Source organism: Polyangiaceae bacterium (assembly GCA_016715885.1).
Classification (GTDB): domain Bacteria; phylum Myxococcota_A; class Polyangia; order Polyangiales; family Polyangiaceae; genus Polyangium.
Window position 1 is genome coordinate 173,015 of sequence record JADJXL010000020.1, and the last position, 115,343, is coordinate 288,357.

Consider the following 115,343-nt stretch of genomic DNA (forward strand, 5'->3'; position numbering starts at 1 on the left):
GGGAAGCGACAACGGCAATGAGGTTTGTGGACTGCGAAGCGACAGTCGCTTGGGAGTCGACGAGTATCCCTCAAGAGATTGGTGTCTCAAAGCACGCACAGGCAAACGCATTCCCCCTCCCAAACTCCTTGCCTTTTCCCCACCTCTTGCGCCACAGTGCGCCCGTCACCCCATGTCCACCCACGCTCAACTCCTCGACGCTACCCTCCGCTCCATCGCACGCCTCGAAGCCGCAGGCGTCCGCGACCGACGCCTCACCGAACCCGACCTCGCGCGCTGGAACCGCTTTCGCCGCAAGCTCGGCTTCCGCGCCTTCGTCGAGCTCCTCCACGAAGACCTCGCCGGCGCCTTTCCAGTCCCCTTCGACCTCACCCGCTGGGGAACCTCCCCACTCGCATCCCTCGGCGAAGACAACGCTGAACAACTCATCCGCGCCGCCGCACGCATCGCCGACATCCCCAGCGACCCACCCACCTTCCTGCACGACTGCGCCCGCCTGCTCGGTCTTCCAACCGGTGGAGCCTTCTCCGAGCTCCCCAAAATCCAGCCCCACCACCGCGTCCTCGAATTGCCCGGCTCCGGCGGACGCATCGCCGCTGCCCTCTGCGCACCCGGCTCCGGCCTCGCCCTCCACGACGTCGTCACCTTCGTCTCCATGTCGCCCGCCGAACACGTCGGCATCGGCCTCGCCACCGTCGAAACCCGCGCCAACGAGCCACGCATTCTGTCGCCCAAAGCCGCCCTCGACGCCGTACGCAAAGATGAAACCTTCGACTTTCTCCTCGGCTTCCGTGAAAGCCAAGTCGCCCGCGACTTCGCCGCCGAGCTCGCGCTCGCCCATGACAAGGTGCCCCCCGCGAGGCTCATTTGACCGCGTTTCTCTCGAGCTGGGTGCGTACCCTCGACCAGGAAGACGACGCCCTCTCCCTCCTGCTCGACACACGCCCCGGGCAATCGCTCACCCAGTGGGAACACCACGCCCACGAAAACCTCCTCCAAAGCAGCCGCGCCTGTCGCACCAGCACCCTTCGCATCGTCCGCGAATGCCTCCTCGACCTGCGCGATGGCCTCATCCAGCCGTCCACATGGCTCCGCCTCTTCCACGAAGGCAACCCACTGCGCCGCCGAAACCTCCTCTACGGCCGCCTTCATGCACACCAGCCGTGGATCCTCCGCGCCGTCGACCAGCTCGTCTTGCCCCGCCTTCGCTCCGTCGACGAACCCCTCGCGCCCCACGATGCCGACCTCGTCACCCCCGATGCCTGGGACGCCTTCCTCGCCACAAACCTCCTGCCCAAAACCGGCATCCCCTCGACGAAAAAAACCCGCTCGATCGTTCGCCAAAACCTCGCTAACCTCGGCATCCTCACCATCTCGAACGACATGTCACGGCAAACCCGCGTCCGTCATTCCGAGCCCGATCCCATGGCCTTCGGCTGGCTCCTCGCCTTCGAATTGACATCCTCCGCCCGCTCGGAAGCCCCCGAGTCATGGGCCATCGCCGAATCCATCCCCGCTCGCATCTTCGCCACTCGCCCCGCCTACGCCACCTACTGCGTCGAAGCTGCCGTCGGCGCAGGCTTGCTCACCCGCGGATTCTTGGCCGGCTCGTCACGCCTGCATCCTGTCCCGGAGGCCCTCTGATGCCCGCTAAACTCGTCCAAATTGGCAAACCCAAACACCGCGACGAAGCCCGCGGCATCCAGCTCGTCGCCAGTACCCTCCCAAACGACTACGTCGTCTACGCCAACGTCGACCTCGCCTCCGGACGCCGCGCAGGACACACCTTCGAACACGACGCCCTCGTCCTCGCCCCCCACGCCGTCTTCGCCGTCGAGCTCAAATCGTGGGGCGGTCGCATTTCCGGCAACCGCGATCGCTGGACCCTCGAAGACGGCACCCCCGTTCCTTCCCCCATTCCCCTCATCGCCGAAAAGGCCCGCGTCCTCAAAGGCGTTCTCACCGCGCGCAGCCGCGCCCTCAACGACGTCTGGGTCCAAGGCCTCGTCCTGGTCACCGGTGTCGATGCCCAACCCTTCATTTCACCCGACTACGAACACTTCGTCGCCACCCCCAAAACCATCGCCAAGTGCCTCACCGACCCCACCGTCTGGGGACTCTCCGCCCGCAAGCTCGACGAAGCCCAGAAAAGCACCATCCTTCGCGTCTTCGCCGATGGCCGCCCCGTCGAAGCCCCCACCCACATCGGACAGCATTACCTCCTGGAACGAATCGCATCGGAAGGCAGCGGGTTCGAAGTTTGGCGAGCCCGCGCGCCCCTCGGTGAAACGCGCATCTTGCACGTCTATCCCATCCGCGGCGACAGCGAAAAAGCTCGCAAACGCGCCCTCGAACACGCCCTCCGCGAAGCCACCCTCCAAAGCCGCATCAAAGGCAGCCCCAATCTCATCGATTATTGCGAATACGAAGTCGTCGACCATCCCCATTCCATCGTCCTCCGATTCGAAGACACCACCTCCTTCATCTCCGCTCGCACCTGGATCGACGAGCACAACCCCGGCCTCCTCGACCGCCTGCGCGTCGCCAAACAAATGGCCAGCGCGCTCGCTTGGATCCACGACCGCGACGTCGTCCATCGACGCCTCTCCATTCGCGCTTTCCTCGTCACCCCCGAATTGATACCCGCCTCCGTCAAGCTCACCGACCTCGAGCTCGCGCGCGACATGCAAGGACGCGCCCCCACCGTCTCCTCCAGCGCCCTCGAAGACCCAACCTACCGATGCATGGCCCCCGAATTGGTCTGCTTCGGCGAATCCACCCCCCAAAGCGACCTCTTCTCCCTCGGCGCTACCTTCTACGAATTGCTCACCGGCCGCGCCCTCTTCCAACGCCCCGAAGACGTCCTCCGCCCCGTAGAGCTCTCCTCACTCCACGTCGGCGACAACCCCGTCCCCGTCGAAATCGTCTCCCTCGTCGCCCAGCTCGTCGAGCGAGACCGCACCCATCGTCCCGACAATGCCCGCGACGTCGTCCGCTTGCTCGACGAATCCATCGCGCGGCTATCCATGACGACGCCCCCACGCCGCGACACCCCCGAACCCGGCGACGTCATTCAAAACGTCTACCAACTCGTCCGCCACCTCGGCGAAGGCGCCACCGGCTCCTCCTGGGAAGTCCAGCACGCCCTCGATGGAAGGCGATTCGTCGCGAAAATAGCCGACGCCGACAAAGTCGACCTCCTCCGCAACGAAGCCAATGTCCTCCAACTCGTCACCCACCCAAACCTCGCCCGATACCACGAAATCGCTCCTTATCGAACCGGCAGCGTCCTCCTCGTTCACCACGTCCAGGGCTTCGACGGCCGAACCTGGATCGAGGCAGGGGATCCCCTCTCCCCCGAACAATCCCTCGCCCTCGGCGAAGGCCTCTTCGGGGCCGTCGGAGCCCTCCACCAGGCCGGGTACCTCCACCGCGACATCAAACCCGAAAACGTCATCCTCGCCGACCGCACCGCACGTCCCACCCTCATCGACCTCGGCCTCGCACGCCTCGCCGACGAAGACGGCGAAATCACCGTCGGCAGCATCCCCTACAAAGACCCCATTCTCTACGAAAAGGGCAAATGGCTCGTCGCCCATGACCTCTTCGCCGTCTGGCTCGTCCTCTACGAGCTTCTGACCGGCGTTCATCCCTTCGATCACCGCCCCGAAAACGCCAAACGTCCGCGCATCGAAACCTCTCTCTTCCCCGACTCTTTCGCCCCGAACCTCGCCGATCGCCTCGGAACCCTCTTCGCCCAAGCCCTTTCCCCCAACCTCGACCAACGTCCCCCCACCGCAACCGACGCCATTGCACAATGGAAAGCCGCCTTCGTCGAAAAGGCGCCCGCCGATCCGCCCACCACCACACGCAAACGCCAAAAATTCGCCTCCTCCGTCACCGCATCTCCCTGGGGCTTGCCCGATGACCTCTCCCTCGATGCCTCCGTCGACGCCTTGCTCCTCTCCGTCCGAGCATCCTCCGCCCTCGAAAGGCTCGGCGTCTCCACCGTCCGCCAAGTCCTCGGCCTCGACAAGCGCCACCTCGACATCCTCCCCAACGTCGGTCGCAAGACGCGCGCGGAAATCGTCGACCTCAAGCGCACCCTCGCCGAACGTTTCCCCGAAGCCGCCCCAGCTCCTCCGGCTCCAACCCCCATCCAAAGCGTCTTTTACGATCGCCTCCTCGGCGACGCCAGATCCCTCACCGAGCTCGGCACCGTCCTCACCGATCGCGTTCGTTCGGCGCTCGAAAAGCAAAGCGTCGCCACGATTGGCGATTTGTGCGCCCTGCAAGAACAATCCCTCAAGAAAGTCCCCGGCATCGGCGTCCAGAAAATCAGCGCCCTCCGCGGCGCATTGCGCGTCATTGCCGGCGAAGAAAATCGCCCCGATACATTGACCGAATTGGGCAAAGCCCTCGAAAACGAGCTCGGCTCCGCGTTCCAAGTCCTCCGCCTCCGCTGCGGCCTCGACGATGGCCACGTCGTCTCCACCGCCGATTGCGCCGACCGTCTCGGCATTTCCCGCCAACGCGTCAGCCAAGCTTGTGACGTCGAATCGCTCCGCGTCGGCGCCAGCGTCGCCGCGTGGCTCGTCTCCGCCGTCGACGACATCTTGCCCCGCGCCGGCTTTGCCCCCTTGGATGCCGTCGCCACCTGGCTCGAACCTCGATATCCCCCCGGCACCAGCGCTTCCGCCAAAGGATACGCACGCCTCGCAGCCGTTTTGCTCGAACCCGGTCGCCGCCTCATCGGCACCGAGGACATCGAATGGGTCTGTCGCGCGCCGTTCACCCCCGAGCTCGTCATCGCATTGCGCGAAAAGCTCGTGCAAGTCGCCAACTGGCCCCCCGTACCGCGTCGAGAAGCCGAGGCCGTCCTTTGGGACCATTTGCCCCCCGAAATCCAAGGCGCCCTTCGCCGCTTCGGCGCCGATGCCAGCGCGCTGCTCGACGCCACCCGCTCCGTATGCCCCGATGTGCAACATGCATCGGACGAGGCGCTCTTCACGCCGCCCGTTTCTTTTGCGCAAGCGATCGAGCGCCTCAAGCCGCGTCTGCATACGGGCATTGGTCTTCACGCATTGCAGAAGATCCTCGAGGAAGAATTCAAGGCCGTTGGCGAGCCGCACAATGTGCACGCCGAGCTTCGGGCCGTCGGGCTCGAGCTTCGTCAAGGGGTCGTCGTCGACGCCGAGGACATTTCCCAAAAGCCGCCTGCCGTTCTTCCCATCGACCCCAACATTCCTCGGCAAATCGTCCGCCCGACAGGTCCCATCGACGTGCGCGATCTTGCCGCGGCCAGGGCGCTCGGTGGTTTCCGCGTCGTGGGGCTCCCGCCGGGCAAGCATCATGTCTTGTGCGAAAAGCTCTCTGCCGAATTGGCCGCCGTGCTCGGGGACGAACACGTCCGGTTCGTCGATATCGACAGGGTCGTCATTGAAACGTTGAAGGAAGAGGACGATCGCTGGGCCGATGCGCTTTTCGAGGATGGTCGCAAGGAGCCGCGCTGGGGTTTCGTGCAGGAGACGCTTCAGGCGGCCTTGCAAGTGGCCATCGTTGGGCAGACCAGCCAGGGTCCCGAAGCGCGGCCGGGCATCGTCACGGTGCTCGGCCGCCCGTCGCTGCTCGGGCCCTTGGGGCTCATGCCGTGGCTCGGCGGGTTCTACGAACGGGCGCGAGGTGGCAAGTTTGGGTTGGTGGTCTTGGCGCTTCCGGGCGTCGTGCGAGAAGGTCGCGTGCGTCTGAACGACGAATACAGTTTGCCGTATACGCCGGACATGGCGGCGGTGTGTTTGGTGGAGGAGGCGGGGGCATAAGCGCTAACTTACGCGCATGTCACGCCGCCCCAGGTTAAAGAGGCTGTCTCATAACTCGAAACCCCGTCCTCAATGCACGCACGCGCGGGGTTGAAACCCCGCGCTACACGACAAGAAGTCCTCGCGCTGCCGCGCTCGGACTAACGTCATGGCTGCATGGCGAGGCCTGCAATCTAGTCGAAATCGTCGAGGATTCTCGATGACGATCCGACATTCCACAAGGTCAGTCCCGAACGGTAGTGAGGGACTTTTGAATGTGTAGCGCGGGGTTTTAACCCCGCGCGGGGCTGGGGCGAGGATACGCGTTCCGAGTTTTGAGACAGCCTCTAAAACCTGGGGCTACACATTGAAAAGTCCTCGCGCTACCGCGCTCGGACTGACGTCATGCGTACACGAGAGAAATGCATTCTGCTGCGGAATCGGAAGCAGATCACGTTCATGTAGCTCAAAGGAATGCGGTCAGTCCCCGAACGGCAGTGAGGGGACTTTTGAATGTGTAGCGCGGGGTTTCAACCCCGCGCGGGGGTGCACGAGCTTAAGTTAGCGCCTATGGGAGGGGGGCTTGCCCATGAACCGAGTGCAAGCCATTTCGAGGGGCGACTGGCTTTGCCGGATCGTCAGATCGGCGCGGTCCCACCCTTTTTGAGCAAATTCGCGGCCACACGAAATAGATCGGGCATGTCGATCCGGTCGTCTTTGCGCCGAAACATCACGCCGATCCTTTCCATGGCAATGTAAAGGCCACGTTCGTCGGGTGTTCTGCCTGCCGCCACGTGAAACGGAGGCAGATACTCTTTTGCGCGGGCATCGTCCATGATGGCCGCGAGCGTACCGGCGCGTTGCCAAACAGCAACCACTTGCGCCTCATCCGCGGGCAAGAGCAGTCCCGACAGCGCCCGAAGGGCTCCTTTGATCCACGGAAACTCCTGGTGAAGCTGGTCGACGCGAGTCTTGGATGCCACACGCAGACCATGCTGCATTCCCTTCGGAGTAAGGACCTTGTTCGCTGGCAAAGGTCCATGTTGCGCGGCGCCGATCATGAGCCCCAAGAAGCTGCGCGGTGTGACCTCGTTGAATGCGTCGGCCAGGTGTTTGAGGGGCCAATCGTAGGTCTTGCCTTTCTTGTATCCAAAAGCGCCATCGGCCATGTAGGGGCCTGAAAGCGCGGTCATGAGCTCTTGCTGGTGACGGGAGTCGTGCGTCAGCGTCCACTGCCTCTTCAGGACTTGTTCGCGCGTGGGGTGCTCGAAGCGAAGCGACGACAACAAGTGCTGAAAGGGTTCTGGGGCGCCGCCGAGGGCGAGACGTGCGAAAAGCAGCCCATACAGATCGGTCCCGGTCCAAGCCAGCCTCACTGCACCCGTCCGCAACTTGGGCAGCTCGACGAAATGCAGTGCATCGTCTTCGATTTGATCGGGTCGCAAGAACAGCTTGACCCGCACGCGTCGGTACGCGCGCATTGCCCACACCACCTCCAAGAGCGCCTGGGTCAACAGCCGCCGGCGAGGCCAGGACATGGCCATCGTATCGAGCGCGTCGTAGACGACGAGCAACGTCTTGTCGTTTTTTTTCAGGGCCTCGTCCATTCCGGCGATCGTCGCCTCGCGCTGATCCACGTCCCGCGCACGAGGCAAGAGCAATGGCAGACTCGGCGGCTTCCGCTCGTTCGCCAGATCGATTGCTCGCAGAATCGTGGCCCAGAAAAAAGCTCGGGCATCGTCGCCCGTTGCGTTTTCACCGATGCACTGGTCGAGCTTGTCGCGTCCGATACCCGCGGGGCCTTCGATGCCGGTATAGCCGAATTGCACATCCAGCTTGGAGAGCCCGTGTTTCGGATACGCTGCGGCTGCCGTCGCGCGCAGCGTATCGTCGCCGAGCACCCCTGCCCAGAAGCTTTTGCCCGTGCCACGCGCACCCATGACGATGGGCGCGGTCGGGTCCAGCGCCGCGGCGTGCGTCTCCGGCGCATACAGCTCATCGAGCGTCGGCGCCTGCGCCCCGATGGCATCCGTCGATACGTCGGTAGGAAATGACGCAATGGCATCGCGGATGGCTTTGTAATCAGATGCGGCTACGGTCATGGCTCCTCGGCGGAGGGCGAAGCTGCGGCGTGGTCCAAACCCGGGACGATGCGATCGAGCAACTCCCCAAACGTCGTGCGATACACGCTCTCCGAGAGCAGGTCGCGTCGATTCAACGGATCGAAACGCTGAAACGCGGCGTCGTAGAGCACCGCGACAGGGTCCGGCAGCATCCATTCAACGGGCAGGACGATTTCATCGGGCAATTCGTCGTCCCATTGCACGTCATCCGAGAAACCCAATGGCTCGAGGTCGACGTGTGGCAAAGCGGGGCTTGGCCCGAGCCCCACATCCGCGAACAGCTCGCGGCAACGTCGCGCGAAGTCGAGCCGAGCATCGGCATCGACCGGTGCCTTGCCTTGGACCATCGAGACTCGTGTCGCCCATTCGGGCAGCTCTCCTGCGGAAGGCGATACGCGCGCAAGGTGCGATAACATGGCAGCATATCCCTGGAACGTCTGCGGCTCGTCCAAACCGAAGAGCAAGACTTCGGCTCCGAGGCCGAGCACGGCGGACGCCGTCGTTTCGTGCAGACCTGCACGTGCATCCACCAAGATCGCATCGTAACGTTCCGGGTCGGCCAGATGGTCGACGATCGCGCGGACCTGATCCAAAAACGTCGATACCGTCCCGTCCGGGCGAATGTCTTCCCCATACGCTCGCGCAATCTTACCGAGAACATCGGCCGGGTTTTTCACGCTTCGCCGGCCGAATGCGGGAACGACGTCGATTCGCCCCCCTCGCGTCGCAAGCTCGGAGGGCCCCACGAGATCCGCATAAAACTCGGCGTCGAGCCCCGATAAACCGTTCTCGACGAGCGCATCGATCATGCCGAATTCGGGCAACGTATCTCCCGGCAGGAGCATGGCACCGAGCCCCGGCGCCTCCAAGTCGAGATCAATCGCCAAGACGCGCCGACCGAGCGATGCAAGGTGTGCCGCGACCACGGAAAGGGCCGTCGTTCGACCCACGCCACCCTTGAGGCTCGCGAATACGAAGCGCAATGGCGGTGGCGCCGTCGCCGCAGGAGCTCGCAGCCAATCAGCACCAACGAGGCGCCTATCGACGACGCGAACCATTTGACCATCGACCGAAACGCGAAATGCAGAGGCGTCCGAAAGAACGGCCATTGCGCCATAGTCGCTCGATCCAGCGACGACGCGATCGGGCCGCGCGTACGCGCCGAGCGAGCTGCGGAGCGCTTCGGACAATGCGTCGACCGCGGCTTGATCGAGCGGATGGCCAGCAAAAAAAGACAAACAACCCACCGCATCGCGCAGGACGGTCCCATCGAGCAGCGCGACGTGTCCCAGTTGCGCCCGGACCACGTCGACGAGAATGGGCAAGCTATCGTCGAAGCGCACTGGCTTGACTTTCATGTCCCCATCGCTCCGACGGCATCTTTCGCCTGCTTCTGCCATACGCCAATCCAGGTGTCGCGGATTTGCGCTGCATCCGCATATCGCATGCTGACATGCCAGTTGTTCATGAACGCGTCATCGAAAACGAAGACAGTGAGCGGCTTTGCACGACGTCCCCCGAGCGCGTCTCGAAGCAGGGTGCGAAGCTTGGGAAAGTGTTCGTATTGAATCTCGTGTTTGACATCCGGCAGGAGCTTGAGGGGGACGACCATGGCCTTGATGGCGCACTCGGCAGCGATACCGTACAGGTAGCCCGCCACATCTTTACGCTGCGCCGGGTCGGCCATGAGCAGCTCGGCCGCCTCGAGATGACGATAGGCCGCCTTGGTGAGATTGGGTATGAACGACACGACGCCCACGCCTACCGCATCCTCGAACCAAGTTCAAGAAAAACCGTGGTGCTGCCGATCGCTCGGCGCTGAACCCCCCAATCCCCTCTACCCCTCGTTCTTTTTCTTCACCGGCCGATCCGGAATCACCGTGTGAATCTCCGCCTCGCTGAACCCCGATACCTTGTACAGCCGCTTCAAATTCGATAGCTCCGTATGCACCACCCTCGCCAGCGCCGTGCGCACGCGACTCAATACCTTCACCTTCGCCGCAGGCTTTCGCACCGCGTCCACGGCGTTGCGCAATGCATTCGCTTCGCTCGCCACTTCCGCCGCGCACGCATCCGCCGTCGGCTTCGACAATTTCGGATGCAATCCCGCCTGCAGCAGTTGCACCAAGATATCCATCCGATCCGGCTGCTCGTCCGTGTCACCTTGCGCATAATACGCAATCCCGTCCGGGAACAGCACCGACAACGCCGCGTCATAACCCGGCCGGCCAATCTCATTCCAAATCACGTCGTACGTCTTCCCCAGCACCTTGTCCGAGCGAATGTTCGACGTGTCCACGTCCGCCACGAGCGGCGCGAGCACCTGCTGCGCGTCTTTCAATTGCGCCGCGACGTTCCCTGCCAACCCCATGACCGTCCCCAAGCGGTCTTCGGCCAGCTCTTTCCACTTGCCCCCGCGCGCCGACGCCTTCGTCAACGTCGTCTCGCCATCCTCGATGATGGCATCGGCCGCCGCATCCCGGCGAATGATCGTCCCCATGCTCCACTCCTCGTCTTGTCCTGTTCGACCGGACGGTAGCGGACTCTACAGGCCACCCCGACCCAGGGCCAAGCTTTTTGCACATCTCCAAGATTCACCGCAAATTGCCGCACAAACCGCGGCCGATCGATGTGGATGGCCTGCCCATGTAGCGCCGTGAATAGGGCGAGGTGAAAGATTGTGTTACGACCCCGGAGGTGCTCTATTGGCTGGCGAGGTGCACGTGATGAAGGCGCACAATGTCCTGCTCATGCTCGCGAGTCTCATGGCGAGCGCTGTTCTTGGCTGCGTCCCCGATGACGACAACTCCCTCGAAGGTCGGTGTAACCGACGTACCGCTGCATGCGTGAACAGTTGCTACAAGGCCAGTCAGGGCACTGCGTGTCGCGAGTGTTGCACTAGCGCCGGTTTTGCCTGTAAGAGGGAAGAAAGCTTCAGCTTCTATTCGTGCCCGGACGAGGACGACCCACGATGAAATACGGAACGCTCTTCGCGTTTGGTCTCCTCTTCGCGCTGCGTCCAGGATGCGGACCATTCAAGCCGGAAAAGTCGGAGAAGCGACCTGCAACAGAATTGCCCAAACACTGCGCGAGTGCGTCCAGTTCGTGTTACGACGGCTGTTATAAGCGGCAGGAGGGTGAAATTTGTACTTCGTGCTGCTTCGAAAACCTCATTCTCTGCGGCGAGGGCCATCCCTCCGACTTCAAGAAGTGCGACACCATCGAGCGGGAAACGCGTTGAACGAAGGCGCCAGCCTCCTCTTGCCTCGCACCACATCGACACCAATTCGCCCCAGCCTGCCCAAATCCAGGTCCACATCCATGTGGGACCCCGTTTTGCCTGCTCGATCCGCAAAACCACAGCCATGTGGATCCGCCTTCGAGGTGCCCGACGGGCGATCCACATCGATGTGGATCGGCCTCGGGCGACGTCACGGCGCGCTCGTCGTACGTGTCAGCGCACGTTGGGGCAGGCCGAGCTGCATTCCATAGCGATGTGGTTTGCAAAAGGAGTTGGCATCTTGGCGCTGCACATGGCGGGGAAACGTCATCCGAGCATGCGGGAAGCGTTTTGGGATGGATGTGGGGTGGGGTTATTGGGGAAAGAAGCCGGGAGCGCCGTGTCGACACGGATCGATCAAACTCGGTCTGCGTCGTCATCCGGCGCCTCACCCCCTCACCACATAAGCGCTACCTTAACTCGTTTTGCACCCCCGCGCGGGATTGAAATCCCGCGCTACACATTCAAAAGTCCCTCACTACCGTTCGGGACTGGCGTTGTGGAATTTCGGATCGTCATCGAGAATCCTCGACGATTTCGCATAGATTCCAGGCCTCGCCATGCAGCCATGACGTTAGTCCGAGCGCGGTAGCACGAGGACTTCTTGTCGTGTAGCGCGGGGTTTCAACCCCGCGCGGGGCTGGGGCGAGAATACGCGCGCAAACCCGTAACCTACGTTCCGCCCACAATTTTCTTGCCCCCTTCCGTCCGTCTCGATACCCTCGCGCCCCCGGCCGCCGACGCCTGCGCCGGCCGAGACATCCATGAAGCCCGATACCTACGCCGCCCTCGAAAAGGCCCTCCAAAAGCTCGAAAAGGCCATCGTCAAGGCGCACGTCGCCACCGTGCGCGGCGACAAGGACCTGCGCGGACGCATCGAGGCCCTGCACGCCGAAAGCGAAACGGGCGGGTCGTTCGACGACTACCTGGAGGTGCTTGCGGGACGGAGCGCCGTGCAGCTCCTCTTGCGCACGGTGTACGTCCGCGTGCTCGAAGACCTGGGGCTTTTGGAATTGCCGCGCATTCGCGGATTGTGGGGGTATCAAGCGTTTCGGGACATCGCCCCGCAGCTCGGCATTCGCGCGTATTTCAAGTGGGTGTTTCGTGACTTGGCGGAAGATTTTCCCGCGCTGTTCGTCCCGGCCCACGACGAATTGCCGCTGCCGTCGGAGGACATTTGCAAAGACATTTGGGACTTGTGGCACCTCGACGACGGCAAGGGGAACTTGACGTACGACTGGTCGGATCGGGACTTCGACAGCCGATTCTTGGGGGATTTGTACCAGGACTTGGATGCCGACGTGCGGGATCGGTATGCGCTTTTGCAGACGCCGGATTTCGTGGAGGAGTTCATTTTGGATCAGACGCTGACGCCGGCGCTGGGTGAATTCGATCCGGCGGGGCTATCGGCGAAGGGCGAGACGTTTCGGGTGCTGGATCCGACGTGCGGGAGTGGTCACTTTTTGATTGGGGCGCTGCATCGGATGGGGGGTTATTGGGAGGGGCAGGGTCTTGGGAGGTGGGAGGCGTACGAGCGTGCGGTGGAGAGCGTGTGGGGGTGTGACATCAATCCGTATGCGGTGGACGTGGCGCGTTTTCGGCTGTTGCTGGAGGTGATGCAACGGACGGGGGAGCGGAATTTGGAGCGGCTGCGCGACTTGAGGTTGCATTTGCGGACGCTGGATTCGTTGATTCCGTGGGAGGGTCATGCGGGGCAGGGTGCGCAAGGGGAATTGTTTTCGGGGAGCGATCGGTTGTCGAAGTATGCGACGGAGCGTGAGCGGCAGGAGAATGGGGACTTTTTGGGGCGAGCGTTTCACGTGGTGGTGGGGAATCCGCCGTACGTGACGCCGAAGGATCCGCAGAAGCGGGACGATTATCGGGTGTTTTGGCCGGAGTCGGCGACGGGCAAATATGGGTTGTCGGCGCCGTTCGTGGAGCGATTGTTCGCATTGGGGACGCACGGCGCGTTCATGGGACAAATCACGGGCAACGCCTTTGCGAAGCGCGAATTTGGCGCATCCCTCATCGAGCAAGGTCCTGCCGCGATTGGGATTTGACCGACATCATCGACACCAGCGGGGCATATATCCCTGGACACGGAACGCCAACCGTTATTTTGATTGGGCGTTCGCGAACGGCTGGGACAAGCGAAACCATTCGCGCGTGGGTGGAAAACGAGGCGAACCGAAACAACCCGCAGTTGCCAGCAGGAAGGCAAGGTGTGGCAAGCGATTGCAACAGCTCCTCGTCAAGCTAACGACGACAGCGCCTTTTTGACCGTCAGCAAATACCCGAGACAAGATTTTCAAACGCACCCATGGAATCTCAATGGAGGCGGCGCACCCCAGCTTCAAAAGCGAATTGTTGAGTCGAGTCGGTACACTCTTGGCAGTGTCACCGGATTGATGATTGGTTATCAGACAATCACCGGAGAGGACTCGATATATGCAGACGCGCTATCTACATGGAAGCTCGACCGACCCGTTGCAACGCATTTTCTCCGTTCATTCGTCGAAGGCGACCAGATACGAGATTACTCGATAGGTCCTGGCGCTACCGTTCTCGTTCCCTTTCGTGATGTTTCTGTAGGAGGCGTCGTTGCACCTGAGGAGCTTCTCGGCACCTTTAGGCGCCTCTGGCGCGCCAAAGGAATTCTTCGTCGTAGAATCGTTTCCGGGTCGACGACAATGGAGGCTGCAAAGCGACGCTGGTACGATCTTCGACGAGTGGCCACCGACAAGTTCGCCGCAAAATTTACAATTGGTGTCGCCTTCGTGGCGACCCATAATCACTTTGCGCTCGACACGGCTGTTCGCGTGTTCAAACAATCGGCGCCCGTCATCAAACTCCCCGCCTCCGCCACCCTCGCCGATCACCTCGACCTGCTCGGCCTGCTCAACAGCAGCACCCTGGGGTTTTGGATGAAGCAGGTGTTTTTCAATAAGGGTGAGGGCGGCGGTACACGCGTGGAGGCAGGACATTCGGCGCTTGGCAACGAATTGTGGAAAAACCACTACGAATACGACTCCACGAAACTCCAAAAAGCGCCCATCACGCAAAACGATCGCGCGGCCCGCATCGCCTTGGCCACGGCGCTCGACGAAACCGCGCAACGACGCGCGGGATGCCTGCCCGCCGCGGTGCTCGCATCGAGCGATTGGACCGCAAACGACCTGGCGGAAAAGCTGCGAGCCGCGCGCGAGACGTACCGGGCCCTGACCCATCGGATGGTCGCCCTGCAAGAAGAATTGGATTGGCTGACGTACGGATCGTACGGATTGCTGACGGGGCACGAAACGGTGGGGCCCGAAGACATCGAGCCGCTCGCGCCAGGGCATCGGCCGTTCGAATTGCTGCTGGCCCGGCACAATGCATCGTGCGACGCGGACGAGCGGAGCGAATGGTTCCGGCGGCACGGACACGAGGAAACGACGAGCATCCCGGGGCATTACAGCGCGGAGACGAACGGGCGGATCACCGAACGGTTGCGGATCATCGCGGCGAACGGGGACGTGCGGCTGATCGAGCAGCCGCAATTCAAACGGCGGTGGCAAACGCCGGACCTGGACGAAGAAACGAAGGCGGCTGCGGAGCATTGGCTGCTGGACCGGCTGGAGGACCTGTTCCAAGGGGCGCTGGCGACGCCGAGGCCGTACCGATTGGAAGACATCGTGACGGCGTGGACGTCGGGGGAAATGGGGGCGCGGGTGCTGGCGGTGGCGAAGGTGTACGCAGGGTCGGGGGACATGGACGTGGCGGCGCTGGCGGAGAGGCTGCTGAAGGACCATGCGGTGCCGGACCATCCGTACCGGATCTACACGGAGGAAGGGATTCGGAAGCTGCGGAAATGGCAAGAGACGTGGGCGCTGCAAGACCGTGAAGACCAAGGGGAAAAGAACCTGAAGATCCCCGAACCGCCCGAATTCGGGAAAGACGATTTTAGAAGTGCCCGGTATTTTCAGATTCGAGGGAAACTGAACGTGCCGCGGGAACGTTTCGTGCTGTTCGCGGATGTGTCGCCAGTGGGGTATGGGTGGAATGGTTGGCGAGACAGGGACCGGGCGATGGCGCAGGTGGAAGGGTTCACGCTGGCGGAGAGTCATCCGACGGATCCGCTGCCTCGGCCGACGACGGAGGATGCGCGGCGGTGCGGGGCGACGATGGGCCTATGGGAGAGCTTGCCGGACTTGCGTCGATGGGGGCCGGCGGAGACGCGGGAAGGTGAATACGGGGAGCTCTTGGCATTTGCGCGGGAAGCGTGCGGGCAGCAGAAATGCCCGTGCGACGTGGTGGAGGTGTGGTCGGCGCAGTTGAACGACGGGAAGAAGCGGCTGCCGAAAGCGGGGAAAGGGGCGAAGAAGGCGCCGCAAAAGACGAAAGAGGCGGCGGGGGAGGCGCTCGAGAAAAAGACGAAGCCGGCGAAAATGGACGAGGCGGAGCGATACGCGGTGACGCAGAGCTTGGTGCTGTATGCGGACGGGGCGACGTTCGAGGAGCTATTGCCGCGCATTGGATCGGCGGACAAGTTGAAGGCGATCCTGGATGACTTGGTTTCGACGGGGGACATCGATACGAAGGGTCGGGGGAAGAAGAAGCTGTACATATTGACGAAGCGGGGTTGAGGGGCGGTCGCGGATTGGAGGAGGCGCTCTAAGCGGGCGGGTCGCCGAGCAGCCGGCGAATCTCCTGGGCGGCGGGATCCTCGGGCGAGTTGACCAAGCGCATGAACGATCCTGCTCCAGTGTGGGTTCGTGCAGGCGCAGTTCAGTCGCGGATGGAAGCTTTGATTTCGTCGTTGAGGTGTTTCAGCCGCGCAAGTTCATCGTGGAGTTGCTGCCATCCCGTATCTGCGTGCGTCATTCCCTCGAGCTGCCGTTCGATGTCCACAATGAGCGGTTCCAAGACAGCGAGGCCTGCGCCTGGTTCCTCGTTGAGCAAGCAGCAATCCGCGTACAACCATGACTCTGTGCACCGTGTTCGGAAATTCGTGAAACCCAGGCGAAGCAGATCATTCCAAGCAGTTCGGCAAGTATCGAAGGGCTGTCGATGCGAATGGGCTGCTAGCAGAATCGCTTCAGCCACGCGTCTTCTGGTTTCCAGGACGTAAAAGTCATTACCGTCGTGGCGTTTCACGAAATCCTCTTCGACGCGTCGGTAGTCGCACAAGACGTCCTCAAAGCTGCGCTCGAATGAGCTTACCAAGATGGTCTGGATTGCTTGCCCAAGTTCCCACCCGAGTTGCTTTGTATGAATTTCTTCGTGTGCCATATTCGTCCCGTACTTGCCGTTGGCTATTGATATTGGCACGTGGCATACACGTCGTCATCAATCTTGATGCCCGAGGGCCAGCCGTTCTTGTCGCACCTTTTGAAACACATGACACATCGTGATGTACCATGGACGTCGCCCCATTGCGAGCCAAGAGGAGACAACAGACATTCATTGAGCTTTTTCTGGCACTCATTCTCCCACGGCCTTCGCCGCCGCAACGCCTCAATCGCATCCTTCGCAGCCCTATCCACCACTTCGACAGTTACCGCAAATAGAAACGTATACGCCCCCGCTTCGAGCACCAATTCGCTGACGACAATCGTCACGCCCGCAACGACTACCGCGGGTGAACCCATGAGCGACCGCTCTGCTGCGCTTGGCTGCTCGCGTCTGTTTTTCAGTATGTGCACGCCCTCGCGCAGGGGCTGCTCGGCAATGGGCATGGCGCGCAGAGCATTCCGCATACACGCGCCAAGGTCGTAGGCCGTGTTGGGGATATCGTCAATCGTCACGTCCTCCTTGTCGCCGTCCTCATCCACCAGCACCTTCGAATCGAATTTATGATATCCGGGCTCCAACTGAGTTCCATATTCGGCTACGCAGTCGGCGGCTCGTGCGACCGTTACATCCGGAAGCTCAGGGCGGCCGAGCCATGGTGTCGTCTGCTTGGCGTGTACCGGCCCAAGACGACTCGTGCAACCAAGTTGCGTAAGCCCAATCGTGGTAGCCCCCAGGAGACCCATCGCTGCAACCGTGCGCAAATGTCGATACATCGTCACCACTTGATCGTCATCGTACGCGCACGGACAAGTCAAGTTTTCCGCCGTTTTCGCTCGCCCATCTCCATCGGTCGAGAACCTTGTCTGCACGCGCGCGCGGGGTTGAAGAGGCTGTGTCGAGAGCACGCACGCGCGGGGTTGAAACCCCGCGCTACACGTTCAAAAGTCCTCCCACTGCCGTGGGAGGACTGGCCTCATTTGGGGTTTGTAAGACGTTGATGATTCCTCCGCGGTTGGCACTGATTTCGAGGTGTACGGATGGACCTACGTTCGCGGCTTCATTGTGGAACCGTCATTGGTGGGCAGTTCCCACGCTGGGGCAATGGTATGTACACCATGATGCTCTTTTTGCTGTAGAACATAATTGCGCACCGTAGGCAAATCGGTTTTGCGCAATGTGAATGCCCCGTAGCCTTCTTGCCACCGGAACCCCGTATTGGGTAAGAGTCCGTGCGAGATGATATAGGCCGAAGCGCCCTTGATTTCCTTGACGAACGTCGCCACCGCCATGGTTGGCGTCAATGCCGCGAGCATGTGCACATGATCACTCGTGCCACCCAAAGCCATCGGTACGCATCCAATTTCACGACATTTCTCGCTCATGGCCGCATACAGAGGCTTTTCAACAGATTCTGCAATCCATGGTGTCCGACGAAAGGTGCCCCATACGACGTGGACAAACAATTCGGTAAACGTCTTGCTCATCGTCTGCCTGCGGTACCACCAAACTTCGCCTTGGCAAAGAAAAACGGTCATCCCATGTAAAATGGACGCCGAGGATTGTGTTTTGCCAACGAAACCCGTTGACGTCAGTCCCCGAGCGGCAGCGAGGGGACTTTTGAATGTGTAGCGCGGGGTTTTAACCCCGCGCGTGGTTGCGGGTGATTGTCGCGGGCGACCCCGTTGCGGGACAACATCAATTATCACCCGTTCACCGGGTGTTACTTGTTTCAATGCCCTTTACGCGGGCGACCCCGTTGCGGGGAGTCCGGTCTGATTTGTACCCCGCCCGGTGTCACGTGCTGTTTCAATGCCCTTTACGCGGGCGGCCCCGTTGCGGGGGTCTCTCGGCGAACTGCTCTCTCCAGGTTTTCCTCGTTTCAATGCCCTTTACGCGGGCGGCCCCGTTGCGGGGGTCTTTGGAAAGACCTGCGCGACGGGAGTCACGTGCAGTTTCAATGCCCTTTACGCGGGCGACCCCGTTGCGGGTGCTCCTCAAAATGGAGCCAGAGGCACTAGGAGTTCCCGCTGTTTCAATGCCCTTTACGCGGGCGACCCCGTTGCGGGACATTTCAAAAAAATAGAACTCTTTCGCTCAAAAGGTGCATCGTTTCAATGCCCTTTACGCGGGCGACCCCGTTGCGGGAGCACCCCCCGCAACCGGCTTGTTTTGTAGGCTCTGCAGCACCGGAATCGCTAACCTCGCCCCCACAGCGAGCTCAACAACTCCGATCACCACCCCGCAACGACGTCCACTTCGTGCCTTTCCCCTGCAACTTCGCAAGGTTGACACGAAGCGCCAACCCCCCTGGGTTTTGTGCCCTGTTCGACGTCAGCGTTTCCAGCTTTTCACAGACCAACTCGAACGGCTCCCCACCGCCCACGCCCACTCTCGCCCAGAACTTCCTCCCTGTAAAGAAAATTCATCACTCCACCCACACGCCACCCAGCACCCCCAAACGCCTCCGCCCTGCGCCGCTACGTTGGAGAGAGGCCTGCGGAGTGAGGTGCCGAGAAATCTCTTGCCCCCGTCCCCTCGTCTCGATACCCTCGCGCGCCCGGTCATGTGTGCCGGGGCTGTACGAGAACGAAGCGAGCTTGAGATGCGCATCCACGACGCGTTCGACATTCCCACCATCACGGCGCTCGACGAATTCATTGCTCGGCTGGACGATACCGAAGAACGGGTAAAGAAAAACCTTTCGGAGTTCGTGCTGCCGGACGACGTGTTCAAAAAAGTCGATGCGATGCTGATCGACATCGGGCAACGGATGGCCCAGGGGCGGGACACGGGCCGATTCATTTACGGGACGTTCGGGAGCGGCAAATCGCACCTGCTCACGGTGCTCGGGAAAATGTTCGAGCAAGACGAGACGGTGTACGCGGTGGGTGATCCGGCGCTGGGGAAACTGCGCGGTGCGCATGCGTTTTTGGACAAGGGCAAAGCGCTGGTCGTGCGGATCAACATGATGGACAAGGAATCGCTGGTGCAGGCGCTGTACGAGGGATACAACGCGGCGCTTCCTGGGGGCATCGAGCCGATTGGGTTCACGGATGAAAAACAGATTTTTGAATTGATCGAGGAGGACGCGCAGCGGCATTATGGGAGCCTGGACGCGTTGATCGAGCAGTGCGTGGAGGAGGAAGCGTTTCGGGATGCGTCGTTTTACCACCGAAAAAGGCACGGGACGCTGAAGGAGCAAATGGACTTGGCGGCGCGGCTCTTGACGTGGCGCAACCATGGGAAAAAGATCGTTCGCGAGAAGGATTTGTGGGTATCGGCGGCGGATGGGTTCGCGCGGATCGCGGACCATGCGAAGGCGCATGGGTACTCGAAGATCGTGTGGCTCGTGGACGAGCTGGTGATATGGATTCGGGGCAAGTCGCGGCAAGAATACATCCAGCAGATCAACGACCTGTCGGCGCTGGTGGATCACGATTCGAAGCGGAGCCGTTCGGTGCCGTTTTTGGTGCTGGTGGCGGTGCAGCAGGACATCGCCGAGACGTGTCCGGATGATTTGTCGGAGAAGGGGTTTCGCGAGCAATTGGGGTTCGTGAGTGACCGGTTCAAGCCGCATTTGACGCTGGAAGACCAGGACTTGTACGAGGTGACGGCGCGGCGCGTATTGAAAAAGCGTCCGGAAAAAGCGGCAGAGTTCAATGCGGCCGTGGAGGAGATGTTCAAGAAGCACGGACCCGCGATCAAAGAATTGTCGGGGGATTTGGATCCGGCGCTGGTGCGGCGATTGTATCCGTTCCATCCGGCGCTCTTGCGGGCGCTGGTGGACGTGACGCAGGCGCTGTCGCGCAATCGTACCGCCATGGCGGCGCTGTATGGGCTGCTTGGGAAGTATCCGGCGCTCGAGGTGGGGAAGTTTTTGCCGCTGGGGGCTCTGTTCGACATTCTCTTCACGTCGGACAACGTGGAGACGGTGCGCAAACGGGGGCAGAGCCAGATTGCATTGCGGTTCGTGGCGGCATTCGACACGTACGAGCGGCTGGTGGGCAAGATCGACGACGCGGTGAAATCCGTGGCGGGGGCGAAGCCGGAGGAACTGCACCAATTGGTGCGGACGGTGCTCTTGTGCCAATTGAGCGACAAGCCGTATTTTCACAATGGGCAATCGCTGCACGAGCGGGTGACGGCGAGCACGCTGTTGCGGTTGAACCAAAGCGACGTCGCTGCAATGACGGAGCGGACGGGGGTGAGCAAGGTGGTGAACCTGTTCCGGGCGCTGGCGGCGAACGACGCGCAGGTGCAGGTAACGGGGGAGCAGACGGATCCGCTGGTGACGATCAAGACGGAGCGGGTGGACATTGAAAAGGTATTGGCCAGGGCGCGCGGGGACTTGGTGCACGCGGATCGGTTCCGATATTGTTTGAAGCTGCTGGACGCGGAATTGGGGCTCGGATTGGATTCGGGGACGAGCGCTACGCTTTCGGTAACGTGGCGGGGGACGCGGCGCAAGGGGCAGGTGCGTCTGGCGAACGTGCGGACGTTGAGTTACGCGGGGCAGGAGAATGATTTCGATCCGGGGACGCACGAATTTTTGATATTGGTGGACTATCCGTTCGACGAGCAATCGGGCAGCGGGCGACAGGACGACGTGACGGCGGTGCAGCGGGCGCGGCAGCGGAAGCGGAGCTGGACGGTGGCGTGGTTGCCGGAGCATTTCACGGAGACGGAGCGCAAGGCGCTGGACAATGCGGCGGCGATCGAGCGGATACGGGCATCGCGGCGGCATTACGTGGACAATGATTATGCGCCGCGGGAGGCGCACGCGATTGCATCGGCGCTGGAGGCGTTTTACCAGGGGCAACACGAGACGCTGAAGGCGGCGATTGGGCGACTCTACTTCGAGCAAGGCATCGTGGAGGGTTGTTCGGACTTGCTGGACAACTTGACGGTGGTCGGGCGGGACCGGGGCAAGGCGCTGGAGGGGCTTGCGCTTTCGATGCTGGACAATCGATATCCGCAGCATCCGCACTTCAAGCGTCGAGTGCAGGTGAAGGAGCTGGAGAAGCTGAGCGATTGGGTGGCGAAGGCTTCGCAAACGGGGCAGCCGGTGGACTTGAAGACGAGCGAAATGGATATCGTGACGGCGTTCGGCGTGCCGCTCGAAATGGTGTATGCGGGGGAGGCGTCGATCAGCCGGCGCATCGATGGTCGTTTTTTGACGGCGGTTCGCGATTGGATCGCGCGCGAGCCTGTGCGGTTTCGGGCGTCGGCATTGCGTGAAAAGCTGATGGCGGGCGGCAAGGATGGGTTTGGCTTTTCCGACGAGGTGGTGCGGTTCTTCTTGTATTACTTGCTGCAAGTGGAGGGGTACGAGGCGCGGGGCAAGGACAACCAGCCGCTGACGTTCGAGGGGTTATCGGGGTTGCCTTTGGAGTTCGAGCTGGTGAAGGCGGACGTGGTGGATGCGCCGACGTGGGACAGGGCGCGAAGCGTGGCGCGCAGGCTGCTCGATGTGGAGAAAACCGGGGAATTGCCGTCGCCGCCGGAGCAGGTGAAGTTGTCGCAGGAGGTGCAGAAGGCGACGAAGCGATTGCGCGGGTCGGTGGAGACGTTGCAGGACCATTTGCGGCGGACGATGGGGTGGGCGAAGGTGGAGACGTCGTCGTCGGATCGGGCGATGACGATTGGAAAGCTGATCGAGGTGTTGAAGCAGATCCTGGACACGGTGGATCCGGCGCAGCGAGCGCGGATATTGGCGGCGGTGGACAAGGATCCTGCGATGCCGGCGTGGAAAGAGCTGGCGGATATCGTCGACGAGGAGCTCCGAGCGATTCAGAAGATCGAAGCGCACAAGCGGGCATTCGAGCACATCCAGAAGCAGGGGAGCGAGGCGCAAAAACACGACGTGGTGTTGGCGTTGCAAAACCTGTTGCGCGAGCCGGTGAGCCGAAGGTTGTCGCTGAATGCGCATTTGTGGACGGAGAAGGCCGACCGGATTTTTGGGGAATTGCTCAATCAACCGCAACAAGGTTTGCCTTTGGGGAATACGGAGCCGCGGCCGACGCCCGTGCCGCCGGACGGGGGAAAAAAGAAGCCGAGTGGGAAGTACCCAGTCGCGGGCGGATCGGGACGAGGGGAGCCCATCAAGAAGAGCCAGCAGGACGTGACGCGTGAGAGGTTGCGCGAGGCATTGCTGGCGATGGTGGACGACGTGGTACAGCGCGCCGAGGGAGAGCGGTTCGACGTGGAAGTGGTGGTGACGGCGCGAGGGGGCAAGTCGTGACGCTGGGGGATCGGGTGCTGGATTGGCTGCTGCGGCGATTGCGGCAGCAAAAGCCGATCGACACGGACTTGGCGCTGGTCTTCTTTCACGAATCGATTGCGGACACGCCGTCGACGTTCGAGCACGGTGGAGAGGCGTTTCAATTCGTGCGGGTGAAGGGGGAGCTTGGGCTTCGCAATGCGCTGCTCGGGGGGCATCGGCTGGTGGCGGCGATTCCGAATGACATGAAGGTGCCGCTGGATTTGCTGGAGCGCACGTACATGGGTCGGGCGATCGAGGTGCAAGCGCACGACGTGGTGGCGGGGTTGGCGGGGAACTTTTGCGTGCGGATTCAGAATGGGACATTGGCTGAATCGGTGATGAAGAGGTCGCGCGCGCTTGCGCGATACGGGACTGCGTTCACGTCGACGGGGAGGGCGGTGACGGAGACGGAGGTGAAGCAGGTGCTCGTGGCGATGGAACTCGGCATCGACCGGAAGCTGGAGAGGCGATCGCCGGAGGAATTGCTGGCGCAATGGATGGTGGCGCCGCCGAAGGTGCCGTCACTGCCGCAGTTGGCGACGGATGTGTTGGTGGAGGCGCATGGGCGCGTGGGGGAATGGCTGGCGTGGGCGCTATGTGAGCAGAAGCTGGACGCATTGTGTGGGCTGGGGCGCTTGCGGGGACGGACGAGGGCGCGCGCGGGCGCCGAAGGTTCCGCGCGTGGAGACGGAGCGAGATTGGGAGACGTTGCAGCGATTGGTGGAGGCTGCGGCGCGTGAGGCGTGGAAGGCGTCGCCGAGCGGGGTGGGTGAGCGGCTTGCGATGGCGGAGGGAGAGGCGCATCGGTTGCGGCTGGATACGCGACAAGCGGGGAAACATGGGCTGCTTCGGAGCGTGATGGAGCGGGCGCTGTTCGAGGTGGGGGCAGCGGCGGCTGCGGGGAATCCGCCGCGCAAGGCGGACATCGATCCGCTTGGGAAAAACCTGCACAAGCAAGCGTTTGGCGAGGTGATGGCGTTGGTGGAGGAGCTGAGTCGGTTGGCGCGGTTTTGCAACGAGGCAGAGGCGCTGGCGCCGACGGCTGGGGGCACGGTGGAGGAATGGGCCGCATTTGCGCGCGACCATGGGGCATGGGCCGACATGGCGGCGCGTTCGGCGCGACGGTTGGGCGAGCAGGTGACGGAGTTGCGGGATGCGCGGCGTCGCGTATTGGAACGGTATTTGGGTGTGCGCGATGGATTGAACGCGCGATTTGCAGAGACGCTCGCGAAAAACGAGGAGGATGCGTACCGGAACACCGTGCAGCTTCCCGATGCGTTGCCACTGCATTTGCTGACGCGAGCGTTGATTCGGCCGCTGGTGGAAGATGGGCGGCGGGTGCTGCTGGTGGTGCTGGATGGTTGCGATTTGTCGACGTTTTACGAAGTGCTTTTGCGGCGCGCCGACGATGGAATGGCGATTGGTTTGCTCGCGCCGAACGTGCACGACGGGAAGCTCAAACAAAAGCTTGCCGATTCCGATGGGTTGCTCTTGGGGTTATCGCCGATTCCGACGGTGACGAGTCACGCGCGGCGTGCGATTTTTCTTGGTGACATGCCGAAGAACCCGATCCTTGGCGAAACGGAATCGGCGCACGCGAATGCGAGCGACGACATTGCGGCGTGGAGAAAGAATGCGGCGCTCGCCGACGCCGCATCGGCTTTTTTTGAAGGGGGATCTGGGGCCGGATGCAATGAACGTCGTGGACGCGCTTGCATCGAGTGACGACAAGGTGATTGCGGTGGTGCTCAATGGTGTCGACGATGCGCTGAGCAGTCACGAAACGACGGCGATGGGACCGTGGGGGCTGGGTCAGATTGGTGGCGGCTGCAAAAACATCCTAACGATGGGATTGAGATATGGTTTTACCGTGGTCGTGACGGCGGATCACGGGCACACACCGTATTGGGCGGCGGATCGCAAGGTGGCAACGAAGGGTAATCAGCGGTATTTTCCGGAGGCAGTGCCGAGCACGGTGGCTTTCGATGCGCGCACGTTGCATGCGGAAACGGTGTATGCCATGACGAGCGTGGGTGGGTTTGGCGGGGTAGCTCGACGTGGGTTTCACGGGGGAGCGTCGCTGGAGGAGGTCGTGGTGCCGATCGCGATGATCGATACGGTGGCGATGGATGAAGGTCTTCCGCGCGAGCCTGCGTGGTGGACGGGGGAGGCTGCCCAAGACGAGCGGCGACGAGCGAAACGAAGCGAGCCGCGGCTCGAGCAAACCGAGGTATCGCCTTCGGAGCCGGTCGTTTCGGCGATGGTTCCGCCGAACGTCATGGATGCGCTTCGGGATCAACCGCGACAATTGCGGGCGCTCGAGTGGTTGGCGATGAAGAAGATTTTGTCGAGCCAGCAGCTTGGTAAACTGATTGATAAAGCTCCGCAGTTGACGCAGGGGATGATGCGGGGGATTCAGAGCGCGCTGCAACGTGCGCGGGTGCCGGTGCCCTTCGACGTGGATGACAGGCAGGAGCACGAACACGTGTACCATTGGAAAGGCGAGCGGCGATGAGCGCGAAGGAGACGGTGGATCCGCGGACGGCGGACATCATCATCGAATCGCTGCGCGCGGGGGAGGTTCCTCGCGAGGGGCTGGAGCATTTTGCGACGGGAATCGATGCGCACGTCGCGGCGCTGGAAGAAGAGTTCGCACGCATCACGGACGGGCGGGGGCGATATCGGTTTCTGCGGGGGGAATACGGCGCGGGAAAGACGTTTTTTCTGCGCAACATCGCCGCACGCGCGCGTGCCGAGGGGTTCGTTGCGACGTACGTGCGGGTGAGTTATCCGGAGGTGCCGTTGCATCAGCCCGTGGCGATGTATCGGGCCATCACGAGTGGTCTCGGCGTGCACCACAAGATGGACAATGCACTGCGGGATCTGGTGGATCAATGGCTGTACAAGATATCCGAGCGGGTGGCGGATCCGGATTTGGGGCGAGGTCTTGCCGATGATCATCCGCAATTTGCGGAAGCAATGGCGGAGGAATCGCGGCGCATGTTGGGCATCGTGGCGGACGCTGCGCCGGCGTTCGCGCAGGCGCTCGACGCGTATGCGCGTGCGTCGTTGCGTGGCGATACGGAAATAGCTCGGTCGATGCTGCAATGGCTGAGTGGTGACGACAAGGTGGCGGCATCGGCGCGGAAGCAGGCGCTCATTACGGGAAAACTGGGGCACCAGGACGTGCTGGGCATGCTGCGTGCGCTGTCGACGATGGTGACGCAAGCAGGGTATCGGGGGCTGGTGGTGCTCATCGACGAGGTGGAGCGGCTGGTGAAGCTACCGCGGTCGGACTCGCGGAAAACGGGGCTGGAGCTGATACAGAATTGGATGGGGGCGCTCGATGCGGGGCAATGGCCGCATGCGTTGATGGTGGTTGCGGGTACGACGTCGTTCTTCGATTCGCCACGAGGTGTCCCGATGCTGGAACCCTTGCAGCAGCGTATTGGGCCGCTGAATGCGGGGCCGTTTCCGGACATGGACGCGGTGCAATTGCGGCTGCCGCCGTTCGACGTGGCGCGGCTGCTCGCGGTGGGAAAACGCGTGCGCGAGCTGTACGAGGTGTGTCATGCGGGGACCGCGCATCGAGTGAGCGATGCGTTCCTCGAGCGACTGGCGCGCGAGGTATCGGGTGCATTCGGGGGTAAGGTGGAGGTGACGCCGCGCCGGTATTTGCGTGAAGTGGTGAGCGTGTTGTCACGGGTGCGAAGGTACGAAGCGTTCGTGCCGGAGGAGCATTACGCATTCCAGTTGGATGAGGCGGGCGCGCCGGCATTGTCGGATCAGGAACGGGCGGCGCGTGAAGGTCGTTCGATGGTCGAGGCCGAGCAAGAATCGTTACCCGAGTCATTCGACCTGTGAGCGACGCGCCTTTTCTCAGCTTGCACCCGTCGGTTCGCTACCTCGTTGCGGAGGTGTTACGGTTTTCGTCGTTGCGGGCGGTGCAATCGATGACCATCGACCCTGTCTTGTCCGGGCGGGACATGGTGGTCTTGGCGCCGACGGCAGGAGGAAAAACCGAAGCTGCATTTTTCCCGCTGATCAGCCGAATTCTGACGGAACGGTGGGAAGGGACGAGCGTTCTTTACGTGTCGCCATTGCGCGCGCTGTTGAACAACCAAGAGCCGCGACTCGCGCATGGCCGATGCCGTCGGGCTTTCGGTGGGCAAATGGCATGGTGACGTCGCAGCTCGAGAAAAGCGGGCCATGGTGGCCGAACCGCCGTCGATATTGCTGATTACGCCGGAATCGCTCGAGGTGCTGCTGCTTTCGGGCGGAGAAAAATCGGACAAATTGCTGCATTGCGTACGCGCGGTGGTGGTGGACGAGGTGCATGCGCTCGCAGGCGACGCGCGCGGGGCGCATTTGATATCGGTCGTGGAGCGGCTGCAACGACGAGCGGGGAAGCACATTCAGCGCATTGGATTGTCTGCGACGGTGGGTAATCCCGAGGCCCTTTCGTATTGGCTTTCCGGAAGCGGTGTGGAAGGTCGACCTGTCGTCATCACGCCGCCGCGTGACGCCAAGGCGCCACTATTTCAATTCCGATCGGCGCGAACGAAGGAGCGAGCTGCCGAGGTGATTCGCGCGCTCGGTGCGGGGAAAAAGCGGCTCGTTTTCGTGCAGGGGCGGCGCGATGCCGAAGGTTTGGCAGGGGCGCTCGAACGGCTGGGTGTGCGTGCGTGGGTGCATCATTCATCGGTGGGTCGCGAGCAGCGTGATGCGGCGGAGCAGGCATTCAGAATGGACGGCCGATCCGGTGCTGATTGCGACGAGCAGCATGGAGCTGGGGATTGACGTAGGCGATTTGGATGAAGTGTATCAACTCGATTCGCCGGGGACGGTGTCGTCGCTCGCGCAGCGATTGGGACGCAGTGGGCGTCGAGCGGGAACGCGTCCGGAGATGACGTTCTTGCTGGATGGACCAGAGACGTTGCTCGTTGCCCTGGCCGTCACGGAGAGGTTTTCCCAGGGGTGGATCGAAGACGTTCGTTTGTCGACGCGCCTCTGGTCGGTGCTCGTGCATCAGATCTTCGCAAACCTGCTCGAAGCGGGCGGATTGACGCGAGGGAGCCTCGTGGAGCGACTACGTTTCGTGCCATCGTTTACGGGGTTTTCCGACGAGGAGTTGTTCGGCCTCGTGGATCACCTCGTTGCCGAAGGATGGCTCGATGCCGCCGACGGAGTGCTCGTGCTGGGGCGACGTGCGGAGCAGCGGTTCGGGGCAAAAAACTTTCATAAACTTTATTCTGTCTTCGAGACTGGGGAGACGCTGGTCGTTCGTCATGGCAATACGCTCGTCGGCACGTTGGATCGGTGGTTCGTGCTGATGCTGAGCTCGTCTCGTCCAATGTTTCGCCTGGCGGGGCGAAGTTGGAAGATTGTGGACATGGACCTGTCGCGAGGCGTTTTGCGGGTGGTTCCGGCGCCTTCGGGGGGAAACGCCGCAATGGTCGGGGCGAACGGAGGTTTATGGGCGACGGGTATGCGAGCAGATGCTGAGCTTGTTAAAATCGGATCACGTGCCGGAGGGGCTCGACGAGACGTGCGAGATGTGGCTCGCGCATGCGCGGAAGCTCCTAGCTGACGTTCCGGTGACGCCAAAGGTTCGTCCTGTGGTGCGTGACGAGCGCGAATGGGTATGGCACACGTTTGCGGGGACGAGCATCAATGCGGTACTTGCGCGACTGCTCACGCATGCCAGCGGACTTGGGACATCGGTGAGCAATTTGTCCGTGAAAATTAGGTCGGTCGGTGCTGGGGCAAAAGATGCAGTGGTGCGGGTACACGAGATGCTCGTCGAGGGGGACTTGCCGTCGGTCGAAGAGTGGGGCGAATTCGATGCGACCAAGCGGTCGGCGCTCTTGTCGGCATTTCAAGAATGCCTACCGAGCGAGAAAGAGCAGGCGTTCTTGCGCGATTCGCTCTTGGATGCGCAAGGCGCAATGGAGTGGGCGAGGAAGTAGAGGTTTGAGGTTCGCTTTGCGCGATGCGAGCTGGGTGACCTCAAGCCGATGCGCACAAGAGCTCCGCCAGCACCGACACCGGCTGCTCCCATAACTTCTCGTAGTTCACGCTGAGCATCTCGCGCGAACGGCAACCTCGCAGGTACGCCGCGCGGAGCCTCCCAAGGTACGCCCCGAACCCTTCGAGCCCGTTCTCTTTGATTCGCAGCGGAACCGAATATGCCAGAATCAGCATCGCCTGGCGCAGGCCGAGGTTACCGAGCACGAATGCCTGGAGCTCCATTTCCCCAGCCACGTCCGTACCATAACCCGTGATCACGTGGAACAAGTCATGCGTTTCTCGATAACGCTTGCTCAGGTAATCGACGTCGCTCGATATGGTAAACGTGGTCTCGAACGGCTGGATGCCATTTTGGCGGAAATAGCGCACGAATTCATGACCGAGCGTCCCCTCGGGCAGTCGCTCCAGCGCTGCAATGTCGAGCTCACGGCCCTGCAGCGTCGGGCGCTCATCGAGCAGCCGGCGACCGTCGGCCGTCTGCCGCCACGCGCGCGCCAGCTTTGCATACGTTTCGCTATCCATACACGCATTCACGAGCGGCCCGTAATACGTGTTCCCAGGGTCGTCCTTCAAGATACGGAGCGCACGGATGGCCATGCGAGTGCGCGTAATGACCGATGCATTCGGGGGCAGCGTCGGATTCTCTTGTTCCACAAATCACTCCTTGCATGTCATCTGCAAAGCAGTCAGGGCCGTCAGACCCGATGGTGCTCGCACGTCGCCCAAACATGTCTCGACAAGACGGGCCTGTCCACTCGAATGAGGATCGCCACTGCGAATACGACGTGCACGGTAATCACCGATCGGCTAGCCTTGCGGCCCAAACTTCGAGGAGCTCACAACATGAAGCGACAAGCGCCCGGTCCCGGAATGCTCGAGTTCATGCATGGCGTTCGCAAACACGGATTCCTTGATCTCATAGGCAAGTTGTGGCGCGAGCATGGTGACGTGTTTCAAGTGCGCATCGGTACGCGCACATTGGTCTTCGCCATGCACCCCGACGCGGTCGAGCACGTCAACATCTCGCAGAAGCACAAATACGACAAGCGAGCGAGCTACGACGGATTGCGGAAGTTTTTGCTGCGCGAGGGCCTCATCGTCAGCACGGGCGATTTGTGGCGAAGGCAGCGCAAATTGATGGCGCCCTTTTATACGCCAAAAGGCGTGCAAGCCTATGCCGAGCTGATGGTTCGCGACGCCGCGCGCCTCCTGGAACGCTGGGGGACGCTCTCCAATACCGGCGCCGAGGTCGAAATCGCCGAGGAAATGACCATGGTGACCGCCTCCATCATTCTCAACGCCATGTTCAGCACCGAAAAAATGGAGTCGATCCTCGAGGTGCAAGAGGCGGCGCAGACCATCATTTCTTTCTCCAGCGAGCGGCTCACGGGTATCCCGCTCCCCGTGTGGCTACCGACCGAAAAGAACCGCAAATACATCGAAGCGCGGAAGTTCGTGCAAAAAATCATCAGCGAGCTCATCACCAAGCGGCGCGCGACGGACGAATCGCAATGGCCCGATGATCTCCTCTCGCGCCTGATGAAAGCTCGGGATGAAGAGACCGGGCAAGCGATGTCCGAGCAATTGCTGCACGACGAGTCCATGACCATTTATTTTGCGGGGCACGAGACGACGGCGCGTACCATGACGTTCGCGTGGTACGCATTGGCGATGAATCCCAAGGTGACCGAGCGATTGCACGAGGAGCTCGATCGGGTGCTCGGCGGGCGATTGCCGACCGTGGAGGACATGCGCAAGCTCCCGTATACGCTTCAGGTCGTGAAAGAGGTATTGCGGGTGTATCCGCCGGCGCCATTCTATGCTCGCGACGCGGTCGCCGACGACGAATTGGGTGGTTATCACGTGCCTGCGGGAGCGTCGATCATGCTGTCGCCTTATTACACGCATCGGCATCCGAAGTTCTGGGAGACCCCCGAGGTATTCGATCCCGAACGTTTTACGCGCGAGCGCGAAGCTGCACGTCATGCCCACGCGTACCATCCGTTCGCCACGGGGCAACGCATCTGCCTTGGCAATAACTTCTCGCTGCTCGAAACGCACCTTTTGCTTGCGATTCTCGCGTCGCGCTTCAAGCCTCGATTGCGCCCCGGCTATTCGCCGCGCTGGGAGATGCGAGGCACCTTGGGGCTTGCAAACGGCCTGCCGATGACGATCGCCGCCCGCTGAAGGGTCGAGCGAAGCGGCCTCGACACACCCTCGCGAGCGCATTTCTGTTGCCCACCGCGAACATTTTCGGTATCGTCCGCGCCCTCGCAGCACGCGAGGACACGGCGGCATCGCCTCGACAAGGGAACCCACGGTTTGAAGCGCGAAGAGATCACCAGCGGCGCAAGCCTCGAAGGCGTCGAGCCGTCCCTGACGCGAGCCGACGAGCCTTCGCTGCGAGAAGTTACCGCGGCACGCTCGTGGTCCTCTCAGCTCACCGCTGAGGCCAAACGGGTCGACTTCGAGATCAAGGCGCTGAAGGAGCGGGTGGAGAGGGTATGACGACGCGGATTGATGCGCTGGAGTTGAAGAATTACCGGTCGTTCGCGGAGCTGTCGATCACGTTTCATCCGCAGCTCACTGTGCTGGTCGCGCCAAATGGGGGTGGGAAGACGGCGATTCTCGATGGGTTGGGCGTTGCCTTGTACGCCCTCGTCGATACGCTCCTCGAGAAGAACCATTGCAATGGATTCGTGAAAACAGACGTGAGAATAGGGCGAGATCGATTTGCGGGAGGGTCGATGGTCTCTTTCACGCCAACGCGACTGTATGCTCGAGGGATAGTCCACTACGACTCGATTGAATGGCAATGCGAATTGGCAAAACCCAATGGTCGAATGTCACGCGCTCGCGCGAAAGAGATCGTTGCTCGGGGCGAGCGGTATTTGGAAGATCTTCGCGCGTACGCGGATAAAAAGAGTAAGATACCGCCAATTTTTCCAGTCATTGCCTATTATGGTACTGGACGATTGTGGAGTGAACACAAGCTCACTGCCAAAAAGAAACAGATCGCCGAAGACCTCCGTTTTCAAACGGGCGCGTATGCGGATTGTCTTTCATCGTCATCAAGCTATACGCATTTCGCGGTGTGGTTCGAGCGTGTGGTTCGCGAGGCCCAAAATGAATTGCAAACGGGCAGAGCATCGCCTCATCGACCGCAAGCGATGTTGGCTGCAATTCGTGACGCAGTCGATACTGTCTTGAGACCATCAGGGTGGCAACAGCTCGATTGGGATTTTTTGACGAGCGAAATTGTGGCGTCACACCCCGATCATGGGCGATTGCCTGTAAACATGCTCAGTGACGGAATTCGTAACCTCATTGGGTTCGTGGCAGATCTTGCACATCGAGCCGTTCGACTCAATCCACACTATCGCCATGAGGCATGTTTCTTTTCACCGGGAATTGTGCTCATCGACGAAGTGGACATGCATTTGCACCCAGAATGGCAACAGCTCATCGTTGGTCAGTTGCGAGAGGCTTTTCCGCGAATCCAGTTCGTCGTAACCACCCACAGTCCCCAAGTCTTGTCGACGGTGGACAAGGAATCGATTCGCATCATTCGCATTCGCGACAGCATTGCCATCGTTGAAACGCCCCAGTTCCAAACCCGCGGCGTGGAGAGCGCTGATGTTTTGGCACGTATCATGGGTGTGGATCCTGTGCCACACGTGGAAGAAGCGTCGTGGCTCAACAGGTACCGCGCACTCATTGAAGACAATGAAGCCGAATCGGCAGAGGCTCTGGCCCTTCGCGCGCAAATCGTCTCACATTTTGGCCTCAATCACCCAGTGGTCATCGATTGCGATCGATTGATCCGTTTCCAATCGTTCAAGGTGCGGCGTGGCCGGCCGGAAGGAACTTGAACATGCGGAAACTCAACCGGTCCACGGTAGCAGAGCCGCCTTGTTTACAAAATTATCGCTACGGTTTCCACAACTGGACCCACGTCGACGTATTGGCAAAGGCACAAATTCGCGACCACCTCGACCAGATGCAGGGCAACCGTTGTGCGTACTGCGAAGGGAGACTCGACGAGCTCGGGCAACACATCGAGCATTTTCGATCGAGGCATCGATTCCCTGAGCTCACATTCGCCTGGGCAAACCTTTTCGCGTCATGCAACCAAGAGGATTCTTGCGGGCATTGGAAAGACCAGCACGAGCGATACGATCCCGATGACCTTCTCGATCCCTGTGTCGATGATCCCGACGAATTTTTTCGTTTTCGGTCCGATGGCTCAATCGACATACGCAAGGATCTCGACGAAAGGCGCAGACATCGTGCCCGAACAACGCTTCGTGTATTCAACCTCGACGCGCATCGTGGTCGATTGCAACTCATGCGTCGACGTCACCTCGCGGGCTTTGCGGCAATGGTCGCAGATGTGCATGGATTATCGCCGAGCGAGCTTCAACAGCTTTTGGCTGCCGAGTTGGTAGCGGCGGAATCCGGTCCATTCTATACCGCCGTACGGCACGTGCTGACTCAGCTTTGAGCCATGACCCACCCGATCAAATCCACCATGAAACTCATCGACGTCGCCCTTACGTTCGACGCCACTCATGCGCTGCAAATCGCCCCCAGCCATGAAGCATCGCACTCGGCTCGCCCGTGCCAACGCCCCCACGCGTAAAGCTCCATGGACGGCTCGGGGCAGCCTCCATCCACGAGCCGTACAGATCCATGGACGGCTCGCCCCAGCTCGCATCTTCACGCGTCCGCAGGTCGCCCTGGGCCGCGCCGACCTCGCATCTTCACGCGTCGAGGGGCCGCCCTGAGCCGCGCCGACCTCGCATCTTCACGCGTGAAGACGTCGGCCCATGCGGAGCCGAGTTCGTATCTCGTGCGGTGGAATCGTCGATTCAGCCGGTTTACGCTTCGTCCGGATCGTCTTCGTCGCCTTGCTCGTCGGTGTCGTCCACGGGGGCGGTCTTGTTGCTGAGGAAGAACGCGTCGGCCCAATCCTTCTTGCGCCCCGTGCGGCCTGCGATGGCAACCAGCTCGCCATAGTTTGCAAGGCGAATGGCATTGGCGTTGTCTTTCCAAGCGCGCACGTCGAGGCGTGCTTCGGTACGGGCGAGCGCTGCGCCGCGCACTTCTTGGACGATGGTTTTGCCGTGGTCGATGAGCGGCTGGAGCAATCCGACGTGGGTGGTTTTGAAGTCGTCGGTGTAGAGCTTCAGGGCCAGCTTGCCGACGATATCGGCGGCGACTTCGATTTGTCGCTTCAGCGCGAAACGAATGACCTTGTCGATGGATTCGGAGAACAGCGTCTTGAACTGGGGCTGTTTGCGATCTTGGCCGACCAGGAAGAGCGTTGCATTGTGCAGTTTCCGCAGGGCATCGTTCAAATGGGCATCGGCGATGCTTGCGCGGGCGCTTGCTTTCAATTCGCCACGACGGGTGTCGAGGTCGATCTTCAGAATGGTATTGAATTCGTCGAGCGCTTGGCTGACGGGGGCGGCCAAGTGTTTGGCCTCGTCGTCTGCGAGCAATGCGGCTTCGTGGAAAACGAGGTCGGACCAGAAGACGAGGACCGCTCGCGAAGGGTCGATACGTCGCATGAACACGAAGGGTAGGGGAACATGGGAGGGTGGGCCAACAATGTGGCGAGGATTTTTGGGGGCGAGTGGGGTGCGCGTACCTGCGGCTCAGCACGAGTCCGCTTCGAGCTGTTCGATGCGCTGCTGGGTGGCCGGGTCGATGGGCGTGCCGACGGCTGCGTGCAGGTCGCGGAGCAGGGCGATCGTTTTGCGCACGTCGTTCGCCGACGCCTGCGGAGACTGCTGGTAGAGGTCCCAGTAGATGTCGAACGCTTCTTGCACGGACGCCAGGGCCGCTTCGCGCTGGCCCAATCTGCTTTGCGTGACGCCCAGGTTGTGGAGGCTTCTCGCCAGGCCCGGCAGAAACGTTTCCGGGCGCTGCTCGGCCAACTTTCGCCGAATGCCGACGGCTTCCTGCGCGGACGACAGGGCCGCTTCGCGCTGGCCTAAGGCGCTTTGCTGAATCCCCAGGTTGGCGAGGCTGCCTGCAAGATCTGGTAGGAACGCGTCCGGGCGCTGCTCGGCCAGCTTTCGCCGAATGTCGACGGCTTCCTGCGTGGACGCGAGCGCCGCTTCGTGCGAGTCAAGCGAACTTTGCCAAATGCCTAAGTTATGGAGGCTTGCGGCGAGGTTCGGCAGAAACGTTTCCGGGTGCTCCTCCAGTAGCTTTCGGCGAATGTTGACCACTTCTTGCATGGACGCCAGGGCTGCTTCGTGCTGGCCCAATTCGCCCTGCACATTGCCCAGGTTGTTGAGGCTCGTCGCGAGGAGCGGCAGAGACGTCTCCGGACGCTCCTCAGCTAGCTTACGGCAAATGTCTACCGCTTCCGCGGCTGTAGCCATGGCCTCCGCAAATCTTCCTTCGTTCACCCATCCCAGCGTCGCTTGGTCCAACGCAATCGCGCGCCCTTCCGAACCCGGCTTCCGCCGATTCGCCTCCAAGATCCAAAACACCGGATCCGGCGCCGTCGTCGTCGTGCGGTGCTCCTCCAGCGAGCGTTTTTCTTCCACGACCACGCTGGCCTGTTCCCGACGCACCGCCGTCGTCCCCGATAGTTCGAGCACAATCGACCGAATCGACCACAAATCCGGCGCAGCCTCGCGCACCAGCACCTTCATGTCCAGCGGAGCAACGATGACCAGCCCACCCGTCAATTGCCGCCGCAGGATCTCCCGCCGCTCGTTCGTCCGCAAAAGACGTGACCCCATGCATCGGCCCAAGGTTGCTCGTCGCGTCCCGCCCCGTCCACTTGAAGCGATTGCAGCCACACGCAACCCGCGCCCGCTCGCTCCGGGGACAACATCCACGGCAATGCCTGACGCAGCTCGTCGGGCGATTGCGGCATACAAACATCCATTCGCCCAGCGCCCTCCGCTTCGAGCATTCCAGCGACGCGATGGCGAATCACGGCCGCATCGAGCGACGAGGGGGAAAAGACGAAAGCCAACCAAAACCCTGTCGCATATTCGAGCGATACGCGAAAACGCTCCCACTCCGCTTCGTCCTGCTCGGCAAGACGTTCCGGGAGACGGGGCTCGCGGGGCTCAACCATGTTCCTTCTTTGCCGCACGCGCGGCTTGCACTTCTTTCGCAAGCTGCAACACGTGACCCCGAATCAGCGGATGCACGTCGTACCATTCGGGCCCATTGCGATAACACAGCACCATGTTGGTATCGAAGAAACGCGCCAACTGGATCAGATTGGATTGGTCTTCGAGCGCCGCTTTGTGCGTGATTGCAATCTGCGCGAGCCATAGGGCATCGTTTTCTGCGATGGGCAATAACTCTGTGCGCATCTGATCGAGCGCCTGCGTGATGACCCAGTCATCGACCGGGAGCTTTTTCGCCCGCCTGATCACTTCAGCGACCATACGCAGCAAATTACGCAGATGCCCGCCCGACTCCGCAACCATTCGCTCCATCTGCGCGTCCGAAAGCAAGTGCGTTGCGCGTGAATGCCGCTTTTTGATGAGCTCCACCAATGCATCCTTGCCCGATGTCGCAACATTGTCATTCTTGTCTTTGATTTTTATTGCCGGGAACATCTGCACCGCGCCCGCCGGATACAAGCTTCCCAGGTTCGGATATCGCACTTTGAGAAAGGGGGGAATGGTATAGATGACGTGCAGCCCCGGAATTCGAAGCTCGGCGGCATGCATCGCAAAAAGGTTTTCGACGGACGCTTGAACCTCGGTGCCGTTGGTGAACGTTCCTCGAATTTGTTCGATGGAATCGACGATCATCAGAACCTTGACGCCATTGCCGTATTTTTTCCGAAGCGCCTTGATGCACTCTTCGAAAAACTTGTGCACCTCGACGACCAACCCTCCCAAATGGCCGGCCATGTGCTTTTGGACGCGCTCTTTGAAGATCGGATCCTCTTTGAAGCTGCCCTTGAGGCCGAGTTTTGCCGATACTTCGGCGCCTTTGCTGATCCCCGCCACATCCACGTCGGTCTTGGCTTTGGCGGCGATTTCGGCAGAAAACTCCGACAACTTGATGGACCCCAAAAACGACCGGAATCGTTCCCATACGCTTTCGTCGAGGCCGCTTTTGCCGAGGAACTTGTCATCCTCCAGGGCCATGCCGAAGGCTCCCGTGATGGACATGAGGAAATCGCTGACGTCGATCGGCGTCGACATGTTGATGTATTGCGCGATGTCGATCAGCACGACCTTGCCGTCGGCGCTCTCGATGCGTTTCTGCAACCTTCGCAGTTCCGTGCTTTTGCCGATGCCACGAAAGCCTGCGAGGAGCTGCACGCTGTCGTCGACGTAGCTGATGGTCTGCTCGAGCAGCTCGACGGGGTCGACACCGAGTGCATCATGGTCCTCGTAGAGTCGAACGTAACGAGGATCATCGGGAGAGAGCGGAGCATCCATGACCGCGCGGTAAAATTCCTTGAGAAAAAGGCGGTCTTCGGCGGTGAGGGGCGTCATCGGCGCGTGAAGGTACCACACGTCGAGGGCCAGAACGCAAGAAAACGCAGATGTTACCTGGTCGGTGCCAAGGGCTGGGGGAGTTCGGCAGCGATATGTTGCGAACATCTTGAGAGCGTGGCCACAGCTCAGCCGTTCTGAAGAGGGTGCCTGCGTGTAACTTTCGCGCTGCGTCCCGCCCCAAGCGCTCGTCACAGTGCTTGTCTTGCCACCTCGGATGCCGCTACGCTGCAAACATGCGTTCCTCGACCTACCTTGGCACCTTCCTTTCGGCAGGCGCGGTCTTCGCGCTTCTGACCATCGACCCAGCTCCAGCTTTCGCCGCCGAATGCGGCTGCACGCATGAAGTCATGCCTGGCACCACGGGGGTCAATGGCACCGACATCGGCGTGAAACCGGGCGACGTCGTCTGCATCATGGCGGGTGATTACGAGTTCATTCGGTTCCGCGAGATCCACGGGACGGCCGATGCACCCGTCATTGTCAAGAACTGCGGCGGTGTCGTCAACGTGCGTAACACGGACCGCGCTTATGCCGTCGACTTCCAGGGCAGCTCGCACCATTTCCGGCTCACGGGCACCGGCGAACCCGGCGTCGAGTATGGCTTTCGCGTCAGCGCGCCCGACAAGGACCCGCATCCGGGCGTAGGCCTGTGGTTCCTCGACAAAAGCACCGATTACGAAGTCGACCACATCGAGGTGTACGAGACGGGTTTCGCGGGCGTCATGTCGAAGACCGATCCGCTTTGTGACGGCAGCGCCGATCAAGACAAATTCGTCCAGAAGAACGTGCACCTGCATCACCTTTGGATTCATGACACGGGCGGCGAAGGGTTTTACGTGGGCAGCACGCAGGGCAATGGTCACACGATTACGTGCAATGGGCAGCAGGAGGTGCGGATGCCGCACTTTCTGGAGGGGATCGAGATTGACCATTGCCTCGTGGAGGACACCGGCTGGGACGGAGCGCAGATTGGGATGGCGCGAGAAGGTTGCAGCTTTCACGACAACGTGATTCGCCGCGTCGGGAGCGAAATGGTGCAATACCAATGGATGGGTCTGCAAATCGGCGGACCATCGAAGTGCGACATTCGCCGAAACATCATTTCCGACGGGCCCGTGAACGGCATTTTTGTATTTGGCGCAGGCGACACCACCGTTGCGGACAACGTGGTGATGCGATTCGGCGAGGTCGACATTTATGCGAACATCCAGAACAACCCCGGGCCTGTCGCTTATCGCATCGCGCACAACACGCTGCTCGATTTCGGCGAAGCTGCGGTGCAAGTTTTTGGCGACGCGGTCGAAGGCGCATTTGCGTACAACAATTTCGTGGTGGGACCAAGCTCGGCGATTGCGGCTGGCAACGACGTGGGCTGGGCGGCCGAGGGTAATGTGTTCGTGCCGGCGGTCGCCGACGCTCAATTCGTCGCTCCAGACGCGGACGATTACCACATCAAGGAGAGCTCGCCCGCGCGAGGTGCTGGTATCGACCATAGCGCGGACGGTTTTACCACGGACCTGGACGGGTATATCCGTGCCAAACCTCCAGCGGCCGGCGCGTACGAATTCGTGATGGATTCGCCCACGAGCGGCGCAGGCGGTGGCTCGAGCAGCTCGGGCGGAGGCGGCGCAGGCAATGCGGGCGCGGGCGGTGCGGGCGGCGGGGGCGGCGGAGCACCGGGGGACCTGGGTGTCGACGAGGGATGCGGATGCCGCGTGGCTGGGAGCGGCGAGGGCGCGGGGGCGGGGCTTGCGCTGGTGGTTGGAGCGTGGCTCGTGACGCGCATTCGGCGGCGAGGGCGTATGCGAGCGATATAGGCATTGAACGAGACATCAGCGCTGCACGCTGGAGAACCCGGACGATTTGGCTGTTCAGCGAATCGAGCTTTGCGTATCATCGTGCCGCGGACGCCAAACTAATGAGCACTTCCATGTCCAAGCCGCAAATGATTCCGTGCCGTGTTCATATCATCCTTGCCCGAAAGGCACCCGTGGCCATTGCGATTCGCCGTGGTCCATCGAAACGAGTGTGCACCGTCGGCTGGGACCGAACGAAAGACACGTTTCAAGTGGGCCAATGGCTCAAGGGGCGGATTTACGAACGGCGTTGCGATCTGTCACCAGATGGGCGCCATTTTATCTATTTCGCGATGAATGGGAAGTGGAAAACCCGAGTCAAGGGCTCGTGGACGGCCATTTCGATGACGCCCTACCTGAAAGCCGTGGGGTTATGGGCCAATGGTAGTTGCTGGAACGGCGGTGGATTGTTCACGTCGAACAAGCATTATTGGCTGAATGCGTTTCCTTTCGGCAACGAGGAGGTTCGCGCGCCGCGGGGGCTCGAACAGGATTCGTTTCCATTTCATGAACGATACGGGGGCGAATGCCCAGGCGTCTACTACGTGCGGCTTCAACGTGACGGCTGGAGGCTCGTGCGGCTCGAGCAACCTGCAGACATATTCGAAAAGCAAGTCGCGAAGCGCTGGATCTTGGAGAAATCTGCGTACGCGACGTCATCGCATCAGGTTGGTAGGGGCTGCTATTTCGATACGCATCGATTAAAAACGACGGACGGCAGCGTGGTGCTCGATCTGCCGGATTGGGAATGGGCGGATGTCGATGGCACGCGTTTGGTGTGGATCGCGGGAGGTGTTTTGCATGCCGGGCAGCTCGTACCCGAAGGATTGACGAATACCAAGACGCTCTTCGACTTCAATTCGCTGACCTTCGAAGAGCTGAAGGCGCCGTATTGACGTTTGGTAAACGTGCCCTTATCGGTGGAACTTCGGATGGCACGGGAAACCGGCGTTCGCCGCGGCCGTTCGTTTACTGGCTTTGCGCGTACTCGGGCCAGTTCGGCCGATTGGGGGCCCGTCCTGAGCGCATCGACGAGATGATTCGACCCAGAAGCTTACGCTCGTCGTGCGCAGGTCACTCGACGCGCCTCAGTTGGCGTGCGCTCGTCGAGCGTCGAGGATTGGGCGGTGTCGACACGGTCGCGCTCGTCGAGCAAGTGACCGGCGCTTGCATGAGGATCGTTCAGGCGCGTCGTGCGCGGGTCATGCGACGCACTTCGGCTGGCTTGCGCTCGTCGCGCCCAAGGTGCTTCGACGTTTTCGGATGGCTCGGGCGCGCCGTGCCGAAACAATTCGAGCGGCGCGAGTAGCCAGCGCTCGTCGTGCGTGAGCTTCACAAGGAGAAGCGCGCCGAAGGGGCAGCTTGGTGTGCCGCAAAGAAAACACTGCTCGAGGTCACCGCAACATTATCAATCATGCGAGCAGCAATGGACGCTGGTCCTGATGATCGGCCGATGGACGTACCTTGGGAAATGGCGTCCCTCTCCGAGCGCGACAAGTCGAAGTGCCAGGGACAACGCACCCGTGGCAAGATCGCTATTGACGCTTGCAAAGATGGGTGAGATGACAGCTTCCGTCATGGTCGAGTGCGACCGCATGCTGGGAGGACAATCCGTTGAGCACCTACGAGCACATGCTTCACCTCGCGCGCGCCGGCGCGAACTTGCTGCACGTCGCATCCTACGAATGGGAGCGAGTGCAGGGGCTGGTCCTTGGCATGTCCGACAAGTTGGAATTGCCGGTGCGCATTTGGAGCCAGTCCGATGGGCTCGTTGCCTGCGACAAAGACGGCAATCGGCATGTGGAGGACGAGGACGCTACCGACCCGCTCAAGGTGCTGTCTCAAATTCACGCATCCGAGGAACCTGGGATTTGGTTGCTCGAAGACTTTCAGCCATTTCTGAAGGACGAACACCATCCCATCCTGCGCTGGCTGCGGCAGATTGCGCGTCTCCCAGCGTCGCCTCGAAAGATTGTCGTTTTGTCGACTCCGGTGCCCGGACTGCCGACGGATCTGCGCAAAGAGATCCCCACGCTCGAATTGGAACTGCCAGGCGTCGACGATCTACGCTTGGTTTTGCAAGATGCGGCGGAAGCGCTCAGCGTGCGAGCTTCAGCGGACGAAGCACTGCTCGATGCGGCGCGAGGGTTGACGGTCATGGAGGCGAGGCTCGCTTTTGGCAAAGCGGCCGCTGAGCTCGGGCGTCTCGATCATGGCGCTGTGCGGCTCGTCGCCCAAGAGAAAGAACGCATCATCAAGCAAAGCGAAGTGCTCGAGTATTACCCGACGGATGCACGAATGGCCGACGTCGGCGGGCTCGAACAGCTCAAGGAATGGCTGGATCGCCGTGGACGAGCCTTCGGTGCGGGCGCGCGAGATTTCGGTTTGGATGCGCCGAAAGGCGTGCTGCTGCTCGGCGTGCAGGGCTGTGGCAAGAGCCTCTTGGCGAAGGCCGTCGCGGCGACGTGGCAGTTTCCGCTCCTTCGATTCGACTTGGGCAAAGTATTTGGCGGAATCGTCGGACAATCCGAAGGGAACATCCGCACGGCGCTGCAAGTCGCTCAAGCGCTCGCGCCATGCGTGTTATGGATTGACGAAATCGAAAAAGGCTTGGCCGGGATGGGTAGCTCGGATCAAACGGATGGCGGGACGACGGCGCGCGTCGTAGGGACGTTACTTACGTGGATGCAGGAAAAGCGCGAGCCGGTGTTTGTTGTGGCAACCGCGAATCGAATCGACATGCTCCCGCCCGAATTGCTGCGAAAAGGTCGATTCGACGAAATCTTTTTCGTGGACTTGCCGACGCGTGCGGTGCGCGAAGAAATTCTTTCGATTCATTTGCGTAAGAAACGGCGAGATCCAACCGATTACGATTTGACGAAACTAGGCGAGCGCTCGGTCGGGTTTTCCGGCGCGGAATTAGAAGAAGCCGTTCGGGAAGGTTTGTACGATGCATTCGCCGAGGGCAAGGAGCTGGCGACTGAGCACATTCTGCAGGCGCTCGAAAAGACGTTTCCTCTGTCGCGAACGATGGGAGACCAAATCGAGAGCCTGCGTCAATGGGCGAAAGTGCGGGCGCGTCTTGCCAACGGTCAACCTCCTGAGGCGCTTCCGAAGGATTCCGCTGAAACCACGGTCCCGCGATTGAAGCAAGAGACAACGCGCAACCCGTTCATTCCTGGGGGGCGGTCGTGAAGGTATTGTTTTTTCACGCCACCGCAGGCCATCCGCGGGTCGCTCCACCCCTGATGGATCAGGCGGGGAAAACGCTGCGGCCGTTCACCCGGTACCTCGGCCAGGCCATTCACACGGCAAAGCAGCGGCAATTTCGTTATCAGCTTCCCTGGGAGAAGGTCCGCAATCTACTGACGATTCGCCTCGATCCCGTCGATAGCCAGCTCCGCGTGCCTCGACGACAACCCGGCGTGGTTCTTGTGCATTGGCCCGAAGGCAAAGCGCCGGACTTCTCCCAGCAAGGGTTCATCATGAACCGTGGGGTCGCCTTTCGAGTCGATACTGCCAGTCGGACGGATTCCGGCTTGCGCGTCAAGACCGACATTCCACTGCTTCCAAGCGATGACGTGTTTTGGTGCGGCGTGCGCGCAGCAGTCGAGCAAGAAGCTGCTCCGCCTCTTCCACGAGACGTGCGTGATTTGCAAGGTCGACCATTAAAACTCGCGGCTCCCCCACGCGCCAATGATGACGACCGGTATTGGCTGCTGCTCGTCGAAGGGGAGCACGACGATTGCGACCTCGTCGTGGATGGTGAAGAGGTCGAGGCCGAGGCACTCACCACTTCGGCGGAACTGCATCGGGTGGTGGATCAGCAGGGCCGGTCATTCCAAGTGCACGGAGGAATCCTTCGGGTTGAAGAACCGCCTGCGAATGGGTTGCTCAAGGGCGACAATGGCCTGCGATACCGCTGGTCGGAAGGCGAGTCGTCTGGCCGGCGGGGGAACTGGATTCAACTTTTGCCGCCAGAATCGTCCGACGCCGAAGATTTTATGGACCCGCGCGCGGCCTTCTGTGAGGGCGATCTCGAGCAGGTCTGGACACAGCAGCGACATGCCAAGGACACGACCTTCAAGGTCAAAAAAGTCGACCAAGACCGTTACCAAGTTCTCCTCGACCGCTATCCGCCCGAGGACAGCACGCTCTACTTGCCCGTGGACCAGCGAAATCTTCAGCTCCAACGGCGGGCCTTGCGACAGCTCGCGGAGGCCCCGCTGCCGCATCATCGAGGGTTGCTCCGCCTTTGCGAAAATCCCGAGCGAGTCGATTGGCCAAAAGTTGAGCCAGTGCACATTTCCGACTGGCGGGCTCTCAAGGATGCCACGCGCAGTGGGACGGACGAGCAACGCGCGTTCGTGAGCAAGGCGCTGGGAAGCCCGGACTTCGCGTTCCTCCAAGGACCGCCCGGGTCAGGAAAAACCACAGCGATCTGTGAGATGGTCCAGCAGCTCGTCGAGCAAGGACAACGCGTACTGCTTTGCGCCTCTACACATGTGGCCATCGACAATGTGCTGGAACGCCTGCTCGAAGCGAGCTCCCCCATCTATGCCGTGCGAATTGGCAAAATCGACAAAGTCGATGACAAGGTTCAAGCCACGCAACTCGACGAGCGCATCTATAAGTTGATATCGATGTGGCGCACGCAGCCGGCGATGCAGGTCTACGGCGATGGGGATTTGGAGGACATGGCCGAGCGCACGGTGATCATGGCCGCAAACCTGACCTGTGGCACCACGATGGGCATCGTGAATCACCCTCTTTTCAGAGGACGCGACCAGGATCTGCACATCTCCGAGCGGCCGATCAGCACGATGCCCCATTGGGATGTGCTGATCGTCGACGAGGCAAGCAAAACGCTCATCCAGGAGTTTTTGGTCCCGGCGCTCATGGCAAAGCGGTGGATCATCGTGGGCGACGTGCGGCAGCTCCCGCCGTTCACGGATCGAGCGGACATCGTGGCGAACTTGCGCGACCTCGTGGATGAGAACGACAAACCCGTGTTCCCGCTGGATCATCAACGCGCGTGCTTGCTGCTGTTCCGGATGCTTCGGCGCCTGGTTCGCCAGCCGGCAATGCGCTGGCTCATGGTTGAACGTCCGGGTGTGCTCGAGTGGATAGCTCGTGAATTGCAAGTCGAACCAGAGCCACGCCCGTCCGTCGTGCGGGTGGTCGCCAAAGGGGCGAGCTCGAGCGGGCCAGTCGATGTCGTGACGGTTGCCGATCTCCGTGCGGGCAAACCCGCGGCGCTGAAGCTTGCTGCCGCCGATTGGGTTCTGGTCGCCGACGACCTGTTGCCCGAGGTGGCCGATCTGCTTCCTTCGAACCTGCTGCTCACCGTGGACGTCACCGCCGACAACAGCGGGGGGTTGCACGAGGGCAACGTGCTCCTGATGCGACATGCGTGGTGGTTGCCACGCTCAGGGCGGCTTTCCGAGCCGTACGACGCCGATCGCGATTTTGCGTTCAAGCATAAAAAGGACAAGGTCACGACATTCGCCGAGAGTGAAATGTGCGAGGCGGAGTGGTTGAGTCGGCATACTTTGGCGAACGAATTGGCTTGGCGGCTTACCCGACTGCACGAATTGCGGTACAGCCGCAAAGACAAAAAATGGCTTCGTGACGAGCTGGGATGGCTTCAGCCGCTCGCAACCAGCATTGCAGAACCCATTGCGGAAATCGAGGACATCGGCCTGCCGAGCATCATAGAAGTGCTTCAGGAAGGCATCGGCGTCGACCGTTCGGCGCGACGCAGTGCGCTTACGATAGGGCTCGCGGCATCGCGCCCCAATGATTTTGCCGCCCGCTTCGAAAGCCTGACGTTCCAACACCGCATGCATGCCGAAATTGCGCAGTTCTCGCGAGAGATCATTTATGAGGGCCAGGCACTCAAGGATGCCAATACCATTCAAATTCGCGATGATGTTTTGGGGTGGGACTTCGGCCGGTTCCCGTCGCGACGTGCTTGGGCGAATGTGGATGGGCACGACAACCATGGCGTAAACCGCCAGGAAATCGACGTCATGGCCTCGATATTGCGAGACTTCATCGATTGGGTGCGGCGAAAAGGAGCGCCGAATCGGACATCGCCGCGCGTGTGGGAAGTCGCGTGCTTGTGCTTCTACTCGAAACAGGAACGCGCCATTTCGGAGAAACTCTATGAGGTGACGGGAGACAGTCGCAAGACGCGATTCGAGGTGAGGGATTTGCCCATCGAGATCGTCTGCGGGACGGTGGATCGTTTCCAGGGGCGCGAGGCGGATCTGGTAATGTTATCGATGCGCAACACCGGTCGCATCGGGTTCCTCGATAGCCCGAACCGTTTGAACGTGGCGCTCACGCGAGCGCGGCAGCAGCTCGTCATCCTCGGAAAATACAGCTATTACCTCGGTTGCAATATTTCGGAGCTGAAAGAATTGGCCGGACGAACGCTGCTGGTCGATCACCATGAAGTCCGTCGATGGGCGCGGAGCAAACGATGAAAGCAGTCTTATGTTGTGAGATTTCCGTTTCGCGTATCGCCGTGTTTGCCGAGATGGCGCGGCTGGAGCGGCGGCCCGAATTGGGCTTGCTGTGCAAAGCTGCTCGCGCACAGGGCCAGCGTATCTCCGTGGCAATGGTGCAGTCTGTGCTGCCGGGTTTGCCGGACGCCGGTGCGAACAACGTCATCGGGTGGTGCCGAACGCTCGGACTTTGCGACGAACACGGTGGAATCACCGCGCTCGGCGAAGACGTGGCAGAAAGCAATGAAGCGCCGGTGCCCGAACAAGGCGTATACCGTCTCTGGTTGGTCGAGCATCCGTTGATCGGTCGTCGAGTGCTCGCCGTGGATCCTCTCGCTTCGAGAAACGATCAGCGATTCGACAACATCCAGCAGCTTCCGGTCGAACCCGAGCGAGGCAAGGTCTTTCGATCGGTGGTCAAGTCGAACGAGCGGTTCATCGTTCGCGACTTGCCCACGAACCACGGTCAGCCGGGGTGCTTCGTGGAGCAAACTCACGCCACGTGCCGCCTGCGCTGGACGCTCGACTTCGATGCCGAGCGCGACCACTGGCAGCTCGAAGGCTCGATCGAGGTTGCGCAGGGAAATGGCAAGTATGCCATGCGGCCGATGCAACACGAACCCGAAAAGGACGGGCTCGAATTGTGGAAGCTCGCGGAAATCTGGGGTAGGGGACCGCTGCGGGAATTTGGTGTTTGGAACGCTGACGAACGTCGACTTGCTGTGCCATTTCAAGGGCTCGCCGAGAGAGAAATCGAAACCTTTCGCAAAACCTTGACCCTTCGTCGTGTGGAGGTTCTAGGCAAAGGCATGTACGACAATGTGCCTTTGGAGGACGTTCCTATCGGTCCGTTCTCCACGACAGACGCGCAGCAATGGGCCATGGCGCGATTCGATCGACATGTCATCAAGAAACCAGCGTATCGAAGCCGAGCCGAAGTGCGCGCGCGATTTGCCGAACTGACCGAAGGCACGCCGCTCGAAAAGTTTTCCCCCAGATTGCCGGCGCATGAAGACCTTTTGCGAACGCACGAGAAAGACTTGGGGAGCTTTTGGGCATTGGCGGCCCCCGTGGACCTTGCGCCGCATCCAGTCGCTCCTGACGAACTTGCGGCCATGCGCATCGGGAGCCACGCAACCTTGACGACATCATCTGAGCCGCAGTGGTTCAATGGAGGTGGCCGATGATGCAAGGACCCATTCGCCGTCTTCCACGGGAGCGCGTCGAGCGCCGTGACGACGCTCAATTGACTACGGCGTGGGTGTGGGTGGATCGTCCCGCAACGATTCTGCCTGGTTTGACGTGGCTCACGCATGGAACGCCGACTCCTTTCCGCACCGACCGAGGTTCGCCGGTGCTCGTGATGCTCGGCTCGAATGACGATGCCGTGTTCAAAGAACTGCTCGAGCAAGCCAGCACGGGTGCTCGAGTCTATGTCCTCGTGTCGAAAGAATGGGAAGCGAAAGGCGTCCATCAGGAATTGATTTATGCCTCGAAGGTACTGATTCGCCGAGTCCCCGAAGTGCCGGCGTCGGCAATTCACACTGCGCATGGCTCGAGGCTATGGCTCGGTGGACCATGGAGCCTTCGTCTGGACGATGCGCAATCGGCCGCTATACGCCAAGTCTTTCTTCGGTTGTTTTGGCACGAAGCGATTGAAGAAGCTTGGACGGGCGGCAAACAATTACTTTGGCGCCCCACCAGTGAACGCCCATTCGACGTGCCCGACGTTTCGCGCAATGCGCCGGTGCGATTGGTTGGTTCGGACGCACGTCTCGAAATCGATATGCGTGGAGCGCTCGTGCATCTCACCGGCGGCTCGCTGCCCGATGCGACGCCGCGAAAGCTCTGGTTTCCGGCCGGCGCGGATCACCATGATCGACTTGCAAAACTCGTCCGGGACCGAGCCGAAGTGGTCTGGGACGACCGGGGCTTGCCCGACTTTGCCATTGGTGCGAATGGCGCCGAAGTTCTGCTTCCCGGTACGCGTGCGCGCATGAGCGTCATGCTCATGCCCGAACAAACAGCAGATGTCACTCGCATTCTCGAAGCGCCGGCGCGGTGGAACTTCGGCGTTGATGTGCGCATCGGCGATCCTGCGTTACGCTCCGCCAAGTTCTGGCTTGCCGGTGAAAAGGGTGCGCGTGACATCGAGGCGGAGCAACCCATTCCAGTCGCCGACGTCATGGCGAATTCGCTCCGTACCGTGCCGGAATCGTCGCCTGCAACATGGCGTGCCGCGCAGCCGCTCGCATTGTCCGTTCGTTATCGATGGACCGTGGTGCCTCCTAAGCTTCCTGCCGGAACCGTAGAGGATCCACTGATCGTCAAATGGAACAAGGTTGATGACGAGTGGCGATCGCGTATTGGTCAGGTGCGCCAAACCTTGGAGATTGTCGAGGAAAACCAGGGGCGCGTGGCAAAAATGTTTTTGCGTCTCGCGAGTGCATTGCTCGGCTTTGGGCGTACCCACAAGGGGTTGCTCGAAAATGTGGCAGCGATGGAGAAACAACGACCGTCCGCGGCGGGACCATCGAATGCGTTGGAAATGCTGTCGGACCTCGCCAAAATCGAAGAACAAGCGCGTAAACTGCAAGGCGATATCGATGAAGCCGAGCGCAAAGAGCGTGAGGAGCAGGAGCGCGAGAAGCAGAGAGCCGCGCATCAAACTCGCGTGGACGACGCAAATCGCGAAATCCCGGTGAAGCGTAAGGCGTTGACGGATGCGGAGGAGTGGGTTTCCGCGCTTGTCGAGGAGCAAGCGTCCCTCGAGGATGCCATGAAGGCCGCGGACAAGGAGGAGGTCAAGAAGGACCTTTACGCGCGCAAAAAGAAATTGACCGATGACGTTACGCGAGCGAAGAAGGACGTCTCGCGGCTGCGTGGCGAGATCAGCAGTTTGGAGGAGCAGGCGGCCGAAAAGTTCGATTTTCGCCTGCCACCCAGTCTTACGCCTCGCCAGAAACCGGGCAATGCGGGCCGGTTTGTCCCAACCGCGTCCACGACGCGTCCGGAAAGCAACGTGCCGGATAAAGCATTGCCCGAAGTGGGGGCATTGCGGATTCTGAAGAATCAACGTTATCTCGTGATTCAAACGTGGGAAGAATTGATGCAAGGCGAACAAGCCGCCGAACGACTCGAGGCCATGCTCGTAGCGCCGGAGAATGTATGAAAGAGCAACGCATTACCATCGAGATTGACGGCGACGGGCGTATCACGGCCGATGCCGAAGGATTCACCGGCGACGTGTGTCTGCGCGATTTGGAGCGGCTGCTCGAAGGGCTTGCGCCGGGAACGGCCACCGTGGATCGCAAACCCGATGCGGGGACGGCGCAAGTCACGACGGCGCGCACGATGACCGTGGGGAAGAAGAAATGAGCGCATATATTACGCTCGTCACGCCGATGCTCGACGAGGAGTGCTTGATTGCGGCACTCGTGGATCAGGGAATCGCGCAATCGGTGATCGAGCGTTCGACGACACCGGTAGAACTGCGCGGTTGGCAGAAGGGGCGCCAAGCCAACATCGTTCTGCGCAAGGAGCACACCGGCGATGCATACAATGACATCGGGTTCCTTGCAACGAACATGGGCTACACGGCGATTCTCAGCAACGACTATGCGCGTTTCGGCACTGAATGGCTTGGACGGGTCAACGCTCGCTACCAAGTGCATTACGCAGCCAAACAAGAACGCCTCGCAGCCGCGGAACGCCGACGGCTCGAGGAGGAACGCCAGCGCGTCGTCGAAGCGCAGCGGCACGCCGTGCATGAGCGGGCCAAGAAAATGGGCTACCAGGTGAAAGAGACGCGTGAGGGCGAGAAAATCCGATTGGTCCTTGTTAAACGAACCTATTGATCGATGCGATTGAACATCGCCCACACTTTGGCACGAAGCGCCGCGAATGGCCCTGGCGAACGGTTTGTTCTATGGGTGCAGGGCTGCCCGCTTGCGTGTCCCGGCTGCTGGAATCCCGACACGTGGAGCTTTGCGCGGCGCGACGTTCGAGACGTGAATGACTTGCTAGGCGAGATTCTCGCCACGGCAGGCATCGAGGGCGTCACGTTCACGGGCGGCGAGCCGTTCGCACAAGCCCGCGCATTGGCTCACCTTGCGCGAGCCGTGCAAGACGCGGGGCTGTCGGTATTTGTGTTTACCGGGTATGATCGGGACGAGCTGACGAGTAAAGCCCATCGCGCATTGCTCGATGTCACCGATATTCTCGTCGATGGTCGATATCTCGAGGCTCAGCGTGTCGAGGGGTTGCCCTGGCGCGGCTCATCGAACCAACGCGTCCATTTTCTCACGAATCGGTACAGTGAGGCCGATATGGTCGGCGCACCGGAAGTGGAGTTTCACTTGGAGGCGGATGGTGGGGTTACCATAACGGGGTTCCCGAGGTTCGAGTAGTTCGTTTGGAATCAAAGAATAGGCCACGAGAGTACGGCTGCGTCATCGCTGGCGAAGCAGGGCCGCACTCCCTACGCCACATCGACGTGAAGCGCTCCGCGTCTTCGATAACGGGCATCCACACGAGAGTGCCCGTCGTTTTGCCTGCTCGATCCGCAAAACCGCAGCCATGTGGATCCGCTTCCGTGGTGTACACGAAGCGATCTCCGCACGCAAGTTATGCATCCCAAGTGCATCTTCTTCGTCTTACCCTATTCATCAGCGCAAATTCGCCAAGAAAAACGCACGCTGGCGATGGCATACGGCTTGCGAACGCTATTTGGAACGAAAAAAGTGAGCAGCGTCGTCTTCGAGGTTCGATGCAGTGGAAATTGGCGCATGCTAATTTGGCGTCGCACCGAAACGAGCAAATCCGAGGCTTGTACGAACCTTGCCTAAGCCCCACATCCATTTAGTAGCGTGCATGAGGAATTTGCACGCAAAACATCGAATAGCGCGCTACCTCGAAAAGGCATCAAACACCGTGCACAGGACGATGGGGCATCAATTTGCGTGCACGAGGGAGCATCAGATAGCGTGGAGATGCTGAGGCGGTGCAGGGGGAGAATGGGCGATGCTCTTCAACCTGTCGATTTGGGTTCTGGCAACATGGGAGCCGCGATCGCTGCCGGAACTGCTCATACATGTGCCCTATTCAACGGCGGAACCATCAAGTGCTGGGGAGACAATCACAAGGGACAGCTTGGACTTGGGGACAAGCTGTCTCGCGGATACGAAGCGGGGCAGATGGGGCACAACTTGAAGTTTGTCGACCTTGGAACTGGCCACACGGCTGCGGAGATATCGCTCGGGTACAAGCACACTTGCGCTCGCCTGGTCGAAAATACAGTCAGATGCTGGGGGGAGAATGTCCGGGGGCAAGTCGGTAACGGTATTTCGGAGAATTGGGGGGACACACCGGGTGAGATGGGAGATGCTTTACCCGTGAACTTGGGTACAAACCTGGTGGCGACGCAAATCAGCGCAGGTGCGTTCCATACGTGTGCATTGTTAGGCAATGGGCGGGTGAAATGCTGGGGAAACGGGCAAACCCTCGGGCTTGGCAGTGTGGCGGATCGCGGTTCGCAATCAGGGGAGATGGGCGACTCACTTCCGCTTGTCGAGCTTGGTGCGTCCGCGACAGCGGTTTCAGCCGGAGCAGTTCACACCTGTGCCATACTCGTGAACGGCAGCGTCAAATGCTGGGGGAATAATGATAACGGCCAACTCGGCCTCGGTGACACGAATACTCGCGGCGACGAACCTGGCGAAATGGGCGACAACCTCCCCGCGGTTAAACTCTTTTCGGATGTTTGGTAAACGAAACTCCAGAATCTCGAAAGCTCCGAGGTCGACACGGCGCTTGGGGCTTGTTACGAGCGTGGGTCGCAAGCGCCCAAGACACGCGTTCAGTTTCCGCGAGCGGCCTTACCTTGATCATGATTGTCCGGACGCAATCGGGATGCTTGCGCAGCAGCTCGACGATCTGTCCCATATCGTCGTTTTCGGTGTCGTAATTCAATAGATCGAGCGGCTCGACTCCGAGCGCCTTTGCAATGGCCCGAAGCGTCTTGGTATTCGTTGCCACTTGCCCCAGCTCGATGGCCATGACGTGGAGCGGATGCACACCCGCCTGCTTACCGAAATCGCGCAACGATACTCCTTGCTCCATGCGCAATTTACGGATCCTCATGCGCAATCGAACGACCACCTAGGTGGGCGGCCAGCGCGGTGTTCAGCTCTCACCGGAACGTGTCGACAGCATGGAAGTTTGCATCAGGACTCCGTGCGCGCTTTACTGGCGAATCTAGGTACGGGTCGATGAACGTCGTGAAATTTGTGGTGCTTGCTCTGTTCGGGAGTGCTCTTGCTGGTTGCATTCCCGATGACGACAACTCCCTCGAGGCTAGGTGCGGCAGGCGCAGGGATGCGTGCGTAAACAGTTGCTACAAGGCTGGCCAAGGCTCCGCGTGTCGCGAGTGTTGCAGTAGCGCCGGCTTTGCCTGCAAGAAGGAGGAAAGCTTCAGCTTCTATTCGTGCCCGGACAAGGACGACCCACGATGAAGCCCCGAGCCCTCTTCGCGTTTGGTCTCCTTTTCGCCCTGCGCCCAGGATGTGGGCCATTCAAACCGGAGAAATCGGAGAAGCGGGAGGCAACTGAGGTTCCCAAACACTGCTTAACCGCGACCAGCTCATGCGACGATGGCTGCTACAAGCGGCAAGAGGGCCAATTATGCACCTCGTGCTGCTTCGAGCATCTCATTCTTTGTGGCGAGGGCAAACCCTACGACTTCAAGACGTGTGACACCATCGAGCGGGAGACGCGATGATGGTGATCCACACACCGAATGCCGTCCTCAGCGAGCATCGGCGCGGCCCAGCCACGTCGTTCGATGCGCTTCGCAGTCACGAAAAAAATATTGACGCCGCTCTGAAGCTGTGATCGGGGGCTCGCATCGACGTGCACCCGCCATCCACGCGGCGCAGGATCGCTTGCGACAGGACCGTCGCGGACGACAAAGGGCACAACGCCGTTCGAAACGAAAGAGGGCAAGCGCTACCGGATCACCGGAGAGCTTGCCCTCGCATCGATGGTTGACTGGCGTCCCCAGGGGGATTCGAACCCCCGTAGCAGCCGTGAAAGGGCTGAGTCCTGGGCCGGGCTAGACGATGGGGACGGGCGCCTTGTCGGACGGGCGCGGAAACTACACGCACCATCGACCTTGTGCAAGCTTTTTTTAAACTATTTTTCGTGGGCAAGCTTGCACCTGCTCACAATCCCGTCGGCTCGCTTCTCCCAGCGCAAAACGCCGGCCCACAACCCGCCGTTCGAGTCACCGATCCTCACTCAACCTTCGGCGTCGCGTTACACCGAGCTGCCTCGGCACGCAGGCGCACCATTTCAGCTCGCATCGCCAAAAGCTCCCGCTCGAGCGTCTCCAGGCGCTTGTCCTGAACCTGCACCGCCGCAATGGCCATGCTCGTGTACCCATACAAATCCACACGCTCGCCACTCTCCGCAACCGCAATGCTCTCCGGCATGTCGTCAATCAAAAATCCCACATGCCGCCGAGACGCCTCACCTTCGCCCTTGTAATGCCAACTCGATAACCGCATCGTCTTCGCCTCGTCCGCAATCGACGCGATCTCCGCATCCGACAAGTATTCGACGTTTTTCTTGTAACTCACGCGCGAAATCGGACACCCTCCAGGGCTCTCCTTCGGATCGCTCGTCGCGCAAATCAAAAGCTCACCGCACGAGCTGTTCGATGGCCAGCACGTCGCTCCAGCCGTCGTACACGATGCGCCTACCATTTCAGTCGTGCACGGCATGACCCCAGCCGGAGGCATCGCTCCACCATCCGGCGGCTCCATGCACACGGGATCCCCACACGTCGTGTACCATTGCAATGCACCGCCTCCACTCCCAGCACTGCCAGCATTCCCCGCACTCCCAGCACTGCCGCCAGATCCTCCGCTGCTGCCTCCATCGACATTCGTTTCGCATCCGACGCCCACCGTAATGGTGAAACCCCCAAGCAAAGCCATTCCCGCCCAAAGTCGCTTCCGCATGTTACGTCTCCTCATTGCCATCACGAGACTTCCTCGTCAGCCATGCTCTCGCAAACCACGACAGCCACCAACATGTCCAACTTACCCGCTTCCGCTCGATGCGAATACTGACATTACGTTCAGCTCTTCCGATTCATATTACCCTCGCCCGATTCGCCTTCTCGATGCTATCGTTCCCACCCGATGGCCAATACGCGCGACTGCCCCTGCTGCTCCGGCTTGCCCTACACGAATTGCTGCGCTCCATTTCATCGCGGCGAACGCGAAGCGCCCACACCGAAGGCGCTCATGCGATCGAGGTTCGCGGCGTATGCAAATAAACTCGCACCTTATCTCTACCGCACGATTCATGCCGAACACGAAGACAAGAAACGCCCGGAAGCCGAAGTCATGCGAGAAATACGTGACGCAGCGTCAACTCTGCGCTTCATGCGCCTCGGCGTGCTCGATGAACAAGATGCCGATCAGCACGGCATTGCTCGTGTGCTGTTTTTCGCCCGAGTATTCGAGAAGGGCCAAAATCGCTCGTTCATTGAATTGAGCGACTTCCGGCACGACGGCACGGGCTGGCGATATCTGCGCGGGACACAAGCCGCCGCCTCACGAGTGACAAACCCAGAAGAGCTCGATATCCCCAAGTTCAATGCACTGCTCGATTCGCTCGGCACCTCGAACTAAACACCTGTTTACGCTCGCACGCCCGTGCGCCCGAACGAACGACCGCCAGCACAGACGACTCGAGAAAATTTTTCCAACTACCATTGGACGAATTTCCGCCCTTCAGTAGAGTTGCCCCTACATGAACCCCGCAACCCTCGAGCGACTTGCGAGCATCCTGAAGCGCGAAGTCGGCGCGCTGCACGTGGATATCGTTCCCGCAACCGACGTGCCCGACGACGACGCAACGCTCAGTTGGGACCTCGGTCGTGGCCGGAAATTGCGGTTGACATTTCCCACACCACCGACCGACCTATCGGAAAAACAAGACCGCCTCGCCACAGTCGTCGAATCATTCGCCGATTTGTTTGCAGACGCTGCATCCGAAATCCCTCGCATCCGCCCCGAACCCAACAAAACGCTCGAATCCGAGCTCAATGCCCTGGCCGGAAGAGCCGGCGCATTGTCCGCCGTCGTCATCGATGCAGCTTCGCCCATCGTTTGGGGCGCGTCAGAAGCGCCAACGTCCGACGATACCGCGACGGACGCACGCGTCGCCCAAGCATTCGCTCGCGCCCAGGAAATCGGAATCGTGTGGCGCGAGCTTCTCGCTCGACCCAGCAAAGAGCTCGCTGCAACCGAAAACGCAAAGCCGGCTGAAACGGGCCGAATCCTTCGCCTCGTCCCGCCCGTCGACGCGCTGGCCGGCCTTGCCGTAGACGAGCGAGAAATCATCGCCCGACGCGCCGAACTCACAATGAACGCCATTGCTCGAGTCCGCGCGAATCCCATTGTTGCCGAGCTTCACTGCGGTCAGCACCTGCACGAAGCGATCCTCGAAGACAAATTGGGCTACCTGGCTCGCTCGTTTGCTACGATTTACGTTCTGATATTGGTTTTTCCGGGCCACTTCGACGAGCTGGGAGCAGAACGCGCCGTCACGCGCGCTCTGCCCATCATCGAGCGCTTGGTGGTCGCATTACCACCCGACGACACGCCCACGGATCGCAAAGGTACCGTCGTCGCGCTCCGCCCTCGCCGCAAGTAAACTGCTAAAGCGAATGCGTTTTCGCGAGCGCCTGCACATCGGCCGGTGGCTTGCCTGACGCCACCGTCACCTCGACCTTTCCGTCGAGTAGCTTTACATCGAGCGACCACGACGATTTGACGGGCAAACCTTTCGTCATGAGCCCTCGAGTCACATCGTCCGGGGTAAACCCTTCAATTCCCATGCGATCCCGCACGTACGACATTGAGGTCGTCAAATGCAGCGGACACTTCCACGTTTTCGTCTCTCCCGCAGGCGGCACGCACAAAGTCACGAGTTTGCTCGTTTCTTCCTCGTATTCGTCGATTCCCATATCACTGTCGTGTCGATTCCGCGTCCCTTCGATCCACAGGACCTTCGTTTTGCCTGCGGATTTTTCCACAATCGGTTCAAGAGTAAATTCCTCGTAGATTCCGAATGCTCCGGGATTGTACGCCCATCCAACCTTGGCCACGGGAACGAAACCTTGTTCATTCCGCGCCACGGCGTAGGTGTACGTCTCCATCAAGGTCGTTGCGACCTCGATGAAGGCCAAATCGTCTCGCTCGACCTTCACGTCTTTCAAAGATTCGCACGTTCGAGGCGCCGTGTCGTCGGCTTGCGGCTTCGTCATGCACGCACAAACGTCCGCGACCGTTTTTGCAGGGGTTTGGCACGGCAAAGGTTCCACGGCGGTCTTTACGGCAACCGCCGAACCGGACCTCTTGGCAACCTCGGCAAGCCGCTTCTCGACGGTTTCATTGGGTCGCAATTCGAGCGAAATTCGATACTGCTCGACAGCCGTCTTGTCGTCCTTTTTCTCTTCCGCAATACGCCCCAAGTTGTAATGAGCCATTCCCTTGAGCTTGGGGCTCGTCGTACGAGCCAATGCTTCTTCGGTGGACTTCTTTGCGCGATCGAGCTCCCCAGCTTTGAACGCCGCCCAGCCCAAATCGAGCAGCGCTGGAGCATCCCCCGGCACGGCCTCCAATGCTTTCTCGAATTCTTTGATCGCTTCGGGAAAAGTGGATTTTGATGCGAGCCGCCGCCCCTCGGCGAGATGCTTTCGATACGCCGTCATCTTCATTGGATTCGGCGCTTCACGCGTCTTCGGCCTCTTTTTCTTCGGAAGCGTGGACGACGCCTTCGCCGAAGCGCTCGGAGGCGGCGCCGCACTCACTGCTGCCGGCAGTGCGGATACCGGCGGAAGCGCTCCCGCTGTGGACCCCGGCGCATCCTCACGACACCCTGCCAATACGAAAGTCGCCGCAACTGCTACCCAAATCTTCGTAACCGCTTGCATCACGTGCAAGTAACTCCAAAAACCGCTCGACGTCAAGAGCATTTTGTCGACACCGGGCGCCCGCACCGAGTATCCTGACAAGAAGATTTTGCCCCGGAGCCACCATGCATCTACGACATGTGCCGACGCGCGCGCTGATTTCTTGCTTCGTTTTCGCAAGTATCATTCAATCCTCGTCCGTTGCGATCGCGACGAGCGGCGTTTCCGTTGAAACCGTCGCATACCTCGATGGAAGTCGGCAGATGACCGTCATGCGGCACGGAAACGCATCGCTCGATGCGCGCGGCAGAAAGCTCTGGCCCGTGCGAATCGTTGCAAACGGCAATACAATCGATAGCTTCGTCGACCACAAAGCCATCGTGCGCATCGACCCTGCAAAGCTATCCGAGCTCGAGCATGCGCATTTACGCGTCGTCGAGAACCTCATGCCATCCATCGGCATTTATTCAGTCGAATCCACGGATGCAGAAGACGGCCTCGATATTGCAGTTCGTTTGGCCAAACCCCAAGCGCGACCAGGCGCCATTCTCGAGATCATCCCGAATCTGCACTTGCGCCTCGAAAGACACGCCGAGCCATTCGTCCCGGATGATCCGCGTTTCTTGGGGCAATGGTACTTCGACGAAAAACGTCTGCAAATGTCCGAGGTTTGGGCCATTTCCCAAGGCGATCCGAAGACCACTGTCGTCGTCATCGATTCCGGCTGCGATCTCACGCATCCCGACCTCGTGGACAAACTCGACCCGGGACTCGACGTGATCGACGACGATACCGATCCCAGCTACGACCCCGCATTTTCAGGCGCCGAACACGGAACCGCTTGCGCAGGGCTCATCGGCGCTTCGACCAACAACGGAATCGGCATTGCAGGTGCGTGTCCATCATGCCGAATACGGTGCGTCCGAATGCTCACCGATGTCGCCGTATCGCTCGACGCGCACGTCAAAGCATTCAACTTTGCCCTCGAAACGAATGCTGCCGTCGTTTCGAATAGCTGGGGGTTTGCCGATCCAATGCCCGTGCCGACCATCTTACGTGATGCCATCAACAACGTATTCGACAACGGCCGCGGCGGCAAGGGTGCCCTCGTGCTGTTTGCCGCCGGAAACGACAATCGCGAAGTCGGCTCGAACGAGCTCACCGCGGTTCGTGGCGTCACTTCCATTGGCGCCATCAATCATTTTTTTGACAAGACATTCTTTACGAACTACGGTCCATCACTCGATATCGTCGCTCCCGTCGGCACGTTGACGACCGATATCGTCGGCGCAGGCGGCCTCGACCCGACCGATTACACCGTGAATTTCGGCGGCACGTCGTCCGCATGTCCCGTTGCCGCAGGCGCTGCAGCTCTCGTCATGAGCGCCGCCCCCGAGAAAACGTCCGCTGAAGTGCTCGACCTGCTCATCAAAACCGCGCGCCCCGCTCCTTACGCGTCCCCCCATGAAAACGGCCACGATCCGATTTTTGGTTACGGTATCGTCAATCCGCTTGCTGCATTGAAGGAAGCCCTCGGTATCGTCGACGAAATGCCCGACGCGGGTCCGGACGCGTCGCCGCCACCTACGACGAGCGACGATGTCCAAAGCTCGTGCTCGTGTCGAGAAGGTTCTTCGAATCATACCCCCAAATCGATATTGATCGTCGTCCTTCTCACGGGGGCAGGAATATGGGCGCGGAGCCGAAGCCGACACACGCAGTAGCTATGGCACACTCAATAACTCAATATGCCCATCGTCGACGCCAAGCGTACGTCAATGGCAATTTGCGGGCCGGCGGAGGCGACGACAAACAAGCCCGAGCATTGCTATCAATGCCCAAATTCCGGCACCGGACGAACTGGGCACCGTCCGACAACCACACGATCCAGGTTCGTCCGGAGTAACCGGATCTCCACCGCCACTTCCTCCCGCTCCGCCACCGCCGCCCGCTCCGCCCGCACCTCCAGTGCCGGTTTGTTCGACGGACTTTTTGCATTCGGCCACTTCCTCGGGCGAACCAATACAAAGCGTCGGTCGCCGCGAATTGCCGGACGTCGTCGTATTGATGGCAACGGTCACGAACGCATCTGCGCCCGTCATGTCGATTTCTTCAGCGCCCGCGCGCACGTCCGCCACGCGCACCACGGAATCGTACTTGCCATTGCGTTCCGCCACGAGCAGCAATGTCACGTCCGACGTTTCAATCATCGCCGATTCGGCCGATGTCAACGCCGCCGTCATTTTCGCCCTCCCATTCGGAAAAGCTCGATAATATTGCGCTGACGCATAGAAAAGTCGCAAGAGGTCCGTGTACGGTGCCGATACGGGCTCCATCTTCACGAGCGGATAATTTGCGCAGTTTGCATACGACCTCGAGGGATCCGCCTTCGAGCCCAAAAACAAGTTCCACGTCGCAAATTCGATGAATGCTTCGGGAAACGTCGTTTGCGCTTGCGCCTCGAGCATCTTGCCCGTCACACCGAGCCATTGCGGGTCCGTCTCGCCAAACGCACCGTCTTCCGTGCGTTCCACGAGCGCTCGGACGGTGCCTGCGCCGTACCGTTCTTCGAGGAATTGAAAAAAGAGACCGCTACCGTAACTAAATGCATCGACCGGCCCGGGCAGCGGCACGTCCAAGGATCGACCCGTATTGTTCGTATACCCATCGATGAACCATTCGAAGTCGTTCAGCGATGGATCGAAGGATTCCGTCGCCCAGACCGCCGTCCCTTCGGAAAACACGCTTCCTTGTTCGCGGTCATAAGAAGCCTGAATCGCATGGAAAAATTCGTGGCTTCCGAGAATTCGATTGGCAACGAGCGTCGAGGGATACCCATACCCCTGATAATCGTTCTCCTGCACCATGTACCCAGCGCATTGGCTCTTTTTCAAACTGTCGCACGCATCGATTTGAAACGTGCCATCGCCAATGCCCGCAAAGTCCACCAAATACACGTCGAACCGACCGTCACCACCATTGTCGGGCAAACCATCGTCCGTTCGAGGTGGCCGAAAGCCCAGACTTTCGTAATAGCTGAGCACTTCGTCATAAACGCCAGCCACTTGTTCCACGAAATCCGGCGTGCCCGACATGTCGGCATCTGCTGCCGGCACTGCATTCGGACCATTGCGCGTAAAATGCACGAGGAACTTGCCAGACGCCGAAGGCGCCGATTCGACGACATCCCCGGGGTCGAAATTGAATTGTAGTCCGTTTCCCGGTGTGTCAGGACGAACCTCTGCTTCGAGCCCCGGATTGTCGATAGCCGAGGGCAGGGGAGCCTCGGATCCGCACCCAGCCGCGAGAATCCCGAATGCGGCAACCCCGCGCCATGCATGCTTCGTCTTCACGGCAAGTTTGCCCATCGCATGCGAATCGTCGCCGAGCCCGATCCTTGCATCGGTACCGAACCAGTCATGTTGCACTGCTCTTGGATTGCCGGCGTGTAATAATCGGTAATCGTGAGTTTCACGGACGTTCCATCGGCTTTGCGCACGGTGTACACGTTCCCGGTCATCTGCACGCAGCTCGCATACGTCCAGAAACCACTCAGCGCCGTCGCCGGAGAACCAAGCCCCGAACCGTCGGGAATCAATTCGCAACTTGCCGAAAAGTATTCGTCTGGGATGAAAATGGCATCTGCGGGCGCTTCCATGACGTCCTCGTACACGGTGCCATTCTTCAGGCGCGCCGCTTGAACGCACGAAGGCCCGGAATTGCCGCTGTTGATTCGAATGACGAATCGTCGAAACGCAATGTCCCAATCCATGGACGTGAGCGATTGCTCGTCCGTCATGTCGACTTTCACGAGCCCCGTGTCGGTGAATTTCGCATATACGTACGATTCGGTCGGATTGAATCCACCACCTCGAGCGTCGATGGTCGACCAGAACCCATTGCCGTCGACTTCGTCCGTAATCATGCCCGCCGCAACGTTGTTCTTCAGGTCCATTTGCAAGACGACCTGATCCTCGCATGGTATGGGCGTCGTCGGGTCGGTACAAATGGCCATTGGTCCTCCGCCAGCGCCACCCGCTCCGCCGGCGCCACCGCCGCCTCCCGATCCGGAGCTCGATGATGACGAAGTGTTCGTGTTGGCGGGATCCGAAGAACAGCCAACGCAAAGGGAGAAAGAAAGCGCCAGTGTCGAAAGTGCAATGAAGGAACGCATCGGAAGGACGTTACCACGAAACGGTCGGGACGCGAAGAGAAATCATCACATCAGCGAAGGGCGCGGTGATCAGGGTGACGCGCACGCGCCCGAGTTGGTATTGCCGAAATAATACGACCCTTCGATCTCGGCGCACGGGCAACGTACCGCACCGAATTCGGCAACCAGGCACGCAACCATTTCGTCATTTGGCTTGTCCATCCGAATTTCACTGACGCACCCATCGCCGGCCATCGTCACTTCGAGCCACCCATTCGTCTTGCAACCGGTGGTCATTTGGCAATTTTCTGCCGTCGCTCTCATCCATTTCTCGAAGCCGCACAAAAAGTCATTCGAGCCAACACAATCGCCCAACGGCCTATCCAGGCACGCGAGGTATGCGTCGCTTTCGACGCCACTGTCGACGACCGGAATCGGCCCTGCTTCGAGCTCCGGGGGCTTGTCGAGCAGCGTGTCGTCGTTTTCGTCGCGAATGTTCGCGTGACGTTCGCATCCGGTAGAAAAAGCAAACACGAGGCCGCTCGAGAATACGCCTGTCAATACTGCAAACAGAATTCGTTCGCTCATTTGACTCGCCTCTCTTCGTCGTCCGTCAGCGTTCGAAACCAAACGACCCGCCATGGATGCACCGTAATGGCTGGACGCGGCTGCGCCTCGATTTCTACGCGCAATGGCAGGTCTGGACGTTTCGACAGTTCACGAGCTTCGTCGAAGCTTTGTGGTTTCACATCGTAAATTGTGAAAAAAAGCAGCGTCTCGAACTTGAAATCGAGCCGATCAATCGTGCGAATCAACGTGATTTCATCGTCTGCGTCGTACCCGTCCACCGCAACGAAAGCACCAGGCATTTCGAGCTCGGGTTCGGGCAGGGTCAAATCATCCGATGCACATCCCGACAGGGTCAACGTCAAAACCGCAGCCACCATCGCACATGAAAAGCCGCACTTCGTCATGGCTCGTCCCCATCAAAATCCAATCATGACGCCCGCCGTTGGTACCACGACGATAGCCGAGAATGGAAATACGCTGTGCACCGCCAATTCGACGAATGCAGCTCGACCCGCTTGCCAAGAAAACATGGTCCCACCACCCACGCCCACGAATCCGTCACCTGCTCGTTTCCACAATTCCACCGTTTGCTCGAGATCATTGCCGCCTTGATAGGAATCCGCAAATGGATCTTCTCGCACGAAGGCAGTCGTTTTCACGTCCACCATCGAGTATCCCGCAGCGACGAAGACGAACGGCCGAAATCCTTCACGCGCGAATGGATCCTTGCCCATCCAATGCGTCACACGCGCGGAAGCGAAAAATGGAACGAATTCCGTGCCGTCATTCGGCGTCGGCCCTTCGCCGAAAAAGGACCAGCCCACGCGCAGACCAAGCGTCGTGTCGTAATGCACGAGCCTCTCGTAGCCGGCGATGACGCGCGTCGTGCCGCGGCCCACTCCAAGCGGTTCATTGGTGAGCACCGGATTGCCGATGTATTGCTCCCCGTCCGCTCGAAAACACGCGTACCCCGCATGCTCCTGCTGATGAATACCGCAAGCTCCCGTCGTGGGAACGATGCCGATTTCCTGCGAAACGCCCAAGGAAATCCAATTCTTTTTTCTGTCGATACGTTCGCAAAAACCCCGCCAACTGCACGTCGATCCGCCTTCGCAATCTGCGTCGGTGTTGCACGCGATTTCTTTGACTTTTTCGCTCGGACAGCCCGGAAGCCCGGCTGGACAATCCGCCGGATCCGGGCACTTGGCGCGCGTGATGATCGTTTCGAGCTGCTCGTCGTGCTTGATGGTCACTTTGTACGGATCTGCGCGCGAGGCGCCCGTCGCAATGACCCGTCCTTCTGCATCGTGCACGCGAATGTAATATTTCAGGTCGCCCGTGACCGTGCTGATTTCCAAACACGGAATGGCACCTTCGTACCGCGCTCCATTTCGCCGCAGCTCCAGCGTCGTCCAATCGGGATCGCCCCAAAGACGGTAATGCACGAGCACCCGACGCGCACGCACGGACAAATCCATCGGCAAGTCGGCTACGACCGGCACCGGCCTCAAAATGCCTTGCTCGGCGATGCGTGTCGATTCGGGCATGTGCAAAACTTGCGGCCCGCCAAGCAATGCCATTTCATCGTTCGATTGAGCACCCACCCGGGCGCTCTGGGACAAACCAGCAAGCAGCCAAAACCCTGCGATCACCGAATATCGCGGCAATCGGTTCATGGTGCACCTCCGGCGGGCGTTTCGGCGGGTTTGTCCACTTCCTTTCGACGCAGAATATGGAACTCGACACGTCGATTCTTCGCGCGCCCTTCATCTGTCGCGTTCGTGTCGATGGGTTTGTCGGCCCCATATCCCTTGGGCGTCAAACGTTCTTTGGCAATACCATTTTTCACGAGCCACTTCACGACGCTTTCGGCGCGTTCGCGCCCGAGTCGTCGATTGAGGTTGTCGTCACCCGTATCGTCCGTATGCCCCTGCACCTCGACCCATTCGATTTCCGGATGCTCTTTGAATACCCGCGCCACGTCTTGCAAGATGGCATCGCTCTCCGGCTGAATCACCGCGGTCCCGCGCTCGAAGAGAACTTGCTGCGAAATGATGATTTCCTTGTCCAAAACCGTCGCGGTTGGAGGCGGTTCGGGCTTCGGTTCGGGCTTCGGACACCCGTCTCCATCCGGCGGACCCATGCCCGCTTCTTTCGGACACGCATCGCTCGCATCGGGAACCTTGTCGCCGTCGGTATCCACGATCTTCGGGCAACCGTGCGTTCGCGGCACGAACGTCGCTTCGCCCGCTTTCATTGGACACGCGTCGTAATCGTCGGGAATCGCATCGCCGTCGCGATCCGCTGGCGCTTCAGGGCACCCATTGAGCAGCGGATCGGGCCATTCGATTCCTTTGATCGATACGCACGCGTCCTTTTTGTCCGGAATGCCGTCTTCATCGCGATCGGGCGGAGGCGCCATTTGTTCGGGCGCTCGACCCAAAAACACCATCACGCGCACGTCGGGGCTGCCTGCGCCTTGCCCAAGCCCCGGACCAAATGCTCCACCCACCTCGAAAGGTCCACCCGCAATTCGATAATGGCCGGTCAAGAGCAAATTCGCGATCGTCGCCCGTGGATCCAGCAACTTCACGTCGCCACCCACCGTGAAATCGCTCAAGAATTCGGCACCGATGGCAATCGCTCGGTCCCCGTCCGCGTAAAACCCTCCGGACAAACCGAGTCCCAATGCCGTGCCCACGCGCGTTGGCAATATTCCTGATAAAACCGCCGTTGGCCGGGATCGTATACCCGCATTCGCTCCCCAATAAAACCGCCCGTTTGCCCCTTCGGCGACGAGCGCCCCTTTCATTCGAAAAAGCCCGTCTCCCGCATATCCATCGGACGCCGTCGGTAGCCAAAAGCACGAGGACAAACCAATGACAAAACCCTCATCGGGGTTTTCTTGCGATTGATACAGCCTCACGCGAGCCCCAAATCGAATGTCGCCGAACTGCGCTCCCTGCGTTGTTCGAGGCGCACCGCTTCCCGGCGTCGATCCTGGTCCCGGACGAAAATACGAAAATGGCACGTCCAGCGCGAGCACGAACCTGTGCCGCAAAGAAAGCGACGCCATCGCGTGAAAGCTCGTCTGATTCGCGACGACGACATCGTCGTTTTGCTCGGGATCGACCAGCACGAGCGGCGCATGGGCATAATCGACGGCAACCCGAGCCGCCACCAGCAAATGCCCTCGCACCCCAGCTCGTTCGACGAACGCCGAACGATCACCCGCCGGCGCAGGCTCCAGCGCGAGCGATGGAGTTTCGTCCGCCAAACTCGTCCGTGCTCCCAAGAGCGCACTTGCCGCGCTGGCCACGACAAACAAGCACGACGCTGCAGCTTTGGAACGAACGAGCGACCAGCGCATGGACGCTCGCACGATACACGAATCTGCGTGCACGTCCATCGAATTCGTTCAAACGCAGAGCACGCGCGTATCGAGCGGCAAATTGCGGAACGTATCGGGATCGCTAAAACTGTCCGGGAGCGCGATCCGATCGGCAAGGCGCTCATCCGCCAATACAATCTGGTCTGCTCGAGAATCCGGCAATGGGGCAGGGCAGGGCAGCAGCGTCACCATCGCCCACGTCGCGGAAGCATTTTCGCCGAGAAGTGTCTCGTAGAGCGCGTGTCCAAAAAGCAACGCAACAGCACGACGTTCTGCAATGGCGGCGCGAATAATCTCGCGATTGTCGTCCTCAATCCATTCCGTGATGTGCAGCTCGATCGGTTCCTCCACGAGCAATACCATGCCGCCCTCGTCGAGGATCGCCAGGCCGTCCAGCTCCCGCGTTCGAGCTCCCGGTAAAACCCGCGCCCCCTGTTCGATTCGAGCCGCCACGGCCGCATGTTGCCGCGCATGAAACGCTTTTTTGGCGCGCGGAAACGTCGCCCATACGAGCGCATTCAAAAAGTCGTGCCAATTCCGATGGCGCGTCGGAACCCAGCCCGAAAGTTGAATCCGCGCATCATACAGCGATTCGGTTTCCAGCGGCAATCGTCGCCCTCGCCTGCGCCTTCGCGCTCGCGGCGGTTGCTCCTGAAAATGAATACCTGCCCGCTCCGAAAGCGCCGCGTCAATCTCCGCAATGGTGGGCCAATCCGCAAACCCCTCGAATGACTGAGCCACCGCACGCAATGGCCAATGCAGCGGGTTCCTTTCAAAAAACCGAGCATCCCAAGGGTGCCCACGTTCGAGCGGACGAAGTCCACTGGATGATGTCAGCGCAGTGGACATGGGGCAGCCCCGCGCCAATCATTGCCGGCTGTCTCAGAGCTTGAAGGACACATGTTCTCCGCAGCCCCGCGCGGGGTTGAAACCCCGCGCTACACATTGAAAAGTCCTCTCACTGCCGTTCGAGGACTGGCCGTTCCCTGGGCGAAACATCATCGGCGATTTTGCAGGAAATTGCAATCCTCACAAAGCAGCATGACGTCAGTCCGAGCGCGGTGGCGCGAGGACTTCTTGTGGTGTAGCGCGGGGTTTCAACCCCGCGCGTCCCTGCGGTGCGTTGCCGATCAGCTCACCCGAGCTTCCGCGTCAGCATCTCCGTCACGCGTTCCGCATTCGCTTTCCCCCCGGACGCTTTCATCACGCGCCCGACGAAAAAGCCCATCAGCTTCGTATTTCCCTCGCGATACCGCTTCACCTCGCCAGGACTGTCCGCAAGCACCTTGTCGACAATCGGCTCCAGCGCCGATTCATCCGACACTTGCCGCAGGTTCTTCGCTTCCACGATTGCCTTCGGGCTCCGGCCACTGGCAAACATGTCCGCGAGCACGTCCTTCGCGATCGTCGGCGTGATCGTCTTGTCATCCACGAGCGCCGCCAATTCCCCCAGCGACGTCGGCTCAAACGGCAGCGTGCCCTTCGCCTCGAGCTCCCGCGCGACCTCGTTCACCAGCAAATTCGCGACCGTCTTCGCTCGTCCGCCACCCGCGATCGCCTGCTCGTAATACGCTCGCAACGCCGCGTTTTCCGCGAGCACGATCGCATCTTCACGCCCAACACCACCCGCGACGAGCTTGTCGCAAAGCTCCTTCGCTTCCGCGCTCAGCCGCGACACTCGATCCTCGGCCGTTTGAGCTGCAACTTTCGGGGCCGCCTTGAGCTCGGCAGCCTTTGTTGCTTTTCGTTCGTCCACCAACGATTCGCCCGCTGCCTTCGGCACCGAGTAACTCGCCTTCAGCGACACCGTGCGATTGAAAATCGGCGCGCCAGGTTTCGAATCCACCGGATCCACGAAGAAAAACCCCGTGCGCTCGAACTGAACATACGTACCGCCCACCGCCGTCGCGAGACTCGGCTCCGCCTTCGCACCCGTGACCACCTCGAGCGACGCCGGGTTCAGCGTCGCTTTCCAGTCCTGGCCTTCTTCCACCAAGTCCGGTCGTTCGACCTTGAACAATCGTTCGTAGAGACGAACCTCCACCGAGTGCGCGTGCGCCGCGCTCACCCAATGCAGCGTGCCCTTCACCTTCCGCCCATCCTGCGAATGCCCCTCACGCGTCGCCGCATCGTACGTGCATCGCAGCTCGATCACGTTGCCCGCGTCGTCCCTCACCACGCTCGTGCACTTCACGATGTACGCGTAACGCAAACGCACTTCTCGCCCCGGAGCGAGCCGGAACCAATCCTTCGGCGGATTCTCCGCAAAGTCGTCCCGATCGATGTACAGCTCCCGCGAAAACGGCACCTTGCGCGTCCGCGCGCTCGCGTCCGCCTCCGGTCGATACGGCGCATCGAGCTCCTCGACTTGTCCTTCCGGATAGTTCTCGATGACCACTTTCAACGGGCGAAGCACGACCATCACGCGATCCGATCGCCTGTCGAGATCCTGCCGGATGAAGTGCTCGAACTTTTCGATCTCCACCGTGCTGTTTGCCTTGGCCACACCGATCTCTTCGCAAAACGCGCGGATCGCTTCCGGCGTCACACCTCGACGACGCAGCCCCGCGAGCGTCGGCATGCGCGGATCATCCCAGCCTCGAACGCCGCCGCTCTTCACGAGCTCGAGCAGCTTGCGTTTGCTCATCACCGTGTGCGTGATGTTGAGCCGGGCAAACTCGTACTGTCGTGGACGAGCCGGTGCCGAGACGTTGTCGATGATCCAATCGTAAAGCTCGCGGTTGCTTTCGAATTCGAGCGTGCAGATCGAGTGCGTGATGCCTTCGATCGCATCGGACAAACTATGGGCGAAGTCGTACAGCGGATAGATGCTCCACGTGTTGCCCGTGCGGTGATGGTGCGCGTGTTTGATGCGGATGATCGGCCAGTCGCGCATCTTCATGTTCGGCGAAGCCATGTCGCCCTTCATGCGAACGACGTGCGCACCTTCGGGAAATTCGCCCTTCCGCATGCGCTCCAAAAGCTCGAGGTTTTCCGCGACAGACCTCTCGCGGTAGGGGCTCGGCTTTCCCGGTTCGCTGATCGTTCCGCGCATCTCGCGGATCTCTGCTTCGCTCGAGCTGTCCACGTAGGCTTTGCCCTTCTTGATGAGCTCGATGGCGAAGTCGTAGATGCGTCCGAAATAATCCGACGCGTAAAACATATTTTCGCCCCAATCGAATCCGAGCCACCGGACGTCGTTCTGGATGGACTCGACGTATTCGGTGTCTTCGGTCGTCGGGTTCGTGTCGTCCATACGCAAGTGACACTTGCCGCCGAACTTCTTCGCGAGGCCGAAGTTCAAGCAGATGCTTTTGGCGTGGCCGATGTGCAAATACCCGTTTGGTTCGGGCGGAAATCGAGTGACGACTTGCTTGTGGCGTCCCTGCGCGAGGTCATCGGCGATGATGGCTTCGATGAAGTTCTGGGGCGCTTCGGGTTTGTCGGGATCGTCCGACGTGCGGATGGGCGTCGTCACGGCTCTTGTCTCCACGCAGCTCGATACCGCTGCGCGGCGGAACCTACCTCAACAAGGGGGGGAGACGCAAAGGTCCAGAGAATTAAGGTTTGGGCGGTGCTGACGACACACGCGCGCACACATCTTCGATCGCGTGCGCAATGTCCTCGGGCACCTCTTCCTGCGTGAAGTGTCCCGCTTGCGTAGCGGCCACATACGCTCGAGGAAACGCCCTTTCGTGCCGTGCAAGAGCCTTGCCCAAGATGGGATCGCGCACGCCCCAGACGAGCGCCATCGGGCCCGTGAAGCCGAGCATGAACGCTTCGCCGCGACGCAACGCCGGCATGCTCGGATGATCCGGTGAATCTGGAACCATGCGAGCAAGCGCCAGTGGTCCGATGCGGTCGGACAAACTCCGCAGCGGGTACGTGTACGCCTTCGCCACGGTGCCCTTGATCGACTTGCGATCGCCCTGCACGGAAGCAAGGACGTTCTGGGGAAAACCCAAACCGCGGAACACGAGGTCGCTCACGACGGGCATGCGCGCAAAGCGATGAAACGCTGTACCTCGAGGATTCGATGGAAGAACGACCGCCGTGTTGCTCAAGACGACCGCGGCGACGCGATCGGGCACCATCGACCCCACGAGCGCCCCGATCGGACCTCCCCAGTCTTGCAGAACGAGCACCATGCCGCGCAGATCGAGCGTTTCGACGAGCTCCACAATCGCTTCCGCGTGACGCTCGACGGAATGATCCTCCAAGCGCGCAAGACGATCGGACAAGCCAAAACCGAGCAAATCCGGGGCGACGCAGCGCATTTCCGGCAGCCGAACGATCACCTTGCGCCAAAGAAACGACCAGGTCGGATTGCCGTGAATGAGCAGCACGGGCCGCGAGCGTTCCGGGCCGTGATCGATGAAGTGCACGACTTTTCCTGCGTCTCGGCCGCGTTCGAGCCGGTAGGCTCGCCGCCGCTCGGGCAGTTCGGTCGTCAAGAAGCTCGGCAGGGCAGGGGCAGGAGCGAACGGCATGCGCCGGAGACAGTATCAGTCGATCGAAGATTTGACACGGGTCATGTTACGAGCGTGAATGATTGCGTGATCGGGCGCCGCTGCCCATCCTCGATACCGGTACGTGCTCAAAGAAACGCTTCTTGCCCGCAGGAGTTTGTTGCTTGGTTTGACCGGCATGGGCTTCACGACGGCAGCGTTTTTCCTGGAACGAAACACGCGCCCTCGCGTGAACGTTTGGCCCGAAGCGCTCGGGCGGATTCATGGGATCTCGCCCGTCATTCCTGCTGATTTTGGAATTCGGCGCGTCTTCGTCGATCCTGGTCACGGCGCGCCGAACAATCCCGGGAACGAGTCGTGCGAGTGCCGCGACGAACAGGACTTCACGCTGGAAGTTGCGAAAAACGTAGCGGAGTTCTTGCGACGAACGGGACGCTTCGACGTCAAACTTTCCCGCGATGGCGACGAGCGTGTCGCATATCCGGCGCGCGTCGAAGCCGCGACGGCGTGGGGGGCGGACGTTTTCCTGAGCATCCATTCGGACATCCGAGGACAAACAGGCGAGACGCAAATCGTTGCACCCGCAAAGGTTTGTCGCGTAAACCTATCGGCGCCCGGCTTTTCGGTGCTCTTTTCCGAAGACGGCGACGCGCCGCTCGTTGCTGCGCGCAGGAAACTCGCGCGTCGGACGGCGAGGCGCATGCATGAAGCCGGGTTTGGCGCGTATGCGGGGGCCGAGTACGGATCGCTGTATGAAAACGATTCGGAGGAGCCTGGCGTGTTCATGGATCGGCATGCGTTCGACAAGCGGATTTTCGTTTTGTGGAAGCCGCCGATGCCTTCGGTCATCGTTGAGACGCACCATGCGCTCGATCCGCGAGAGGTTCGGCTTTGGGCCGACAAGTCGACGCACGACGCGTTTGCCGCGGCGCTCGCAACAGCCTTCGCCGATGCTCTTGCCACCGCGCCCAAAGCCCCTTAAGCACTCCAACTGATGTTTGATCTCGGAAGCAAGCGCTTTGGGATGTGTGCCGCGACGTTGGTCTTGGCGCTCTTGGGTTGCGATGGTGGGTCGCGAGCCATTCCGGCCGAAGCGCCGACTCGATCTACGACGAATCAGGCCACGACGAATCAGGAGGGAAAAACCATGAGTCTCTACGATTTCACGATGAAGGACATTTGGGGTGCCGACAAATCGCTCGCCGACTATCGCGGCAAAGTGGTGCTCGTCGTGAACGTGGCATCGCAATGTGGGTTTACGCCGCAATACGAGGGGCTCGAAAAGCTCTACGAAAAGTATTCGGACAAGGGCCTTGTCGTCGCCGGATTTCCTGCAAACGATTACGGCGCGCAGGAGCCCGGAACGGATTCGGAAATCGCCACGTTTTGCACGTCCAAGTATGGCGTGAAGTTTCCGATGTTTTCAAAAATCACCGTCAAAGGAAGCGGGAAACATGCCCTGTACGCGTTTTTGACGCAGGCCGAGCCGGCGGGCGAAGTGAAATGGAACTTCGAGAAGTTTTTGGTGGGGAAAGATGGCCAAGTGATCACGCGTTTCCCGTCGTCTGTCGCGCCGGAAGACGAAAAACTCGTGCAGGCCATCGAACGCGCGCTCGGAAGCTGAATCGATGGCGAAGGCAACGGTTTGGAGTTACCGCATGCCGATCAATGCGTGATCTCGATGCCGTTGTCGCTGAGGGCCGTGATTTCGTCTTGCGCCGTTTCCAAATCGAAGTTCTGCACGTCGACACCGGGAACCGTAATGGCTTCGACGCTCATCATGAGTGGGCCGACGGGCAGGGGATCTGGCGAAAGCGTGGGCAGGCTGAACGACGTGCGATTGTCGTAAAGTGCCACCGCCCAAGCTCGCTCGCCCATGGGCACTCCGAAGCCGACCGAATGAATGGTTGCATCTGAAACGGCTTTGAAGCTGTAAACGCCTCCGGTTGCAGCAAGGTCGGTGGGCGTTGCCTGGTAATTCGGAACGGCGATGTCCTTGGTCACGTCGACGGCTCGCATCCACGTGGTGGTCGAGGGAAATGGTTTGTCCATGACGCTTGCACGAGCGATCACGTCATATCGGCCCGATGCAAAGATGCCCGTGAGCGTCGGGACTTTTGCCACGTCGACCTGATCCCCGAAGAACAATGGGATTTGCCCTTCATCGCCCATGGTGAGCAGCGGAATGGCGGCAGAAGCATCCATGCCGGCGGGCGCCGCAGGCACCGTGACTTTCAAGTCGGTGAGCATGTCGGTCGGGAACAATTCGAGCGTCTGTCCCGTGAGATTGCTCCCCGCGTTCACCTCGACGCCCGTTTTGAATGCGAAGCCATAGAGGGCACGCGTATCATCCGCTTGATCCATGAGCGTGCCTTTCGTATCGACGTCGATGATCAAGGCGAAAATCATTTGTTTTCCGGTGCGCGTGACGAGTTGCCAATTGCACGGCTGCGACGGAGCCGGCGGAGGCAATTTGATGCACGCATTGGGGGGCGGTCCCATGCCTCCTCCCGGCTGCTGAATGTCATTCGCGGGATCTCCGATTTTGCTGCTCCACGAGTAACTCACGAGCGCGACCCAAATGTGGTTCGTCGCGTTCTCGAGGGTATCGAATCCCGTAATGGTCCCGGACACTTGCGCGGTTTCCACCGTCGGAGGTTTCGTCCGACCGAGCGGAATGGTGACGTTCGCGCCGTTGACGCCGAACCACGTTGCAGCGACGTGATCCGCGGCCGTCACGGTAATGGTTTGCGCGCCTTGAAGCGCGGGATTTTTGAATGTGACGAGGCCCGTTTCATCCGTCGTGCCCTCGAGTGGCTCCGTCGCATCCGGTTCACCGACGCGCACCGCCGCACCCGCAATGGGTTCTTTGGTGTCCCCATCGATGGCGTACACGTTGATCTTGCCATCGACGGCCCCCGATCCAATGCCCCCGCCCGGTATTTCCTGGGGCGCCGCGTCGTTCATTTTATCGACGGTGGTCGTGTCACCCCCGCACCCAATCGTCGAAAGCACCGGAACCATTGCGCAGAGCGCAAGCCAACGTGTCATGGTAGTCATGTAAGCCTCCTCAATCGAAGCGACCGGGACATTTGTCCCACGTCCAACCAATCGTGCCACGGCATCTCGCGCTTGGCGATATTCATTCGAAAGGCCGAATCTAAGCCTCGCACACGCAGAGAGGCGACGAACACGTCACGGTTGTCGCTTCGAACTTGCTTTCGCAACGCGACTAGGTGCAATAAGGGCGAAGCAGTGTGCCGCGCTGACTGCGGAACGGGAGAGTCATGAGAAGACGATCGATGAACAGAGCAAACGCGTCGTGGCTGGGGATTGCGGTCCTGACGCTGATGTCAACGACCGGATGCGAGGTCATCTCGAAGGTCGATCGAAGCGATCTCGATCAAGGAACAGGCGGCGCATCGCCGACGACATCTTCCTCGTCTTCGTCGAGCTCGAGCGGTTCGATGGCCGAATGCACGGAAGCGACCGTCGACGCGGATTGTCCCGCGCCGGAGAACGAGTGCCTCGTGCGCACGTGCGAGGCGGGAAAATGCGGCACGGCGCCGGCCGCGCAAGGAACGCCCGTTTCCACCGACGTGCCTGGCGATTGCCAAGTCACGTACTGCGATGGAGAGGGCGCTCCCACGACGCAAAACGACGACATGGACATGCCCAATGACGGGCTCGAATGCACCACCGACGCCTGCGACAACGGCACGCCGACGCACACGCCAGTGGCCGAAGGGACGGGCTGTGGAGCAGGCGGTACGCTCTTCTGTGACGCCGCCGGTGCATGTGTCGGCTGCTTGATCGACGCCGACTGTGGACAGCCTGCCGACGACTGTTCAGCGCCCGTTTGCACCGCCGGAAGCTGCGAGACGAGCTTCACGCAGATCGGTACGCCCACGACGAACCAAACGGCGGGCGATTGTCAAGAAGAACAATGCGATGGTCTCGGCGGCACCAAGGTCGTCACGCAATCGTCCGACATCAACGACGACAACAACGCGTGCACGGCGGATTCCTGTAGCGGCTCGACGCCCGCGCACGCGAACCTGCCTTCCGGCACGACTTGCACCGACGGAGGCCTCGGGAAGACGTGCAACGGCGCGGGTGCGTGTGTCGAGTGTTTGACCGCGGCAGACTGCACGAGCAAGGTTTGCGTTGCGCAGGCGTGCGCAGCGCCCGCGTGCGACGACGGAGTGCAGAACGACGTCGAGACGGACGTCGACTGCGGTGGTGGAACCTGTTCAGCTTGCGCCAATGGACAGAATTGCACGCAGAACGACGATTGCACGAGCACCGTGTGCGCGACGGGCGTGTGCGCCGCTTCGCTGTGTGCCGATAATCGCGTCACGGGCAACGAAGGTTGCGACGATGGCAATACGACACCGGGCGATGGCTGCTCCGCCACGTGCGCCGTCGAAACCGGCTACGAATGCGTGGGCGAACCCAGCGTCTGCACCGTGAGCTGCGGCGACAGCGGTCTCGACCCCAACGAAACGTGCGACGACGGCAATACGACGCCTGGCGACGGATGTTCTGCCACGTGCGCCATCGAGCCTGGTTATTCGTGCTCCGGTACGCCGAGCGTTTGCGTCATTTCGTGCGGCGAGGGTACCATTACCGGTTCCGAAGCATGCGACGACGGCAACCTCGTCAATGGCGACGGCTGTTCGGATACGTGCAGCATCGAGCCGGGGTGGGACTGCACCGGCGCACCCAGCATGTGCGGGCCCGTCTGCGGCGATACCGTCATCGTTGGCGGTGAAACGTGCGACGACGGCAATGCGAACAGCGGCGATTGCTGTAGCTCCGCGTGCCAGCTCGAAGCAGGCTGCGAAGTCGAGCCCAATGACACGGACGCGACGGCCAATGCGTATGCAGACGTGTTCCTCAATGACAAGGTCAAGGCGCTCATCGAGCCTTCTTTCGATATCGACTACTTCTCGTTCGTCGTGCCCGCGGGCCAGAACGGCGAGATCGCCATCGAATCGATGGATGGGCCGCTTGGAAGCACCTGTGCAAATCTCGAAGTCGATACCAATGTCACCGTGTACGATTCGAGCCTCAACGTCCTCGGGGTAAACGACGACATCAGCGGCTCGGATTACTGCTCGATACTCACCGTCCCGGCCCTCACGCCAGGCACCTACTACATCGAAGTGACGTCGTCGCCGTTCGTTCCGGATGCGACCTTCGATTACACGATGCAAGCCGTGTTGACGCTCGGCACGTGCAGCAGCGGCACCATTGAAGCAGGCGAAACCTGCGACGACGGCAATCTCGACAATGGCGACGGGTGCTCGTCGTCGTGTGCGATTGAGCCCGGCTACCAATGCACGGGCGTGCCCAGCATGTGCACCGACGACGACGAATGCATGCTCGGCACGCATGACTGCGTCGCAGGCGCGACGTGCGTCAATACGCCTGGTTCATACATTTGCCAATGTCCGTCGCCTCTGGGCGGTGATGGCAGGTCGAGCGGCATGGGCTGCGCCAGCGGCATCTACTATGCATTCGACGGCTCGGGAGCAACCGTACCAAACCTCGCCGTCACCCCGCCGCTCAATGCGCCGAATGCGACCATCGTGGGTGGACAAACCCAGGGGGGCGTGGGCAAGTGCAGCACGGCTCTCAATGGTGTCGGCGGCACGAGCGACACGAACTATGTCGATACGAACTGGCCCACGTATTTGAACGGCTCCTGGACCGTTTCGTTCTGGACCGCGAACATGGTGCCGCCTGCTGGCGTCAATCCGGATTACATCTTCGGCGATTTCACCGCCGGAACGTTCCGCTGCTTTACCGGAGGCATCGCAGGAAACAACAACATCCTCTTGCGTGGAGCGGGCATGACGGACGTCCTGCTCACGGCTGCCGCCAACGTTGCCCCGACGATGTCGACGTTCGTGTACGACGCAACGCTCAACAACATCAAGGGCTACATCAACGGCGTGCTTGCGCAGACTGTGGCTCAAGCCGGCCCGCTGTCATTCACCACCAGCACCGGAACGCTCAAGGTTGGCGCCTATACAAGCACCGTCCCTGCGTTCACCAATGGTGCGCAAATGGACGAATTCCGCATCTACTTCCGCGCGCTCGACGCGACCGAAGTTGCGGATCTCTGGAACAACCCCGCCTGCACACCCTGACTCGTCCTCCCCAAACAACACCCATGAGCCGTCGCGTACCGTCGTACGCGATGGTTCTCACATGGGCAAGTTTCGTGCCCACTTGGCGATCTTTTTGAAAAAATCGACACTTCGGACGCCCGATGAGCCGATCTGCTGACGCGGATCGGGTGTTCGCCGTGGCGAAACGCACATTTCCGGCGTGACATCGCCGTTGCAGGTCGCCGAAGACCCGTTCCGCTCGTCACGATCGGGACATCGGAACGATGATCCGACGCTCTTGAGCATCCAGATCGGCAAATCGGACGCCCGAGCAGGCGATCGGGGACGCCTGCATCGAGCGTGCGGGATGTCGAGAGAGGTTTATCGAGGGGAAAAGCTTCGGGGGCGAGAGGAAATCTCCCCCTCTCCGCCGCGAAGCGGGGGAGAGGGGGCCGGGGGTGAGGCGCTACTTCCGCTTGCGGCGCAAGAGCCAGCCCAGGAGCAGGCCAAGCGATCCGAGCATGCCCGGGTGCACCGGCGCTGACTCGTCGCTGGCGATCGAGCAATCGCAGCCGCCGGCTGGCGTTATGCCACTGCCACCGCTACCGCCGACGCCGACGATTTCACCGGACGAGCTGGAGCTGCTGCTCGAGCTGCTGCTCGACGAAGCGCCGCCCATGCCGCCCATGCCGCCCATTCCACCGCCGCCCATGCCGGCTTCGCCACCCATGCCGGCTTCGCCGCCCATGCCGCCACCACCCATTCCACCGCCGCCCATGCCGCCCATGCCAGCGCCGCCGCCGGTGCCCTGCGTCGGATCCGGCATGACCAGCACGTCGACGCTGTCACCGGCTGAACCTGTGCCATCGCTGACATTGAGTTGGAACGTCAGAATCGTGGGATCGGTCACCTCCGGAGCTTGGAAGGCCGGCGTTGCGGTCTGCGAAGCGAACAGCGTTGCTGCGGGACCCGCCATCTGGGTCCACGTGAACGTGAGCGGGTCGCCGTCGGGGTCCGAGCTTGCGGAGCCATCGAGCTGCACGAGGTTGCCTTCCATGATGGATTGATCCGGGCCTGCGTTGGCGATCGGCACGCCATTGCATTCGCCCGTATCGTCCACGACGCCCGAGAACGGCTTGTTGTCGACCCAGAGGAGCGCGACGTTGTCGATTTCCCAGCCGATATCCCCGGCGGCCAAGTCCGTTCCGATTCGGAATCGAAGCTTGACGGTTTTGCCCGCAAAGTTTTTCTTGAAGTCGAGCACGGTCGACGTCATTGCTGGGTAATTGGCGCTCTGGTTCACGAATGCTTGACGATCCGAGATTGGATTGCCTGCCAAATTCGTGATCGTACCGCCATAGCCTGGAGTCGCGTACGTGCTGACGTCCTCCCAGGTTTGACCACCGTCCGCCGTGATTTCGATGACGCCGCCGTCCCAATACGTATTGGGATTGCCGACGGACGTTTCGAACGAATATCGGTGTTCGAACGAAACGACGAAGTTGCCGTTCGCGCTGACGTGAATGTCGGGGGTTTCGAGCGACGTGTCGGATGTCGCGCCGTAGTCGATGCCGTGCCATCGCCAATTGCCTTCGACATCCTTCGTGCGCGACCAAATATCGGTGCGCGACGCGTCGCCAGTGAGGGTAAACGTGGTCTTTTCGCTATCGACCGTGTCGATCGTCGAAATGCTGGCGAGGTCGTCGATGTCGATGCGGTCGGTGGCCGCAATTTTGACGTCGGTGACGCACGAATCGGCATTTTGAGCTTGGACGTCGAAGCTGATGACCGTATCTGCGTATTGCCCCGGCGCCAGCTCGATATCGAAAGAGATCGTGCTCTTGTTGTACCCGAGCATGTTTGGAATCGTGAATTGGTTTCCGTTCGGGAAAATGACGCCCGGGGTGGGTGTCGTCACGGTGACGGCGGTATTCGCGAGCGGCGCGGGGCCGTTGTTGATGAGCTCGATCGTGACCTTGCCAGCTTCGCCGCCATCGAGAATTCCGTCGGAATCGCAGCTTCGAACGCTGTCGTCGACCTTCACCGACGTGATCTGATGATTGCCCTTGACCTCGTAAGACTCCACAACGCCGATGTGGGTCGTCGACGTGCGAGGTGGCGAGATGGCGCAGGTGCCGGCACCACGCTTGGCAAAGCCATTGGCAAGCTCGAGCATGTCGTCGTTATCGACGGAGGCTGCGTACGCGAGAATGCCGTCACGCTGTTCCGTGTACGTCGGCCCCACGGGAGCCATCATCATGCCGCCGACGACATAATCGGCCATCGTCCGCTTTGCCACGTCGAACGCGTATTTACCCGAAAGAATCAGGTTCGTGTACGCCTCCCACATCATCGACGCCCAGATTTCGCCCGAGTTGTGCACTTGAGCGTTGTTTCCGCCGCCCGGATTCATGAATATGGGGGGAAGCGCCTGGCTATCGTCGATGTGCTTGAACGTGAGCGGATTCTTGTTCATGTCGCGCGAGTAGGGCAGGCGCCGAATGCCGTAGTAGGCAAAGTTATGGAACGACACCGTCGAATAGTATGCGTCGGCGAACGTACCCGTTTCGAAGTTGTCGCCCTCGCGGCTACCCATGTGCAGCGCAACGAAATCGCCCCAGCCTTCTCCTTGACCTCGGGCTTGATTCGATCCCGTCACGACGAGCCGGTTGTGAATGTAATGGCCCCATTCGTGACCAATGATGCTGTTATCGATGGTGCCGTCATGCTCGACGCCACTCGGCGCGCGCGACATGGTGACCGTCACCGGCCCCTGTTGCAGAGCTGCTTTGAGCGCATTGCCATTCTCGAGCGTCGTCGACAGCGAACCAATGGTGATTCCACCTGGATCGGTGCCGCCCATCCCGGGAGGCGCCGTGTTGGGTGCGTTGTTTGCGAGCAGCATTCCGATGCCACCGGCGGCCAGAATGTTCTGCGCCTTTATGACGAACGCACAGAAGCCGCGGTCGACGAGCACGATCTTGCCCACGACGTCGTTCACGAGCGGGCTGCAAGCGTCGTTGAGGGTGCCTGGGGGAGAGCCTGGTTCGATCGTGCCGTCATCGCCGAGCACCAATTCGCCAGAAACGTTGAAGGTTTGCAGTCCGAACGATGCCGAATTAGCCGAGTAACTCGCGTTGATCGGTGCTCCGATGTTCAGGGACAAGTTGTTGCTGCCCGACCAGAGGAACATCTGCATGCGTGGCGATGTTCCGTCCGCCGGCGTGCTCATGTTGGCGTTGTTGCGCGCGGCGCCGGCACCATTGAAACCAAGCGCCTTGTCTTGCGCTTGTGCAAGCAGCACGTCGGCCTCTTCGCCACCGCGCCCGTAGTTGCTCTCTTGTGCGTTCCCGGCAGCCTCGTTGAACCCCGAGTCGTACCAATAGTCGTGCAGCCAGTTTGTCGTATAGAACAACTGCGTCGTCGCTGCTTTGCTTTGATCGACGCTCGCGAGCGGTGCAGCAGCCGTGTCGTAGGTTCGATCGAACACCCCCGGAGCCGTGACGTCTGCGCGGAGATCAACCCCGGCGTTGAAGCCTTGGTTCGCCGCTGCCACGTCTGCCGTGCATGCACCGGCGACGTTGCAATCCGTGTGATCGGTGTACGCATCGATGTTGTTGCCCTTCGTCTCGGTCGCTCCGGCAGGCAACCACGGATCCGGCATGCCGCTCGGGTTCGTGTTGAACCCTTCCATCGTCACGAGTGACGGCGCCGTGAATCCCGGTATTTGGTTGTCCGGAGCGCCCGTCGGATGCGGCGTGAAGTCTACGAAAGGACTGTCCTTCGGCGTATGCGGCGGCATCTCGTCCGCCCACACGCGGTACTGGAACGCGTCGTACTCGGTCAAACTCTTGCGCAAGAGCACTCGGCCATCGTTCGCAGCAATCACGTGGGCGAACACGTCCGGCGTGACCGTTCCCGGCGCAGACACCTGCACTTCGACGTAATACGCCGGCACGAGCGCGTCGGGCATCACGTAATACACCTTCTTCGCGCGCGCAGGCTCCACGAATGCGCGCTCGGACGAACCCACTTTGAAGGGCGCCGTGAGGTCGAAGAGATCGTACCCAGACTTCTTTGCCGTCTGCGCTCGAAGGCTCGACGCAGATAGTTTGACTCCGTAAAGATCTTCGAGCGACCGACCAATCGCTGCATCCGGCGCGACCGCAAACGGTCCCCACTTCTTCGCCGTGCCCGCGATCGCTCCTGGATGAAGCGCGCCACCGAGCGCCACGAGCTTGCCCGAACGCGTGAGAAGCACCTTCATGTCGCTGTGGAGCAGCTCGACTCCATCGACAGATTGGCGGAAGACGACGATGACGCCACCTCGCCCCGTGTCGTGTTTCATCACGACCTTGGCCGTCTGAAGCGCTTTCGGCGTCAAACCATACATGTCCGCGTGCGCCGCGAGATGATGACGCGCGATACGTTCGGGGCTCGCACCGATGAGGTTCTTTGGGAAGGCGACATTTCGCGCAGCCCAGAAAAACGTCGGCGTGCCGCGTTTGTCATCGACCGATGCGACAAACCCACGCGAACCCGCAGGAGCGGCTACGACAGCGGCTGGATTTGCCTGCGCGTACGCGTAATACGGCTCGGCTTCTGTCGCTCGCGCGTCGTTCGTCGCAAGCAATGCAAGGGGGAGAATGGACAAGTAGCGTGCACGGCGGATCATTCGTTCGTTCTCCACGGGGCGAGAAATTGACCAGGGCGGCGATGTTACCGTGAAGAGCCTAGGCGCTGTCGAGCAAAAAGCTGCTCGGACCCTCCGCTGATTGCCCATACCGCGTGTTGTCGCAGCACCGTGCGCCAAACCGTTTCACGTCGAACAGTTGGCCACGCTGCACCGCGTAAGTAGCCTTGGAACACCTATGAATAACGTGCTCGACAAGCTGCTGGGACGCACGGATCCGTCGGCAGACCTACCTCTCGCACACCGTATCGAGACAAACCCTCCGCAGTCGATCAGCGACGTCATCGCACTCATGAACCAAATCGATGTCGCCTTGCCTGATTCCGATGGGCTCAAGTGGTTCAACAAGCTCTACAACATGGTCACGCAAGCCGTGGCTCGTGAGATCGATGCGGGTAGGTTCGAAAATGGCGCCCTCATCGCAAGGCTCGACGTCCTTTTTGCGCACCGCTACTTCAACGCGATCGTGATGAATGCCAAAGGCGCCAATTGCCCGCGCGCCTGGCGCCCGCTGCTCCAATTTCGGACGCGTCCCGGCGTCTCGCGCGTCCAATTCGCGCTCGCCGGAATGAATGCACACATCAACCACGACCTGGCCCTCGCCGTGGTGGATACCTGCATCGAAACCAATGTCGTCCCAGAGCGGAAAACCCCGTTCGAAAACGACTTCTTGATCATCAACGACATCCTCGAAGAAGCCGAAAAGCACGCGACCCCCATGCTTCTCACAGGAGCGCTCGGAACCATCGAACGCAGCATCGGCAACGTCGACAACGCGCTCGCGTTGTGGAGCGTCAGGCACGCGCGTGATTCCGCTTGGACAAACGCCGAAGTCCTGTGGTCGCTCAGGCACAACCGCACGCTGTTCAATTCATTCGCCTCGACCATCGACGGCATGGCCGGCTTCGCTGGTCGCGGACTGCTCCTGCCCGGTGCGCTCGAAAAACTCGAACGAGCGTAACTGAAGCCTGGCCTGGATTTGGACGCTCGCTTCGCGCGCGTGGGACGCGCGCTTCGCGAGGCTAGTTTACGATGGGGGGGCCGAGGCTCGCCTCCCGGTGCTTTTGCTTGCGCAAAAGCACGGCGAGGCTCGGCCCCCCCATACCCCCCCAAATCAAACCGGAACGTCGTTCACGCGACTTCCCCCTCGACAATTGTTTCAGGATGCGATAGTTCGCATGCGAAACATCGTGGTGTGAGGTAATGGCTGATGGCGAACGAGCTTCGATACGATGGGAAAGTGGCGATCGTCACGGGCGCGGGCAATGGTCTCGGACGATCCCACGCACTATTGCTGGCCAGTCGTGGCGCCAAAGTCGTGGTCAACGACCTCGGCGGCGGAAGACACGGTGAAGGCAAAGGCTCCGAAGCGGCCGACAAGGTCGTCGCGGAAATCAAAGCCGCCGGCGGCGAGGCCGTCGCAAATTACAACTCCGTCGAAGACGGCGACCAAATCGTCAAGACGGCAATCGATGCGTTCGGACGCATCGATATCCTCATCAACAACGCCGGCATCTTGCGCGACGTGACCTTCCAAAAGATGACCCAGGAAGACTGGGACCTCATCTACCGCGTCCACGTCCTCGGCAGCTTCCGCTGCACTCACGCCGCATGGCCCTACATGCGCGACCAAGGCTACGGGCGCATCGTCTTCACGTCGTCCGCGGCGGGCATCTACGGCAACTTCGGTCAAGCCAATTATTCGATGGCCAAACTCGGCATGGTGGGTTTGTCGAGTACGCTTGCGCTCGAAGGCAAAAAGCGAAACATCATCGTCAACACGATCGCTCCCATCGCCGGATCGCGCATGACGGAAACGGTGCTTCCGCCCGAGATCATCGATGCGCTCAAGCCGGAATACGTGAGCCCGCTCGTCGCGTACTTGTGCCACGAAAGCAACAGCGACACCGGCGGCCTGTACGAAGTCGGCGGCGGGTTTTTCGCCAAGCTTCGCTGGGAACGTACCGAAGGCAAAACGATTCGCCTCGGCAAACAAATCCGCATCGAAGACATTCAGCGCGACTTCGGAAAGATCACGAGCTTCGACAAGGCCACGCATCCGACCGACATCAATCAGTCGATGGGCCCCGTTATGACGAATGTGCAGGCGGGTCCGGCGAAAGGCGGCAACGAGTTCATCGATGTCGACGAGGCGCTCGGCTACGAATACCCGCCCATCCACTCGTCGTACGACGAACGAGACCTCGCCATTTACGGCCTGAGCGTCGGCGCCGCGGAAAACCCGCTCGATGACAAAGAGCTACGTCACACGTACGAGATGCACGGGCAAGGGTTCGTCCCACTCCCGACTTACGGCGTCGTGCCTGCGCTTCGCGCGCTCTTGGACCTTGCGCGCCAAGGCAAAACCGCGCCAGGCATGAACTACGGGCTCGATCGGCTGCTCCACGGCGAGCAGTACATGGAGCTCACGAGGCCGCTGCCGCCGACCGCGAAACTCACGCACAAGGCGAAGGTCAAGGACATTTTCGACAAAGGCAAAAACGCGCTCATCGTCACAGAAATCAAGAGCTACGACGAAGCGGGCGAGGTGCTCGTCATCAACGAGAGCACGGCGCTCATTCGTGGAGCTGGCGGTTGGGGCGGTGATCGAGGGCCTTCGGCGGACGTGAACGTGCCGCCCGAGCGCGCTGCCGATGCGACGATCGAGCAAAAAATCCCGGAAAACCAAGCGCTTCTGTACCGCTTGAACGGCGACTGGAATCCGCTGCACGCCGATCCCTCGTTCGCTTCGGCGTTCGGTTTCTCCAAACCCATCCTGCATGGTCTCTGCACGTTCGGCTACGCCGCGCGGCACGTGATCCGCACGTTCGCCGATGGTGACGCGCGCAAGTTCAAGAGCATCAAGGTGCGCTTTGCGGACAGCGTTTTCCCCGGCGAAACGGTGATCACCGAGATGTGGAAAGAGAGCGACACGCGCATCGTGTTCCGCTGCAAGATCAAGGAACGCGACAAGGTCGTCATCTCGAACGCGGCGATCGAGCTTTGGAAGGAAATCCCGCAACCGAAGGCGAAAGCAGCTCCCGCAGCAGCAGCAGCTCCGGCGCAAGCCGCGGCGCCTGTGGATGATCCGAGCGGCGACGTGTTCATCGGGATTCGCGACTATGTCGAGAAAAATCCTGCGCTCGTCGAGAAGGTCAAGGGCATTTTCCAGTTCGACCTGAAAAACCCGAACAGCACTTGGACCATCGATCTGAAGAACGGCAAAGGCGCCGTGTTCGAGGGGGCGGGTTCGGACAAACCCGACACGACGCTCGAGATTACCGCCGCCGATTGGCTCAGCATGGCGACGGGCGCGGCGGATCCGCAGAAGCTCTACTTCGAAGGCAAGCTGAAGATCGGCGGCAACTTGATGCTGTCGCAAAAGCTGAACTTCATGAAGAAGATCGACCCGCAGCAAGCGATGGCGGCGATCGCGGCGCACAAGAAGGCCAAGGGTGGTGCAACTGCGGCGGCTCCCGCCGCGGCTGCGCCTGCGCAAGAGACGCCTGGTTCGATTGCGGCCGACGTGTTCATCGGGATTCGCGATTACATTGAAAAGAACCCGCAGCTCGTGGAAAAGGTCAAGACCATTTTCCAATTCGATCTGAAGAGCCCCGACAGCACGTGGACGATCGATTTGAAGAATGGCAAAGGATCGGTATTCGAGGGTCCTGGCGCGGAAAAGTCCGACACGCAGCTCGAAATCACCGTCGAAGATTGGCTCGCAATGGCATCTGGCAAGGCGGATCCTCAGCAGCTCTACTTTGGTGGCAAGCTGAAGATCAGCGGCAATCTGATGGCTTCGCAGAAGCTCAACTTCATGAAGAAGATCGACCCCGAGCAGGCGAAAGCAGCGATTGCGGCGCACAAGGGGAAGGCGGCGACGAAGGCCGAAGCTCCGAAGGCAGCGGCGCCGGCGGCTTCGGCACCGGCAAAGGCGGATGCGGGACCGGGCGTGGTGGCGGTCTTCGATGCCCTGAGGGATCGCATTGCGAAATCGCCGGAGATGGCCAAGGAAGTCGACGCCGTCGTCGAATTCCGACTCACGGGGCCCGACAGCGATTGGCACGTCGACTTTGCGGGTGGTCATACGACAGTTTCGACAGGTCGAGCCAAAGAACCGGCGGCCGTCATTACGATGTCGACCGAAGACTTTTTGGCCCTGGTGCGCGGAACCGAAAGCGACGCGCGCCTGTTCCAAACGGGCAAAATGCGCGTCGACGGCGAAGTTCGCATTGCGTCGCATCGGTTGGGTTTCTTGAAAGGGTTGCTCGGGCAAGCGAGCTAGGCGGACGGAACGGAAACTGAAGGAGGCTGACAATGGGCAGAAGAGTCAATGTCATCGGCGTCGGGATGGTGAAGTTCCAAAAGCCTGGCGCGAGCGAAGACTACAACGTGATGGCGGCGAAAGCGGCAAAAGCGGCCCTGGCCGATGCCGGCGTCGACTATGGCACGGTCGAACAAGCTTATGCGGGCTACGTTTTCGGCGATAGCACGTGCGGGCAGCGAGCGGTCTACGAAGTCGGTTTGACCGGCATTCCGGTCATCAACGTGAACAACAATTGCTCGACGGGATCGACGGCGCTTTACCTTGGAAGGCAAGCCATCGAAGGCGGCCTTGCAGAATGCGTCTTGGTCGTGGGATTCGAGCAAATGGAAAAGGGCGCGCTCGGATCGAAATGGGGCGACAGGCCGAGCCCGATTGACAAGCACGCCGACGTCATGCAACGCGTGCAAGGCTTCAATCAATCCGTTCCGACAGCGCAAATGTTCGGCGGCGCCGGGCGTGAATACCGCTGGAAGTACGGCGCGAAGCGCGAAACATTCGGCAAAGTGGCGGAAAAAGCGCGCAAACACGCGAGCAAGAACCCGTACGCGTTGTTCAATGAAGTGCTGTCGCTCGAGCAGATCATGGCTTCGCCCGAAGTTTTCGATCCGCTCACGCGATTCCAATGCTGCCCGCCCACCTGCGGCGCAGCAGCAGCCATATTGTGCTCCGATGATTTCGCCAAAAAGCACAACATCTCGAATCCGATCTACATTGCCGCGCAAGCCATGACGACGGATTTTGCGTCGAGCTTCGGCGACAGCATGATCAAAATGATCGGGTACGACATGGCCAAAGCGGCGGCCGACAAGGTCTACGCGCAATCGGGCATCGGACCGGAAGACGTGCAAGTCGTCGAATTGCACGATTGTTTCACGGCCAACGAAGTGGTGACCTACGAAGCGCTCGGCCTTTGCAAAGAAGGCGAAGCGGAGAAGTTCATTTGGGACGGGCAAAACACGTTCGGCGGTAAATACGTGACCAATCCTTCCGGTGGGCTTCTCTCGAAGGGTCATCCGCTCGGAGCGACGGGTTTGGCGCAATGCACCGAGCTCGTTTGGCAGCTACGAGGCACGGCGGACGCGAGGCAGGTGGAGGGCGCCAAGGTGGCGCTTCAGCACAACCTGGGCCTCGGCGGCGCGTGCGTCGTCACCATGTACCGGAAAGATTGATAGGCACTTCTCAGGGATTGAAGGGAAAATCGGGGGGTTTGGGGGGCCGAGCCTCGCCGTGCTTTTGCGCAAGCAAAAGCACCGGGAGGCGAGCCTCGGCCCCCCAACGTAAACTAGCCTCGCGAAGCGCGCGTCCCACGCGCGCGGAGCGAGGGTGCAAATACTGGCTCGGTTTCAAACCAGTTATGTTCTAGGTGGCTGAGGCGCGTGGTGCCCCAATCACGCCGCATTTCGCCCGCGTATCGGCCCAATACAATCTTTCAATCCATGCTTCAAATTGCGTAGCGTACGCAAACTGCCGAGGTTTACACCAAGGTCGACGAGCGTTTGCGCAACGCTCGGTCGGATGCCGGTCAAGACACACTTTGCGCCGAGCAATTCGACGGCCCTGACGATGCGAACCAAATGGTCGGCGATGGCCGTGTCCACGGTGTCGGTCCCGGTCACGTCGATGATGACATATCGACAGCCGCGCTGACTCACTTCGTCGAGCAGTCGTTCCATGATTTGATTCGTTCGGCGCGAATCGACGACACCGACGAGAGGAAGCGCGAGTACGTCATCCCAAACTTCGAGAATCGGCGTGGAGAGTTTTTCCACGGTCAGTTGAAGCCGTTCGAGCGTCGCGGCGCGCTCGCGTTCGGCGTCGAGCTTCCTACCCAGCTCTTGGACGAGCGCAGCGATGTGATCGGTCTGAATGGCCGCAACGTGTTCCTGCGCGTCGATGAGCTTCTCCAAAGCCTCGAGTCGCTCTTGAAAGACGACGTTGAGCGAGCTCGACGAGCGCGCACCGTCGGTGTTCGTTTCATGCGACCGTTGCGTCAGCGCGACTTGACCAACCCGGAGCACGGCCAGCTTCATTCCAAGCGCCACGGTCTTGAAAAGTTCGCACACGTCGCTACGAATCGGCACCTTGGAAAACATGAGCATCGTAAAGATGTCGCCATTCGGTAGCGCCCCGCCAAACCCGAGCACCGAACGAATGCCGTATTTTTTAACGAAATCCTGCGCCGGAATCGATGGTGCGCCACGCGCTTCGGGGACGTGGAAAATCCCCAAATCCCCCTCGACCAAACTCACGCCAATCTCCTGATCGGCCCGGAAGATCTTCGCAAGATCCACCCCGAGCGATGCAAGTAAGGACCGCACCATCGGCAGCCCCAAGACAAACTCGGGGCTCGGAAGCGGAATGGCCAAATGCCCGCTCGATGTGCTGGGAGCGTTCCAGTTGGGCTCTTCTCCGGCCGTCGCAAGCAAGGACAGGCATGGCGTCGCATCGGTGATACGCGCATCGCTGCATAACTTCGCGGCAAACCGCTGTCTGTCGTCATCCAAATGCTCGAACGACGTCAGCACATAAACGCGCACGAGGGCACAACACCGAGCTCCCGTGGATCCCTCGCGCAGTTGCTCGAACAGAAATTGCACCACGTTGTTCGTCACATCGGTCAAGTTCGACGCTGAAACGCCGAGACGACGTAGCTGCAAGCTCAGTTTGACCGCATCAGCCGACGAAAATCGCTCGAGGTCATAACCCATATGTCACCTATGAACAGTGGAAAGAAGGCAGGCAAGCACGAATTGGGCGCAACCAGAAAATAGTTTGTCGCAGGTCCGTTTACGACATAGGGACACTGACAGCTTTGCGCTGGTGTCAAATCGAGTGCTTTTTTTGACGAGAGTTTTAACGAGAGAGGGTGGGTCCGCGCCGCTTATCGGCAGCACCGGAAGCCGATGTTCGGCAAGAGCGTTTGCTCTGCGGCGCGTGCAGGCAATTCCATCGTGCACGAAAGACCGAGCTGCGGTGAAAGATAGGATCCGCCATGGAGCTGGAAGATTCGATCGGGCGCCGAAGCCATGTTCGTTTGCGTGCTGGTCCATTCGGTGACGTTTCCCGAAAGGTCGAACGATCCGCCCATGGCCGTGCACATTGCCGAATTTCCGGTCGGCCGTGCCTGATTCATTGCGCCCGCGTTGTCCACGCCATAACACGCCATGGGGTCGTACATCATCCCATATGGATAAAGCATTCCCATGCCGCCACTGCACGCCATCTCGAGCTCGGCCGCCGTGCACAAGCGGAATCCCGCTCCGCGCGCCGCACATGCCGCTTCGGCCTCGGCATACGAGCCCCCCGTCCATGGCAAAACCCCAGCCTTGCTGCAAGAAACCGTTTCACGAATGCCTGCCGATTGCATCGTCGCATCAGGTCGTGAAGCTTCGTAACGATCGACGTACACGGGAGGATTCGAGCCAGGCACCAGATCCATGTCGAATGCCATTGGATCGATGTCCTCGTCGACGAAACCATCGCAATCGTCGTCGATGCCATTGCACAATTCCGGCTGCGAGGGCAGTGGAGCCGGCGGCGCGCTCAAGTCGCAAATGGTTTTTCCGCTATTTTGCGGATCACAAATGATCACGCCCATGTCGACGCATTGACCAAGCGCACTGTCTTTGCACGTGGTGCCCAGATCCTGAAACCATTCGTCGATGCTCCCGTCGCAGTTGCCGTCAATGCCATCGCATCGCGTTTCCGTCGTGCGCACGAAGCCGGATACCACTTCGACTTCCGGCGGGTACACGCACGACCACCCCGCAGAACCATTACAGGCAACCGTCGTCGCAGCACACGGCGTGCCCGGCGTCATGGTGCACAAATTCGCGGGCGGTTCGAGGTCCGGATCGGCCGAATCCACCTTGCCGTCGCAATCGTCGTCGATACCATTGCATTGCTCGGGACCGAGCACGGGCACGGGGCAGGTGTATTCACAGCCGGTCTTCGCATCTCCATCGACATCGTACGTGCCGGCAATGCACGTATCGACGATACACGCACCGTCAACACATTTGGGAAATGCGCTCGGCAGCATGCATCGATTGTCGCACGCGCCGCAATTGTTCACGTCGTTCAATAGGTCAGCGCCACACGTGTTCATTCCGCCGGTGCCGCTCGCGCCAATGAATCCGCCGCCATCGCCGCCATCGCCGCCACCCATGCCTGCCATGCCGCCCTCGCCAGCCATTCCGCCAGCCGACGACGCTGTGTCGCCGCATTCGGCAAAACAGAATGCCGAATCGGTGCAGCCGCTACCCAGCACGGCTCCGAAGACGCCCGTGACGAGCGCGACGAGAAGTCCCAATCCGTGGGTTTGTCTGGGGCTCATGATGCCTCCTTGCGCCCACGCGAAAGGCGCCTTGCTCGAGAAAGACACGCGAGTGCCATGATGGCCGCGACGAATGGCGCGTCCCGCCGCTCATCCGATGCAATGCCACACTTGCATCCACCGCCGCCCGTGGCCAATCCGTACCGCCCGTCGTCAGGCTCGCCGCCGCTGCCACCGGTCTCCGCAGTGCCGCCCATTCCTGCAGCGCCACCCATGCCCGCGCTTCCCGCCGTGCCGCCAGCACCCGCAATGCCGCCCGAACCACCGCTGCCGCCACCGCTCGACGAGCTCGACGACGAATTCGGATCATCGACGCACATGCCGTCCATGCACACTTGACCCGGTTCGCACGTAATCTGATCGCACGTCAGCTTGAGGCAATAATTGTCGGGGTTGCAGTAAAGGCCCGGCGGGCAGGGGAATTCGCCATCCGCGCAAGGAATCGCGCATTGCGCTTCGATGCACATGCTCTCTCCGGGACACGGCGCCATGTTGTCGCCGATTCCATCGCAATCCTCGTCGAGCCCATTGCAGATTTCTTGCTTCGGACCCACGAATCCGACGCACACGGGCTTTGCGTTGATGCACAGCACCGTTCCAAGCTGACATGGCGCCTGATCGCTCGGTGCCGTGAGCATCCCGCAAGGAACACCATAGACGTCCGGTTGGTTCGTCGATACGTCCGGCTCTTCGTCGATCATGAAATCGCAATCGTTGTCGATTCCGTCGCAGACCTCGGGCATCGGCATGCAGTTCGGACAATCGAGCGGCAAGCCCATGTCGTCCTCGTCCACGAGACCATCGCAATCGTCGTCCATGTTGTTGCAGATCTCGGCCATCGGTGTCGCGCCCGGATCGGTAATGACACATTCCGTGCCCGTTCCATCCGCTTTGCACAGGTACGTGCCAATGCCCATGCAGGCGCCGATTTCCCCGTCCGTGCACGGTTGCCCTTTTTCGGGGAAATCCTCGTCGATGAGGTTGTCGCAATCGTCATCGAGGCCATTGCATAGCTCGAATTTTTGGTTTTGCCCGATGATTTCTGCCAACGCATTGGCCAATTCGCTCTTCGACGACACGAAAAATGCTTGATTCGTCCCGCCTGCCATCGCAATTTGATTGAGCTGCGCCTGCTCGCTCGGAAGAACCGAAAACCCAATCACGTACGTCGGTACCGGCTTGCCATTGATGCCGGCCAAAAGCGCCGCTGCTGCCGCGGCCGGATTGCCCTCGCAACTCTCCGCGCCATCCGTCAGCAATATCGTCGCATATGACCTGCACGCGGATGCGCTGTCGCACGTCACTACCGGTGTCAAGTAATCGTACGTCGCCTCGAGCGATCCGGCCAACGGCGTCGGCCCGGAGCCTCGAACCTCGCAATTGCCCATGGCGCAATGATTGCCCTCCATGATGCTCGAATCGAACATCCCGTCGGCATCTTCGACTCCATCCAGCCATTTCAGATATTTGCTGATGGGCTGATTGAAGCCGACCAAGAATTGCGCCCCGCGCCGAGGCGGCCCGCACGAGCCTGCGTAATTGATGCAATCGGACGTCGGGGTCATCTCCATGGCTTCAGGCGGCCAACCAATCGGCATGTTCCCCGTGAAAGACGCATTCGCCGGATATCCCGCCGTCGGATAAAGCTGCGACAAGATGCATTGATTGTCCGGATAGACCGCAGGGTAGGGGGGCGGCAAATTGTTCGACGGATCGTCGTACGAACAGCAGCTCTGCGCGCATTCGAAATTCGCCGCCGCTTGGCAGCTTCGATTCACACCTACGTCTTGATAATATCGAGCCAGCGCATAGTCGCTTTCGGGGAACGCGCTGAGCACCTGCGTGAGCGCTTCTTTTGCCACGAACAGGCGCGAATTGTTGCCCGCGACCATATCCGGGTCGCTCGACGTGTCCACGCCGGGATGATCCACCGAACCGTCACCGAACGTCGGATTGCCGGAGAGATCGTTCAGCATCGAGCCGGACGTGTCGAGCACCAATGCGAATCGCGGACGCGCATCCGACGCAGGCACGGCGCACTTGGCAGGATCGTACGAACAAATTTGCGGAACGCCGTTCAGACACGCGGGGATCATCGTCATGTCGGGGCAGGTGATCATCCCGAGGCCTTCGTCGACTTCGCCGTCGAAATCGTTGTCCCAGCCATCGCAGATTTCTCCAACGTACGCGCTGTCGATTTGCAATTCGCCCGCGCCACCTCCGGCTTCGCCCGCGCAAATGGGGCAAATGCCGCCATTGCCACCGCGAACGTCGAAAATGGCTTGCGGATGAATCGTTCCGACGCGCGATTGCACGTTGATGATGCCGCCCCCACCGCCACCAGCGCAATCGTCACACGTCCCGCTGAGCTGCGTGCCTTTGCACTCGTTTTCATTGTCGACCGGATCGAACGGCGTGCATTGGTTGTTGCTGTCGGCACAAACCGAACCGAGCGCGCCACCCAGAGGTTTGCACGTCTGTCCAAGCAGCGCATTGCATTGCGCATTCGTCGTGCAGGGCGTGCAGTTGCACGGTCCACAACGACCGGCCACGCACGTTTGCCCCGATTGACATTCGGCGTTCGTCGTGCACGTCGTGCATTTCGGTTGCGAATCACCTCCACGGCCACCATGCGCGCTGATGCGCGCCGTCTCGGCAATCTTCACAGTGTCGCCGATGATGAGAATGGATCCACCTGCGCCTCCGCCCGCAGAGTCGTTTCCCGACGAACACCCGCGATGCCCGTCCGCCGTCACGCCGCCTGCAATGTCAATCATCCCGTCTTGGGTTGCCGTTGCCGCAAAAAGCACCACGCGCCCGCCACCTCGACCAGCACGAAGCGCCGTGTCATAACCGTCTCGACACCCTTTGTCGCCGCCGGCAGCACCGAATTCGATTTCGTATACGCTGTGTCGGAAGGGCAATCCAGCTACGGTCGGGAATCCATCGGCCGCACCATTGGCATTGAAGACGGTTCCATAACAAACCGCCTTGTTGGGATCCGTGGCCGCGACGCAAGCGTTGTTCACCTTGTTGCCGCAATCCTCCTCGTATTCGTTGGGGAATTCGCAAGCCGTCGCAGATCCGAAAACGAAGCAATCTTTCGTTCCGCGGCCGCCTTGACCAAAGTGAGCGCCGCCGCCGCCCGAATCGAGCACCGAACAGCCGCCGCGTCCGCCCGAAAATGGCGCCGTCAAAGGACCTTCACCATCGTCGCACACGAGCCCTCGATACCCGCTTCCTTTGGCAACGATCCGCGACGAAGCGTCGATGGTAATCGTATTCGCCTTGAGAATGAGGTTCCCCGTATTGAATCGGTCGACGCCGTCATACGGCCCGACGCAGACGACGGCGCCATTCACGAGCGACACGTTGCCAAATGTTTTCTCGCCGCCATATCGACATGCGACGTTGAGCGCCGTATTGGCGTTTACCTGACAGGTCTTATCGACGGGCGTCCCGCCGTCTGGACACATGGCTGGTCCCGCGGCGCTGCCATCGAGAATCAGGTCCGCGGCGACAGCTCGCGTACCGACGATGAGCATGGAGGTCAATACTGCGAATGCAGGTGCATAAGAACGAAGGGGCCCTCGCGCATTTGTCGCGCCGCACTAACCGAATGCTTTATTCACATGTGCCCACGCAACAGCCGGGGCCATACGGAGATGTCGCGGTACCTTGCAACACATCACCGAGCGCCTCGTGCCTTTTTTTTGATCGGCCCGGCGCGTAGTGGGGCCCACGGCGCCAGAGCCGATCTCGTGCTCCGGGGCACGTGGACGTCTTTCGGCATCAAGCGGCATTCATGCTTGCCTTTGCCATTTGCCTTTTCAAACCCCCGGGGGGCGGCCGCCGCCCCCCCCGCCCGGCCCCCCCGGGGCGCCCCCCCCCCCCGCCGGGGCGCCCCCCCCCCCCCCCGGGCCCCCCCCCCCCCGGGGGGGGGGCACACCCCCCCGCACCGGCCCCAACCCCCCCCCAACCCCCCCCGCCCCCCCCCCGCGGGCCGCCCCCCCCCCCCCCCCCCCCCCCACCCCAAGGCCCCGGGGGCCCCCGGCCCCCGGGGGGCCCCCCGGGCCCCGGGGGGGGCCCGGGGGGGGGGGCTGGCCGGGGGGGGGGGGGGGGGGGGGGGGGCTGGGGGGAGGGGGCGCCGCGCGTGCGGGGGGGGGGGGGGAGGGGGGGGGGGGGGGGGACGGCGATCGTCTCACGGGCGGCTGCATCGAGGTACATGGACGGTCTCGATGTATTTCGCAAGCTCGGCGTCGCTCTTCGACAACCGTTCTATCTCTTTTGCGCATGCGGCAGGCCCCGCTTGCGCATCGCATTCGCCGCAAGCGCGCACTTCCTTGGCTTCGGCGGACGTCATGTTTTGCCCGCGTTTTTCAGGCGTCTTGCCATTGCATGCCAAAAACCCTCCCATGATCGGTATCTGCGCCCGCTCACTCCCGCACGTGCAAGCTCGTTCGTGCGCAGCTTGCGATTCTGCTTCGTTGCCTTGCTGAATCGCGTTTTCGGCACGCGTGAGGCACATGTATCCGTCGTCCGAATGCGCCGCATCCGCTTTGCAAGGCCCCTTGTCGGCGCATTGCATGGCAAATTCGGCGTGCGCCACTCCATGGGGGCTCTTGGCTTGCAGCGCATCGAATGCTTGCCGAGCGTCCGCGTCGCTGAGCCTCCGCATGTAACGTTTCACGATGGGATCCTTTTCGGCAAGCAATGCATCGATGCACGCAAAACCGAATCCTCCAAGGTATGCACATGCATCGAGCCCTTTACGATCCGAATTCTCCGGGCGCGCTCGGACGAATTTCGATAGTCCCGTGTCCGCCGATGCGTCCTCCCATCCAGGGGTGCTCGAGACCAATTCTTCATACACGATACGCGCTGCACCATTTTTCACGTTGAACCGCATCACCTTCGGCCCATGGTCGGCATAACGCGGGTTTTTCCAGCGCTGCGTGAACCGCACTTCGATCATGTCCGGACCCACGGACGCGGCTTTCGGCGCATCTGCGGCCACCGTGACACCGGTGCCGAACATGCGCGAGCGCTCCTGTTTCCACGCATCGAAGTTTTGCTTTTGCTCGGTGCCCGATGTCGTGCGCTTGATGCCTTGAAAGGACGCCGCATCGTATAGACCGAGATACCCGTCGAGCTTGTTTTGGTTTTGCGCATCGACCCATTCCTGAAGGGCGCCAAGCGCGAGTTTTACCATTGCATCATCGGCAGGTTTGGCGGCAGCCGCCGCATTCACGGTCGGCGTCGTGCTCTTCTCCTGCACTACCGTGCCCTTCGTGTCGGACTTCGACGAGTTGCAACCGCATGCGATCACGATCAATGTCAGCGGGACATGACGGCGGAAAAATTGTAGCATGCCACCTAGGTATCAAATGTGCGGCCGCATGAACAGCGAAAAATAGGAGCGTCAACGATGACTTTCTCACCCGACACCTACAACAAAGCCCTCGAAGTGGCTGCAAGCGCACATGCGGCGCAGAAAGTGCCCGGCTCGAGTCATCCCTACGTGATTCACGTCGTCGCCGTTGCAGCAGAGATCCTCGCGGTCGCGACGCAGGACGCCTTCGATGTCGACTTTGCGGTGACATGCGCACTTCTTCACGACACCATCGAAGACACGAACATGCTCGAGGAGGACATCGCGCGGCTCTTTGGCGCACCCGTGGCGCGTGGCGTGCGTGCATTGAGCAAGAATGCGCAATTGCCGAAACACGAGCAAATGAACGATTCACTTGCACGTATTCGAAACGAGCCACGGGAAGTGTGGATGGTGAAATTGGCCGATCGCATCACGAACCTAGCTGCACCGCCAGCGTATTGGTCGCGTGAAAAACGCATTGCCTATCGCGAGGAAGCCCGCACGATCCTCGCGGCGCTCGGCAGCGCGAGCGCTCCTTTGGCAAATCGCCTTGCCGCGAAAATCGATGCGTACGGGGCGTTCATCGATGAGAGTGGCGTGCAATGATATCTTCGACTTGCATGAGCGGTTCATGAAACCCATGCCACGACATGCGCCGACGATTGAGCTCGACGGAGCGCGCCTGCGTCCGCTCCGTGAGACCGACGCTGACGCGCTTTATGCTTACCTGCGGGATCCTGCCGTGACGGACCTGACCAGCTATCCCGATGTAACGATGTCTTTGGTCGAAACAATGATTGGGCGGTCATTGAGCCGTTGGGCGGCGGGCGAGCCATCCAGATGGGGGGTTGCGCTGCATGATGATCGGCTTGTTGGCACGTGCGGTTTCAATGACTGGTCCCCGGTGCATCGCTGGGCGGAGCTGGCGTTCGACTTCGCGCAGGTTCATTGGGGCAAGGGGCTGATGCGCCAAGCGGTGGCCGCGGCGCTCGAGTGGGCTTTTCGGCAGGAAAAGGTCGATCGGGTGCATGCCTTCGTCAGGGTCGACAACGGGCGCTCCGTGGGCTTGCTCGAGCGCAGTGGATTCATGCGTGAGGGGTGCTTGCGGGGATATCGCGTGTGTCGTGGAAAGCGGCATGATTTTTACATTTACGGATTGCTGCGCTCGGATTGGGAGGCTGATCAATGAGGGGGTGGAGCGGGCCCTCAACGAGCGTTCGGGAACCGGCGTTCGAGCCACGCTTCAACCTCTTCCGGGTGAAACTCGAACGGTCCCATTCCGCCCTTGTAGACGATCACGCCCTTCTCATCGACTACGTAGAGCCGCTCTGGCCAGCCGGCATAAGCTGCATTGGCGGGGTTTTCGATGGGGTCGACGAGCAGTGGAATGTCGTATTCGAATCGTTTCACGAAGTCCGCCGCAATGGCCACGCGCGCCTCGGTGCTTCGAGGTTGCGGATAACAGACGTTGTGTTTTTCGTTCACGTCCATTTGCCATTCGTCGGTCGGATGTGCCTCCTTGATGTAAATCGTAAGAAACTCGGCATCCTTGCTGAACCGCTCGAACATTGCCCGAAGACGCTCGACCGAGCGCCGAAACGGGGGTCACGTGAAGCTGCCGAAAATCAATACGAGCGGCTTCGTTCCGACGCGTGTAGAAAGCTTTTCCTGCCGCCCCTCGGCAAGCGCGACGAGCGTCACGTCGGGTGCGGTATCGCCGACCTTCAATCGACCTTCATCACGTTGATCATAACGCAGCATGCCGATGACATTGCGGGGACCTATCATTCCAACGCCGACCGCGAAAGCCACGACGAGCAGCGCGGCGATGGCCACGATGACCTTTTTCGTACGCGTCATGGTTCGCACGTCTACCACGTCGGCGCTGTGACAGGAAGTGTGTGCTATGGAAAAAGGGGGGGGGGAGCGTCTGAGACCGCGTTTCGGCCGGGGAAAGACGGTGCGGGAGTGGCTGGGGAGGGGTTTTGGGGGCAGGGTGGGGGGGTGTTGCAGGCTCTGGTCCGCTTCTGGTAGAGTCGAGATGAGGCCGAAGGAAATGCGCAGCTACAACGCCGTGCTCGAGCGGGGACGCTCGGGGAATTCGGCGATGAAAACGTACCGCATTCTGTTCGCGGGCCCGGGGCTGTCGGGACGATCGACCACGATCACACAGCTCTACGACTTGTGTCCAGCCGCAGCTCGCGTGACAATCCGCAACATCTCGATTTCGATGCCTCAAGGGCGGGTCATCGAAGCCTCGCTTCAATACACCGGTGCCAGCGTCGCATTGTCCCTCTTGGCGACGCCGGGCTCGCTGTACAACTCGCCACTGTACGAGCAAGTGGCGGCTGCTGCAGATGGTATCGTCTTCGTGATTGACTCACAGTTCGACCGCCTGGAGGCAAGTGCGGAGGAGATCAGGCGTAACATGGACCGGGTTCGGCAGGCGGGGCGTGATCCGAGTCGCATTCCGTGCGTCATCCAATACAACAAGCGTGACCTGTCCAGGATCGCAAGTATTGCGGATCTCGAACGAGACGTGAACGTGATGCAATGGCCGTATTTCGAGTCGATCGCGACAAAAGGTCACGGGGTGGTAGCCCCAGCGGAGCACGTAGCCCGCGCCCTGACGGGCTGCGGGCTGATCGGTTGACGTGCCTACCCTTGCGCGAACTCGTTCATTCGGGTAAAACGCGGCCGTCATGACGAACGTCAGCGACGGTCATCTGGTATTCCACGTTGAACCGCCAAGTCGAATCGTCTACAAGAGCATCTGCCTGACTTTGGAGCCGATCCATGAACGATGTACGCACGGCGCTCGATATGCAGTTGAATATGGCGTGGCAGCTTTTCGAATACCACATGACCAATCTGAGCGACGAGGAATGGCTCTGGCGCCCAGCCGCTCGCGGCCTTCACGTCAGCGACGATAATGGAGTTTTGCGCGCGGATTGGCCAGAATCAGAATCGTATGACATTGGTCCCGCGAGCATCGCGTGGCTCACCTGGCATATCGTCTATTGGTGGTCGATGGCGCTGGATCATGCGTTCGGCAATGCCGAGCTTCAGCGAAACGACGTCACGTTGCCGGGCAGCGTCGACGAGGTCAAGCGGCGTATTGGCGACTTGAAAGAACAGTGGGTCTCCAAGCTCGCCGCACTCGAGGACGCAGAGCTTGCTGCGACAAAGCTGACGAAATGGCCGTTTACGGACAAGCCGTTTTATACGGTCGCCGCGTGGCTGAACATGGAGCTAATGAAAAACGCGAGCGAAATCGGCTACTGCCGGTTCCTGTACGCGACGCGGTAGGATGCATCGTCTTCGCACAACTGAATGTAACTGCTAGCGCAAGAGAGTATATACCATGACCATTTCCCTCCTCACCTCAGATCAAATCGCCGAACGTACAAAGCGCGTGGTTGCCGCGGCCATGCAATGCGGCAAAAACCTCGGGCTCGACGTCTCCGATGCCGAAGTCCTTTACGATGCATTCTCGGTGGTCGTTCGGCTGGCACCCGCCCCCGTGGTCGCGCGTGTCCAAGTCGTTTTGCCCATTGGACTCGACCTCGGCGCGCAATTGACACGTCAAAAGCGAGAGCTTGCCGTGGTTCGGTGGCTTCAAGCGAAAGGCATTCCCGTCGCGCGACCGAGTGGCCTGGTACCTTGCGAGCCAGTTCATTGCAATGGATTCTCGATGACGTTCTGGGAGCCTTTATCGGTCGACCGCACCGCCGTGCCGGACTTCGTCGCAGACGCGCATTACGCAGCAGAATTGCACGCAGCCTTGACCGATTGCGACGTCGAGCTGCCGTTTCTCGCGCCCCTTGCGCACACGGTCCCCAGTTGCCTCGATTATCTTGCACGCAATCCGAGCTTGGTCGCGGCAGCGGACCTCGAACGCGCGCGGGCCGAATGGGACCATCTCGCGCCACACGTCAGTTCGCGCGAAGCGTTCGAGCGCGTCTTTCCCGGCATTACGACACAGGTCATCCACGGTGATGGCCCCGTATACAATATGATTCGCACGCACGATGGCCCCGTGTTCGCGGACTTCGAGGACACGACTTGGGGGCCTGCCGAGTGGGATATGGTCGGGTTCGACGCGGATGCGATTGCACGATACGACGCAAAGGCCGCGACGCTCGGGCTGCGACCACTCGACAAGGATGTGCTGCGCCTGATGGAAACAGCACGCGCGCTGCAAGCCGTGGGGTCGCTCGCGCTCACGCCGCAGTTGCCGCAGCTTGCGGAGTGGCTCGATTCGTGGCTTCAGAAGTGGAGGGAATCGCCGTTCGTGGGTGGTTTGACGCTCCCGAAGCGCCCCTGACCGATTGCTCATTTTGTTTGCATCGTTTGTCGAAGATTGCTATGCCGGCAAAACCACGACCATGACCGTCAAAGAAATCCTCTCGCAGCTCGAGGCACTCGGAAACGACAAGACACGGGCGCACAACACCAAGTTCGGTGCCGGCGACAATCAGTTCGGCGTCAAACTCGGCGACATCCGCGCGCTCGCCAAAAAGCTCAAGACCAACCACGAGCTCGCCATGGCTCTCTGGGATACCGGAAACGCGGACGCCCAGCTCTTGGCGACGCTTTTGATGAAGCCCAAAGACTTGTCAGCGAAAGACATGGATCGGATGGTACGATCCGTTGCTTTTTCACAGGTTGCGGACTGGTTCAACGGCTATGTCGTCAAAGAACACCCCGACAAGGAGACTTTTCGCCAAAAGTGGATGGCGACCGATGACCGATGGGCTGCGCGTGCCGGATGGAGCCTCACTGCGGAGCGCGTTGCAAAGAGTCCCGATGGGCTCGACGTAAAGGCGCTCTTGGATCGCATCGAGTCCGAAATGGGAAAGGCCGATCCCGCAGTGCAATGGACGATGAACACCACGCTTGCGACCATTGGAATTCATTTCCCCGCATTGCGGAAGCGGGCCATCGCCATTGGAGAAAAATTGGGAATCTATCGGGATTATCCCGTTTCCAAGGGATGTACCTCGCCGTTCGCCCCCATTTGGATCAACGAAATCGTCCGCCGTCAGGGTTGAGCGAATACCGCGGGATCAACGCTGCGCACGTCGAACGTCTCACCCCGCCCGAACGCGCCGCCTCTCAACCAATTCCACCTCTGTCCCTCGCGAAGGCGCCAGCGTCAGCGTGCGTCGAACGACTTTGACCGGCTGCGTGAGCCGCAATCGCGTGCGAGCCAGTATCGTCGCGAGCACCACCTTCATTTCGTACAGCGCAAAGGCCATTCCAATGCACCGCCGAATGCCTCCTCCAAACGGAAACCATCGATACGGATCCGGTTTTACTCCAATCCAACGTTCGGGAAGAAATCGCGTCGGATTCGGGTACACGTCCGGTTGCCGGTGCGCCAAATAAATGCACGGCGTCAGAAAAACACCGAGCGGTAGGTCGTATCCCGCAAGATTGTACGGGACGCGCACTTCGCGCACGACGTCAGGCACGATGGGCCGAAGTCGCAACGATTCTTTGACGACCGCGTCGAGGTATTCGGCACGCACGACCGCGGCGACGTCAATCGACCCGTCCTTTTCAATGAACGGAGCCAATTCCGCTTCGAGACGCTCGAGCACTCCGGGATTTTCGAGCAAACAGGCAATCGTCCACGAAAGCGACGTTGCGGTCGTTTCATGCCCAGCCACGAGCATCGTGACCAATTCGTCGCGAAGCTCCCCACGTGTCAAAGGTTTTCCCTCTTCGTCCCGAGCCGCCAAAAGCAAAGCAAGTACATCGGTGCGCGAATCGTCGGGATGTTTTTGGCGTTCGTCGATCAGCGCATAAAGCTCGCGGTCGACGGCTTCACGCCGGCGCATGAAAATGCGCATCGGCGACAGCGGAAAGTCCCGCTGAAGCGCGGGTAAAAATGCAAAAATAGCCGGGGGCGGCTCCATGAATTTCGTCAGCAATTCGGAGAGCCGTTCGAGGCGTGAACGCTCATCCAGGCCAAACACCGCCCGAAGAATGACTTCGAGCGTAATGGCTTGCATGTGCGGGTGCAGCGAGAACGGCCGGCCGCTTGGAAAACGCTGCACTTCTTCGTTTGCAGCCTTTGCCATCGTTTCGGCATATGCATGCATTCGCTCGCCGTGCAGCGGGGGCAGCAAGAGCCGTCGCATGCGCAAATGCTCGGCGCCGTCCAAGAGCAAGAGCGACCGCGGGCCGGTGACTGGTTCGAGTATTTTGTTTGCGCTGCCCGACGTGAGGTCATTCGCATCGGCTGTGAAAACCTGTTTGAGGAGATCCGGGGCCGTGACGAGAACGAACGTCCCAAGACCGGTAAGGCGCAAGGTGAACGGATCGCCATATCGAGCGAGCGAATCCTCGAAGAATTCGAGCGGCTGGAAGGTGAATCGTAAAAGCTGTACGAAGGCGGGTTCGCTCGGGCCGGGAGGTAATGCCATGGTTGACCTCGGTTGCCGAAATATCGCATGATTCGGGCAACGTGACAACCATGGGAATCGATTTACCTGCGCCGCTCTTTCCTCGACGCGCGGCGCGAGCGTGCGATTGCAAGCGCAAGCAGCCCAGCACTCAGCGCCATGCCAGAACCGTCGCCGCGTGCTCCAACGGCGCTGCACTCGCAGCTTCCTTCTTCCACGGGATCAGGATTTCCGTCGCATTGACCATTGGCGCATGGATTCGTGCAGTTGCTCGGTTGTCCCTCGCAAACCCAGCCGCCCTCGACCGCGCAGACGGCGGAGCAGCCGTCTCCGCTCGCCGCATTGCCATCGTCACAACCTTCGACGGCCGCGATGGTTCCGTCGCCGCATGACCCATTTTGGCACGAGGAAGGCGATCCGCCGCATGTCCAACCGTCTTCGATGGCACAGGAAGCGCTGCAACCGTCGCCATCTTTCATATTGCCGTCGTCGCATGCTTCTTCAGTGACGAGGAATCCATCGCCGCACACCGATGTACACGTGACGCCGTCACCATAATAGCCGTTATGGCACGTGCACGTGAACGATCCCGGCGTATTGGTGCACGTCGCAGGTTCGGCGCAATTGTCCGCGCCCGTAGCGCATTCGTCGATATCGGTGCACGTCACGCCATCGCCCTCATACCCAGGATCGCAGCCGCACGTAAAGGATCCGGGCGTATTGGTGCAATCCGCGTCGGTGTGACAATTGTCCGTACCGAGCAAACATTCGTCGACGTCGCTGCATGTGACGCCGTCGCCACTATAGCCCATGTTGCATGTGCAGGTGAATGAACCATCGGTGTTGGCGCATGTGGCTTCGGTATGGCAATTGTCCGTACCCGCCAAACATTCGTCGATGTCGGTGCACGCGAAACCATTGCCCTCATACCCGGTATTGCAAGTGCAGGTGTACGATCCTGGCGTATTCATGCACGTCGCATTCGGATCGCAATTGTCGGTTCCGAGCGTGCATTCGTCGATGTCGGTGCACGTCACGCCGTCGCCTTCATAACCGGCATTGCATTCGCACTCGAACGTTCCGGGCAAGTTTTCGCATTGCGCGTCGTCGTCACAATTATCGGTACCGAGCGCGCATTCGTCGATATCGTTGCAAACCATGCCAGGCATCATGCATTCGTAGCCAAGCTCGATGAGGCATCCGCTGGAACAGCCATCACCGGCCATCGTATTGCCGTCGTCGCACGATTCGCCCATTTCGAGCATTCCATTGCCGCATACGGCGGTAGGCTCGCATCCGGGCGCGCCGGTCGGCGTATACACGCACGATCCGCTCGAGCAAGCATCGTTCGTGCAGGGATTGCCGTCATTGCATTGGGAATTGTTCGCACACATCGGCGAGTTAATCGGAACGCCGGCCATCGTCAGGTCGAATTCGCACAATCCACCCGACGCGTGGTAACCGCCTACGCGAATTCGTTGGCTCGTGGCGCCAAGAGGTAAATTGAAGCGGCTGAGATCAACGGGAACCGCGGCGAGCGTTTCACCTGCGCAGCCAAGCCCCGCACCGATCACGAATTGCTCATCGGCGGCCCACACATGATACTCACTCCACACGCCAGGCGCGACTTCGACGGCAATCTTTGCCGCATCTGTCGAAAAGCGCGAATCGAACACGACGAGATCCACGCCCGGTTGGTTCACGATGGTCGTGTTGCCGAAAAACACCTCGATGTGGTTGCCAGGAGCACATTCGATGTTGGCGCCGCATACCGTGGGCGAGTGACCGACGACATTCGATGCGCAGTTGCCGCCGGGGTATGGGTAACAGTCGCCGACCAGCGACGCAGAAGTGGCCCAACTGTTCGCGTCGAACGTGTAGGGCCCGTAGACTTGCGCCTGCGCAGTACGTGCAGCACCTAGCAACATGAGCGACGTCGCTGCGACGCTCAATCCAAGTTTGAATCGCATGGAACACCTTTCTTTTCGATATTCCCGACGAGAATAGCAATCAACGCGACGCAATGACAGCACTTCCGTATGCATTTTGCTCTGCCCCAGAATGTAATCACACCAACGCCGACGCTGAAGACTTGTCCTAGCTCGCAAAGAGTGCTACCCGATGGCGCCTCGCATGAAGATTGCCGTCGATTGCCGCTACATTTGCCAAAGACCCAGCGGAATCGGCGCGTACGTGCGAGCTTTGGTGGAGCGAGTCCCACTCCTTGCCCCCGATCTGTCGTTTGTATTTTGGCGGCATGCGACTGCGCCAGGAGGCAAGCTTTCTCCGGCTCCCAATGTAATGGAACATGCATCGTTCGGCACCCCGAACGAGCCCATATCGCTGCTATTTCCGTCGTTTTTTGGCCCAACGGATGGCGATGTATTTCATTCGCCGCACAACATTCTCGGGCGCGGAATCGGACATCGTTCGGCCGCCGTAACGACGGTGCACGATCTCATGTGGGTGACTTCGCCCGAATTATGCGATGATTTCGCATTACGCTGCGCCATTCGTGCGCCGTTTTTTCAAGCGGGAATCCGCATTGCCCTCGAAAAATCGACACGCATTCTCACGGTGTCTCGAGCCAGCGCCGATGCCATCGTACGGCATGATCCATCGGCACACGGACGCGTGGTCGTCACGCACAATGCGGCCGATCCGTGGTTTCGCCCGACGGGCGATCGAGCACACGCTCAGGCGGAAGCCGCAAAAATCATCGGCTCGAGCGCCCCGTTCTTCTTGCTCGTCGGGCAGAATGCTCCAAGCAAGGGCCACGCGCTCGCCATTTCCGCATTTGCCCGAGTGTCCCGTCCTGACGATCGGCTCGTCCTGGTACAACGCCTGTTTTCCGGTCGAGGTCTCGACAAACTCGCACAAAAACTCGGCGTCCGTGAACGGCTCATCGTGCTGCCTGCATTGAAACAAGAATCGCTGGTCACGCTGCTTCACGCAGCTCAGGCACTCCTGCAACCATCGTACGCGGAAGGTTTTGGCATGCCTGCGCTCGAAGCGATGGCCTCGGGCTGTCCGGTCATTGCAAGTGACATTCCGCCGCTCGTTGAAGTGCTAGGAGGGGCCGGATTGCACTTCGCATGCGGCTCTGCGGAAGATCTCGGCCGCGTCATGCGTCGATTGATGGATTCGCCAAACCTCGCGGACGAATTGCGGCATCGAGGGATCGAGCGCGCAAAGGCATTTTCATGGGATGCGACGGCAAAAACGACCGTGGAAGTGTATCGAGAAGCAGCGCAGCTCGGGCCGAGACGAATGAGTTGAAGCCAAGAGTCGTGTGTACTGGACAAACGGCTTCGCCCAACCGTCACACGAGACTGCCTGGTGATGGTTTCCGAATGCTACGAATGCGTACCAACGTCATCGCCAAAGGCGCTCGAAACGTCATCCGCGTGCCCTTGCTTCAAAGGCAAGGCGCGCGCGAACGTGCTGCGGTAGGATGCGCACATGGACGTCGCCGAGCTGCTCGCCGAGTTGATCCGCCATCCAACGCACAACCCAGGCGGAGACGAACCAGCGATTTGTCGGACGCTGGAGCGAGCGCTGCGTGATCGAGGCGCCGACGAAGTGCTCGTCGCGCACGTTCCTCGAGAAGAACCAAGCGCGCAAGCGGGCGCGTACGTACTCGCGCGCTGGGGCGAACCTCGAACGGTGATCAACGCACACATCGACACGGTGCCTGCGAACAGCGGATGGACGGTGGATCCATGGGCCGGCATCGTCACGAGCGATCGTGTGATCGGGCTCGGCGCAGCCGATACGAAGGGCGCGATCGCCGCGACGCTCGCAGCACTCGAGTCCGTCAAACCTCACAATGTTGGCGTGCTTTTTTCGGGTGACGAAGAGCGCACGGGCACGTGCATCAAACACTTTTTGGCAAGCGATTGGGCGCGTGTCATCGAGCGAGCGATCGTTTGTGAACCAACGGGTCGAACGGTCGGCGTCAAACATCGCGGGTGCAACGCGTTTGTCGCGGAAGTCGAAGGGCGCGGCGGGCATTCGTCGGGAGCTGATCACATGCACAGGCCCATCGTGACGATGGGCAAGCTCGCGGTTTTACTTGACGAACTTGCTACGCGATGGCTCGATCGCGGCCCGGAAGACATGAAGGGACTGTGTCTGAACGTCGCATCCATCGAAGGAGGCGTTGCGTTCAATGTCGTGCCGAATCAAGCGTCGTTGACGTTCTCGATTCGTCCGCCGCCGGGGTTCGACCTGCAAGCGTTCGAGGCGGAAGTGATGGATCACGCGCGTCGCGCGCATGACCACGTGCGCATGCGTTCGGTGCTGTCGATGGTGCCGTTTGCAACGCGCGACGCAGCGCCGTTCCGCAAGCTGCTCGGAGGTCTTACGGGGCCGGAAGCGACGCTGCCATTTTGGACGGAAGCTGCCGCATTTTCGCAGGCGGGCATTGATGCCGTGGTGATTGGTCCGGGGGACATCGTGCAAGCCCACGCGCCGGATGAATTCGTTACGAAGAGCGACTTGGCGTGGGCTGTGGACGTTTTCAAGCATGTGCTCGAGAGTCACGCCGCCCCAGGTTAAAGAGGCTGTCTCATAACTCGAAACCCCCTCCTCAATGCACGCACGCGCGGGGTTGAAGAAGCTGTCTCAAAACTCGAGCCGTAGTGTGTCACCGAACGCCCGCGCGGGATTGAAATCCCGCGCTACACATTCAAAAGTCCCTCACTACCGTTCGGGACTGGCCTTGTGGAATTTCGGATCGTCATCGAGAATCCTCAACGATTTCGCATAGATTACAGGCCTCGCTATGCAGCCATGACGTCAGTCCGAGCGCGGTAGCGCGAGGACTTCTTGTCGTGTAGCGCGGGGTTTCAACCCCGCGCGGGGTGCAAAGGGGTCAAGTTAGCGCCCATGGAGTAGGGGCGAGCTAATCCACCGCGCGCATGCGTGCGCCGACGCGAACACGCACTCCGCTGTCCGGGGCGGCTTCTTCGCCGCATTGATTGGACGGTTTCGGCGCGATTTGCGTAATGGTTGTGACCGGTTCGAGCGCGTAGCGAACATCCCGCGTCGCTCGGGAAAACCACCACCACGTCGTGATTCCTGCTGAAACGAAAGCGGCAACGGCACTCAACACAACAACATCCGACAAAGGGAAATTCATGGAAAAACCTCCCGTCACGCGCTGACAAAGTCGACAGCACGTCCGAATACACGCACGCCCAGCCTCGATCCGGAAGTCAATCGAGGTGATAGGACTGGGAGCCTCGACTATACGATGGCGCCCATGAAAAAGCTACATCTTTTTACACGCGGCAAACTTGCGACAAAACCGCCCCAATCCCGCGCTCGTCGCGAGCAACCCACGCCGAAAAATGGACGCGTTCCTTCAGGGCTTCGACGTCCCGAGCGCTCGATCGACCGCCTGCAAAAGCGGCGCTGCGCTGATCGGTTGACCCGTCGCGTGCTTCATCCACAAGTCTGGCAAGACGCACCCATACTTCGTCATGCGCTCGAAGTCCGGTCCAAGCTTGCCACTTTTGCGCACATGCTCTTCGATCTGAAACGCAATCAAATGCCCCATCGGATAATCGGGCAAGTAGAGCGGTATGCCGATCATGTGCGAATAAATCCCGAGCAGCGCGGAATCAGGCGCACCGAGCACGGGTGCATAATATTGATTCCAGTATTTTTTCGCAATCGACACCGTCGCTTCGCGAAGCTCCTTCGCCGTCGCATTGGGGTGATCGTAGAGCCAATGCCAGATGTCCGTCTCGACGAGCGCCACGCCGGCAATTTCCCACGTCGACCAAAACGTACCAAGCGCATGCATCCGCTCGGCGTCGGCGCTCGGTTTGCCCAGCTTCAATAGCTCCATGTCTTTCGCTTGGAACGTAAACGCCAAAGCCTCGGTAAACGCATTGTTGGGCACGCCCGCCAATAACGTGTGGTCGACGTCGTAGAGCGAAAAAACTTGCTCGACGTTATGCCCAAGCTCGTGAACGGCAATGTTGTAGCCCTTGTAATTCATGCCGTCTTTTTCGATACGGGTACGCAAACGCGCCTTGCTTCCACGCCTCCGCGGCTCCATGGCGTGCCCCGCTCCGCGCGAAGGATCGACCGCAATGTGCTCGGCAACATGCGCCGCTCGATCCCTGGGAAAACCCAAATCCTGCAAAATGCGCGGAATGTCCGCCGCAAATGCCTTCGCGTCCGGATATTTTTTGCGCGTGATCTTGTCGAGATCCGCTTCCTTTTGCCCCGCTCGAGCCTTGAACCCCGCATACCAAAGATCCTGCGGACCCAGTTTGCGACCGAGCCGCTTTTCAATCTCAGCCGCAACCTTCGGCACGGCGCTCGACCCGAGCACTTCCAATAGAAGCCCCCGCACTCGCTCCTCCGAAAGCTCACGCCCGAGCTCGAAGCGCCGTTTGATGGCCGTTTCGACGCCCGGCGAATATGGATCCGCTTTTTGCGCCGCCCGGAACGACGCGAGGAGTTTTTCATAACGAACATCGGGCTCGGGCGTCGTATTGATCGGCGGCGCCGCACGCTTCGGCGCCGACGCCTCGATTTCCGCCTCGGGACTCGGTTTTACTTCATTCGTAAAAGGGTTCCAATCGACGCGCGGATTGTCGATCACCGCCGCGGGAATGGTCTGCGTCACGATACGCTCCATCACCTGTACGATCAAGCGCTGTTTGTCCAGGCCGCGCGGATCGTCGTAATCAGCCTTCAATTCATCCCGCAAATTCCAATGGCTGATGAGCCTGAGGCCCGACGGGAATAGCCGCTCGCCCTTTTCATTGACGAGGTGATGCATCCAAATGTTGTATTCCGCGATGTACAGGTCGCCCTCGGTTTGCGTTTTCGCAATGCCTTGCTGCACGTCCGCAGGAATTCGCAATTGAAAACGCCCCGTGAGCCGCTCTTCCGCCCAGCGCCGGCGACTCCAATTCGCACCTTCGGCGTTTTTCACGGCCAAGTCCGAAAGCGGAAAGTTCAATAGCGCAACGAAGGCAACCTTGCTCCGGAACAAATCATCATAAAGATTCGCCGCAGGCTCGTACGCTGCAAACAGCGGATCGACCTTCAGGAGCGCGCCACTGTCGATGTCCGTCTCCCACCGCAGCTCCATCCCCATTTCGTGCAAGTGCCCCTCGAGCTGCTCCAACATCCGTTCGAGTCGCGCAAACGTGGTGTCGAGCGACGCTTGATCGGCCAGAAAGTGTTCTCGGACAAACACCGCCATGTCGCCATCTTCCGCGCGCCACCGAGCCGCGACTTGCGCAAGTCCACGCGTGATACGCGCTCTCTGCGCTTCACCATGCTTGGCAACGAGCTCGGCTTCGAGCGCCTTCGTGTCGACAGGTTTGGCAGCGTTCTCCACAGGCATGTCCTTGGGTGGATTCACGAGAAGCGGAACGGTCGCGCGGGACGACGTAGCAGCCGCAGGCGGACACGGTTTGTCCTGCAAGGCCGGCGTGCAGGACACCGAGACGATTGAAACGATGAAAGGCCCAAGAAATTTTCGCAGACGCACGAAAGCTTTCAAACCCCACCGTTGCGCGTGCGTCAAGGATCAACGTGCAACGATCGCGGCACGCTGTTCGAGCAGTTTCAAGCGTCGAGACATTTCGCTGTCGAAATATCCAAACAAGTCCGCTAGGCGCAGTTCGGCTATACCTTCGGTTCCCGTAAATGCCGAAGAAAACGCGCGAAGTCGTTCGTGCGCAGCAAGCGTCGCGTACAGCACGAGCCCCGGTGCAGGCCCCGTAGGTCGTACGGATTCGAACGAATGGTCGGGCAAGAGGAACGGTTCGTCCAGCAGATCCGCTTCGCCCGAACGCATCACTTCGAGCGCATCGCGCACGGTGCGAACCGCAAGCCCCCGCATGCCGGTCTCGGCCGCGAGGCGCGCTACCGTGAGCAGCCGCGGCACCGTCGCCGATTCGTTCAGCCGTTCGAGCGCAAGCGAAAGCGCTCGTTCGAGCGCCGCCCATCGCTCGGCCGCCGGCGCGCGCTCTTCCTCGTGGGCATATGCGTGGAGGGCAAGCGCCGTCCACAAGCGTTTGTCCGCGGACGGCGCACCTTGCCAACGCGCCGACAAGTGCCGTGCGTACGGCAGTTTTTCCAGACGAACAGCTCCGCGATCGAGCCCTACGTCCGGCACCGTGCCGAGTTTGTCAGCCAAAACCCCACGCTCGGCAAGCTCGGCCGCACGCGATCGCGCCACGGCAAATAGGTTGAGCTGGTACGGATCGACAAACCCATCCAGGGCAAACGGGACGAGCACATCGAGGCCCGGGATCTGTCTGTAGGCGGCAAAACCCGCATCGGCGAGCCATTTGGCCACGCGCAAGTCGACCTTCGTTCCTACTTTGATTTCATGCAAAATGACAGGCTCGCTCGCCGCGAGAAATTCACGCGCCCCACGCAATACGGCTTCTTCCGCCCCTTCGACGTCGATCTTCAACAGGTTCGTCCTGCCAAGCCCAAGGTCCGCATGAACCGCGTCGAGGGTATTGAGCGGGACAGACACGCTACGCGCCGCGCCGCTCGTGGAATGCGAGAGCGACGCGAGCTCGGTTTCGTCATCGAAAAAGAGCTCCGCCCGCCCAACGTGATCCGAAAGCGCCTCGGAACGAATGACGAGCCATTCGAAACCATTTCGTCGTGCCGAAGCTTCCAGAAGCGACCGAGCCTCCTCGGTAGGCTCGAATGCGACGACGCGCCCCGTAGGACCCACGAAATGGGCGGCCGCAATCGAATACACGCCAACGTTCGCTCCCACGTCGACGAACGTCGCGCCTGGTTCTAGCAGTCGAGGCAGCATGGTCATTTCAGATTCGAACCATCGGCCTTGTTCGTGCAGTACCCACGCCGTGATGTGGTCGCTCCTGTCCCAAACGGCCATTTCGCATCCGGGCCAGACGCGAAGGAAAAGCGGCGAAATGTTCACTTTGCACCTCGAAAACCGATGGAAACCGTATCCGGTTCGGCCGTGACCGAACGGCAAAACGATTGCCACATCGCGCGGTACGCGGCTTCCACTTCGCGCGCAAAATTCGCATTGTTACATAGAGACGACCCCTGGAGCCTCGCGCGCATGCCTGCACGAAGGTCCGCGAGTTTTGCACGATTTTTCGCCAATTCGAGCGCTATCGATTGCACTTGTTTCGGCGTCGTACCGACGAGTGAGCCCAGCCCGACGCGCTTCAAAAGTGCAGACGTGACGCGTGAAGCGTGAAGATTGCCCTCGAGCGATACGACGGGCACGCCCATCCACAATGCTTCGCAGGTCGTCGTCGTACCATTGTAAGGGAAGGGGTCGAGCGCGATGTCGACTTCGGAATACCTCGCCAAATGCGCCGCCTGGCCACTCGTACGCCCTTCCAGCACGAGCCGCGACAGATCGAAATCATGTTTGGCAAACTGTTGCTTCACGTAATCGCAGACGGCCGGATCGGAGAGCGGATTTGCTTTGAGGAGAAGCCTGGCATTGCCTGCTTTGCGCACGATGCGAGCCCAAAGCTCGACCACTTTCGGTGTCATCTTCGCAAGCGTATTGAATGAACCAAAGGTGACGACGTTCGAGCTCGCCGAAGGCAAAGGGGCAACGTCTGGCGCATCGGAAGGCGCTTCGTAACAAAGAAACCCCGACGGCAGCCGCACGAGCGTTTCGACGTAATGGCGATCGACATCGCCCTCGGGATCGACGAACGCATCCGTGAGCCGATAACGAACGGCCTCGAGACCCGTCGTTTGCGGATAACCGCACCAAGCAACTTGTACCGGCGCCGGACGGCGATCCAAAACCATCAATCGACTGTCGCCCGTGTGTCCGCCAAGCTCGACGAGAATGTCGATCTTGGCCGCTCGAATGGCCCGTGCGGCATCGTCGTCGGAGAGATGCGTCACGGGAATCCATTCATTGCAAAAACTGCGCAATCGCTCGGTCACGGCGTCGGTACGCTTCACCGAAGGAAAACCAATCACGTCGACGACGTTTCGATCGTGTGCTTCGAGCAGGGGCGCGAGAAAGTGCGCAACGGAATGACTGCGCATGTCGGCCGAAAGGTATCCAACGCGCAGCTTTCGATCGGGATCGGGATCGTTCGGATGGCCCACCAAGCGATAGAGTGGATTGGATACTTCCGCACCGAAGGCTCGGTGTTCCTTGGCAAGGTCATTTGCCGAATATCCTGGCAAAAAGTTCAATTGGTACAGGATGTTCGATTGAATGGGAATCGAACGTTCGACGTGCAGCGCTTGACGAAGATGCGCAATTGATTCGCCCACCGCCCCCATGGACATGAGGACGTCGCCCAATGCCGCATGCGCCGACGCAGACATGGGATCCATTGCGAGCGCCACGTTGGCCTGCTTTTGTGCTTCGGAAATGCGCCCCACGGACGTCAAACATATTGCGAGGTTTGCGTGCAGCGTGGGGCTACGAACGCCGGCCGCAATGGCCCGCTCGAGCAGCTCGATGCCTTGGAGCTGGTTTCCGCGCTCGAACGCAATGAGCCCTGCGAGATGCGCCGCAGGGCCATTCGTTTTGCCGGGGGCATTCAGCAGGCGTTCGCAAAGCTCGGCAGCTTCATCGAGGCGCCGCGTTTGATAGAGTTGCGCCGCGCGCTCGATCGAATCCGGGGCAGGGCGAGTCATCGTGACATTCGATTAGCCCAGCTCGTCACGGATCGCAACGGCCGATGCGCGTCCTTGCGAAAGAAACGGCATTATCGTCTCGACCATTCGATCCGGCGTGTCGACATGCGAAAAGTGCGACGATCCGTCGAGCCATTCGAGCTTGGATCCTCGAGCAAGCCGGTGAAGCTCTTCACCCACGCGTGGAGGTACGAGCGGATCCTGACGCGCGTAAACGAGAAGCATCGGAACGGGAAAGGGTGCTTTTTTGATATTGCGGACGAATGCTTCGAATCCCGCAGGATGCATCGTTTCGCGGAGCAATTTCAAAAAACACTCCATGCCGTCGGTCGTGGCAAGTGGCGTGCCGTATTCGTCGAGCTCTTCGATCGATTTGAGCGTCTCGTCGTAATAGTGCACATTGCGAAATACCCATTTTCGTACATCACGCTGGACGATGCGACGGAAAATCCCACGCACGATGCTGCTCGAAAGCAAATGGCGAAGCGCCACGTAACGCGCATCGGGAATGCCCGGCGCGTGATTGACGACGAGCTTCGATATCGCCGCAGGATCGTGCAGCGCCAGATGCATCGCAATGTAGCCGCCCAGCGAATTGCCCATCACCGCACAACCTCGAATGCCGAGCTCGCGCTGAAGTTCGCCCAGAAAAACCCCGAAGTTGTGCGCCGAATAATGCGGCGATAGTGGTTTGTCCGACCGACCCGATCCGGGCATGTCGAGGGCAAACACTTGAAAGTGCTTGCCGAGCGGTTCGAGCACGTAACGAAAGGAGTAGCTCGACGTCATGAGACCATGCACGAGCAGAAGCGGCGAGCCCTGTCCCATCACGCGCACGTGCACGCGTACGTTGCCAAAGACGCTGGATCTCACACGCACATCCCGCGCTTCGGCACGATGAAAGGCGTGAGGAAGACGCGGCAATGCAGGAACGTCGGCGTAGTTGGGACGTTGAAAGGGCCTTGATGTCATGATGCGAGTTTCTGTTCGGCCTTGTGCACGAGCGCTTCGATGTCGTCAACGGACGGCAAGAGAGGACGCTCGAGCGTGATCGTGATGGAGCCCGGAGCTCGCTCGATGCGCATGTCACCGTCGGCAACCCCCGGCGCAAGCTCCGCGACCCACTCGCGATCCGCCGCAGCTTGGCGTCGCGCTTCGGTTCCAAGGCGATCACGGATCCACCGGGACAAACGCACGAGACTCGACGAGGGCGGCGGTTCGATGTCCGGCTCGTCGGCGTTCACTTGCACCAAGATGCGCGAAGCGTTTTTTCGAGGGCGAATTTGCACGTACGCAAAGCCTCCACGCAAAGGCAAACGCACACCGAGCCCATCGGGATCACGGGCCGTGAGCGCCGCTGGTTGACGATACGTCGATTCGGCCCAGCCCGAGGACAAACGCGCGATGAGCGCCGCTGCTGCTTCACTGGCCGTACTGTCCATGTCGTCGCAAATGACGGGAGCAATCGGCGCTGCAACGCGCACGGCTCCGATGCCAGGACCATCGGGCTCGCCGCTTCGAAGCGTGACCGTACGACTCTTCGGCTTGCTCGAAGGCGCATCCTGCGAGTTGTCGGTCGGCGGAGGCTCGTCGCTCGCCACGATCATGTCACCGCTCTCGGCATCGCGAAGCCAGATGGCTCCGCACCACCACGCAGCGATCGATCGGCCATCGGGCAAAAACGCAAGCGGCCCGGGACTCGCAGTCCACAGCGGGCGCCCAAGCGTGCGACTGAAGATCTGCGTTGCGCCCGTGCGTCCGCGCGCAACGACGAGCGCGTCGTCGGGCGAAAACGAGAGCGTGTCGATGCCACGAAGAAGCTTGCGACCGTGCTTCACGCGCAGCATCACGATGTCTTCTTCCGCGCACCCAGGCGTGAAGAGACGCACGCGACACTCGGCATCCGCCGCCGCGACGAGCGGCCGTTGCCATGCATAAGCCACCGCCGTATCGCCATCTCGAATGCCTTCCGATTTGCGAACGGAAAAGTCATCCGTCGACCACGATACGACCGGAGATGCCCCCGTTGCCGCAACGAGCCACTTGCCGTCGGGACTGAAGGACAAACTCCGGAGCGGAAGCGCATTCGGCAGCTCGAGCAGTCGTTCGAGACCGCCATCGGAGAAGCGCATGATCAGCACTGCCGTCGTGACTCGATCCGCAGCAGCGGCGATCCATCGTCCGTCCGGTGAAACCGCGATGGGTGCCTCGCCAAACCACGGCTCCGGCGACAAACAGCGACCCGTGATCAAGTCCCACACGCGCACGGAACGACGCGCTTCGTCTTCGATGAGGCGCGTCGAATCACGCATGGATTCGCGGCTCGAGTCACGCGAAGAGTCACGCGATGAATCACGAGACAACTCACGACACGAATCCGTCGATGGGATCTCACTCACGGGCGCTGACGTCGGAGCCGAAGAAGGAACATCGCCACTCGGACGGCTCGGCGCAGCCCTTCGTTGTTCCGACCATGCCGAGACGAGACGAACGCCGTCCGGGTGAAACGCAAGCGCCGTCGCGTTCACGCCAAACCGAAAGAGCACGCGACCAACACGCACGTCGTACACGACGACTCGGCCCAGCCCTACGGCAGCCGCGGCCATTCGCTTGCCATCCGCCGCGATTGCGATCGCAGTCGCCTCGTGCGAAAGGAGAAACTGCCGCGGAACCGGGCGAATCACGTGCGGAAATCCTACCCCCATCGGCCCCGCGAGACGATGCTCGCGGTTCCCAAGGCGTGATTTTGTCGAACGCTCTACGCCAACTTACCCGACTTTCTAGCGATCACGAAACACATTTCGGTGTGTCGTGTGCCAGTCGGTACACGTTACGCTTTCACCGCTTCCGTTTCTTCGAGCCAGATCGTGCCACGCGGTTGCTTTTGGAATGAAAGTATTCTTCGAGCACGTCACGTCCGACGATGTTCGCTTTCGTCCGCCACGTAATGTCGTTGGCGAGCATCACGACCACGGCGATCTCGGGTTTGTCCGCGGGGGCAAACGATGCAAACCAGGAGAACATGCGCGCAGGATGACCTCCAACGAGCGTGCCGGTCTTTGCAGCGACGGCCATGCCGGGAAGCGCTCGCGTGCCGTCGGCGTGACGAAACGCTTTCACGCACGTACCTCGACGCGTCGTGACTTGCAGCATGCGATTGAGCGTGCGCGCGATGCTCGGACGAAGCGCCTGACGACCGCCGTGTCGTGCGACGGGTCCGCCCGGATCACGCAGAACGAAGCTCACGCGCTCACCATGGTTGGCGATGGTCTGCATGGCAAAGAGCGCTCCGAGCGGTGAGAGTTTGCCATTCCAGAACCCCGCTGCGGCACGCGCCATGCCGAAGGGGTCTTCGGGGATTTCCACGCGGCCCGGACGAACCTCGATGTCGATGGGAACGTCCCCGGAAAAACCGAGCGTCCCAGCCATGCGGCGCAAATCGCCAGCATCGAGGTGTTTTTTCGCCATGCGGGCAAACACCATGTTGATGCTCTTGCCAAGCGTTTCGCCAAACTCGGTGCAAGCTCCGCCGCGCGCTTCGAGGTCCGCGGGACGAATGCTCCGCTCGCCTCCGCTCCAGCACACCTTCGTGCTTTCGTTCGCGTAGCCGCCTTCGAGCAGCGATGCGGCCGTGACGATCTTGAACAGGCTCGCGCTGGGTGCGTAAGGTTCGGAGACGAAGTCGCGGCTTCCGCGACTCGCCCACGCGAGGATTCGTCCGGTGCGCACGTCGGATGCGACGATCGCGCCCTCGGGTGCACCTGAACGATCGAGCAGCCTCTGCGCGGCCCGCTGGAGCTCAGGATCCAGCGTGAGCTTTATCGGTTTGCCCTTCGATCCGATGCTCCCGTACACGCCATCGTTGGTCACGCGAACCTGATGCAGTCCGGCGGCATGAGCATCGTTCGTCGAAGAAACGACGAGCGCAGAAGCGAGCAAGAGGGAGCTGAAGAAGGCGCGGATCGATGTCACCACGAGCCGATTTGCGACTCCTGGGACGTCAGGGCCAAGTTTTCGGTGAGGGCTGTGTGGGGCCTACTTTGAAAAATCGCAACTGCCGCCCGTGCAGCCAGATGGCACGGTGATTTTCGCTTGACCGGCCCAGACGCTTTTGACGAACGAGGTGATTTGTTCGCGAGCAGCATCGCCAGCGGGGCCGCTGCGCGCGGCGAACCCGTGCACGTCGAGCGCATCGCCTCCAGCAACCTTGTATTGCGTGAGCGCGCTG

The 115,343-nt window shown here is 60.4% G+C and carries 89 protein-coding genes, 1 tRNA gene and 1 CRISPR repeat array (2 of these 91 running past the window's edge); of the genes, 46 read left to right on the forward strand and 44 right to left on the reverse strand.

All coding sequences use genetic code 11. From position 1 onward, the window contains the following. The 3 genes in view from IPM54_26140 to IPM54_26150 are tightly spaced (at most 20 nt apart) and all read left to right on the forward strand, a layout consistent with a single transcriptional unit that may run on beyond the window. A protein-coding gene (locus tag IPM54_26140; protein ID MBK9263270.1) for a hypothetical protein crosses the window boundary here: on the forward strand, positions 1-871 show its 3' portion. 236 nt of this gene lie to the left of the window's left edge; the window shows 871 of its 1,107 coding nt (coding positions 237-1,107); the start codon falls outside the window, past its left edge; the stop codon is at positions 869-871. A gap of 20 nt (positions 872-891) precedes the next feature. Beyond that, the gene (locus tag IPM54_26145) at positions 892-1,644 is read left to right on the forward strand and encodes a hypothetical protein (protein MBK9263271.1); all 753 of its coding nucleotides are present in this window, start codon (positions 892-894) and stop codon (positions 1,642-1,644) included. Next, positions 1,644-5,819, forward strand: coding sequence for a protein kinase (locus tag IPM54_26150; GenBank protein MBK9263272.1), 4,176 nt, complete (start codon positions 1,644-1,646; stop codon positions 5,817-5,819). The genes IPM54_26145 and IPM54_26150 overlap by 1 nt, the downstream gene beginning before the upstream one ends. A gap of 617 nt (positions 5,820-6,436) precedes the next feature. Here the strand turns inward: IPM54_26150 and IPM54_26155 are convergent. From IPM54_26155 to IPM54_26170, 4 genes are all read right to left on the reverse strand, one after another. Next, positions 6,437-7,900: a hypothetical protein gene (locus tag IPM54_26155; protein MBK9263273.1), complete on the reverse strand. Its 1,464-nt coding sequence runs from the start codon at positions 7,898-7,900 to the stop codon at positions 6,437-6,439. Further along, positions 7,897-9,279, reverse strand: coding sequence for an AAA family ATPase (locus IPM54_26160; GenBank protein MBK9263274.1), 1,383 nt, complete (start codon positions 9,277-9,279; stop codon positions 7,897-7,899). The genes IPM54_26155 and IPM54_26160 overlap by 4 nt, the downstream gene beginning before the upstream one ends. After that, positions 9,276-9,680 carry a hypothetical protein gene (locus IPM54_26165; GenBank protein MBK9263275.1) on the reverse strand — a complete coding sequence of 135 codons (405 nt, stop codon included), beginning with the start codon at positions 9,678-9,680 and terminating at the stop codon, positions 9,276-9,278. The genes IPM54_26160 and IPM54_26165 overlap by 4 nt, the downstream gene beginning before the upstream one ends. 78 nt (positions 9,681-9,758) lie before the next feature. Then, entirely contained in the window at positions 9,759-10,421 is a 663-nt protein-coding gene (locus IPM54_26170) for a hypothetical protein (GenBank protein MBK9263276.1), read from the reverse strand. A 471-nt stretch (positions 10,422-10,892) separates the two neighbouring features. Between IPM54_26170 and IPM54_26175 the strand changes: the two genes are divergently transcribed. The 3 genes from IPM54_26175 to pglX all read left to right on the forward strand — a co-directional run bounded on the left by IPM54_26175 (position 10,893) and on the right by pglX (position 15,826). Further along, entirely contained in the window at positions 10,893-11,162 is a 270-nt protein-coding gene (locus tag IPM54_26175) for a hypothetical protein (GenBank protein MBK9263277.1), read from the forward strand. An 803-nt stretch (positions 11,163-11,965) separates the two neighbouring features. Continuing rightward, positions 11,966-13,261 (forward strand): hypothetical protein, encoded by a 1,296-nt coding sequence (locus tag IPM54_26180; GenBank protein ID MBK9263278.1) that lies wholly within the window; start codon positions 11,966-11,968, stop codon positions 13,259-13,261. A gap of 162 nt (positions 13,262-13,423) precedes the next feature. After that, positions 13,424-15,826, forward strand: a complete 2,403-nt coding sequence (gene pglX, locus IPM54_26185; GenBank protein MBK9263279.1) for a BREX-2 system adenine-specific DNA-methyltransferase PglX — start codon at positions 13,424-13,426, stop codon at positions 15,824-15,826. A gap of 142 nt (positions 15,827-15,968) precedes the next feature. On the opposite strand, the gene IPM54_26190 is transcribed toward pglX, so the two are convergent. From IPM54_26190 to tnpA, 3 genes are all read right to left on the reverse strand, one after another. Next, the gene (locus IPM54_26190; protein ID MBK9263280.1) at positions 15,969-16,106 is read right to left on the reverse strand and encodes a hypothetical protein; all 138 of its coding nucleotides are present in this window, start codon (positions 16,104-16,106) and stop codon (positions 15,969-15,971) included. 389 nt (positions 16,107-16,495) lie between these two features. After that, positions 16,496-17,344 carry a hypothetical protein gene (locus IPM54_26195; protein MBK9263281.1) on the reverse strand — a complete coding sequence of 283 codons (849 nt, stop codon included), beginning with the start codon at positions 17,342-17,344 and terminating at the stop codon, positions 16,496-16,498. Between the two features lie 174 nt (positions 17,345-17,518). Next, the gene (gene tnpA / locus IPM54_26200; protein ID MBK9263282.1) at positions 17,519-17,959 is read right to left on the reverse strand and encodes an IS200/IS605 family transposase; all 441 of its coding nucleotides are present in this window, start codon (positions 17,957-17,959) and stop codon (positions 17,519-17,521) included. Between the two features lie 168 nt (positions 17,960-18,127). Then, positions 18,128-18,620: a CRISPR direct-repeat array (repeat unit 37 nt; unit sequence GTTTCAATGCCCTTTACGCGGGCGACCCCGTTGCGGG). A gap of 457 nt (positions 18,621-19,077) precedes the next feature. Here tnpA and IPM54_26205 point away from each other — a divergent pair. The 9 genes from IPM54_26205 (at position 19,078) to IPM54_26245 (ending at position 28,706) form a co-directional block, all read left to right on the forward strand. Beyond that, entirely contained in the window at positions 19,078-22,716 is a 3,639-nt protein-coding gene (locus tag IPM54_26205; GenBank protein ID MBK9263283.1) for a hypothetical protein, read from the forward strand. Beyond that, on the forward strand, positions 22,713-23,477 hold the full coding sequence (locus IPM54_26210) for a hypothetical protein (protein ID MBK9263284.1): 765 nt from the start codon (positions 22,713-22,715) through the stop codon (positions 23,475-23,477). Before IPM54_26205 ends, IPM54_26210 begins: the two co-directional genes overlap by 4 nt. Further along, a complete protein-coding gene (locus IPM54_26215; GenBank protein ID MBK9263285.1) occupies positions 23,419-24,462 on the forward strand; it encodes a hypothetical protein in 1,044 nt (347 codons plus the stop codon). The genes IPM54_26210 and IPM54_26215 overlap by 59 nt, the downstream gene beginning before the upstream one ends. Next, positions 24,431-25,252 (forward strand): hypothetical protein, encoded by an 822-nt coding sequence (locus IPM54_26220; protein MBK9263286.1) that lies wholly within the window; start codon positions 24,431-24,433, stop codon positions 25,250-25,252. The genes IPM54_26215 and IPM54_26220 overlap by 32 nt, the downstream gene beginning before the upstream one ends. Next, positions 25,249-26,601 carry a BREX system ATP-binding protein BrxD gene (gene brxD / locus IPM54_26225; protein ID MBK9263287.1) on the forward strand — a complete coding sequence of 451 codons (1,353 nt, stop codon included), beginning with the start codon at positions 25,249-25,251 and terminating at the stop codon, positions 26,599-26,601. Before IPM54_26220 ends, brxD begins: the two co-directional genes overlap by 4 nt. Before the next feature lie 89 nt (positions 26,602-26,690). Further along, entirely contained in the window at positions 26,691-26,921 is a 231-nt protein-coding gene (locus tag IPM54_26230) for a DEAD/DEAH box helicase (GenBank protein ID MBK9263288.1), read from the forward strand. After that, entirely contained in the window at positions 26,878-27,537 is a 660-nt protein-coding gene (locus IPM54_26235) for a DEAD/DEAH box helicase (protein MBK9263289.1), read from the forward strand. The genes IPM54_26230 and IPM54_26235 overlap by 44 nt, the downstream gene beginning before the upstream one ends. Next, on the forward strand, positions 27,521-28,327 hold the full coding sequence (locus IPM54_26240) for a hypothetical protein (protein MBK9263290.1): 807 nt from the start codon (positions 27,521-27,523) through the stop codon (positions 28,325-28,327). The genes IPM54_26235 and IPM54_26240 overlap by 17 nt, the downstream gene beginning before the upstream one ends. A gap of 7 nt (positions 28,328-28,334) precedes the next feature. Next, a complete protein-coding gene (locus tag IPM54_26245) occupies positions 28,335-28,706 on the forward strand; it encodes a hypothetical protein (protein MBK9263291.1) in 372 nt (123 codons plus the stop codon). A 40-nt stretch (positions 28,707-28,746) separates the two neighbouring features. Here the strand turns inward: IPM54_26245 and IPM54_26250 are convergent, their stop codons facing one another. Beyond that, complete coding sequence (locus IPM54_26250) at positions 28,747-29,364, reverse strand: hypothetical protein (protein ID MBK9263292.1); 618 nt, start codon at positions 29,362-29,364, stop codon at positions 28,747-28,749. Positions 29,365-29,610: 246 nt separating this feature from the next. On the opposite strand from IPM54_26250, the gene IPM54_26255 reads away from it, so the two are divergent. From IPM54_26255 to IPM54_26270, 4 genes are all read left to right on the forward strand, one after another. After that, entirely contained in the window at positions 29,611-30,954 is a 1,344-nt protein-coding gene (locus IPM54_26255) for a cytochrome P450 (protein MBK9263293.1), read from the forward strand. Positions 30,955-31,089: 135 nt separating this feature from the next. Then, positions 31,090-31,275 (forward strand): hypothetical protein, encoded by a 186-nt coding sequence (locus IPM54_26260; protein ID MBK9263294.1) that lies wholly within the window; start codon positions 31,090-31,092, stop codon positions 31,273-31,275. Then, on the forward strand, positions 31,272-32,639 hold the full coding sequence (locus tag IPM54_26265) for an AAA family ATPase (protein MBK9263295.1): 1,368 nt from the start codon (positions 31,272-31,274) through the stop codon (positions 32,637-32,639). Before IPM54_26260 ends, IPM54_26265 begins: the two co-directional genes overlap by 4 nt. 2 nt (positions 32,640-32,641) lie before the next feature. Continuing rightward, a complete protein-coding gene (locus IPM54_26270; protein MBK9263296.1) occupies positions 32,642-33,271 on the forward strand; it encodes a TIGR02646 family protein in 630 nt (209 codons plus the stop codon). Positions 33,272-33,647: 376 nt separating this feature from the next. On the opposite strand, the gene IPM54_26275 is transcribed toward IPM54_26270, so the two are convergent. The 4 genes from IPM54_26275 to IPM54_26290 form a co-directional block, all read right to left on the reverse strand. Further along, positions 33,648-34,340 carry a hypothetical protein gene (locus tag IPM54_26275; GenBank protein MBK9263297.1) on the reverse strand — a complete coding sequence of 231 codons (693 nt, stop codon included), beginning with the start codon at positions 34,338-34,340 and terminating at the stop codon, positions 33,648-33,650. Positions 34,341-34,427: 87 nt separating this feature from the next. Continuing rightward, positions 34,428-35,528, reverse strand: coding sequence for a tetratricopeptide repeat protein (locus IPM54_26280; protein MBK9263298.1), 1,101 nt, complete (start codon positions 35,526-35,528; stop codon positions 34,428-34,430). Next, positions 35,471-35,872 carry a hypothetical protein gene (locus tag IPM54_26285; GenBank protein MBK9263299.1) on the reverse strand — a complete coding sequence of 134 codons (402 nt, stop codon included), beginning with the start codon at positions 35,870-35,872 and terminating at the stop codon, positions 35,471-35,473. Before IPM54_26285 ends, IPM54_26280 begins: the two co-directional genes overlap by 58 nt. Continuing rightward, entirely contained in the window at positions 35,865-37,259 is a 1,395-nt protein-coding gene (locus tag IPM54_26290; protein MBK9263300.1) for a hypothetical protein, read from the reverse strand. Before IPM54_26290 ends, IPM54_26285 begins: the two co-directional genes overlap by 8 nt. A gap of 236 nt (positions 37,260-37,495) precedes the next feature. Here IPM54_26290 and IPM54_26295 point away from each other — a divergent pair, with 236 nt between their 5' ends. Beyond that, positions 37,496-39,079: a right-handed parallel beta-helix repeat-containing protein gene (locus IPM54_26295; protein ID MBK9263301.1), complete on the forward strand. Its 1,584-nt coding sequence runs from the start codon at positions 37,496-37,498 to the stop codon at positions 39,077-39,079. A 113-nt stretch (positions 39,080-39,192) separates the two neighbouring features. Further along, a complete protein-coding gene (locus tag IPM54_26300) occupies positions 39,193-40,014 on the forward strand; it encodes a hypothetical protein (protein MBK9263302.1) in 822 nt (273 codons plus the stop codon). A gap of 158 nt (positions 40,015-40,172) precedes the next feature. On the opposite strand, the gene IPM54_26305 is transcribed toward IPM54_26300, so the two are convergent. Then, on the reverse strand, positions 40,173-40,454 hold the full coding sequence (locus IPM54_26305; protein MBK9263303.1) for a hypothetical protein: 282 nt from the start codon (positions 40,452-40,454) through the stop codon (positions 40,173-40,175). Positions 40,455-40,750: 296 nt separating this feature from the next. On the opposite strand from IPM54_26305, the gene IPM54_26310 reads away from it, so the two are divergent. The 8 genes from IPM54_26310 to IPM54_26345 all read left to right on the forward strand — a co-directional run bounded on the left by IPM54_26310 (position 40,751) and on the right by IPM54_26345 (position 51,398). Continuing rightward, positions 40,751-42,313, forward strand: coding sequence for an AAA family ATPase (locus tag IPM54_26310; protein ID MBK9263304.1), 1,563 nt, complete (start codon positions 40,751-40,753; stop codon positions 42,311-42,313). Then, positions 42,310-45,609, forward strand: coding sequence for an AAA family ATPase (locus IPM54_26315; GenBank protein MBK9263305.1), 3,300 nt, complete (start codon positions 42,310-42,312; stop codon positions 45,607-45,609). The genes IPM54_26310 and IPM54_26315 overlap by 4 nt, the downstream gene beginning before the upstream one ends. Continuing rightward, positions 45,606-46,817 (forward strand): hypothetical protein, encoded by a 1,212-nt coding sequence (locus IPM54_26320; GenBank protein ID MBK9263306.1) that lies wholly within the window; start codon positions 45,606-45,608, stop codon positions 46,815-46,817. The genes IPM54_26315 and IPM54_26320 overlap by 4 nt, the downstream gene beginning before the upstream one ends. Next, positions 46,814-48,802 carry a hypothetical protein gene (locus tag IPM54_26325; protein MBK9263307.1) on the forward strand — a complete coding sequence of 663 codons (1,989 nt, stop codon included), beginning with the start codon at positions 46,814-46,816 and terminating at the stop codon, positions 48,800-48,802. The genes IPM54_26320 and IPM54_26325 overlap by 4 nt, the downstream gene beginning before the upstream one ends. Continuing rightward, positions 48,799-49,008 carry a hypothetical protein gene (locus tag IPM54_26330; GenBank protein ID MBK9263308.1) on the forward strand — a complete coding sequence of 70 codons (210 nt, stop codon included), beginning with the start codon at positions 48,799-48,801 and terminating at the stop codon, positions 49,006-49,008. Before IPM54_26325 ends, IPM54_26330 begins: the two co-directional genes overlap by 4 nt. After that, positions 49,005-49,487, forward strand: a complete 483-nt coding sequence (locus IPM54_26335; GenBank protein MBK9263309.1) for a hypothetical protein — start codon at positions 49,005-49,007, stop codon at positions 49,485-49,487. The genes IPM54_26330 and IPM54_26335 overlap by 4 nt, the downstream gene beginning before the upstream one ends. A 3-nt stretch (positions 49,488-49,490) precedes the next feature. Further along, positions 49,491-50,039: a radical SAM protein gene (locus tag IPM54_26340; protein MBK9263310.1), complete on the forward strand. Its 549-nt coding sequence runs from the start codon at positions 49,491-49,493 to the stop codon at positions 50,037-50,039. A gap of 648 nt (positions 50,040-50,687) precedes the next feature. Then, a complete protein-coding gene (locus IPM54_26345; GenBank protein MBK9263311.1) occupies positions 50,688-51,398 on the forward strand; it encodes a hypothetical protein in 711 nt (236 codons plus the stop codon). Here the strand turns inward: IPM54_26345 and IPM54_26350 are convergent. The 3 genes from IPM54_26350 to IPM54_26360 all read right to left on the reverse strand — a co-directional run bounded on the left by IPM54_26350 (position 51,373) and on the right by IPM54_26360 (position 53,651). Beyond that, positions 51,373-51,771, reverse strand: coding sequence for a helix-turn-helix domain-containing protein (locus IPM54_26350; GenBank protein ID MBK9263312.1), 399 nt, complete (start codon positions 51,769-51,771; stop codon positions 51,373-51,375). The two genes, IPM54_26345 and IPM54_26350, sit on opposite strands and share 26 nt — an antisense overlap. A gap of 907 nt (positions 51,772-52,678) precedes the next feature. Continuing rightward, positions 52,679-52,756, reverse strand: a tRNA-Glu gene (locus IPM54_26355). A 166-nt stretch (positions 52,757-52,922) separates the two neighbouring features. Beyond that, positions 52,923-53,651: a hypothetical protein gene (locus IPM54_26360; protein MBK9263313.1), complete on the reverse strand. Its 729-nt coding sequence runs from the start codon at positions 53,649-53,651 to the stop codon at positions 52,923-52,925. Between the two features lie 183 nt (positions 53,652-53,834). Here IPM54_26360 and IPM54_26365 point away from each other — a divergent pair, with 183 nt between their 5' ends. Beyond that, complete coding sequence (locus IPM54_26365; protein MBK9263314.1) at positions 53,835-54,329, forward strand: hypothetical protein; 495 nt, start codon at positions 53,835-53,837, stop codon at positions 54,327-54,329. 121 nt (positions 54,330-54,450) lie between these two features. After that, positions 54,451-55,356, forward strand: coding sequence for a hypothetical protein (locus IPM54_26370; protein ID MBK9263315.1), 906 nt, complete (start codon positions 54,451-54,453; stop codon positions 55,354-55,356). Between the two features lie 4 nt (positions 55,357-55,360). On the opposite strand, the gene IPM54_26375 is transcribed toward IPM54_26370, so the two are convergent. Further along, positions 55,361-56,797, reverse strand: a complete 1,437-nt coding sequence (locus tag IPM54_26375) for a tetratricopeptide repeat protein (protein ID MBK9263316.1) — start codon at positions 56,795-56,797, stop codon at positions 55,361-55,363. Between the two features lie 92 nt (positions 56,798-56,889). Here IPM54_26375 and IPM54_26380 point away from each other — a divergent pair, with 92 nt between their 5' ends. Further along, positions 56,890-58,341 carry a S8 family serine peptidase gene (locus IPM54_26380; protein MBK9263317.1) on the forward strand — a complete coding sequence of 484 codons (1,452 nt, stop codon included), beginning with the start codon at positions 56,890-56,892 and terminating at the stop codon, positions 58,339-58,341. Between the two features lie 51 nt (positions 58,342-58,392). On the opposite strand, the gene IPM54_26385 is transcribed toward IPM54_26380, so the two are convergent. The 9 genes from IPM54_26385 to IPM54_26425 all read right to left on the reverse strand — a co-directional run bounded on the left by IPM54_26385 (position 58,393) and on the right by IPM54_26425 (position 69,221). Beyond that, positions 58,393-59,985, reverse strand: a complete 1,593-nt coding sequence (locus IPM54_26385; GenBank protein ID MBK9263318.1) for a hypothetical protein — start codon at positions 59,983-59,985, stop codon at positions 58,393-58,395. Beyond that, the gene (locus IPM54_26390) at positions 59,967-60,791 is read right to left on the reverse strand and encodes an HmuY family protein (protein MBK9263319.1); all 825 of its coding nucleotides are present in this window, start codon (positions 60,789-60,791) and stop codon (positions 59,967-59,969) included. Before IPM54_26390 ends, IPM54_26385 begins: the two co-directional genes overlap by 19 nt. Before the next feature lie 69 nt (positions 60,792-60,860). After that, the gene (locus IPM54_26395; GenBank protein MBK9263320.1) at positions 60,861-61,358 is read right to left on the reverse strand and encodes a hypothetical protein; all 498 of its coding nucleotides are present in this window, start codon (positions 61,356-61,358) and stop codon (positions 60,861-60,863) included. Continuing rightward, positions 61,355-61,744 carry a hypothetical protein gene (locus IPM54_26400; protein MBK9263321.1) on the reverse strand — a complete coding sequence of 130 codons (390 nt, stop codon included), beginning with the start codon at positions 61,742-61,744 and terminating at the stop codon, positions 61,355-61,357. The genes IPM54_26395 and IPM54_26400 overlap by 4 nt, the downstream gene beginning before the upstream one ends. A 12-nt stretch (positions 61,745-61,756) precedes the next feature. Beyond that, positions 61,757-63,016 (reverse strand): hypothetical protein, encoded by a 1,260-nt coding sequence (locus tag IPM54_26405; protein ID MBK9263322.1) that lies wholly within the window; start codon positions 63,014-63,016, stop codon positions 61,757-61,759. After that, a complete protein-coding gene (locus IPM54_26410; protein ID MBK9263323.1) occupies positions 63,013-64,749 on the reverse strand; it encodes an OmpA family protein in 1,737 nt (578 codons plus the stop codon). The genes IPM54_26405 and IPM54_26410 overlap by 4 nt, the downstream gene beginning before the upstream one ends. A 9-nt stretch (positions 64,750-64,758) precedes the next feature. Continuing rightward, positions 64,759-65,580, reverse strand: coding sequence for a DUF3025 domain-containing protein (locus tag IPM54_26415; protein MBK9263324.1), 822 nt, complete (start codon positions 65,578-65,580; stop codon positions 64,759-64,761). A gap of 286 nt (positions 65,581-65,866) precedes the next feature. Next, positions 65,867-68,197 carry a glutamine--tRNA ligase/YqeY domain fusion protein gene (locus tag IPM54_26420; protein ID MBK9263325.1) on the reverse strand — a complete coding sequence of 777 codons (2,331 nt, stop codon included), beginning with the start codon at positions 68,195-68,197 and terminating at the stop codon, positions 65,867-65,869. A 94-nt stretch (positions 68,198-68,291) separates the two neighbouring features. Then, positions 68,292-69,221 carry an alpha/beta fold hydrolase gene (locus IPM54_26425; protein MBK9263326.1) on the reverse strand — a complete coding sequence of 310 codons (930 nt, stop codon included), beginning with the start codon at positions 69,219-69,221 and terminating at the stop codon, positions 68,292-68,294. Between the two features lie 103 nt (positions 69,222-69,324). Between IPM54_26425 and IPM54_26430 the strand changes: the two genes are divergently transcribed. Next, positions 69,325-70,182: an N-acetylmuramoyl-L-alanine amidase gene (locus IPM54_26430; GenBank protein ID MBK9263327.1), complete on the forward strand. Its 858-nt coding sequence runs from the start codon at positions 69,325-69,327 to the stop codon at positions 70,180-70,182. Positions 70,183-70,347: 165 nt separating this feature from the next. Beyond that, positions 70,348-70,824, forward strand: coding sequence for a glutathione peroxidase (locus IPM54_26435; protein ID MBK9263328.1), 477 nt, complete (start codon positions 70,348-70,350; stop codon positions 70,822-70,824). Between the two features lie 41 nt (positions 70,825-70,865). Here the strand turns inward: IPM54_26435 and IPM54_26440 are convergent, their stop codons facing one another. Next, positions 70,866-72,251, reverse strand: coding sequence for a hypothetical protein (locus tag IPM54_26440; protein ID MBK9263329.1), 1,386 nt, complete (start codon positions 72,249-72,251; stop codon positions 70,866-70,868). Between the two features lie 236 nt (positions 72,252-72,487). On the opposite strand from IPM54_26440, the gene IPM54_26445 reads away from it, so the two are divergent. After that, complete coding sequence (locus IPM54_26445) at positions 72,488-75,358, forward strand: DUF4215 domain-containing protein (GenBank protein MBK9263330.1); 2,871 nt, start codon at positions 72,488-72,490, stop codon at positions 75,356-75,358. A gap of 427 nt (positions 75,359-75,785) precedes the next feature. On the opposite strand, the gene IPM54_26450 is transcribed toward IPM54_26445, so the two are convergent. Then, on the reverse strand, positions 75,786-79,994 hold the full coding sequence (locus IPM54_26450; GenBank protein ID MBK9263331.1) for a M36 family metallopeptidase: 4,209 nt from the start codon (positions 79,992-79,994) through the stop codon (positions 75,786-75,788). Between the two features lie 196 nt (positions 79,995-80,190). Between IPM54_26450 and IPM54_26455 the strand changes: the two genes are divergently transcribed. The 3 genes from IPM54_26455 (at position 80,191) to IPM54_26465 (ending at position 85,511) form a co-directional block, all read left to right on the forward strand. Continuing rightward, entirely contained in the window at positions 80,191-80,973 is a 783-nt protein-coding gene (locus IPM54_26455) for a hypothetical protein (GenBank protein MBK9263332.1), read from the forward strand. A gap of 249 nt (positions 80,974-81,222) precedes the next feature. Continuing rightward, on the forward strand, positions 81,223-84,300 hold the full coding sequence (locus tag IPM54_26460) for an SDR family NAD(P)-dependent oxidoreductase (protein MBK9263333.1): 3,078 nt from the start codon (positions 81,223-81,225) through the stop codon (positions 84,298-84,300). Positions 84,301-84,332: 32 nt separating this feature from the next. Further along, on the forward strand, positions 84,333-85,511 hold the full coding sequence (locus tag IPM54_26465) for a lipid-transfer protein (protein ID MBK9263334.1): 1,179 nt from the start codon (positions 84,333-84,335) through the stop codon (positions 85,509-85,511). Positions 85,512-85,730: 219 nt separating this feature from the next. Here the strand turns inward: IPM54_26465 and IPM54_26470 are convergent, their stop codons facing one another. From IPM54_26470 to IPM54_26485, 4 genes are all read right to left on the reverse strand, one after another. Continuing rightward, complete coding sequence (locus IPM54_26470; GenBank protein MBK9263335.1) at positions 85,731-87,050, reverse strand: STAS domain-containing protein; 1,320 nt, start codon at positions 87,048-87,050, stop codon at positions 85,731-85,733. Between the two features lie 173 nt (positions 87,051-87,223). Continuing rightward, positions 87,224-88,678, reverse strand: coding sequence for an SUMF1/EgtB/PvdO family nonheme iron enzyme (locus tag IPM54_26475; GenBank protein ID MBK9263336.1), 1,455 nt, complete (start codon positions 88,676-88,678; stop codon positions 87,224-87,226). Then, entirely contained in the window at positions 88,675-92,223 is a 3,549-nt protein-coding gene (locus IPM54_26480; protein MBK9263337.1) for a hypothetical protein, read from the reverse strand. The genes IPM54_26475 and IPM54_26480 overlap by 4 nt, the downstream gene beginning before the upstream one ends. Before the next feature lie 656 nt (positions 92,224-92,879). After that, positions 92,880-94,049 (reverse strand): hypothetical protein, encoded by a 1,170-nt coding sequence (locus tag IPM54_26485; GenBank protein MBK9263338.1) that lies wholly within the window; start codon positions 94,047-94,049, stop codon positions 92,880-92,882. 57 nt (positions 94,050-94,106) lie between these two features. Here IPM54_26485 and IPM54_26490 point away from each other — a divergent pair, with 57 nt between their 5' ends. Continuing rightward, positions 94,107-94,658: a bifunctional (p)ppGpp synthetase/guanosine-3',5'-bis(diphosphate) 3'-pyrophosphohydrolase gene (locus IPM54_26490; protein ID MBK9263339.1), complete on the forward strand. Its 552-nt coding sequence runs from the start codon at positions 94,107-94,109 to the stop codon at positions 94,656-94,658. 25 nt (positions 94,659-94,683) lie between these two features. Further along, positions 94,684-95,241: a GNAT family N-acetyltransferase gene (locus IPM54_26495; GenBank protein MBK9263340.1), complete on the forward strand. Its 558-nt coding sequence runs from the start codon at positions 94,684-94,686 to the stop codon at positions 95,239-95,241. A gap of 17 nt (positions 95,242-95,258) precedes the next feature. Here IPM54_26495 and IPM54_26500 read toward each other — a convergent pair whose 3' ends face one another. Then, positions 95,259-95,621 (reverse strand): deiodinase, encoded by a 363-nt coding sequence (locus IPM54_26500; protein MBK9263341.1) that lies wholly within the window; start codon positions 95,619-95,621, stop codon positions 95,259-95,261. A gap of 36 nt (positions 95,622-95,657) precedes the next feature. Then, positions 95,658-95,912, reverse strand: a complete 255-nt coding sequence (locus IPM54_26505) for a hypothetical protein (protein ID MBK9263342.1) — start codon at positions 95,910-95,912, stop codon at positions 95,658-95,660. Between the two features lie 181 nt (positions 95,913-96,093). Between IPM54_26505 and IPM54_26510 the strand changes: the two genes are divergently transcribed. The 4 genes from IPM54_26510 (at position 96,094) to IPM54_26525 (ending at position 99,106) form a co-directional block, all read left to right on the forward strand. After that, complete coding sequence (locus tag IPM54_26510) at positions 96,094-96,705, forward strand: GTPase domain-containing protein (protein MBK9263343.1); 612 nt, start codon at positions 96,094-96,096, stop codon at positions 96,703-96,705. A gap of 143 nt (positions 96,706-96,848) precedes the next feature. Next, a complete protein-coding gene (locus IPM54_26515) occupies positions 96,849-97,361 on the forward strand; it encodes a DinB family protein (protein MBK9263344.1) in 513 nt (170 codons plus the stop codon). 55 nt (positions 97,362-97,416) lie between these two features. Continuing rightward, positions 97,417-98,379, forward strand: a complete 963-nt coding sequence (locus IPM54_26520) for a phosphotransferase (GenBank protein ID MBK9263345.1) — start codon at positions 97,417-97,419, stop codon at positions 98,377-98,379. A gap of 61 nt (positions 98,380-98,440) precedes the next feature. After that, positions 98,441-99,106, forward strand: a complete 666-nt coding sequence (locus IPM54_26525) for a DNA alkylation repair protein (GenBank protein MBK9263346.1) — start codon at positions 98,441-98,443, stop codon at positions 99,104-99,106. A 39-nt stretch (positions 99,107-99,145) separates the two neighbouring features. Here IPM54_26525 and IPM54_26530 read toward each other — a convergent pair whose 3' ends face one another. Further along, positions 99,146-100,486, reverse strand: coding sequence for a cytochrome P450 (locus IPM54_26530; GenBank protein ID MBK9263347.1), 1,341 nt, complete (start codon positions 100,484-100,486; stop codon positions 99,146-99,148). 62 nt (positions 100,487-100,548) lie between these two features. Then, on the reverse strand, positions 100,549-102,435 hold the full coding sequence (locus IPM54_26535) for a DUF4215 domain-containing protein (GenBank protein MBK9263348.1): 1,887 nt from the start codon (positions 102,433-102,435) through the stop codon (positions 100,549-100,551). A gap of 163 nt (positions 102,436-102,598) precedes the next feature. Between IPM54_26535 and IPM54_26540 the strand changes: the two genes are divergently transcribed. Continuing rightward, positions 102,599-103,744 (forward strand): glycosyltransferase family 4 protein, encoded by a 1,146-nt coding sequence (locus IPM54_26540; protein MBK9263349.1) that lies wholly within the window; start codon positions 102,599-102,601, stop codon positions 103,742-103,744. A gap of 183 nt (positions 103,745-103,927) precedes the next feature. Further along, positions 103,928-105,025, forward strand: a complete 1,098-nt coding sequence (locus IPM54_26545; GenBank protein ID MBK9263350.1) for a M20/M25/M40 family metallo-hydrolase — start codon at positions 103,928-103,930, stop codon at positions 105,023-105,025. Between the two features lie 346 nt (positions 105,026-105,371). Here IPM54_26545 and IPM54_26550 read toward each other — a convergent pair whose 3' ends face one another. The 8 genes from IPM54_26550 to IPM54_26585 form a co-directional block, all read right to left on the reverse strand. Then, complete coding sequence (locus IPM54_26550) at positions 105,372-105,608, reverse strand: hypothetical protein (protein MBK9263351.1); 237 nt, start codon at positions 105,606-105,608, stop codon at positions 105,372-105,374. 225 nt (positions 105,609-105,833) lie between these two features. Continuing rightward, complete coding sequence (locus IPM54_26555; protein ID MBK9263352.1) at positions 105,834-107,987, reverse strand: hypothetical protein; 2,154 nt, start codon at positions 107,985-107,987, stop codon at positions 105,834-105,836. A gap of 39 nt (positions 107,988-108,026) precedes the next feature. Further along, on the reverse strand, positions 108,027-109,406 hold the full coding sequence (locus IPM54_26560; protein ID MBK9263353.1) for an FkbM family methyltransferase: 1,380 nt from the start codon (positions 109,404-109,406) through the stop codon (positions 108,027-108,029). After that, positions 109,403-111,115 (reverse strand): glycosyltransferase, encoded by a 1,713-nt coding sequence (locus tag IPM54_26565; protein ID MBK9263354.1) that lies wholly within the window; start codon positions 111,113-111,115, stop codon positions 109,403-109,405. Before IPM54_26565 ends, IPM54_26560 begins: the two co-directional genes overlap by 4 nt. Before the next feature lie 12 nt (positions 111,116-111,127). Further along, positions 111,128-112,087, reverse strand: a complete 960-nt coding sequence (locus IPM54_26570) for an alpha/beta hydrolase (GenBank protein ID MBK9263355.1) — start codon at positions 112,085-112,087, stop codon at positions 111,128-111,130. Beyond that, complete coding sequence (locus IPM54_26575) at positions 112,084-113,799, reverse strand: WD40 repeat domain-containing protein (GenBank protein MBK9263356.1); 1,716 nt, start codon at positions 113,797-113,799, stop codon at positions 112,084-112,086. The genes IPM54_26570 and IPM54_26575 overlap by 4 nt, the downstream gene beginning before the upstream one ends. Before the next feature lie 154 nt (positions 113,800-113,953). After that, positions 113,954-115,078, reverse strand: coding sequence for a penicillin-binding protein (locus IPM54_26580; GenBank protein ID MBK9263357.1), 1,125 nt, complete (start codon positions 115,076-115,078; stop codon positions 113,954-113,956). Between the two features lie 72 nt (positions 115,079-115,150). Then, on the reverse strand, positions 115,151-115,343 hold the final stretch of the coding sequence (locus IPM54_26585; protein MBK9263358.1) for a hypothetical protein. Its footprint extends 1,727 nt past the window's final position; only the last 193 of its 1,920 coding nucleotides appear in the window; its start codon lies beyond the right edge, outside the window; its stop codon occupies positions 115,151-115,153.

Excerpts from the sequence above, each read along its gene's own strand:
- IPM54_26150 (MBK9263272.1), top strand. The coding sequence starts at position 1,644 with ATGCCCGCTAAACTCGTCCAAATTGGCAAACCCAAACACCGCGACGAA.
- IPM54_26155 (MBK9263273.1), bottom strand. The coding sequence starts at position 7,900 with ATGACCGTAGCCGCATCTGATTACAAAGCCATCCGCGATGCCATTGCG.
- IPM54_26160 (MBK9263274.1), bottom strand. The coding sequence starts at position 9,279 with ATGAAAGTCAAGCCAGTGCGCTTCGACGATAGCTTGCCCATTCTCGTC.
- IPM54_26170 (MBK9263276.1), bottom strand. The coding sequence starts at position 10,421 with ATGGGGACGATCATTCGCCGGGATGCGGCGGCCGATGCCATCATCGAG.
- IPM54_26175 (MBK9263277.1), top strand. The coding sequence starts at position 10,893 with ATGAAATACGGAACGCTCTTCGCGTTTGGTCTCCTCTTCGCGCTGCGT.
- IPM54_26180 (MBK9263278.1), top strand. The coding sequence starts at position 11,966 with ATGAAGCCCGATACCTACGCCGCCCTCGAAAAGGCCCTCCAAAAGCTC.
- tnpA (MBK9263282.1), bottom strand. The coding sequence starts at position 17,959 with ATGAGCAAGACGTTTACCGAATTGTTTGTCCACGTCGTATGGGGCACC.
- IPM54_26205 (MBK9263283.1), top strand. The coding sequence starts at position 19,078 with ATGCGCATCCACGACGCGTTCGACATTCCCACCATCACGGCGCTCGAC.
- IPM54_26220 (MBK9263286.1), top strand. The coding sequence starts at position 24,431 with ATGAACGTCGTGGACGCGCTTGCATCGAGTGACGACAAGGTGATTGCG.
- brxD (MBK9263287.1), top strand. The coding sequence starts at position 25,249 with ATGAGCGCGAAGGAGACGGTGGATCCGCGGACGGCGGACATCATCATC.
- IPM54_26230 (MBK9263288.1), top strand. The coding sequence starts at position 26,691 with ATGACCATCGACCCTGTCTTGTCCGGGCGGGACATGGTGGTCTTGGCG.
- IPM54_26235 (MBK9263289.1), top strand. The coding sequence starts at position 26,878 with ATGGCCGATGCCGTCGGGCTTTCGGTGGGCAAATGGCATGGTGACGTC.
- IPM54_26240 (MBK9263290.1), top strand. The coding sequence starts at position 27,521 with ATGGAGCTGGGGATTGACGTAGGCGATTTGGATGAAGTGTATCAACTC.
- IPM54_26250 (MBK9263292.1), bottom strand. The coding sequence starts at position 29,364 with ATGGCCATCCGTGCGCTCCGTATCTTGAAGGACGACCCTGGGAACACG.
- IPM54_26255 (MBK9263293.1), top strand. The coding sequence starts at position 29,611 with ATGAAGCGACAAGCGCCCGGTCCCGGAATGCTCGAGTTCATGCATGGC.
- IPM54_26265 (MBK9263295.1), top strand. The coding sequence starts at position 31,272 with ATGACGACGCGGATTGATGCGCTGGAGTTGAAGAATTACCGGTCGTTC.
- IPM54_26270 (MBK9263296.1), top strand. The coding sequence starts at position 32,642 with ATGCGGAAACTCAACCGGTCCACGGTAGCAGAGCCGCCTTGTTTACAA.
- IPM54_26275 (MBK9263297.1), bottom strand. The coding sequence starts at position 34,340 with ATGCGACGTATCGACCCTTCGCGAGCGGTCCTCGTCTTCTGGTCCGAC.
- IPM54_26280 (MBK9263298.1), bottom strand. The coding sequence starts at position 35,528 with ATGGGGTCACGTCTTTTGCGGACGAACGAGCGGCGGGAGATCCTGCGG.
- IPM54_26285 (MBK9263299.1), bottom strand. The coding sequence starts at position 35,872 with ATGGTTGAGCCCCGCGAGCCCCGTCTCCCGGAACGTCTTGCCGAGCAG.
- IPM54_26290 (MBK9263300.1), bottom strand. The coding sequence starts at position 37,259 with ATGACGCCCCTCACCGCCGAAGACCGCCTTTTTCTCAAGGAATTTTAC.
- IPM54_26295 (MBK9263301.1), top strand. The coding sequence starts at position 37,496 with ATGCGTTCCTCGACCTACCTTGGCACCTTCCTTTCGGCAGGCGCGGTC.
- IPM54_26300 (MBK9263302.1), top strand. The coding sequence starts at position 39,193 with ATGTCCAAGCCGCAAATGATTCCGTGCCGTGTTCATATCATCCTTGCC.
- IPM54_26310 (MBK9263304.1), top strand. The coding sequence starts at position 40,751 with ATGCTTCACCTCGCGCGCGCCGGCGCGAACTTGCTGCACGTCGCATCC.
- IPM54_26320 (MBK9263306.1), top strand. The coding sequence starts at position 45,606 with ATGAAAGCAGTCTTATGTTGTGAGATTTCCGTTTCGCGTATCGCCGTG.
- IPM54_26325 (MBK9263307.1), top strand. The coding sequence starts at position 46,814 with ATGATGCAAGGACCCATTCGCCGTCTTCCACGGGAGCGCGTCGAGCGC.
- IPM54_26330 (MBK9263308.1), top strand. The coding sequence starts at position 48,799 with ATGAAAGAGCAACGCATTACCATCGAGATTGACGGCGACGGGCGTATC.
- IPM54_26335 (MBK9263309.1), top strand. The coding sequence starts at position 49,005 with ATGAGCGCATATATTACGCTCGTCACGCCGATGCTCGACGAGGAGTGC.
- IPM54_26340 (MBK9263310.1), top strand. The coding sequence starts at position 49,491 with ATGCGATTGAACATCGCCCACACTTTGGCACGAAGCGCCGCGAATGGC.
- IPM54_26345 (MBK9263311.1), top strand. The coding sequence starts at position 50,688 with ATGGGAGCCGCGATCGCTGCCGGAACTGCTCATACATGTGCCCTATTC.
- IPM54_26350 (MBK9263312.1), bottom strand. The coding sequence starts at position 51,771 with ATGAGGATCCGTAAATTGCGCATGGAGCAAGGAGTATCGTTGCGCGAT.
- IPM54_26360 (MBK9263313.1), bottom strand. The coding sequence starts at position 53,651 with ATGCGGAAGCGACTTTGGGCGGGAATGGCTTTGCTTGGGGGTTTCACC.
- IPM54_26365 (MBK9263314.1), top strand. The coding sequence starts at position 53,835 with ATGGCCAATACGCGCGACTGCCCCTGCTGCTCCGGCTTGCCCTACACG.
- IPM54_26370 (MBK9263315.1), top strand. The coding sequence starts at position 54,451 with ATGAACCCCGCAACCCTCGAGCGACTTGCGAGCATCCTGAAGCGCGAA.
- IPM54_26380 (MBK9263317.1), top strand. The coding sequence starts at position 56,890 with ATGCGGCACGGAAACGCATCGCTCGATGCGCGCGGCAGAAAGCTCTGG.
- IPM54_26385 (MBK9263318.1), bottom strand. The coding sequence starts at position 59,985 with ATGGGCAAACTTGCCGTGAAGACGAAGCATGCATGGCGCGGGGTTGCC.
- IPM54_26390 (MBK9263319.1), bottom strand. The coding sequence starts at position 60,791 with ATGCGTTCCTTCATTGCACTTTCGACACTGGCGCTTTCTTTCTCCCTT.
- IPM54_26395 (MBK9263320.1), bottom strand. The coding sequence starts at position 61,358 with ATGAGCGAACGAATTCTGTTTGCAGTATTGACAGGCGTATTCTCGAGC.
- IPM54_26400 (MBK9263321.1), bottom strand. The coding sequence starts at position 61,744 with ATGACGAAGTGCGGCTTTTCATGTGCGATGGTGGCTGCGGTTTTGACG.
- IPM54_26405 (MBK9263322.1), bottom strand. The coding sequence starts at position 63,016 with ATGAACCGATTGCCGCGATATTCGGTGATCGCAGGGTTTTGGCTGCTT.
- IPM54_26410 (MBK9263323.1), bottom strand. The coding sequence starts at position 64,749 with ATGGACGTGCACGCAGATTCGTGTATCGTGCGAGCGTCCATGCGCTGG.
- IPM54_26415 (MBK9263324.1), bottom strand. The coding sequence starts at position 65,580 with ATGTCCACTGCGCTGACATCATCCAGTGGACTTCGTCCGCTCGAACGT.
- IPM54_26425 (MBK9263326.1), bottom strand. The coding sequence starts at position 69,221 with ATGCCGTTCGCTCCTGCCCCTGCCCTGCCGAGCTTCTTGACGACCGAA.
- IPM54_26435 (MBK9263328.1), top strand. The coding sequence starts at position 70,348 with ATGAGTCTCTACGATTTCACGATGAAGGACATTTGGGGTGCCGACAAA.
- IPM54_26440 (MBK9263329.1), bottom strand. The coding sequence starts at position 72,251 with ATGACACGTTGGCTTGCGCTCTGCGCAATGGTTCCGGTGCTTTCGACG.
- IPM54_26445 (MBK9263330.1), top strand. The coding sequence starts at position 72,488 with ATGAGAAGACGATCGATGAACAGAGCAAACGCGTCGTGGCTGGGGATT.
- IPM54_26450 (MBK9263331.1), bottom strand. The coding sequence starts at position 79,994 with ATGATCCGCCGTGCACGCTACTTGTCCATTCTCCCCCTTGCATTGCTT.
- IPM54_26455 (MBK9263332.1), top strand. The coding sequence starts at position 80,191 with ATGAATAACGTGCTCGACAAGCTGCTGGGACGCACGGATCCGTCGGCA.
- IPM54_26460 (MBK9263333.1), top strand. The coding sequence starts at position 81,223 with ATGGCGAACGAGCTTCGATACGATGGGAAAGTGGCGATCGTCACGGGC.
- IPM54_26465 (MBK9263334.1), top strand. The coding sequence starts at position 84,333 with ATGGGCAGAAGAGTCAATGTCATCGGCGTCGGGATGGTGAAGTTCCAA.
- IPM54_26470 (MBK9263335.1), bottom strand. The coding sequence starts at position 87,050 with ATGGGTTATGACCTCGAGCGATTTTCGTCGGCTGATGCGGTCAAACTG.
- IPM54_26475 (MBK9263336.1), bottom strand. The coding sequence starts at position 88,678 with ATGAGCCCCAGACAAACCCACGGATTGGGACTTCTCGTCGCGCTCGTC.
- IPM54_26480 (MBK9263337.1), bottom strand. The coding sequence starts at position 92,223 with ATGCTCATCGTCGGTACGCGAGCTGTCGCCGCGGACCTGATTCTCGAT.
- IPM54_26485 (MBK9263338.1), bottom strand. The coding sequence starts at position 94,049 with ATGCTACAATTTTTCCGCCGTCATGTCCCGCTGACATTGATCGTGATC.
- IPM54_26490 (MBK9263339.1), top strand. The coding sequence starts at position 94,107 with ATGACTTTCTCACCCGACACCTACAACAAAGCCCTCGAAGTGGCTGCA.
- IPM54_26495 (MBK9263340.1), top strand. The coding sequence starts at position 94,684 with ATGAAACCCATGCCACGACATGCGCCGACGATTGAGCTCGACGGAGCG.
- IPM54_26500 (MBK9263341.1), bottom strand. The coding sequence starts at position 95,621 with ATGTTCGAGCGGTTCAGCAAGGATGCCGAGTTTCTTACGATTTACATC.
- IPM54_26505 (MBK9263342.1), bottom strand. The coding sequence starts at position 95,912 with ATGACGCGTACGAAAAAGGTCATCGTGGCCATCGCCGCGCTGCTCGTC.
- IPM54_26510 (MBK9263343.1), top strand. The coding sequence starts at position 96,094 with ATGAGGCCGAAGGAAATGCGCAGCTACAACGCCGTGCTCGAGCGGGGA.
- IPM54_26515 (MBK9263344.1), top strand. The coding sequence starts at position 96,849 with ATGAACGATGTACGCACGGCGCTCGATATGCAGTTGAATATGGCGTGG.
- IPM54_26520 (MBK9263345.1), top strand. The coding sequence starts at position 97,417 with ATGACCATTTCCCTCCTCACCTCAGATCAAATCGCCGAACGTACAAAG.
- IPM54_26525 (MBK9263346.1), top strand. The coding sequence starts at position 98,441 with ATGACCGTCAAAGAAATCCTCTCGCAGCTCGAGGCACTCGGAAACGAC.
- IPM54_26530 (MBK9263347.1), bottom strand. The coding sequence starts at position 100,486 with ATGGCATTACCTCCCGGCCCGAGCGAACCCGCCTTCGTACAGCTTTTA.
- IPM54_26535 (MBK9263348.1), bottom strand. The coding sequence starts at position 102,435 with ATGCGATTCAAACTTGGATTGAGCGTCGCAGCGACGTCGCTCATGTTG.
- IPM54_26540 (MBK9263349.1), top strand. The coding sequence starts at position 102,599 with ATGAAGATTGCCGTCGATTGCCGCTACATTTGCCAAAGACCCAGCGGA.
- IPM54_26545 (MBK9263350.1), top strand. The coding sequence starts at position 103,928 with ATGGACGTCGCCGAGCTGCTCGCCGAGTTGATCCGCCATCCAACGCAC.
- IPM54_26550 (MBK9263351.1), bottom strand. The coding sequence starts at position 105,608 with ATGAATTTCCCTTTGTCGGATGTTGTTGTGTTGAGTGCCGTTGCCGCT.
- IPM54_26565 (MBK9263354.1), bottom strand. The coding sequence starts at position 111,115 with ATGACTCGCCCTGCCCCGGATTCGATCGAGCGCGCGGCGCAACTCTAT.
- IPM54_26570 (MBK9263355.1), bottom strand. The coding sequence starts at position 112,087 with ATGACATCAAGGCCCTTTCAACGTCCCAACTACGCCGACGTTCCTGCA.